This is a genomic window from Pseudarthrobacter sp. TAF60_1, from assembly GCF_052113505.1.
Taxonomy (GTDB): domain Bacteria; phylum Actinomycetota; class Actinomycetes; order Actinomycetales; family Micrococcaceae; genus Arthrobacter.
This window is the reverse complement of record NZ_JBFRDI010000019.1, coordinates 1-98476: the sequence shown is the minus strand read 5'-3', so window position 1 is coordinate 98476 and position 98476 is coordinate 1. Positions and strand designations below refer to the sequence as shown.

Genomic DNA, 98476 nt, shown 5'->3' with positions numbered 1-98476 from the left:
CGGCTTCCAACGCACCGGAGACGCCTTCTGGGCCGCCGGGGACCAAATGGCCCGCGGCTTCGTCATCGGCGCCACCGCAGGCCGGACCACCCTGACCGGCGAAGGCCTCCAGCACGCCGACGGCCACTCCCCGCTCCTCGCCTCCACCAACCCCGCAGTAGTCACCTACGACCCCGCGTTCGGATACGAAATCGGCCACATCATGCGCGACGGCATCGAGCGCATGTACGGACCGGACTCCACCGACCGGAACCTCATGTACTACCTCACCGTGTACAACGAGCCGATCACCCAGCCCGCGGAACCCGAGGACCTCGACGTCGAAGGCGTCATCAAGGGCATCTACCTGCTCAACCCCGCGAAGATCGACGGTCCCCGGACCCAGATCCTGGCCTCCGGCGTCTCGGTCCCCTGGGCCATCGAAGCCCAACGGATCCTCGCCGAAGACTGGGGCGTCTCCGCCGACGTCTGGTCCGTCACGTCCTGGAACGAACTGCGCCGCGACGGCATGGCCGCCGAGGAAGAAGCCTTCCTCAACCCCGGCAAGCCCGCCCGCGTGCCGTTCGTGACCCAGCAACTCGCAGGCGCCACCGGCCCCGTGGTCGCCGTCTCGGACTACATGAAGGCCGTCCCGGACCAGATCCGCCAGTTCGTCCCGAACGAATTCGCCACACTCGGCGCGGACGGCTTCGGCTTCTCCGACACCCGCGCAGCAGCCCGCCGCTTCTTCAAAAACGACACCCACTCCATCGTGGTGAAGACGCTGCAGCTGCTTGCGGCGAGGGGTGACGTGGAGGAGGGCGCGCCGTCGTACGCCATGGACCGCTATAAGCTCCTGGACGTCAACGCGGGCACCACCGGCGGAGCTGGGGGCGACGCATAAGCGGCTCCGGCGCAATCACCGTCCCGGCGGGGACGGAACGGCACCGGTAACGAACAGCTCCTCCAGTCCCCGCTTGAAGCCGGACCGTCCGCCATGGGCGGGGTGCCTGACTTTCGGTGCGTCCAGGCCGTTTCGAAGCAGGCTGCGGTGCGCCACATTGCCAACGGCCACCACGGTCTCGATGGAAAACAGCTCCATCAGCGACACCCAGAATGGAGTTCCGAGGCGTGCTTCGGCTCCCGTCGGCGTACGGTTGGACAGCGGCTGGCCGGGGACGTGCGTGTGCCACGGGCAGGCGCTCCACAGCAGGGGAAGGAACTCCAGTTCCGCGAGGACCTCCCACATCACAGTTGCAGTCGGCTCGGCCGCGACCGCCCAAGCCTCTGCCGGCAGCGCATAGCCTTTTCCCGCTCCGAACAGGCCGAACCTGTTGGCAGCCCGCTCGAACATGGTGCGGTTGGTGAAGGGAACTCCGGTGATCCTCATCCCCCTGAACCCGGGAGCTTCACCGAGCAGCAGCACCTTCGGGGCGCGGTTCATCATGTCCTGGAGGTAGATTCCCAGGTTGCTTCGGCGCTGGGCATTTGCGGGGTCGTTGTTGTCGAAGAAGTTGTTGCATCCGGGCACCGATGACACAGCCGAGAGCTGCTGCACGAACGCGCTGACGGATGAAGTTGTCATTCACCCGCCTCTTTCCGAGTGCACGGCAGAACCCGTATCTACCAGCGCGGGTGGATGGCGTTCCGGAAGTAGTGATCGTAGATCCAGCGGACGCCGCCGTCGAACTCTTCGGTGATCTTCACGGCGGCCGCTGCCGCGTTCGCCCTCGCCTGATCGACGTTTCGGGCGCCGGGAATCACCGTTGTGACGCCGTCCTGGGCGGCTATCCAGGCGATGGCCGCCTGCGCGGAACTGGCGCCGGAGGGGACCAACTGTTCAAACTCGGCCACAGCCTTCAGGCCCACCTCGTAGTCGACTCCGGCGAACGTTTCCCCGACGTCGAAGGCCTCGCCGTTGCGGTTATAGTTCCGGTGGTCGTTCTCGGCGAAGGTGGTTTCCTTCGTGTACTTGCCGGAGAGCAGGCCGGAGGCCAGGGGCACGCGCGCGATGATGCCCACGTTTGCTGCCTTCGCGGCGGGGAGGACCTCATCCAGGGGCTTGAGCCGGAACGCGTTCAAAATGATCTGGACGGAGGCGGTTCCCTTGTGGCGGATCGCTTCCAGCGCCTCATCGGTGCGCTCCACGCTGACGCCGTAGTTGCGGATGGCACCCTCGGAAACCAGGGTGTCCAGGGCGTCATAAACTTCCGCGCTGCTGTACACCGGCGTGGGCGGGCAATGCAGCTGGACCAGGTCGAGGGTGTCGGTGCCCAGGTTCTTGCGGGACCGGTCCACCCATTGCCGGAAGTTGGCCAAGGTGTAGTTCTCCGGCTGCTGCTCCATGCGGCGGCCCATCTTCGTGGCCACGGTGATGTCCAGCCCGGGGTTGTCTGCGAGGAACTTCCCGATAGCCTGCTCGCTCTTGCCGTCCCCATAGACGTCAGCAGTGTCAAAGAAAGTGACCCCCGACTCTACGGAGGCGGCCAGAACGGCCTGGGCCTGGGCCGGGTCCACAGTGCCCCAATCCGCGCCGAGCTGCCAGGTGCCGAGTCCCACGATAGAGACGTTACGTCCGGTCTTGCCTAAAATCCGCTGTTCCATTCCTCGACTATAAGGGCGGAGACACGCGGGGCGGCGGAGCTCTGGCTTTCCGCGGTGCTCGCGGCAAGGATGGAGCATGGACGGAATTAAGGTAATCGTCAACGGGCGGCCCCGCGACTGCAGCGGCACCAGCCCGCACACCCGGCTCCTTGACTGGTTGCGCGCCGAAGGCCTGACCGGTGCCAAGGAAGGCTGCGCCGAGGGTGAATGCGGGGCCTGCGCCGTCCTGGTGGCCCGGCCGGACGGGCCCGGGCGCAGCCGCTGGACGTCGGTGAATGCGTGTCTGCCTCCCGCACTGGCCTTCGACGGCCAGGAAATCATCACCGCAGAAGGCCTGGGGACGGTGTCCGTGCCGGGCGCCGCGCGGGAAGACCTCCATCCCGTCCAGCAGGAAATGGCAGACCGGGGCGGGTCCCAATGCGGATACTGCACTCCGGGCTTCATCTGCTCGATGGCTGCTGAGTACTACCGCCCGGACCGGAGCCCGGCACAAGCCAGCGCGCAGCAGGAAACAGGAACCGGCGCCGTCGGGGAAGGGCACGCCACCGACCATGAACGCGGGCCCAACGGGTTCGACCTCCACGCCCTGAGCGGGAACCTCTGCCGGTGCACAGGCTACCGGCCCATCAGGGATGCCGCCTATGCACTCGGCACACCATCCGCGGCAGACCCACTGCTGGAGCGGCAAAGCCGTCCCGCCCCGGACGCCAAGCACACCCGCGCGGCGCACGCCCGAGCGGAGGGCGGCGCCCGGTTCCTTCGCCCCGGAACGCTGGCAGAAGTCCTCCAAATTCTGCAGGAGAACCCGGACGCAAAGCTGGTCGCAGGCGCAACTGACCTCGGCGTCGAAGTGAACCTGCGGCATTCCCGGCCGTCGCTGGTCCTCGCCATCGACCGCTTGGACGACATGCGGACCCTGGAGCTCGACGCCGGCCAGGTTGAGATCGGGGCGGCCCTCACCTTGTCAGAAGCCGAACGCGGTCTCGGCGGCCAAGTGCCTCTTCTCAGCCAACTGTTTCCGCAGTTCGCGTCCCGCCTGATCCGCAACGCGGCCACCTTCGGCGGGAACCTCTCCACTGGGTCCCCCATTGGCGACTCAGCGCCGGTGTTCCTGGCCCTGGATGCACGGGTTGTCCTGTCCTCCACCGCCGGCGAGCGCGAGGTTCCGCTCTCGGAGTACTACACCGGGTACCGGCAGAGCGTCCGGAAGCCTGGCGAAGTGCTGCGCGCAGTCCGGATTCCATTGCCGCTGGCCGACAATACCGCGTTCTACAAGATCGCCAAGCGGCGCTTCGACGACATCTCCAGCGTGTCGGTCGCCATCGCGCTGCAGACGACTGATGGCGTGGCTTCGGTTCGGATTGGGCTCGGCGGGGTAGCGGCCACGCCGATTCGCGCGTACGCAACCGAGGAGGCACTGGCGGGTCAACCGTGGACGGCTGAAACGGTGACCGCTGCGGCCGCCGTCATGGCCGGCGAGGGCACGCCCATCGACGACATGCGGGCGAGTGCCCTCTACCGCTCTGCCATGCTGCGGCAGGCCCTGCTGAGGTTCCATGCCGAGAACGCTCCTGCGGAGGTGGCGACGTGAAGTCCCTTGCAGACCGTCCCGTCAATCCCGTGGTGGGGGTCCCGGTTTCCCACGAGAGCGCCGCCGCGCATGTGACGGGGACGGCCCTCTACACCGACGACCTCGTGGTTCGTTCCCGGAATGTCCTGCACGCCTGGCCGGTCCAGGCACCGCACGCCCACGCGCGGATCCTGGAACTGCAGACTGAACCCGCACTGAAGGTTCCCGGCGTGGTGAGGGTGCTGACGGCGTCGGACGTTCCGGGTGTCAACGACTCCGGCACCAAACACGACGAACCGCTGTTCCCCAGCGAGGTCATGTTCCACGGCCAGGCCGTGTGCTGGGTCCTTGGCGAATCTCTGGAGGCCGCGCGGCTGGGCGCCGACGCGGTGACTGTGGAGTACGAGCCGCTGCCTTCCCTCCTGACGCTCACCGAAGCCATCGCCGCGGAAAGCTTTCAGGGCAACCAGCCCACCCTTGCGCGGGGTGAGCCGGACCAGGCCCTGGCGAGCGCGGCTCATCGTTTCAGCGGCGAGTTCGAGTTCGGCGGCCAGGAGCACTTCTACCTCGAGACCCACGCGTCCTTCGCCTATATCGACGAGGGCGGGCAGGTCTTTGTGCATTCCAGCACCCAGCACCCGTCCGAAACCCAGGAAATCGTGGCCCACGTGCTGGGGCTCCACAACCATGAGGTGACCGTGCAGTGCCTGCGGATGGGCGGCGGCTTCGGCGGCAAGGAGATGCAGCCGCACGGATTCGCGGCCGTCGCAGCCCTGGGCTCAAGCCTGACCGGGCGGCCGGTCAGGCTCCGCCTGAACCGGACCCAGGACATCACCCTGACCGGCAAGCGCCACCCGTTCCACGCCCGGTGGGAGGCAGGATTCGACGACGACGGCCGCATCCAGGCTCTCAAGGCCACCATCACCAGCGACGGCGGCTGGAGCCTGGACCTCTCCGAGCCGGTCCTGGCGAGGGCCATGTGCCACATCGACAACGCGTACTACATCCCCAACGTGGAGGTGCACGGCCGGGTTGCCAAGACCAACAAAACGTCGCAGACGGCGTTCCGGGGCTTCGGCGGCCCGCAGGGAATGCTCGTGATCGAGGACATCCTGGGCCGCTGCGCACCGTTGTTGGGCCTCGAACCGGGCGAGCTCCGCCGTCGAAATTTCTACGAGCCCGGACAGTGCACACCGTACGGCCAGCCCGTGCGACATGCCGAACGGCTCACCGCCATCTGGCAGTTGCTCTTGGACCGCGCGGAAGTGGCGCGGCGGCGCGGGGACATTGCGGACTTCAACGCAGCGCATCCGAACATCAAGCGGGCACTGGCGATCACCCCCGTGAAGTTTGGCATCTCGTTCAACCTCACCGCGTTCAACCAGGCCGGGGCGCTGGTCCACGTCTACAAGGACGGGTCCGTGCTGATCAATCACGGGGGCACGGAGATGGGCCAGGGCCTGCACACCAAGATGCGCCAGGTGGCGGCCACCGCGTTGGGCGTGCCACTCACGTTCATCCGGCTGGCCCCCACCCGCACCGACAAGGTGCCGAACACGTCGGCCACCGCGGCAAGCTCCGGCGCCGACCTGAACGGCGGGGCCGTCAAGAACGCCTGCGAGCAGATCAGTTCCCGGCTGGCCGAGGTGGCTGCCCGGAGGCTGAACATCCACCCGGACGATGTGCGGTTCGAGGACGGCAAGGTGACGGGGATCGGGTTCCACGACCGCGATCTCAGCTTCGCCGAGGTTGTCCACGACGCCTACTTCCAGCGGGTCCCCCTCTGGGCAGCCGGGTACTACCGGACCGAGGGACTGCACTGGGACAGTGCCCGGATGCAGGGCGAGCCCTTCAAGTACTTCAGCTACGGAGCGGCGGTCACCGAAGTGGAGGTGGACCGCTTCACCGGCGCGTACCGGCAGTTGCGTACAGACATAGTGCACGACGTCGGCGACAGCCTTTCGCCGTTGATCGACGTTGGGCAGATTGAAGGGGGCTTCGTGCAGGGCGCTGGGTGGCTGACCCTTGAGGACCTGCGGTGGGACGTGTCCGACGGCGACGGTCGGGGCCGGCTGACCACACAGTCGGCCAGTACCTACAAGCTGCCGAGCTTCTCGGAGATGCCGGAACAGTTCAACGTGCACCTGTTCGAACGGGCCACCGAAAGCGGCGTGGTGTACGGTTCCAAGGCCGTGGGCGAGCCCCCGCTGATGCTGGCCATCAGCGCCCGCGAGGCACTGCGGGAGGCTGTGGCGGCGTTCGGTCCGGCGGGCTGCTCGGTGGAACTGGCCAGCCCGGCCACTCCGGAAGCCGTGTTCTGGGCGCTGGAGCGGGTCATCGCATCCCAAACCCCCACGCCCTCATCAGACACCGCGTCCCCGGCAGTCCCGACGGCGGCGACCTGACATGGACTGGCTGGACGCCCTGCAGCACTTGAGGTCCGCGGGCTTGCCCGGGGTCCTGGCCACGGTGTCCGGGGTGCGCGGCCATGCCCCGCGGGAAGCAGGAGCCAAAATGGTGGTGGGCGCCGAAGCCATCTGGGGCAGCATCGGCGGCGGCAACCTCGAGGCCACCGTGGTGGACCAGGCCAGGGACATGATGGCCCAGGGCATCAGCGCGCCCCAAAACACCGAGTTCTCACTTAACGAGCACGCCGCCACAGACCACGGCCGGCAGTGCTGCGGAGGGAAGGTGCGGGTGCTGCTCGAACCCTTCCTGTCGCTTCCCACTGTGGCGATTTTCGGCGTCGGGCATGTTGGCTACGAGCTCGGCCGCATCCTCAGCAGGATGCCGATGACCCTCTATCTGGTGGATAGCCGCGAGGAACAGCTCGCCGCCGCCCGGCTGGCCGACGTGACGTCCGGTGTGGCGGACGTGCACGCGGTACACACACCGGTTCCGGACTCGTTTCTTGGCGACCTGCCCCCGGGCGCCCACGCGTTCATCATGACCCATGACCACGCAGAGGACTTCCTGCTCTGTCACGCGGCCCTGCGCCGCCCGGACCTGGGAAGGGTGGGACTGATCGGCTCCCGTGCCAAATGGATCCGGTTCCGGCAAAAGCTGGCAGCGGAAGGGTTCGGCGAGACGGACATGGACCGGATTCAGTGCCCGATCGGGCTGCCGGAGGTCAGCGGGAAAGCGCCGGCGGTCATCGCTGTGAGCGCCGCGGCTGACCTGCTCCGGGCCCTACCGGGCGGCCGAAAAAGCTAGTCGGCCTTGAACCGGCGGACTCATGCGGAGCGGCGGCGTCCAAAGACCGGGAGCGCACGCAGCCACCCCGGGAAACCCGGCCGATCGGAGTCGGCCGGAATGTTGAAGTCCGGATCCGTTCCGCCTCCAAGAGGGAAATAGAACTCCTGGACTATGGGCGCCGCTGCCTCTGCTGGCGCCACCAGCGACGGGTCCTGCTGGTTCATCTGATCCTCCTTCAACTCGGAAACTGATTTTCCGTAAAGCGGAAAATAACTTTTGCTATACGAAAAGAATAGATTGCAGTTCCGCTGTCCGTCAACGGTTCCGAACACCCGCGGTCACAAACCGAATTTTCGCTTTGTGATGTACAGCACCGCCACGCTGAGCTATCGTGGATGTCAATTCGTGGCGCAGGTCACGTAACCTGGGAGCAGCAGGCAGGGTCGTAATGAGCTGGCATCAATTGATGTCGGCTCATTTTTGTGGGCCGACGGTACTGGAAACGCGCGGGAAACGCGCGCTTAATTTCTATGTGGAACCTTGGTCCCACGTACCTGAAGTTGGGAATCTGACCATGAGCAGCAATATCATCCTCGGCCACAACCAGTTCGGAAAGGCCGAAGTCCGGGTCGTGAAGATCACCCGCGACACTGACCGCCATGAAATCGAAGACCTGAACGTCACCTCACAGCTCCGCGGTGACTTCGAAGCAGCGCACCTCAAGGGCGACAACGCCCACGTGGTGCCCACGGACACCCAGAAGAACACCATTTATGCCTTCGCCCGGGAAGGCATCGGCTCCCCCGAAGCCCTGCTCCTGCGCCTGGGCGGGCACTTCACCTCCAGCTTTGACTGGGTCACCGGCGGCCGGTGGGAAGCAGAGTCCTACAGCTGGGACCGGATCCAGGCCCACGGCGCAGGACACGACCACTCCTTCGTGCGAAACGGCCAGGAAATCCGCACGGCTGTCCTGGTCCGCGACGGCGCCGCCACTCACCTGATCTCCGGCCTGAAGGACCTGACCGTCCTCAAAACCACCCAGTCGGGCTTTGTCGGCTACCCCAAGGACAAATACACCACGCTCCAGGAAACCACCGACCGCATCCTGGCCACCGATGTTTCCGCGCGCTGGCGCTTCAAGACCGGCACAGACTTCAGCAGCCTGGACTTCAACAAGAGCTACGAGGACATCAAGGGACTTCTGCTCGAAGGCTTTACGGAGAAGTACTCCCACGCACTGCAGCAGACACTGTTCGACATGGGCACCAAGGTCCTTGAAGCCCACAACGAGATCGACGAGATCAAGTTCTCCATGCCCAACAAGCACCACTTCCTGGTGGATCTTTCGCCGTTTGGCCTCGATAACCCGAACGAGGTCTTCTTCGCCGCCGACCGGCCCTACGGCCTGATCGAGGCCACGGTCCAGCGTGAGGACGCTGCACCCGCAGACATCGCCTGGTCCGGCATCGCCGGATTCTGCTGATTCATTTCCCGGTTTTCGCTCCCCACCTCCACCGCCGCTCCGTCCGGGTGATCGAGGCGGGGAGCGAAATCAGCCTCCCAAAATCCCCTTAAAAGCCAGACCACGTTAGCCAGACAAAGTCGTCTGCCACAAACCAGAAAGTCTGCCGTGAACCTCAAGAAAAAGTCCCCTAGCCAGGCCACAAAAGCCGGCCGCCAACCCTCCGATCGTCCGGAAGACCAGCGCCTTTCCATCGGCAGCAGCTTCGCCTACGGTTTCCAGCACGTCCTCACCATGTACGGCGGGATCATCGCTGTCCCGCTGATCGTCGGCCAGGCCGCCGGCCTCTCACCCGCGGACATCGGCGTGCTCATCGCGGCCGCCCTGTTCATGGGCGGTTTGGCCACCCTGCTGCAGACCATCGGCGTCCCGTTCTTCGGATCACAACTGCCGCTGGTCCAAGGTGTTTCGTTCGCCAGCGTCGCCACCATGGTGGCCATTGTCAGCGGCGGCGGCGGGCTGCCTTCCGTTTTTGGAGCGGTGATGGTTTCGGCGGCAATTGGTTTGCTGATCGCCCCGGTCTTTTCCAAGATCGTCAGGTTCTTCCCGCCGGTAGTGACCGGCACCGTCATTACCACCATCGGGCTGACCCTGATGCCGGTGGCCGCCAACTGGGCCATGGGCGGCAACAAGAAAGCCGAAGACTACGGGAGCATGGCCAATGTCGGCCTGGCCGCCGTCACCCTGGCACTCGTCCTGCTGCTGAGCAAAGTGGGCAGCGCCACCATTTCCCGCCTGTCCATCCTGCTGGCCATGGTGGTGGGCACCATCATCGCCGTGATCACGGGCATGGCGGACTTCTCCAAGGTGGGCGACGGCCCCATCGTCGCTTTCCCCACTCCGTTCCACCTGGGCGCCCCGACCTTTGAAATCGCGGCCATCATCTCGATGGTGATCGTAGTGCTGGTGATCCTGACCGAAACCATGGCAGACATCCTGGCCGTCGGCGAGATCGTGGGAACCCGCACGGACTCCAAGCGGATCGCGGCAGGCCTGCGGGCCGACATGGGCTCCAGCCTGATTGCCCCGGTGTTCGGCTCATTCACGCAAAGCGCGTTCGCGCAGAACGTCGGCCTGGTGGCGGTCACCAAGATCAAGAGCCGCTACGTGGTGGCCGCCGGCGGCGTGATCCTGGTACTGCTGGGACTGTTGCCGGTCCTGGGCCGCGTTGTCGCAGCCGTCCCCACCGCCGTCCTGGGCGGCGCCGGAATCATCCTGTTCGGCACAGTGGCGGCAAGTGGCATCAGGACCCTGGCCAAAGTGGAGTACCGGAACAACATGAACCTGATCATCGTTGCCGCTTCGATCGGCTTCGGCATGATCCCGATCGCCGCTCCCACGTTCTACGACAAGTTCCCCGCCTGGTTCGGCACCATCTTCCACTCCGGGATCAGTTCAGCCGCGGTCATGGCCATCCTGCTCAACCTGCTGTTCAACCATCTCAAAGCCGGTAATTCAGAAAACCAGTCCGTGTTCGTTGCCGGCACCGGCCGCGTGGTCCGGGAGGAGGACCTCAAATGCCTGGCCGACGGCGACCGCTACGAAGGCGGGAAACTGATCGACTGCGACGGCAAGGAGGTCCCCGTCCAATCTGGCGAGAAGGCGTCCGAACACTAGCACGACGTCCGTTAACGCCGGCGGCGGCCCACTCCCGGAAGGAGGAGCCGCCGTCGTCAGCGGGTTGGTAAAGCCGGTTTCTGCCGGCAGGAGTCAGTGGCGGTTGAGCTCGTCCGATATAGCCTGGGCCGCCTTGCGCAGGATCGGGACGGCGCGGTCGCCGAACGATTGGTCCACGCGGGACACCGGGCCCGAAACTGAAATAGCGGCGGGGGTAGGAGCGTTGGGCACGGCCATCGCAAAGCAACGGACACCGATCTCCTGTTCCTCCTCGTCGATGGAATAGCCCCGTTCCCGGATGAGCTTGAGGTCAGCCAGGAGCTCATCCACGTCACCGATGCTCTTGGCGGTAGGTGTCGGCATCCCGGCGCGGGCCACGATGCCGCGGACCACGTCGTCATCAAGCTGGGCCAAGATGGCTTTTCCGACGCCGGTCGCATGGGTATGGGCGCGGCGTCCCACCTCGGTGAACATCCGCATGGAATGCAGCGAGGGCACCTGGGCGACATAGATAACCATGTCCGAGTCCAGAACTGCCATGTTGGAGGTCTCCCCCAGCTGATCCACGAGGGACTTGAGCTCCGGCCGGGCCACTGCGCCCAACTGCTTGTTCGCTCCTTCGCCGAGCCGGATCAGCCGGGGACCGAGGGCGTAGCGACGGTTGGGCAGTTGGCGGATATAGCCCAGGGTGACCAGGGTGCGCAGGAGCCGGTGGATGGTGGGCAGCGGAAGATCAGTGGACGAGGAGAGTTCGCTGAGCGTCACGTCTCCACCTGCATCGGTAATCAGTTCCAACAGTTCAAAGACGCGCTCAACAGACTGCACGCCTCCGGTGGATTTTTCAGCCATGTGACTGTCTCCTGCGGCTCGGCTTCTGACAAATCTTATCCGCATCGTGAAAAGAATTGCCCTAGATCTCCCAAGATACCTCACCGGCAGATCCCAATGCGGCTAGGATCGACACCCTGCGGGCGCTTGTATTTCCACAAAGTAGATAATAATATCCATAATACGAAAACATTAGTCAGCAATACCGCCCATTCATGGGCCAGATCAGGAGGACTTCAATGGCGAATCCGAGCCCCGGAAATTCGATCACCCTGCGCGTTGAGGCGCCGTCCAGCTTCTCAGCCACCAGCGAGCTTGCGGCCGCGGTGGGAGCAGCAGGTGCAGCCATCACGGCACTGGACGTTACCGAGTCACACCACGAGACTCTGGTTGTGGACGTCACCTGCAACACCACGGACGACGACCACGCTGCCCGCGTTAAGGACGCCCTCAACGCGCTCGACGGCGTCACCGTTCGGAACGTCTCGGACCGCACCTTCCTCATGCACCTCGGCGGCAAGTTGGAAGTGGTGCCCAAGGTAGCCCTGCGGAACCGTGACGATCTTTCCCGCGCCTATACGCCCGGCGTCGCCCGCGTCTGCATGGCGATCGCGGAGGATCCGGCGATGGCCCGCAACCTGACCGTCAAGCGCAACACCATCGCGGTGGTAACTGACGGTTCGGCCGTCCTGGGCCTGGGCAACATCGGCCCCGCCGCCGCCCTGCCGGTGATGGAAGGCAAGGCTGCGCTGTTCAAGCAGTTCGCCAATGTGGACGCCTGGCCGGTGTGTTTGGACACCCAGGACACCGAAGAGATCATCAAGATCGTCAAAGCCCTCGCTCCCGTTTACGGCGGCGTGAACCTTGAGGACATCGCAGCCCCGCGCTGCTTCGAGATCGAGAACCGGCTGCGCGAGGAACTGGATATCCCGGTATTCCACGACGACCAGCACGGCACCGCGATCGTCACCCTGGCCGCGCTGGTCAATGCGCTGCGCGTGGTGGACAAGAAGCTCGGGGACGTGAAGATCGTGGTCTCGGGCGTGGGCGCCGCAGGCTCGGCCATCATCCAGCTCCTCAAGGCACAGGGCGCGCGGCACATCGTTGCCGCAGGCCGTTCCGGGGCCATCCATTCGGGCGAGACGTACGGCGATGAGCACCGCAGGTGGATCGCCGCCAACACCAACGAGGAGGGCTTCGCCGGCAGCCTGCACGAGGCCCTCAAGGGCGCTGACGTATTCATCGGCGTGAGCGCACCGCACGTGATCGGCGAGGAGCAGGTTGCCTCCATGGCCAAAGATTCCATTGTGTTCGCGATGGCCAACCCGACGCCGGAGATCGACCCCGTAGTTGCCGCCCGCCACGCTGCCGTGGTGGCCACCGGCCGGAGCGACTTCCCCAACCAGATCAACAACGTGCTGGCCTTCCCGGGATTCTTCCGCGGACTCCTGGACGCCGGCGCCGCCGACATCACGCCCCGGATGCTGGTGGCCGCTGCCGAGGCAATCGCCAACCGGGTGGCTGACGATGAGCTGAATGCGAGCTACATTATCCCCAGCGTCTTCGATCCCCATGTTGCCGCCGACGTCGCCAGTGCGGTGGCCGAGGCAGCCGGAAACGCAGCAGCTGGCCAGGATACAGCTCCGGCTTCCGACGCCGCCTTCGCCACCGCCTGATTTCACCGCCCGACTCGCAGCCAAGGAAAGGACCAGAAATGGCCATCACCGTCACAGACCCCCGGCCGATCGACCGTGCGGAGGAGATCCTCACCCCCCAGGCACTGGAGTTCGTCGAAGAGCTCCACCAGCGCTTCGCCGGCACCCGCAAAGAGCTGCTTGATGCCCGCCAGGTGAAGCGGCAGCAGGTGGCGGACACCGGCAAGCTCGACTTCCTGCCGGAGACAAAGGACGTGCGCGACGGCGACTGGCGGGTTGCACCCGCGCCCGCACCGTTGCAGGACCGCCGGGTCGAAATGACAGGCCCGGCCTCGCCCGCCAAAATGGCCATCAACGCCCTGAACTCCGGCGCCAAGGTGTGGCTGGCCGACCTGGAGGACGCCAGCACCCCCACCTGGGGCAACGTCGTCGACGCCATCCTGAACCTCCGCGATGCCGCACGGGGCACCCTCAGCTACACCTCGCCCGAAGGCAAGGAGTACACCCTGCGCACGGACGCCCCGCTGGCCGTGGTGGTGATGCGCCCTCGCGGCTGGCATCTGCCGGAGAAGCACGTGCTGATCGACGGCGAGCCCGCCGTGGGTGCGCTCGTGGACTTCGGCCTGCACTTCTTCCACGTGGCCAAGCAACTGATCCTCAACGGGCAGGGCCCGTACTACTACCTGCCCAAGATGGAGAGCCACCTCGAAGCCCGCCTCTGGAACGAGGTCTTCGTGTTTGCCCAGGACTTCCTTGGCATCCCGCAGGGCACCATCCGCGCCACCGTGCTGATCGAAACCATCCCGGCCGCGTTCGAAATGGACGAGATCCTCTACGAACTCCGGGACCATGCCTCAGGCCTGAACGCCGGCCGCTGGGACTACCTGTTCAGCATCATCAAGTACTTCCGCGATGCCGGCGAGGAGTTTGTACTCCCGGACCGTGCTTCGGTGGCCATGACCGCACCGTTCATGCGCGCCTACACGGAACTGCTGGTCAAGACGTGCCACAAGCGCGGCGCCTTTGCCATGGGCGGCATGGCCGCGGTGATCCCCAACCGCCGGCACCCCGAGGTTACCGAGGCGGCCTTCGCCAAGGTCCGCGCTGACAAGACCCGCGAGGCCAACGACGGGTTCGACGGTTCCTGGGTGGCGCACCCGGACCTCGTCCCCACATGCCAGGAAGTGTTCGACGCCGTGCTCGGCGAGCGCCCCAACCAGCTGGACAAACAGCGCCCCGAAGTTTCCGTCACAGCCGATCAACTCTTGGACATCGCCTCGGCGGACGGCCAGATCACCGAAGGCGGGCTGCGCCTGAACCTGTACGTTGCTGTCGCCTACACCGCCGTCTGGCTATCCGGAAACGGCGCTGTGGCCATCCACAACCTCATGGAGGACGCCGCCACCGCGGAAATCTCGCGTTCCCAGGTGTGGCAGCAGATCCGGAACAAGTCCGTCCTGGCCGATACCGGAAACACCGTCACCCGCGAGCTGGTGGAACGGATCCTGGGCGAGGAAACGGACCGCCTGCGCGTCGAATTCGGCGACGAAGCGTTCCGGCGCTACTACGGGCCTGCCAGCCAGTTGATCGCCGGGATCTGCCTGTCCGAGGACTACACGGACTTCCTCACCACCCCCGCCTACGAACTGGTGGGCTGAGGCGTGGCGGTACCCCCCACCCCTGCGCTGTCCGCAGCGGACACCGCGCACATTGATTCGCAGCTGGCCGCCACCGACCGGCTTCTGGAGCGGAACTACCCGGGCGATGACGGCTCCCGCCAGCCAGTCCACACCGTCTACGTCCCCGCTGACCGGTTTACGCCGTCGTTCGCCGCCGATTGGGGAGCCGAGGCACTGGCGACGGCGGCAGCCCACGGCGGTTTCGAACGCCTGGGTAGCCTGCTGGGCCAAGATGCCGATCTCTCCGCGGCAGTAGCCCCGCGAGTGGAAGCCAAGCTCGCCAGCGAGCCCATCGAGGACCTGCGCCTGGACTTCGAGGACGGCTTCGGGGACAGGGGCGACGACGCCGAGGACGCCGCCGCGGTTGCTGCAGCTTCCGCGGTGGCCAAGGCTGCCGCGGCCGGATCCGCTCCCCCGTTCATCGGGATCCGCTTCAAGTGCTTTGAGGCGGCCACCCGGGCCCGCGGCCTGCGGACCCTGGACCTGTTCGTTTCGGGCCTGGCCGCTGCCGGTGAGCTGCCGGAGGGGCTGGTCCTGACCCTTCCCAAGGTCACGACGGTGGCCCAGGTGCAGGCCATGGATTACGCGGTGTCCCGGCTGGAGGAAGTGCACTCGCTCCCGGCAGGGCGGCTCCGGTTCGAGGTACAGGTGGAAACCCCGCAGCTCATCTTGGGGGCGGAAGGAACGTCGCCGGTGGCTCAGCTGCCGCATGCTGTTCCAGGCCGGATCAGCGGACTGCACTACGGGACCTACGACTACTCGGCGTCACTGCAGATTTCCGCGGAATACCAGTCCATGGAACACCCAGTAGCGGACTTCGCCAAGGAAGTCATGCAACTGGCCGTCGCCGGCACAGGTATCCGGCTCTCCGACGGTTCCACGAACATCATCCCGGTGGGCGACGCCGTCGAGGATGCCTGGAGGCTGCACGGCCGGCTGGTGCGCCGTTCCCTGGAGCGTGGCTACTACCAGGGCTGGGACCTGCACCCGACCCAGCTGCCCAGCCGGTTCGCGGCGACGTACGCGTTCTACCGGCAGGGCCTCCCGGCGGCCGCCGCACGCCTGCGCAACTACGTGGAACGGACCGAAGGAGGCGTGATGGACGAGCCAGCCACCGCCCGTGCCTTGGCGGCGTTTGTGCTGCGCGGCGTTCAGTGCGGCGCCGTCGGCGCTGATGAAGTCCAGGCGTTGGCCACCCTTGGCATTCCGCAACTGACAGCCCTGGCGCATCCCCGCCTGGCACAGTCCACCTCGAAGTAAGGATCCACTGATGGGCAAGTACTACTACCCCCAGGGCGGCCTGCCGCCGCAGACCCACCTCACCACGGAACGGGCCATCGTCACGGAGGCCTACACGGTCATCCCCAAGGGCGTTATGACGGACATTGTGACCAGCAACCTGCCGGGTTTCGCCAAGACCCGGTCCTGGATCATTGCCCGCCCGATCTCCGGCTTTGCCACTACCTTCTCGCAGCTGATCGTGGAGATCGGCCCGGGCGGCGGCGCCCCCAAGGCAGAGTTCGAAGCGGGTGTTGAAGGCGTCATCTTTGTCACCAAGGGCAAGGTCAACCTGACCGTCGACGGCGAACTGCACCAGCTGGATGAGGGTGGCTACGCCTACCTGGCCGCCGGTGCCATGTGGGGGCTGGAGAACGTCTCTGACGACATCGTGTCCTTCCACTGGATCCGCAAGGCCTACGAGCGGCTTGAGGGGTACGAAGCCAAATCCTTTGTGACCAGCGACGCCGAGGTTGAAGCCGGCGCGATGCCGGACACCGACGGCGTCTGGAAGACCACGCGCTTCGCGGACCCCAACGATCTGGCCCACGACATGCATGTGAATATCGTGACCTTCCAGCCGGGCGGCGTGATCCCGTTCCCGGAGACGCACGTGATGGAGCACGGCCTGTACGTCCTGGAGGGCAAGGCCATGTACCTGCTCAACAACGACTGGGTGGAGGTTGAGGCCGGCGACTTCATGTGGCTGCGCGCCTTCTGCCCGCAGGCCTGCTACGCCGGCGGCCCGAACCCGGGTTCCGCCGTCGACCCCCTTTATTGCGCTTGCGTGCCCTTGACTCCCGCGCCCACCTTCTCTAGACTTTTCATAAAGCAGAATCTAATTTCCACAAAGCGGAAAATACAAAACGACGCAAACGGGAATTTGGATCAAGCCCCTCCTCGGAAGGACCTACGATGACGTACACAGTGAACTGCTCCATCCTCCTCACGGAGCTTCCCCTGCTCGAGCGCCCCGCAGCCGCGAAAGCAGCCGGTTTTGACGCCGTCGAGTTCTGGTGGCCCTTCGAGACATCCGTCCCCGCAGACGCCGAGGTCACCGCATTTGAGAACGCCATCAGGGACGCGGGGGTGCAGCTCACAGGCTTGAACTTCAACGCCGGCAACATGCCCGGCGGCGACCGTGGCCTGGTTTCCTGGAAGGGCCGCTGCGCCGAGTTCAAGGACAATATCGACGTCGTCGCCGGCATCGGCGAGCGCCTGGGCTGCAAGGCCTTCAACGCCCTCTACGGCAACCGGCAGGACGAGTTCACCCCCGAGGAGCAGGACGAGCTCGCCGTCAACAACCTGGCGGCAGCAGCCGAAGGCGTCGCCCGGATCGGCGGCACCGTCCTCCTGGAACCGGTCAGCGGCGCACCCAAGTATCCGCTCCTCACGGCTGACGACGCACTCAAGGTCATCGCCCGCGTCAAGGAAGAGGCCGGCGTCGGCAACATCAAGCTCCTCGCCGACTTCTACCACTTGTCCGTCAACAGTGATGACGTCGAATCCGTCATCGAAAACCACACCAAGGACTTCGGCCACATCCAGATCGCGGACAACCCCGGCCGCGGCGCTCCCGGCACGGGCACCCTCCCGCTCGGCGAATGGATCGCCCGCAGCCGCGAACTGGGCTACGACGGCTACATCGGCCTCGAGTACAAGGAACCGCAGGAAACGGCCTTCAGCTGGGCCATCCGCCAGCGCGCCTCCAAGTAAACGCACCACCACAGACTTCAGAAAGAGAACCATCATGAGCAACGTTGCAGTCATCGGACTCGGAATCATGGGCCTGCCCATGGCCATCAACCTGGTCAAGGCCGGCCACACCGTCACCGGCTTTAACCGCAGCCAGGACAAGATCGACAAGCTGGTCTCCGAAGGCGGCAAGGGTGCCACGAGCATCGCGGACGCCGTCAAGGATGCCGACGTCGTCATCACCATGGTGCCGGACTCCCCCGACGTTGAGGGCGTCGTCAGCGGCAAGGACGGGGTCTTCGCCAACGCCAAGCAGGGCACCTTGTGGATCGACGCGTCCAGCATCCGCCCGGACGTCGCCAAGCGCCTCGCCGAGGACGCCGTCGCAGCCGGCATCCGCCCCCTTGACGCCCCTGTCTCCGGCGGCGAACAGGGCGCCCTCGACGCCGCCCTCTCCATCATGGTCGGCGGCGACAAGAACGACTTCGAGGCAGCACAGGACGTCCTCAACGCCGTGGGCAAGACCATCGTCCACGTCGGTCCCTCCGGTTCCGGCCAGACCGTCAAGGCTGCCAACCAGCTGATCGTCGCGGTCAACATCGAGGTCCTCGGCGAGGCCATCGCCTTCCTCGAGGCCTACGGCGTGGACACCGACGCCGCGCTCAAGGTCCTGGGCGGCGGCCTCGCGGGATCCAAGGTCCTCGACCAGAAGGGCCAGAAGATGCTCGACCGCAACTTCGACCCCGGCTTCCGGCTGGCGCTGCACCACAAGGACCTCGGCATTGTCACCTCCGCCGCCCGCGAAGCCAACGTCGCCGTCCCCCTCGGCGCCGTCGTCGCACAGCTCGTCGCCGCCACCGTCAACCAGGGCGACGGCGGGTTGGACCACTCGGGCCTCTTCAAGCAGGTCCTCCAGCTCAGCGGCCGGAAGTAACCCCGGCTCTTAGGCACACCCTTTTTATTGCCCTGACCACCAGGGCTTCCTTCAGCACGCCAAAAACAGACTTTCAAGCCTTCAAGGAGCACCCCATGAGCAAGATGCGTACCGTTGATGCAGCGGTGGCCATCCTGGAAAAGGAAGGCGCCATCGAGGCGTTCGGCCTGCCAGGCGCTGCCATCAACCCCTTCTATTCCGCAATGCGCGCCCACGGCGGCATCCGCCACACCCTGGCCCGCCACGTCGAAGGCGCCAGCCACATGGCCGATGGCTTCAGCCGGGCCAAGGACGGCAACATCGGCATCTGCATCGGCACCTCCGGCCCCGCCGGAACCGACATGATCACCGGGCTGTACGCCGCGTGGGCAGATTCCATCCCCATGCTCTGCATCACCGGCCAGGCGCCGGTGGCCAAGCTGCACAAGGAAGACTTCCAGGCCGTGGACATCCAGACAATCGCTGCCCCGGTCACCAAAATGGCCATGACCATCATGGAACCGGGCCAGATTCCGGGCGCCTTCCAGAAGGCCTTCCAGCTTATGCGCTCCGGCCGCCCCGGCCCCGTGCTGCTCGACCTGCCCATCGACGTGCAGCTGGCGGAGATCGAATTCGACATCGACACCTACGAGCCCCTCCCCGTCGAGAAGCCCAAGGCCTCCCGCAAGCAGCTGGAAAAGGCCCTGGACATGCTCCTCGCCGCCAGGCACCCGCTGATCGTGGCCGGCGGCGGCATCATCAACGCCGGCGCCTCCGCACAGCTGGTGGAACTGGCCGAGACCCTGAACGTTCCGGTCATCCCCACCCTGATGGGCTGGGGCACCATCCCGGACGACCACCGGCTCATGGCCGGCATGGTGGGCCTGCAGACCTCCCACCGATACGGCAACGAGAACTACCTGCAGAGCGACTTCGTGATCGGCATCGGCAACCGCTGGGCCAACCGCCACACCGGCGGCCTGGACACCTACACCGCTGGCCGCACGTTCGTGCACATCGACATCGAGCCCACCCAGATCGGCCGGGTGTTCTCACCGGACCTGGGCATCGCGTCCGACGCCGGTGCGGCGCTGGCCGGGCTGGTTGAACTCGCCAAAGAGCGCAAGGCGGCCGGGTCCCTGCCGGACTACGCCGCGTGGGTTGCCGAGTGCGCGGACCGCAAGGCCTCCCTGCACCGCAAGACCCACTTCGACAACATCCCCATCAAGCCGCAGCGCGTGTATGAGGAGATGAACAAGTCCTTCGGCCGCGACACCACCTACGTGTCCACCATCGGCCTGTCCCAGATCGCCGGCGCCCAGATGCTGCACGTGTTCGGCCCGCGCAAGTGGATCAACGCCGGCCAGGCAGGACCCCTGGGCTGGACCGCCCCGGCCGCCCTCGGCGTCGCACGCTCCAACCCGGACCAGACAGTGGTGGCCCTCTCCGGCGACTACGACTTCCAGTTCATGATCGAGGAACTGGCCGTAGGCGCACAGTTCAACCTGCCGTACATCCACGTGGTGGTGAACAACTCCTACCTGGGCCTGATCCGGCAGTCGCAACGCGGGTTCAACATGGAGCAGAACGTGTCCCTGGCGTTCGAGAACATCAACAGCGCGCACCTGTCCGAGGACACCCGCGGCTACGGCGTGGACCACCTGAAGGTGGCCGAAGGCCTGGGCTGCAAGGCCGTCCGCGTTGAAGACCCCAACGATCTTGCCGCGGCGTTCGACAAGGCCAAGGCCCTGATGGGCGAGTTCCAGGTTCCCGTGGTGGTGGAAGTGATCCTGGAAAAGGTCACCAACATCTCCATGGGCGTGGAAATCAACGCCGTGAACGAGTTCGAGGAACTGGCCGAGACCGCTGCCGACGCTCCCACCGCCATCCTGGCACTGCAGGCCTAACCATGCGCATCGTGATCGCCCCGGACAAGTTCAAGGGATCGCTGTCAGCTCCGGAGGTGTGCAGCCACCTGGAAAAGGGCCTGCAGCGTGGGGCCGGCGGCAACCTTGAGGTTGTCCGGATTCCGGTGGCCGACGGCGGCGAGGGCAGCCTCGACGCCGCCGTCGGCTCCGGTTTCACCCGCCGGAACGCCACCGTCACCGGGCCCACGGGCCGGCCGGTCCAGGCCGACTTCGCGGTCCGCGGCCGGGAGGCAGTGATCGAAATGGCCGCAGCTTCCGGGCTCGCACTGCTCCCCGGCGGCCCGAGCCCGGACACCGCCAACGGCGCAACCAGCCTCGGCACCGGCGAACTGATCCGTGCCGCACTGGATCTGGGCTGCCGCCAGATCATCCTCGGCGTGGGCGGCAGTGCGAACACCGACGGCGGCGCCGGCCTCCTACAGGGGCTCGGCGCCAGGTTCCTGGACGCCAACGGCAACGAGCTGCCCGCCGGCGGCGCACCCCTGGCCGGCCTGGACACCATCGACTTCACCGGGTTTGAACCCCGGCTGAAGGACACACGCTTTGTACTGGCGTCCGACGTCGATAATCCCCTGCTGGGCCCCCAGGGTGCCGCGTCGATTTTCGGCCCGCAGAAGGGCGCCACACAACAGGACGTCGGCATGCTCGACGCCGCCCTGGCCAGGTTTGTCGAAGTCCTGGCCAGGGAAATCGGTCACCGCGCCATCAAGGCAGCCGAAGCCCTGGGAGCCGGGGCAGCGGGCGGTGTGGGCTACGCAGCCATCGCCGTGCTGGCCGCGAGCCGCCGCCCGGGTATCGACGTCGTACTTGAATTCACTGGGCTCGCCGACCGGCTGGCCGGCGCAGACCTGGTGATCACCGGCGAAGGCAGCCTCGACGAACAAAGTCTTCTGGGCAAAACACCCATGGGCGTCGCCCGCGCGGCAGCCGCAGCGGGAGTGCCCGTGGTGGCTGTCTGCGGGCACACCACCTTGGCGCGGCAAGAGCTCGCCGCCGCCGGCTTCCGGGAGACCTACGCTTTAACTGAACTCGATAGCAACGTAGAGACCTGTATCGCGGAAGCCGGCCGGCTTCTGGAGCAGGTGGGAACACGGATCGGCGCAGGGCTGGCGGCTACCCCGCGAGCATGGACCGTTCACACACAGGAGGATCTCCATGTCTGAAGAACGCTTTGACCTTGTCATCCGGGGCCAGCGGGTCCTCACCACGGCCGGCATCACGGCCCGTGAAGTGGGGGTCCGCGGCGGGAAGATCGTGGCCATCGAACCCTTCGGCAACGGCCTCGCCGGCGCTGAAGTGATCGAGCTCGCCGACGACGAGACCCTCATCCCCGGCCTGGTGGACACGCACGTCCATGTCAACGAGCCCGGCCGCACCGAGTGGGAGGGTTTCGCCTCTGCTACGCGCGCCGCGGCAGCGGGCGGCGTGACCACCATCATCGACATGCCGCTCAACTCCGTCCCGCCCACCACCACCGTGGAAAACCTCAAGCTCAAGCGCGAGGTGGCCGAGGACCAGGCATTCATTGACGTCGGGTTCTGGGGCGGCGCCATCCCCGGGAACAAGTCGGACCTGCGCCCCCTGCACGACGAGGGCGTGTTCGGCTTCAAGTGCTTCCTGCTGCACTCCGGCGTGGACGAGTTCCCGCACCTGGACGCGGACGAGATGGAAGCGGACATGGCCGAGCTGAAGTCCTTCGACTCGCTCATGATCGTCCATGCGGAGGACTCGCACGCGATCGACCGCGCACCCCACCCCGGCGGCGACCATTACGAAACCTTCCTGGCCTCCCGCCCGCGCGGGGCAGAGAACAAGGCCATCGCTGAGGTCATCGAACGGGCCCGCTGGACCGGTGCCCGCGCGCACATCCTGCACCTTTCGTCGTCGGACGCTTTGCCCATGATTGCCAGTGCAAAGCGCGACGGCGTGAAACTCACCGTGGAGACGTGCCCGCACTACCTGACGCTCATGGCGGAGGAGATCCCGGACGGCGCCACAGCCTACAAGTGCTGCCCGCCCATCCGCGAGGCGTCCAACCGTGAACTGCTGTGGCAGGGCCTGCAGGAGGGCACGATCGACTGCATCGTCTCGGACCACTCCCCGTCCACGCTGGACCTGAAAGACCTGGAAAACGGCGACTTCGCCGTGGCCTGGGGCGGGGTGTCATCGCTCCAGCTGGGCCTGTCACTGATCTGGACGGAAGCGCGGCACCGCGGGATCCCGCTGGAGAAGGTGGTGTCTTGGATGGCAGAAGGGCCTGCAGCACTGGCCCGCCTGCAGAACAAAGGCCAACTGGCGCTCGGTTACGATGCCGATTTCTCCATCTTCGCGCCGGACGAAGCCTTCGTGGTGGACGTGTCCAAGCTCAAGCACAAGAATCCGATCACCCCTTACGACGGCAAGGCGCTCTCCGGAGTTGTCCGCAAAACCTTCCTCCGCGGAAGTGTGGTGGACGGGCTGACCGCCACCGGCAAGCTGATCCGCCGAGGCGGAGTCTAAGGACGCGCCATGGCAGTGGAAGTGCACCATCCAAGGGCGGCGGCCGGTTCCGGGCTTGTCCCGCAAAGGGCTGCTGCCCGAGGCCTGGCCGTATGGCTCGTCCCACAGGAAGGCACCAGCCCGGAAGTACTCGCCCGCGCCGCCCAACTGGTGCTGGAACGCGCCCACCAATCTGCTCCGGAGGCGGAAGTCCACTGGCCCGCCGCCGGAGCGTCCAACACCGCGCCCAAAATCGCGGCCGACGGCGGCACCCGGCTGCCGCCGTCGGCGGGCCCTGTCAGCCGGGTGGCCGTTGACCTTGCCGCCGACCAGATGCTGCTGGACGGCCACCCCGTGCCACTGACCGGCGTGGAGTTCAAGGTGCTCCGATACCTGGTGACACACCTGTCCCGCACTGTGGGCAGGCGGGAACTCCAGCAGTTTCTGGACTCCTTTGAAAACCCGGGTGCTTCGGCCCGGTCCATCGACGTCTATGTTGGCCGGATCCGCCGGAAGCTTGGCAATGCCCGCCATGCAGTGGCCACCGTCCGGGGCGGGGGCTACCAATTCGTGCCCGGACCTGGCAGCACCGTCCGCGGACCAGCCGAGTACTGCATCTAGCCAGTCCCGTACATCCATACACTGACCGCCGGCCACGGCGGTCACCTCACAAGTCAAGGATTCCAACATGACCCAGAAACTCCTCGCCGGAAACCAAGCCCCCGATTTCGCCCTGCTCAACGCCGACGGCCAGAAGGTCTCCCTCGCCGACTACCGCGGGCGAAACGTCATTGTGTATTTTTACCCGGAAGCCGCCACGCCCGGCTGCACCACCGAGGCGTGCGACTTCCGCGACAGCCTCGCCAGCCTGCAGTCTTCCGGCTACGAGGTCCTGGGCATATCTCCGGACTCGCCTGAGAAGTTGGCGGCGTTTACCGGCGACTTTGCCCTCACGTTTCCCTTGCTCTCCGACGAGGACCACACCGTGGCGCTGGCATACGGCGCCTGGGGCGAAAAACTTGTGGACGGCGAAGTGGTCGACGGCCTGGTCCGTTCCACCGTGGCGCTCGACGGCGAAGGCAAAGTCACGCTTGCGCACTACCAGGTCAAGGCCCAGGGCCACGTCGCAGCGCTCAAGGCGGAACTCGGCGTCTGATCCTCCTGCGCCGCCCCGCCTCCTCTGGCGTCGCCGTTCTACGCTGTGCGGAGCCGGCCGAGGCAGTAGTCCTTCGCGAAGTGCCGGACTTTTCGCGGCAGCCGTGGATACATCAGCGCGGACCAGCGGGTGGTGAGGTCGAACAGGCGGCTGTGGCGCTCGCTCCAGGGCAGCCCATACCCGCGCCGGAGGTGGTCGGGCAGAAGGCCGGCGGTGATGAAGCGGATCAGCGGCATGCTCATCCGGAGCCACAGCGGGCCGGTTGGCGGGTAGAGCAGATCGCGGCCTACACGGACAGCAACGCCGTCCAGCTCAAGGGATTGGACGCGTGGATACCAGTACGTCCAGAAGGCTGCCCTGTCGGCCGGCCAAAGACCCGCCGGCAGCTGCAGGGCGGTACCGAGCTTGGCGTAGTCCTGGTACATCAACTCGGCGGGCTCATCATCCAGCGGGCCGTAGATTTTGTCGTAGATAGTCACCGCCGTGTCGTAGAGCGTGGCCACCACCCACAGCTGGGCCTGCGCGTCGAAAGCGCTGTAGCCGTGGGAGCCCGCTCCGGGCTTGCGGCGCACGGGGCCATGCGCTTTGTTCACGCTGCGGCGAACCGCTGCAACCTGGTCCTCGGTGCCGTACCTCACCGCGTAAACGTAGGTGATGGTGGCCCGGAACCGGTCAAACGGCCGGGCAACAAAGTCGCTGTGCTCGGCCACGCCGTGGCCCACCGCGGGATTCGCGATCTGCAGCAAAATGGCGCGCCCGGCCCCTGCGAGCAGAACGCCTTCCGCTCCGATGTCTGCCACGTTGCGCACCATCACCACACGATACCGACAATCCCCGCGGGCGAAAACAGAGGCCAACGTCCCGGTGCGTGGCGGATATCAGAATTCCCCAGAGCCACCGGAACATTGGCGTAGGTGTCAGAGGCCGTGATTCGTGAGTGCTTTCACCACTTGATCGACTGTCGGTGCACCCGCGTAGCCGCCGGTCGTACGGTAAATCCGACACGCGAGATCACTGCTTGGCGCACCGTCGGGAAAGATGTCTGCCCCGTCTGCGGTGATCGTGGGCGAGCCGGCGAATCCGGTCCCGACCGTATCTGCTGGCGATTTGATGAGCCGCGTGTGGACGGTGACGCCTCGTTGCCCCATGGTGGCCAGGGCCGTTTCCACGTGCTCGAGCGCTTTCGCCGTGTTGGGGCAGTCGTCAATGTGGAGCAGTTCTATCCTCATAGGATCAGTTTCCCGTCCGGTCCAGTGCCGGATCCGCAGCCCTCGCAGCAACCGTCACCCTCGCCGTCGGGCCGTGTCCCGGCAAGCGGCACGGTGCAGCAGATGTCGCCTTTCCAAGCGTTGATGCCTTCCCGGACGGCGATCCCGGCGATGACCAGTGCGGCGCCGGCATCTGCCCACCACCAGCCCAGGGTGCTGTTCAGAACGAGGCCGATCAGGAGAACTGCAGAGAGGTACGTGCACAGCAGCGTCTGTTTGGAATCTGCCACCGCTGTCTTGGATCCGAGCTCCCGTCCGGCCCGACGCTGAAGCCAGGACAACACAGGCATGATGGCCAGACTCAGGGCCGCGATGACGATGCCCGGGGTGGAATGCTGTGCCTCGCCGCCTCCGGCCAGCGACCTGACGGAGTCCACGGACACAAAGAGTGCCAAGGCGAAGAAAGAGACCGCGATGATCCGCAGGGTCAGGTGTTCGCGCCGTTCCGGGTCCTTGGCGGAGAACTGCCAGGACAGGGCGACGGCGGAGGTGACTTCGATCACCGAGTCCAGTCCGAAGCCGATGAGCGCGGAGGAGTCCGCCACGTTTCCCGCCCAGAGCGCAGCGACCACCTCGATGATGTTGTAGGTAATCGTCGCGGCCGCGAACAGCCGGATCCGTCGGGCAAGGGTGGCACGGCGGACGGCTGAAGGTGCAGGCTGAATTGTGGTGCTCATACCAGGCACGTCCCGTCCGGGGCGCAGCAGGCCTGGTCAACGGCCAGCACTACACCGAGCAGGTCCGTGATGGCGTGTCCCAACCGGGCATCGGCGAGCTCATACCGGGTCCGCCGGCCGTCCGGGACAGCCACCACCAAGCCGCAGCCCCGAAGGCACGTCAGGTGGTTGGACATGCTCTGCCGCGAGACCCCGAGGGAATCAGCCAGGTCCGAAGGGTAAGCGGCCGCATCCGCCAAGGCCAGCAGAATCCGTGCCCGGGTGGGGTCAGAGACCGCATAGCCGAATCTTGCCAGCACGGGGGCATGCGTGAGCGTTTCCATAAAGCAATAATACATCAGCCGATGTATCCATCCAACGGTGTATTTAACGTGGAGACACCGGCGAAACCAGGGCGCTCATGGGACTGTGCCCCCACCTCAGCGAGCGGACGACGGCGGAACGCGCCGCCGTCGTCCGCTCAGTCCGCAACGGCTTTGGTCGCCCCGGCATAGGACCAGATGGTTCCCGTCATCAGGCCCAGCATGATGATTCCGAGGATGCCGTGGGGCCACTGCCAGCCAACGCCGAACAGGCCGGTGAACCCGTCCACAATCAGGATCACCGCGCCGGCGCCCAGGCCCACAAACGCGGCTCCGAGCATCAGCAGCATGAGTTTGCGTGGCACCCGGCGCCCCACTGCGGTAACGGTCGCCATGACGAGAACTACGCCCAGCAGGCCGGTGGCAACCCCCAACCATTGCGTCGTGGCCACGTCCATTACGTCGCGGGCGTAGCGCTCATGCTCCGCTGCGGAGACCACCGGGCCGCCGGGGAAACCCATCCTGCCCTGCGCGGCAAAGACAGCCTTGCCCGCGGCATACCCGAGGAATACAACTGCCATCGAGTACGCCGGCCACCGTACCTGGCGGCTGGCCCGGCCGACATCGTTCGCGTTTGATCCGGACGCTGCCGGTTCCCCAATACCCATAGCTACCAGTCTTGCCCACCGCGGCCACAGCCGCATCACCCGCAAGGGTGAGGCATTCCCGCCTCAGGGCCGCGGGAGCTGTGCGGCGATTCAGGGCCGCGGAAGCTGTTGCGGCGATGCGACGTATCCCCTGCGCTATCCTTCCCGGGCCGCAGCTGGGACTGCCAGCGGACCGAGTTCGGTCGCGTCCGGCGGATTGGCCCCCGGACGGGAGCAGGTGAGGGCTGCGGCGTGGTTGGCGTAGGCAGCGAGCGCCTGCAGATCCTCCACTGTCAGGGCGTGCAGCCGTGGCCGGCCTGCAGCTCCGAGCGCGGAGAGTTGGTCCAGGCCGGAGATGAGCGCGGCCATGAAGGAGTCCCCCGCCCCTACCGTGTCTGCCACGGCGACTGGTTCGGCTGCCAGCTCCACCCTCTCGTGGCGGGACAGGACGACCGGACCGGCGGCGCCGCGCGTCATGGCCACCACTGCCGGCCCGAGTTCCAGCCACGCCGAAAGGGTTTCCTCGGGCGTCCGGTCCGGGTATAGCCAGGCCAGGTCCTCGTCGCTGGCTTTGACGATGTCGCTGACGGACACGAAGCGCTCCGCCTGCGCGCGTGCCGCCGCCACATCCGGGCTGATCCCGGGCCGGCAATTCGGATCGTAGCTGATGCTCGCGTGCTCCCCCGCTGCTGCCAGGAGGGCGAGAGCGGCCTGGTCTCCGGGTGCAACCGCGGCCGCGACGGAGCCTGTGTGGACATGCTGGGAACGCTGCACGGCTTCAAGGGCTGGAAGGGCTGCCCCGTTGATGTCCCAGCTGATATTGAACGCGTAGGTGGCGGCGCCGTCGGCCCCCAGTGTGGCGGTGGCCGTCGACGTCGGTGCGCTGCCACCCCTGAGCGCCGCGACGCCGTTGGCGCTGAGATGGCCTTCGATCAAATCGCCGTAGGGGTCGTCGGCGTAGTGCGTCACCAGCGTGGTCGCCAGGCCGAGGCGGGCAGCGCCCACCGCCACGTTCAGCGGGCTCCCGCCCGGGTGCGCCTGCGTAGAAGCCCCCTGGGGAAGCCCCTCCCGGCGCGGGTCGCTGATGATGTCCACCAGCGATTCGCCGATGACGGTGATCATGGTCAACGGCCCGGGTAGACGACGGCCTTGAGCTGGCCCGCCTGCTTGCCGGCTTTCAGCGCTTCTTCCGACTCGGCGAGGGTGAACTTGCCGGTCACCAGGATGTCCAGGTCCACTTTTCCGTCGGCGATCAGTTGGATGGCCAGCGGCCAGGTGTTGGTGTAGCGGAAGACGCCCGAGAGCCAAATCTCCCGGTTCTGGATGTAGGAGACGGGCAGTTCGACGTCGTCCGCCCCGAGCCCCACCAGGATCACGCGGCCCGCGGGCCCCACAGCCTTGATCCCGGAACGGACGGCCTGCGGCGCGCCGGACGCGTCGATGAACGCATCGACGTCGAGCCCCTCCACACTGTCCGTTTTCGCGTTTAGGGCGTGCGTTGCCCCGTGCTGGAGGGCGAACGCGAGGCGGTCCTCGGCGATGTCGCTGATGTAGATTTCGGTAGCACCGAAGGCTCGGGCTGCCTGGGCGGCGATGATGCCGATGGGGCCGGCGCCGGCGATCAGGACCCGGCTGCCGGGCTTGATCTCCGCACGTTCGCAAGCCCAGAGGCCCACGGAGAGCGGTTCGATCAGGGCTGCCGCCTCGTCGCTGACGCTGTCCGGGATGTCGTAGGCGAAGTCGCTCTGGATGGTCACATACTCGGCGAAGGCACCGTCAATCGGCGGGGTGGCGTAGAACTCGATGTCCGGGCAGAGGTTGTAGCGCCCGGCTTTGCACTGCCTGCACTTGCGGCAGGGGCGCTGGGGTTCGACGGCGACCCGGTTGCCGATGCGGGCGGGATCAACGGCGCTTCCGACGGCGGCGATCCGCCCGGAGAGTTCGTGGCCGAGGATCAGCGGGTGGTCCACCACGTAAGGGCCGATCCGGCCGTGCTCGTAGTAGTGCACGTCGCTGCCGCAGACGCCGACGGCCGCGACCTGCACCAGGACCTGGTCGGCGTCGAGCTGCGGAACGGGCACGGTTTCCATGGCCATGTCTCCCTGGCTTTTGAGGATGTTGGCGCGCATGGTGGCGGGGATTTCAGGGCTGACGGCGGGGGCATGGGCGGTTGAGGTGGTCATTGGAGTACTCCTTCTATGAATTCGAAAGTGGGGTCCCAGCTATTTCGCTGGGTTTATTTCACCGCGCCGAGGGAGAGACCCTGGACGAGCTTGTCCTGGGCGGCGAAACCGGCGAACAGCACCGGCAGTGAGATAACGACGGCGGCGGCGCAGACTTTCGCCAGGAAGAGGCCCTGGCCGGAGACGAAGCCGGTGAGGAAGACCGGGGCGGTGCCTGCCACCACCCCGGTAAGGACCCGGGCGAGGAGCAGCTCGTTCCAGCTGAAGATGAAGCAGATCAGGGCGGTCGCGGCGATGCCGGGCATCGCAACGGGGGCCACCACTTTGCGAAGCGTCAACAGGAGCCCGGCGCCGTCGATCTGGGCGGCTTCCAGCATTTCCACCGGTACTTCGGCGAGGAAGGACCGCATCATCCAGACGGCGATGGGCAGGTTCATGGACGTGTACATCAGGATCAGGAACCAGATGTTGTCCAGGGCGCCGACGCTCCTGGCGAACAGGTAAAGCGGCAGGATCGCAGCCACTACCGGCATCATTTTGGTGGAGAGGAAGAAGAACATCACGTCGGTCCACTTCTTCACCGGCCGAATGGACAGCGCGTAGGCCGCCGGGATGGCCAGCACCAGGACCAGGACCGTGGACAGAATCGAGGCGGTGGCGGAGTTGATCAGCGACGGCCACGGGCTGACGCCGGACGTTTCCCCGAAGAATTCCCGGTACGCGTCCAGGGTGAGGTTCGCGGCGATGGACGGCGGATTCGTGGCTGCGTCAGTTTCAGAGTGGAAGGACGTCAGGATCATCCACACCACCGGGGAGGCGAACAGCAGGGCGAGAAGCCAGGCCCCGAGACCCGCCGCGGTGTTGTTGCGGGTGGGGTCCATGCGTGCCTTGCCGCGCTTACGGGTGCCGGTGTTTAGGGCGGTACGGCCAGCGGACGTATTGCGGGGTGCGGCCGGGGTGAGCGTGCTCATCGTGCTGCCTCTTTCTTGAAGAGCGAAAAGACGGTGCGGAGGGCGAAGGTGGCCACGATGATGGTGCCGATGACCACCACGACGCCGGCTGCGGAGGCCAGGCCGTATTCGTTGGCGAAGTAGAACGTCTGGTAAATGGCGTAGGGCAGGTTGGCTGTGCCCAGTCCGCCCGCAGTGAGGGTGAAGACGGCGTCGAAGTTCTGCACGATGTAGATCGCTCCAAGGAGGCCCCCCAGCTCCAGGTACTGGCGCAGGTGCGGCAGGGTGAGGTGCCGGAAGATCGCCCAGGGTGTGGCGCCATCCATCTGGGCGGCTTCGACGGTGTCCATGGGACGTGACTGCAGGCCGGCGAGCAGGATGAGCATCATGAAGGGGGTCCACTGCCAGACCAAGGACACGATGACGGCCATCATCGGCGCCTGGGACAGCAGGTCCAGCTGGGGCGCCGTGCCGCTGCCGAAGAGTGACCACACCCAGGTGAGGATGCCGTTGATCAGCCCATAGGTGGGGTTTAGCAGGGCATGCTTCCAGATCAGTGCCGCGGCGACGGGCACCACCAGGAACGGTGCGATCAGCAGGGTCCGGGCCAGTCCGCGGCCAATGAACTTCTTGTCCAGCAGCAGGGCCAGCCCCAGGCCGACGAGCAGGCTGATCAGGACCACGGAGACGGTGAGGAGGATGGTGGTGAAGATCGCCTGCCGCAGATCCGGGTCCATGAGGACCGTGGCGTAGTTCTCGAGGCCGGCGAATGCGGTCTTGTCAGGGCTCAGGCTGTTCCAGTTCAGGAACGAGATGATCAGTGTCACCACGAACGGAAGCTGGGTGACAACAATGAGGAAGATCAGGGCCGGAAGCAGCGGTGCGCGCCGGGCCCAGGCCAGGGCGCGTTCGCGCGACCGGGCGTTTCGTGTTGGTTTGGCTGCGTGGTATCCCGGGCGGGAGATGCGCGCCGTTGCGGTAGTCATGATGTTCTCCTGCGGTTCGGTTGTTGCTACTTGTACTTATTGCCGATTTTTTGGGCGGATTCCTGGCCCTTGGCCAGCGCATCCGCCACGGAGCCCTGGCCTGCAATGGCCGAACTCACACCCTGCGAGACGTTGGTGCCCAGGGCAGCGAACTCGGGAATGCCGACAAACTGGATGCCGACGGCCGGACGAGGCTGCGCGCCGGGGTTTTTCGGGTCGGCGTTCTCAATGGCGAAGCGTTCGGCCTCGAAGAACGGGGCCGCCTTCTGGAATTCGGCATTCTCATAGGTGGAGATGCGCTTGCCGGAGGGAACCTTCGCCCAGCCGAGCTTTGACGCCACGAGGGCCTCATACTCCTTCGAACTTGCCCAGGAGATGAATTTCCCGGCTGCGTCCTGCTTCTTGGAGGCCGCCTGCAGAGCCCAGGACCAGGTCCACAGCCAGCCGGAGGACTTGGTTTCCTTGACCGGCGCCTGGGCATAGCCGATCTTCCCCTTCACGGGTGACGAGTCGGCTTCCAAGGCGCCTGCGGCCGACGTGGCGTCGTACCACATGGCCACTTTGCTCTGGCTGAGGTTGTTCAGGCACTCGGTGAAGCCTGCCTGCGCGGCGCCTGCTTCACCGTGCTCGCGGACCAGTTTGGTGTAGAACTCGACGGCGGCGGTGAATTGCGGGCTGTTGACCTGCGCGTTCCAGTCTTTGTCGAACCAGGTGCCGCCGAAGGTGTTCACCACTGTGGTCAGGGGTGCGAAGACCTGGCCCCAGCCCGGCTGGCCCCGCAGGCAGATGCCCTTCATACCCGGGGCCGCGCCGTCGACCTTCGCGGCGATGTCTGCGACCTCATCCCAGGTGGGCTTCGCCGGCATGCTCAGGCCCTTTGCCTCCAGGATGTCCTTGCGGTACATCAGGAAGGACGATTCGCCGTAAAACGGTTCGCCGTAGAGCTTGCCGTCCGCACCGGTGAGGGAAGCGGTGTAGGCGGGCAGGATATCTTTCTGGTCAAACTTCGCGTCACTGGCCACGTGGTCCAGCGGTGCGAGCCAGCCGTTGGCGGAGTAGAACGGGATCTCGTAGTTGGACAGCGACGCGACGTCGTACTGGCCGGCCTGGCTGGAGAACTCCTGGCTGATCTTCGCGCGGACATCGTTCTCCGGCAGGATGGTGTAGTTGACCCGGATGCCGGTTTCCTTGGTGAAGTTATCAGCGGTGAGCCGCTGAAGGTCCTCCATTTGGGGGTTGTTCACCATCAAGACATTGATGCTGTTCGGGTCGCCTGCGGAGTTTCCGCCGCCGGCGCCCGCACAGGCCGATGCACTCAGGGCGATGCACAAAGCGCCGGCGGCGAGGGTCGCAGCACGCATTTTTGGGCGCATTAAGGACTCCTTTGTTCTTCAAGGGGTGTACAGCCTTCTGGCGTCGACTGCTTTATCGACGTTCTGGGCTGCAGGGGGCCGGTTATCGGAATTTCGATGAGCCGGTGCTGGTCTTCCTCAACTGTAGGGGTGTGGGATAGGGCACAACTAGCGCCGTCGTTGACAATTTCTGATACTTATTTTCTGCCCCCGTCTGGGACTTGCGCGCTAATCTGGGGGAAAGGCACTCAACGAGCTGTCCACATTTCATAGACCCCTAGGCATGGAGAACCAGCATGAGTACGGCAGTTCCCACCGACGGAGCTACGGCTCGCCTGGCCGAAAGGCTGTTGGGGATGCGTGCCAGCAGGGAGGTCATCCCGCCGGACCCTGACCATTCGGTCCGGTGGCACGAGCATGACTACCCCACCGCGGCGGCCCGCTGGAACTACCACCCCGAGTACGAGATCCACTTGATCCGGAAAGGCACCGGCAAGTTCATCGTTGGGGACCACATCGGCACCTTCGAGGCCGGGCATGTTTCCCTGGTGGGCTCCGGGCTGCCCCACGACTGGGTCAGCGACCTTGAGCCCGGCGAGGTCATTGAGGACAGGGACGCGCTCATCCAGTTCGATGGAAAGTGGGTGGAGCAGACTGCTGAGCTTGTTCCGGAGCTGGCCGAGGTCAAGCCCCTGTTGGAGCAGTCGGCGCGCGGGATCGAGTTCCTGGGACGGACTGCCGAGGCCGCGGCGGCTGCCATCGAAGCCATGGGAGTTTCCACCGGGCTGGCGAGGCTGCATCATCTCCTGGAGCTGTTCGCCGTGCTTTCGCGTGCGCCCGAAGAGGAGCGGCGCTACCTGGCGGAAGAATGGTTCAGGCCCCAGCTGGACGGCCAGGCTGCCGCCGTAGTGGATATCGTCCTCGAGTATGTCTTCAGCAACCATGCAGGCAGCGTGAAAATGTCCGAGGCGGCCGCCCTGGTGGGCATGCCCGAACCGACATTTTCGAAATACTTCAAACGCGCCACCGGGCAGAATTTCAGCGACCTGGTCCGTAAGCTTCGGCTCGCCCACGCCCGGCGCCTACTGGAGCACAGCGACAAAGCCATCTCCGACGTTTGCTACGAAGTCGGGTTTTCCAACCTGTCCAACTTCAACAGGCACTTCCTGAACGACGCCGGCGAAACGCCCCGGCAGTACCGGCAACGGACGCAGGGCTGAGCTGAGCGTCGCCGGACTCTCGCGGGCAGTGCAGGTGAGACAGACGACGGCGGGACCTCCCGCCGTCGTCCGTTGCAGTTGCAGTTATACCGCGCCGACGCCCAGCTCCCGGTTGACGGCGGGCATGATTTCGGTGGCGAGGAGCTCGATGGAGCGGGCGGTTTCCGCGAATGGCAGGCCGCCCAGGCCGATCTGCGCCATGTAGCGGGTGTTACCGAGCGTCTGCTGGATGACCAGGAGCTTCTCGATGATCTGCTGCGGGCTTCCCACCAGCAGTCCGCCGCCCGGATCGCTCCAGTCGTCGAACGTGGAGCGGGGGAAATGGTCCACGTTGCGCGGCATGTTCTGCTCGAAGTAGGCCTTGTAATGCGGGTAGAAGGTGTCGCGCGCCTGCTGGGACGTGGCCGCGGCATAGAAGTGACCGCCCACCCCGACCGGCAGGACGGCGGCATCGTGGCCCGCTTCGTCGGCACTCTGGCGGTACAGCTCGGCCAGGCGGCGGAAGCGCTCGGGGCCGGAGAGCAGGGCGATGAAGAGCGGGAGTCCAAGCCTGCCGGCCCGGGCGAAGCTGGCCGGCGTTCCGCCCACACCGACCCAGACGGGGAGCTTCTCCTGCAGGGGCCGGGGTGCAATGTCCATGCCGGGAATGCTTTGGGTGAGGCTGCCCTTCCAGTTCAGCACAGCGTTGTCGCGGAGTTCGAGGAGCATGCGCAGCTTCTCGTCGAACAGGCCGTCGTAGTCGGCGGTATCGTGGCCGAACAGCGGGTAGGACTCGATGAACGCGCCGCGGCCGGCAATGATCTCGGCCCGGCCGTCGGAGATGAGGTCCAAGGTGGCGAACTGTTCGAAGAGCCGCACGGGGTCCTGCGTGGACAGTACGGTCACGGCCGTGCTGAGCCGAAGGTTGGTGGTTTCCCGGGCGATGGCCGCAAGCACGATTTCCGGCGCCGAGAGGGCGAAGTCGTGGCGGTGGTGCTCGCCCAGGCCCATGAAGCCGAGGCCTGCCTGGTCCGCCAGTTTCGCGAGCTCGATAATCTCCTTCAGCCGCTGATGCGGTGATAGGGCGCTGCCAGTATCGCTGCGGGTTAGTTCGCCGAAAGTAAAGATGCCAAAGTCCATAATTGCTTGAACATTCAACTTTGCGGATTCATTCCCGAGGAAAGCGGACGACGGCGGGAGGCGCCGCCGTCGTCCGCTCCACCGCAGCGGTTAGCTGCTGAAGGGCACCTTTTCCCAGGTCAGGATGTCGCCGCCCTTTGAGCTGTTCGCCGCGACATGGAATTTGACGTAGTTGGTGGCGTTGGCCGATCCGTCCACGGTGATGCGCTGCAGCTGGTCGGCGGCGGCGTCCTGGCCGTAGACGGCCAGCCACGGTGAGCCGGCGGCGAGCGGCTGGTTATCGGCGTAGACGTGGCTGTCACCGTTGATGAGGTAAACGGGGCCGTCGAAGCGGTTGGTCTCGTCGATGATGGTCTGGACAATTCCGCGGAAGCCGGAGACTGTTTCGGGGTTGGCCCGGGCTGCGTCGAGCAGTGCCGGATCGAACATGTCAGCCTGGGTCATCAGGACCACCGCGCGGTCGTTGCGGCGCGTGGCGTCGCTGAAGGTGGCACGGATCTGCTCCAGGTCGGCCGCCGTCCGGTGCTCCACTTCGGCAAGCTGCTCAGGCGTGGCAGCCGTCTCGCCCAGGCCCGTCCACGGCTGGAGGGAGTTGTTGCTGCCCTCGACGTCCACCACGGAGAATGCCACGCGGTTCTGGGTGAAGCGGACGTTTTCAGGCAGGCCGAGGCCTGCCTGGGACTTCACCGGCATGGTCTCGCCGAGGGTCTTGCCTGGTTCGTTGAAGAAGATCTCGCGGAGCTTGTCCAGCCGCTCCAGCGGGTTGTATGCGCCGTTGTTGGTGCGGTGGCAGTCCACCCATTCGTTGTCTCCGGGGGTGTAGACCAGCGGGTGCTCGAAGGTATCGAATTCGGTGCGGATGTGCTGGAAGTACTCGTCCGAACAGACGGATGACCCGTTCTTGATGTCCCCCACGTGGGTGACGAACTTCAGGTCCGCGTCGGCGTTGATGTCCTTGATGTGTGCAGGGAACTTCGCGATTTCGGCGGCACCGTAAGGAATGTCGCCGATGACGCCGAAGCTGAACGCCTGATCAGCCGCGGGGACCTGGTCATTCGAGGGGGCCTGCTTATCCGAGACGACACTGACAGCGGGAACGCTGGCGGCGGAAGGAACAGCGGGCGCGGCGGCGAGTCCGGTCGCAGACATGAGTGCCACAAAGGCGGTGACGGCGCTTCTTACGAACACAGGGGTACTCCTCGGTCCAGTCAATGGCTGCTCAGGTGACCCGGGAACCCCCTGGTGTGCGCTGAGCGTGTGCCTTAAAAGGCTTCATGCTGCAGACAAACGTCCCGGGACCAGACGGTTTCGGGACCATGAACAGAAGCTGTCCTGGTGGCAGGCGGCCGGCGGAAGCCACCTGTAGCAAGCCGACGACGGCGGGAGGCGCCGGCGCCGTCCGCAACATCGCCGGGCATTATGCTGATCTGACCATCAATGGAGATGGACACTGCGGCACAAGGGGGAAATATTGGGATCGGATTCTGGTGACGAGGGCCTACCGCGGATCCGCCGTTCGCCCAGCGGGCGCGTTCCCCTGTGGGCGATTGACGAGGCACTCGGCAAGTTACAGCCTTCTGATCCTTGGCGGGCTTCCCCGGTTTCGGAGACCACAGCCAAAAGGACCGCACACCGAAAGAAGATTCGCGGACGACGGTGGAGGAAGCGGTTCGCCACCGTTCTGGGCATCGCTTTGGTAGTGGGTCTCTACTTCACGCCGGCACTTTTCGATCGGTACGTGCTACCCGCCGCGTTGCCGTACCTGCCGGGCGCCAAGGTTCCGCCACCTGGTTTTGAGGCGGCGTCCGCCCCGCTCGGTCTCCCGCCGGCTTCCAGCGGGTCGACCGCCTACGTCCTGCAAAAGTCGCCGGACCCCGGCCAGCCTTTTGTTGCCTACGACCCATGCCGCCCCGTGCACTACGTGGTCCGCCCTGACAATGCGCCGAAAGGAACCGAGCGGCTGATCGAACAGGCCGTGTCCATAGTTTCCGCCGCCTCCGGGCTGCAGTTTGTGTACGACGGGACCACTGCCGAAGCGCCGTCCAAAACGCGCGAAACGTTCCAGCCTGACCGCTACGGCAAGCAATGGGCCCCGGTGCTCATTGCATGGTCCACGCCCGAGGAATCGCCCGACCTGGCCGGGAAAGTCGCTGGAACCGGGGGCAGCTCGTACGCACATATCCCGGGAGAACCCTACGTTTTTGTCGCGGGCCAGGTAACGCTTGACGCACCGGGACTGACAGAAATCCTCGCCCGCGCCGACGGCTCCCTGCTGGTCCGCGCCATCATCATGCACGAACTCGCGCACGTGCTGGGGCTGGACCACGTCGATGACCCGACGCAACTGATGTATGAAGAGAACAGCGGGCAGTTCGATTTTGCCGCCGGCGACCGGGCTGGGCTCGCCCTGCTGGGAACGGGCGCGTGCGTGCCGCGGCTATAGCGCACGGTGGACCACGAGGCGCATGACGGCGAGAAGCCCTTCTCCGAGGCAGCGTCCAGGTACGCAATTGCTCGGGTGGGCAGGGCTTAGGCACGCAGCCGTCAGGTAGGCAATCGTCAGGTAGGCAATCGTCAGGCGAGGGAATGGAGGAACCTTTCCAGGCCTTCTTCTCCCAACGACAGCCCAACATGGACGAACTCCGGGTGACTGCCGAACCGACTACCCTTGGATTTTTCGTGCCCTGCTGATTGATTTTCCCGCCGTTCCGGCTGATTTCTCTGCCGGTCCGGCTGATTTCCCTGCCGTTCCGGTTGATTTCCCTGCCGTTCCGGTTGATTTCCCTGCTGTCTCGCCAAGGCGGGCCAGTGTGGTGGTTCCCAGTCCTGGTGTTCGCTTTGGTATCTTCGCCCTGAGGGTGAGATCCAGCCGGGTGGTTCGGTTTTGGTGGCTGGGGTGGGTTGCCAGGCACTGGTATGTCGCAGGCGGTGGTGTTTGGGGCAGGGCTGTCCGAGGTTCGAGACTCCGGTGGTGCCGCCCTTGGCCCAGGCGAGGATATGGTCGGCCTCGTTGTCCAGGGACTGGTTGGAGCAGCCCGGGAAGGGACACTTACCGTCCCGCAGCCGCAACCACTGCCGCATGGCCTTGGTGAGCCGGTAACTGGACCGCCCGATCTCCAGCGGAGCCCCGTCCCGCGGGTCAACCAGGACCCGGTAGAACGAATCTGCCCCGTTCGCCACGAGGTCACGGGCCATCGACGCCGGGATGGGCCCGTAACCGTCCAGCATTGCCGGCTCCTCGGTGGCGCCGAGCAGCGAGAACACCGGCACCGTCACGAGGACCTGGGCCCGCGGCGGCGGAACCTGCCCGGGATCGTATCCTTCCGGGCTCATGTTCTCGCCGTCGTCAGTGCTGAGTCCGGGGGTTCCGAGTCCGGGGGTTCCGAGTTCGTGAGCTCCGAGTTCGTGGGCTCCGCCGGTCAGGAGGGCGGCGGCCAATGCGTCCGCGCGGAGCTGGGTGAGGGTGCGGTTCTCGTCCGAGCCTTGCAAACCTCGAGCGATCGCGGTGGTGCGGTTCCAGATTGCGACCGCCTGGTCCGCGGGCAGATAGGCCGAGAGCCAGGCCATCCCGTCCTGGTCCGGGGTGTACTCGACCCGCCGGTCAAGGACCCCTTTGGCGTGGCGCTTCTCGATGCTCTCCGCGTGGTGGCGTTCGCGCCACGTGCGGGCCTTGTGCCGGAACCGCGACGCCGGCATCTCCCCGGCTGGACAACCACCGGCAGGGTCCGGCGCGTCCGGGTCCAGGAAGTGGGCCTCCAGCGCGGCGGCCCCGGCCCGGTCAAGGGTGGCGGCTTCGTCCGCCATGACCCGGGCATGCTGCCAGGAGATCGTACCGGACCCCAGGGCGGCCAGAGTCAACGGCAGTGTGCTGGTCAGGGCGTGGGAAACCCCCAGGAACGCACCGGCTGCCCGGTCACCGATCGTCAGGGCACACGCAACCTCCGCGGTTACTGCCATCTCCTGGGCCTGGACCGAAGCATCCGGAGGAGCCACCGCGCGGGCAACATCCGCGTACTTCATCGCAGCCCGGGCCTTCAGCCCCGCTACCTTCGCCTCCACCCCAGCGGTTCCGGAGAGGATTTCCAAACACATATCGCCCACACCACGCAACGGATCAGCCTCCGACGAAACTTCCGAACCCGACCCGGCAGCCCCATCCACTTCGGCATTGAGCACAGCAAGAGCGGCATCGATGTCCGCAAATGCCTTCGCCGCTGCTGCTTTCCCCATGCACCCATCATCGACGGAGGGTCTGACATTTAAGCGAAACCGCGAGTCGTACCGCCTCACGACGCCGGGACCTCCCGCCGTCGTCCATCTCCGGCACGTGCCGCACGCCTGCTGTGCGGCTAGCGTGGAAGCATGACGGAAAGCTATCGGTACGACGTCGAGATCCTGCATCTGCTGGTGTCCCCCGCGCACGCCTACTTCGGCCGCGCACGCGAGGGCGCGGCCGATGTCGCCACCGCGGATGCGGAAACTGTTGAGCTGGTGGCTGGCAAGGGGATCGTCGGTGACCGGTTTTTCGGGAAGGCAGCGCACATGGATGCCGCCGTCACGCTGATTTCCATCGAGGCTCTCGAAGCGATGGCGGCGGAACTTGTTGCTGCACCCTTCGATCCACTGCTGACCCGCCGCAATGTCGTTCTTCGCGGCGCCCACCTCGCCCCCTTGATCGGTGGCGACTTCGCGCTTGAATCGCGCGGGCAAGTGGTGCGGTTCAAGGCCGGCCGGCCCGCGAACCCCTGCGCGTGGATGGACCAGATGCTCGCCCCAGGCGCCCACAAGGCGATGCGGGGACGCGGTGGCGTGCGCTGCCAGCCGCTCTCCGACGGCATGCTGCACCGCGGCCCGGCAGTGCTGGTCAGTCCGGTGCCGCTGGAGCCCGAAAGGGCTGGCGAGGCCTCGATGCTAAGGGCGTCAAGGCTGCCTTAGGACGTCCGCAGCGCTGGAGATCCCGCTTCGGGAAGTTTTCCGGGACGGAAATCGGACGACGACGGGAGGTCCCGCCGTCGTCCGATGCCGTACTGCCGATCCCCTTACTTATTAATCCATTGACGGGGCACTGCTGAACTTGAATGGGGTTCAGCGGAGGTGGGGTTCTGCAGACTGTCAACGAACCTGGTGAGTTCCATGCGGAGTTTTCGCCATCCCAGAGAGTCCGCGGGAAAGGCGTTGGCCTGGGCATCACGGGCGGACTGCAGCAGGGTCCGGCCAGCGTCAGTGAGCCCAATAATGAATTGGCGCCGGTCCCGCGGATGGCGTGTCCTGGTGACCAACCCCGCACTGTAAAGCCGCTCCAGGACCCTGCCGATGGTCTGGCTTCTGACGTGGATAGCGGCGGCCAACTGTTCCTGGTTGAGGGGGCCGTTAGCGAGCCCGCCCATGGCAATGGCCGCGGCGCGGGTCAGTCCCAAAGGTGCCAGGGCCTCATCTTGGCGGCGCTGCAACAACCTCGCTGCCTGAACGAGGAGCCGGTATCCCTCCCGGACATCACTCTCTGAATTGCCATTCATCTGAACCGTCCTTGCCTCTGACGCTCACACGACGCAGTGACGTCGATGCTGTCTTTGCCTACGACGGCGGTGGACGCCGCAGGCGGATTACGCATGGTTCGCGCCACTACCATAAGCATGCTTATCATCCACTTGGCAAGCGCGCCTTCCCTTAGTGGCGGAAGGCCTCCTCTTCCCTCCCGAATTCCCCTCCGCCGAAAAGCCAGCCCTTGCAAAGTGGATGGCAAGTGTGCTTAGTATCGATTAGTAACCTTGCTTACTATTCGTTCCGAGCCGGCACTGCTGGCACTCTCGCCCGAGTGATCCATTGAGAACGTGATCCATCAAGAAAGAGAGCGACAATGACTGAGAACCAATGGCCCCAGACATCCCCGTCGACCCTCGACCAGTACGGCGAGCAGGCCCCGGCCATGCCTGCCGGAACGCCGAGTGGCTCCGCTTCAAAAACCGATGCGGCCAAGACAGAAGCTTCACAGGTGGCCAATCAGGCGGCTGGCGCGGCCCAGGACGTGGCACAAACCGCTAAGGCGGAGGCTGCCAATGTTGCCACCGAAGTAAAAACGAACGCCCGGGACCTCCTGCACCAGGCCAAGTCGGACCTCACCAGCCAAGCAGGCACACAGCAGCAGAAAGTGGCAGAGGGGATGCGCTCCATCTCCACGGAACTGCGTGCTATGGCGGATGCCTCCAATGAGCCTGGTGTGGCCTCGGATTTGGTGCGCCAGGCCGCCGATCGATCGCAGTCCGTGGCGTCGTGGCTTGACGGTCGGGACCCCGGATCCCTGTTGAACGAAGTCAAGTCCTTTGCCCGGCAGCGTCCCGGCACCTTCCTTCTCCTCGCTGCAGGCGCGGGCGTACTCGCAGGACGGCTGGGCCGTAGCCTGCAGGCCGGCGCCCCCGACTCGACCGGAACCACCCCCCGCCCGGCTGCGCAGCCGTCCGGCTACCCTGCGGCATATCCCTCCCCCGAACCGGCCGTAACGGCCGGTGTTGGTGAGCCGTTCTACGACGAATCAATCGCAGGCCGGACAGGTTTGACCGACGCCCCGTATGGCGAGCCCGCCTACAGTCAGCCAGCAAACGCTCAGCCGCCCTATGGCGAGCCAGCATTCGGTGAGCCGGCCTACGGTGAGCAAGCGCGGCCGGGAACGGTCGCGGATCCGTTCGCCGAAGGGGAAGGACGCCACCTGTGAGCAGCCAGATTCCGGAGCCTCCCCCCTCGGCGGCGCACGTGAAGGCGGATAACACCTCGTTGGGTGATCTGCTCGGTGAGGTCACGCGCGACCTCTCCACCCTGATGCGTCAGGAAGTCGAACTCGCCAAGGCCGAACTGAAGCAGTCCGCCACCAAAGCCGGCAAGGGCAGCGGCATGCTCGCCGGCGCCGGCATCGCCGGGCACTTCGTCCTGCTCTTCCTCTCAATCGCCCTCTGGTACGCCCTGGGCGAACTGATGGGACTCGGCTGGTCCGCCGTCGTCGTCGCCGTGCTCTGGGGCATCATCGCCGCCGTCCTGGCCTCCATCGGCCGGAAGGAACTCAAAGCGGTCAAGGGCCTGCCCCAGACCACCGAAACACTCTCAGAAATCCCCCCAACCCTGAAACCCGGTGAGGTAAAACGATGAGCGAGAACCCGGACGCAATCCGTTCAGACATTGAAGCAACCCGCGCCCGCCTGGGCACCAACGTKGACGCCGTGGCCGACAAAGTCACCCCGTCCAACATCGTCCACCGCCAAACCGACAAAGTCAGAGAAGCGGTGTTCGGAGTGAAGGAAAAAGTCATGGGMACCAACGACACCACMCCCGCCTACACCAACGCCTACACCGGCCAGCGCGCGGGCCAGGGACACAGTGCCGGGGATACCCTGCACAACGCCACCGACACCGTCTCGGCAAAATTCAGCGACGCAGGCCAGGCCATCGGCGACGCCCCGCACCAGGTCAAAGCCAAAACCCAGGGCAACCCCATGGCAGCAGGCCTGATCGCCTTCGGCGCCGGACTCCTGCTGTCCTCGCTGATCCCCGCCAGCGAAAAGGAACGCGAAGCAGCCGACGCCCTCAAGACCGCGGCCGAACCCATGACCACCGAGCTGACCGAGGCCGCCAAAGACATGGCCCAAGGCCTCAAGGAACCAGCCCGCGAAGCCATGGAAAACGTCAAGGCAACCGCCACCGACGCAGCCCAAAACGTCAAAGCCGAAGGCCAGGTAGCCGCCGCCGACGTCAAAGACCGCGCCACCGACGCCAAGGACAACGTCCAAAACACCTGATGCGGGCACCCGGCTCACGCCGGTTCCCCGCTTCAGTAAGCGACAAGACAGGCCGGTTCCGCCTCCCCGGTGGGACCGGCCCGTTCCTTGCCAACCCACATCCGAGAGGACACCCCATGGCCACTCAAGACGCCTCCGAAACCAGCACTGCCAAAGCTGGCCAGGCTCCAGCACCAGATGATTCCCGCAAACCAGACCGCCCTACAGATGTTACAAAGCCCTCCTGGAAGTTCATCGCCAAGAAGACACTCAGGGAGTTCTCGAAGGACCAGTGCCCCGACCTGGCCGCGGCACTTACCTACTACTCAGTGCTTTCGATCTTCCCGGCACTGTTGGCGCTGGTGTCCCTCCTCGGGATCTTCGGGGACCCGCAAAAGACCACCTCTGCCCTGCTCGACATCGTCCAGGGTTTTGCCCCCGGCCAGACCGTCGACACGATTCGCCCGGTGGTCCAGGACCTCGCCAGCTCCTCTGCCGCCGGCCTCACCTTCATCCTTGGCCTCCTCACCGCTATCTGGTCCGCCTCCGGCTACGTCGGTGCCTTTGGCCGGGCGATGAACAGGGTCTACGAGATCGATGAGGGCCGCGCGTTCGTGAAGCTGCGGGGCACCATGCTCGGCGTCACGGTCGTGAATTTGCTGATCGTCGTCGTCATCGCGGCGATGCTCGTGCTGAGCGGCCCTGTGGCGGAATCCGTCGGAAACCTGATCGGACTCGGCGGCGCCTTCCTGACCGTCTGGAACATCGCCAAGTGGCCAGTGATGCTGGCGCTGATCATCGTTGCGATCGCCATTCTCTACTACGCCACCCCGAACGTGAAGCAGCCGAAATTCCGCTGGATGAGCATGGGCTCGGCCATCGCCGTGGTGGTGTTCCTGCTGGCCTCGCTGGCCTTCGGCTTCTACGTGGCGTACTCCAACAGCTACAACAAGACCTACGGTGCAATCGGCGGTGTGATCGTCGCGTTGCTGTGGCTGTGGATCCTGAACATGTCCCTGCTTTTCGGAGCCGAGTTCGACGCCGAAACGGAGCGGGGACGGCAACTCCAGGCCGGGATTGAGGCTGAGGAAACCATCCAGCTGCCGCCGCGGGGGACCAAGAAGAGCGACAAACTGCAGAAGCAGGAAGAGGAAGACATCCGGCTCGGCCGCGAGCTGCGCGAGAAGTACAGCGCGGAGAACGGACAGGATGCAGACGGTCCCAGCGAGGACGGGGACTCGGGCCAGGACGGACCCGGGGTCCAGGCAGTAGGACGGCATCGCGACAGGGTCCGTGACAAAGTGCGTGACCGTGCCGCCGGAAACGACGCGGGCGAAAACACCACTGGGACCGGAAGCGGCCGGGGCTAGGCAGGACCCTCAAGATAGGAGAAAATTGTTTCTATAGATCCTTGTAAGTTTCCCGGCTGTCAGTGGTCCGGGGTTAAGCGGGGTCGGCGGCGAGGTGGCCTCTTCTGAGACCGAGGCCAGTCCCCCCAGTCGTCGTCGGCCCCCTGGATTGATGCGACCTCCCTCCCACGTAGCACCTGCATGTGATCCGGATCAGCCGTCCAGCGCGGTCAGCTGTTGAGCGCCGTCGCGGGATCCTGCGTGAGTGACAGCAGATAGGCGCCGAATCCCTGCGGTGCCCGGGCCTCGGTCCGGCCTGATGTCCTGACGCGGAGGGTGTCCGTGGACCATACGGCGGCCCCGTGCTGGCGAAGCCGCTCCACCAATGCCCGGTCCTCGTGCGAACGGAGCCGGGGAAACCCGCCCGCCAGCACGTAGGCGGAAGCCCGTACCCCTAAGTTGGCGCCGTGCACGTGGGCATGGTTTTCCCCCAAGCGGTGCCGGGCATGCCAGCGCCTCAGGAGCTCGCTTTCTGTCCCTTCCGGGTCGGGTTCCACGGTTCCCAGGACAGCGTCCGCCCCGCCGTCGGCCAGTTCCAGCTGGCGCAGCAGCCAATGCTCGGGAACACAGGAATCGGCGTCGGTATTGGCCAGCCAGAGTTGCGGCGAAGCGTACGGCAGGCCCTGTTCGTGGCTGGCCAGCAGGGCGGCGCGGTTACCTGCGCGCCGGCTTCCCCCCACGCTGCGGAACCGTACCTGCAAAGGACTGAAGCGGCGGTCCACCGCGGCCAGGTGTGCTGCAAATGCCGCGGAACCATCGGTACAGCTATCCAGCGCCAGGAGGACTGAAACGGCGGTGTCCGGCCGCTGGGCCTGCAAGGCGTTGGCAGCAGTACGTACGGCACCAAGGGCCCTTGGTAGGAGCTGTTCCTCGTTATGGACCGGAATCACCACGGCTACTTGGCGGATGCGCTCCATGTCACGTCCCCAACGCGCCGGGATCGCCGGGCGCCACCAGGGTTTCCAGCACAAAATCGCGTTCCTGGTACAGCCCTGCGGTGGGCCAGCGCAGCAGGTTTCTGGCCATCGTGTGCACCGAGTCGCCGTCGAGTTCCCACCCTGAAATGGGGTGCCGCCAGTGGCACAGCAGCAGCGTGCCGCCCGGGGCCATGGACGACTGGATCTGCTCCAGGAGCTGATTAAGCTCCGCTGGCGCAAGGTAATACCCCACTTCGGAGACCACTACCAGGTCGTAGCGGCCCTCGGGCCATTCAGCCGGCAGGGTCTGCTGGCGGGTGGTGACGCCGGGAAAGTGTGCAAGGCGCTGGGCGGCAAGTTTGAGGGCAGTGCTGCTAGCGTCAACGGCCAGGAGGCTGGCACACCTGCCGGCCAGCTCGGCGGTCAGGGTTCCGATTGAGCACCCGATCTCTAGTCCCGACTCGTAACTTTCCCGGGGCAGCAGGGCGAGCGTCAGGTTCCGCTTCCGGCGCTCGTACCAAAGGGTGGTGTAGTGCCACGGGTCCCCGGACTCCGAGTGCACTTCATCGAAGATCCGTTGCGCGTCCACGCTGGTGTGCGGCGCATAGGAAGCGGACTCCCTTCCGGCAGCGCCTCCGGGAGAGGTATGGTGCCAGGCGAACGTTTCAAAAGGGCGCCGGAAATGTTTGAGGAAGCCCTCACCAAGCAGCGCCTCGTCGCTGGCCCGCGCGGACAAGGGACGCGTCTGGCTGGTGTGCGCGCCCATGGCGGCTGTCTTGGTTGCCTGCTGTTCGGGGTCCAGGGGAAGCCGTGCCCAAGATCGCCAAGCGGGGTCTTCCGGCGAGGCCCACAACCAGTACCAGATGGGATATTCCAGCAGGGCGTGCCCGTCTTCGAGGGCGACTTGCGCGGCCGCGTGGCCGACGGCGTCATGGTCGGCGTGACCGTCCGCACGATACGGCGCCACAATTGCCAGCTGCTGCGGGTCGTCGTGGTGCCGGTTGATGGCCTCCCTCAGCTGCGCCGAGATTTCCGCTTTCTGTTCGGTGAGGCCGCCATCGGGCAGCCCAAGAAAACGCCAGTGCCCGGCCAGCCCCAGAATTTCCATCGCGGAGCCGAATTCCTCAAGCCGAACGGCTGCCAGCTGTTCGGGCGTCATGGTGGTGGAGTCCGGATGCGAGCGCTCGCCCGCGGTGCAGAGCAGCACGTCGACGTCGGCACCCAAGGAATGCAGCATCGACAGGAGGCCGCCCGCGCCGAGGGTTTCATCATCCGGGTGGGCGGCCAGCACCACGAACCGCATGGTGCCGAGCTCCTGCGGTCCGAGTGGCAGCTCAGCCAAAGCCGGCAGCCCGCTTGCAGCCCAGTCCTTTTCGTCCGTGCCCCGGTCCGTATGCGAGAAGGTCACCACGGGCCATCCCCGGCGAGCGTCAGTTTTCCCAACTGGGCGTCGTCCCGCATGGCATGGTGCTGGCGCACATACAGTGCCAGGTCGGCCATTCGCTTGGCATAGGGTTCGTCGAACGCGAGCGGGCCGGGCCCGCTGTTTGTGCTGACCAAGGAGAGCACGCGTTCGACGGCGGCAGCTACAGTCCCCCGCACGCGCAGCGCTTCGCCCCACGCACTGCCGCCGGCCTCCTGGGTGTCGACGCCGCCGTCGATCCACTCAGCCACGCGGCCCAGATACCGGAGGGTGGACGTCAAAATCCGGTCCGCCTCCCCCAGCGCAGCGAGCGCGATCTGGTCAGGTTCCCTTCCTCTCCCGGCAGCGGCAATCAGGGATTCCCGGTAGCCCCTGGCCACGGCCACCGCTCCGCCCAGCCAGCAGGCGGCCACTCCCATGCCACCCCAGGCAAAACCGGGGCGGCTGAAGTACCAGTCATCCCCGCCCACCGGAACTGCCGGCACCTGGCTGAAATGGACCGTGCCGCTGGGGATCTCCCGCAGGCCCCGCGCCACCCACACTGGCTCCTCGCACGCCACGCCCGGGTGCCGAAGATCCACGGCAAAGGCGGCCCGTCCCCCGGTTTCGGTGTGGGCGGTGATGATGGCGCGGTCCAACAGCGGCGCCAATGAGCACCACGGTTTGGCGCCGCTCAGCTGGACGCCAGCGCCGTCGGCCCTTGCCTCGAGGCGGGAACCGGGACCTTCGGCCGCGAAGACTCCCCAGAGACCGCCGCGCTCATTTTGGGGATGGCCGGCTTGGGCCAGGATGGCCTGCGCATCCAGGTGGGGCTCGAAGATACGGCCCGCGGCCACATCCACGCTGGCGACCGAAGCCAGCAATTCCCAAAGAAGGCCCGTCTGGCCACCGCCCGGCTTCGGCCAACTGCTTCCGGCTTCTCCGGCCAAGGCCAGGAGCGCGGGGACGTCGCCGGCCGCGGAGGATACGGCGTGGAGCAGGGCGCCATTCTGGGCAAGGTCCGTTTCAGCCGAGACCAGCCGGACAGATCTGGGAAAGCTGCGCTGCTCGGTCACTCCCCCGGCCTGGCCGCCCAGGACTATTTCTCCGCCGGTTCAGTCACGGCCGCCGAGGGTGCCATGGTTTCGGCGTTGACCATCCAGGCCAGCTGTTCGAGCCGTTCGATGGCGGCGTGGAGCAGGTCCGCGCTGGTGGGGTCCTCATCGTCCACCTCGTCGTGGACATCCCGCATGGTCTTGACCGTCCGTTCCAGCCTGGCGGTAACCAGCTTGACGGCGTCCTTCGTCGAAATCAGCCCGCCCGGCAACTGCTCCAGGCGGGTGTCGGCAGCCACCGTCTTACTTCGGCCGTCAGGGAGTGCGTGCAAGGCGCGCATGCGTTCCGCCGCCTGGTCAGCGAAAAGGCGCGCACTGGCGATGATCTCGTCGAGTTGCAGGTGGAGGTCGCGGAAGTTGGTGCCCACGATGTTCCAGTGAGCCTGTTTGCCCTGCACATGAAGTTCCACCAGGTCCGTGAGGACCGTCTGAAGGTTGCCGGCGAGGGTGGGTGACGCTTTCATCAAATTCCTCCACTGCAGGATGCCCGTTCCGGACCGGACTTCGGCCGGAGAATAATTCTAAGCATACTTAGGAAATGCTTGTCAGCGGACCCGCGCCAGTGCGAACCCGTCCCAGCCTTTGGACCCGACGGTTTGGAGCACGGTGGCATCCAGCTGCGGGTGCTTACCCAGCAGCTCCAGTGCACTGATGATCCCCGGGGCGTTGACGTCGTCGATGGACGGATCCAGGATTGCCCCCTCCCACACGGCGTTATCGAGCACAACGACGGTTCCAGGCCGGCCCAGGCGAACGGCCCAATCCAGGTAGCCGGCGTCGTGTTCCTTGTCCGCATCGATGAACACAAAATCAAAGGGCTCCTGGCCCTCGGAGTGCAGCGCCGCCAAGGTGTCCATCGCTGCGCCCACCCTGATCTCCACCTTGTGGCCAAGCCCGGCGGCCTCCACGTTGGCCCTGGCAATGTCAGCATGTTTGGTGAGGTATTCGCACGTGACCAGCCGGCCGCCGTCAGGAAGTCCCTTGGCCATCCAGATGCTGCTGAAGCCCGCCAGCGTACCGATCTCCAGCACCCGCCGGGCGCCGGAAATCTGCACCAGGAGTTTGAGGAACTTGCCGGCGTTGGGTGTCACTTCAATGGGTGGCATCCCGGCTTCGACGGCGGAGCTTACGGCCCGCAGCAACGCGTCGTCGGGATGCACAACAGTTTCCGTGAGGAAGTCTTCCACTGCCACCCAGCCTGGTTGGGTCTTGTGCTCAAACATGGCCACAGTCTGGCATGCAGCCACGCACGGGTCTAGGAACCGTCTGAAAGAGCCTTCTCGAGGCGCTCCACCTTGGCGCTGAGCTCACCCGTGTAGCCCGGGCGGATATCGGCCTTGATGACCAGGGAGACCCGGCTGCCGAACTGCCCCACGGCTTCGGTGGCGCGCTTGACCACATCGAACACCTCGTCCCAATCGCCCTCGATGGTGGTGAACATCGAGTCGGTCTGATGCGGCAGGCCCGAGTCCCTGACGATTTTCACCGCGGCCGCAACGGCGTCGTGGACTGATGCGTCGTGGGGGCGGGATCCCCCGGCAGGCGTACCGGACGGGGCAACTGAAAATGCAAGCAACATAGGCCAAGTCTGTCATGCAGCCGGACGCGGGAACCGGCTGGACGGCCCGGTGAACGTCACATAACCCCCTACCGTCCGGTAACCATGTTTGAGGCCTGCCGCGTTGCTAACCTGATCGAATGAGCATCGCCGCCGTCCGCAAGCCACTTCGCGCAGACGCTGCCCGGAACGTGGACAAGATCATCCTGGCCGCCCGCCAGTGTTTCCGCGAACACGGCCCCGACGTTCCCCTCCAAACCATCGCTGCGACGGCCGGAGTGGGACCTGCCACGCTGTTCAGGAACTTCGCCGACAAAGAGGAACTGGTCCTGGCCGCCCTCAACCGGCAACTCCGGGAGACGGTTGACCCCGTCATTGTGGAGGCCGTTGCAGGCATGGATGCCGCTGCTGGACTACTCCGCGTCATCGAGGCGATCATGGCCGCGGCCAGTGCAGATGCGAACCTCTTGGGGGCCGTGGCAGGACGCCGCGAACTCCTCACGGGAATCACGGGATCCCTGATGGAATCCATCGGCATCCTCCTGGTCCGGGGCCAGGGACAGGGCACCCTTCGCTCGGACATTTCCCTGACGGACATGTTCCGCTTGCTCGCCATGCTGATCGGCGTGGTGGACACCATGGAGCCCGGTTCCGATGCCTGGCGCCGCCCGGTGGCACTCATCGAGGACGCCATCAGGACTGAACGGACCGGGCGCCCCCTGCCTGCCTTCGTTCCGCTGCCCGCTTCGCAGCTCCAGGGTCCGCAGTTCGGCTGACGGGCAACCGGCATCTGCGCCCGCTTCGACACGCTGCGGCGCCTGCCGGCGACTGCCGGCATTGTGAGTCCCGGGCCGTTCGCCTAGACTCTAGATGGGTTACGCAGCCAGCCTCTGAACTACCAGAGGAGACAGAAATGCACCACGCTTTTGGCACTCAGCCGGAACTTGTGAGGTTGCCATGAACCACTCGAAGTTGTCCCAGGTCATCAGCGATCCGCGCGGCCCGGAGGAAGTCCTCCCCACGCTTGCTGCGGAAGAGCTCGCCGATCTGCTCGACGCCCTGTACCAGAACCTCGACACGCCAGCCCCGGACCTGGGCGCTCAGGTATGGTACGAGTTCGCCGTCGAAGAAAGCGCCCGCCGAACAGCGCCTCCCGAGGATGAGCAGACCGCGTAAGCGGCACTAACCTGGTCCGCGAAGAACCTTAGCCCTCAGACGCTCCCAAAGATTTGCCGGCTGAACGTGACCATTCACGTTCAGCCGGCGTCGCCTCTGGTCTCTCCTTCTTGCGGCCTTACCCCTCCAAGGCCCTGTCGGCCTCGTGATCCTCGTCCACCTGCTCCGTCTCGGGCAGTTCCCGAAACACTTCATGCGGATGGTGATGCGGGACGTGTTCCTTGGCTTCCCGCAGGTGCTGCTGCAGCTTCTCCTCGGCGTCACGGCGTCGCCGGGAGGTGTCCCGCAGCTCCCTGGTGGCTTCGGACGCGCTCTTGACATAGCTGGGCCGGGACTTCGGTTCTGAACCTCGTTGGTCGGCTCCGCCTTCAGCGTCCGGTCCCTGGTGCTCCGCCTGTTCGTTCATAATCTGGCTCCTCTCCGGCCGCAACTGCCAAGTCACAGCTAAACCTCGTCGGGCCGTCAGTCGTTCGACGATGCTTCCCTGTTGTTGAGCTCGGCCCGGACCGCAGCATGCAGTGCAGCCATGCCCGGTTCCCGAGTGACATCCAAGGCCAGTCTTATGCGTTCGGAGAGGATGTCAAGGTCCTCAGGCGGCAAGTCGGCGATGGACCGGAACCGGGTGAAGAAGCGCTTTACCGGCAGGCCAGCGCACCATCCGGCGGCCGTGCGGTGACGGGGCTTGCCTGGTCTGGTGCGGGCTACGTGCAGGTCTATTTCCATGGTCGGCGCTCTCACGAGAAATCCACGGCCTACTGCATAGCCAGGATCATGCTACAGCGGTTGTGCCGCCCACCACTAGGTTTGGCGCTCAGTTCCAGCCAATTAACCGGAGGAGGGCAGCGGTGGCAGCGCCGACGATGACCACCAGCAGGAACGGCGCCCGGAAGGCCAGCGCAACAGCGGCCGCGGCGAGGGCCCCCAACCGGGCGTCGGCGGCCAGGGACTGCCCGGAGGCCACTGTATTGACGATCGTCAGGGACGCAAGGAGGCCGATGGTCATGGTCCCGGCCACCCGGGACATCCGGGGGTCTTCCAGCAGCTTCGCGGGGACCAGGTAGCCCATCAGCTTCCACGCGTAGGCCAGGACGCACGCCACCAGCAGCCAGAACCATAGATTCATGAGCCTGCCTCCCGGGTTCTGCCGTGGCCGTGGTGCTCCTGGTAGGGATCCACATCCGGCTCAAGGCCCTCATCGCGGCGGCCGTGGCTGAACCAGCCGATTACCGCGGCCACCAGGGCTGCGATCAGGATGGGCACGCCGGCAGGAACGAAGGGCACGGCGAGGACGGTGGCCAACGCACACGCCACGGCGATCGCGGCCGGTTCGAACCCCTTAAGCCGGGGCCACAACAGGGCGAGGAAGGCGGCAACTGCGGCACCGTCAAGGCCCCACTGCTTCGGGTCTCCCAAGCCGCTGCCGGCGAGGGCTCCGACGGCTGTAAAGAGGTTCCAGAGCACGTAGATGCCAATGCCAGCGGTCCAGAACCCGCGCCGCTGCTCAGCAGGATCGGCCTGTCCTGTGCTGGTGGCTGTCGACTCGTCGATGGTGACCTGCGCGGCAACATACCGCCGCCATCCCCTCGGTTGCAGCAGGGCATTCAGTTGCATCCCGTAGATACCGTTTCGCATGCCCAAAAGCGTGGCTGCACTCATCGCGGCTATGCCTGACCCGCCCCCTGCCACGACTCCGATGAACGCGAACTGGGAACCACCACTGAACAGCAGCAGACTCAGCGCCATGGTTTGCCAGAAATCGAGGCCGGACGTGACGGACAGGGCGCCAAAGGAAATGCCGTAAAGGCCGGTGGCGATGCTGATGGACATGCCCACCCGGACGGCGGGCGACGCGAGAATCTTCACCGCCGCGGCCCGGCCGCGGCACCCCGCAGGCTCCAGGCCCACAGGATGAGCGGGAACTGAAGGGGAAGCCGGACAGTATGCGCCCTGCGCTGCCCCGGCGAGCCCATGGGGCCATAAGCGCGCCGGAGGGCATCCACGTGGCCGGCTAGGAACACAGAGAACATCCCTGCAAGGGCGGTCGCCGCCACCCGTCGCGTGGCCGGTATCAGGAGTACGACGGCGGCGCCCGCCTCGAGCAGCCCGCTCACCGCGATCCATTCCTCCCGGGTCATGACCGCCAAAGGCCGCGCGCCGCCGTCGTGCGTTTTCTTTACGCCGCGAGCGCTGTCCGCGCCAGCCGCCGGTGCCTCGCGGTGAGTGTCCGGAGCGTCGCGGCAGAGGTAGTCCGGGACCACCTGCGCGAAGAAGCGCGGCTCGCGGAAGTGCTTCATGGCACTGGTCAGCAGCAGCGCACTCATGGCTCCTGCGGAGATGGTTTGGACGCCCCGGCGGGACCAGCGAAATGGCATGGTTCCACTCAATCACAGCGGGACGTCGCGGCTAAAACCGGCTAGAACAGGGCCAGCGGCGGAAGGGCGGCGGCGGAGGTCAGGACGGCAGCGGGGCCTGTTGGCTGCTCGACTGGAGCTGCGCCAGCACCCTGGCCGGTTTGTTGGTGGTGATCTCGTGAATGCCCAGCCCCTGGCAGAGGGCCACGTCGCGTTCGGTGTCCACGGTCCAGACGCGGAAGCGGCGGCCGGATTCCAGCCAGCGCTGGACGGTCCGGGCATGCTCGCGGATGTACATGATTCCCGGCCCTGCGAGCCCCACCTCGCACTCGTCCAGGATCCGCTCGCCTTCGAGCTGGGCGGCCTTCATGACGTTGGCGACGGCGGTGCCCGCCAGGGTCCCCAGGCTCAGTTCGTCGCGGACTTCGTCGACGTCGATGTCGTCCACCAGCTGGCAGATGTGCTCCGCCGGGACCTTCTTCAGCAGGTGCTTCACCGAGTCCGGGCTGAAGCTCATGAAGGAGACGGTGATGTTGTCCAGGGTGGAGGTCTCGGCGTCCCACCCTTCACCTTGGAGCACCTCGAGCACCCGGTCCTCCAGTTTCAGCTGATAGGGGCTGGGGTGCTTGAGTTCTATGGCCAGTCCCATGGGCCGGCCGGCGCCGCGGAGGATGTCCAGGAGTTCCGGCAGGGTCAGGAACTGCGCTGAGCGGGCGCCGTATTTTTCCGGGATCCGGACGCCTTTCCAGGACGAAAAGTCCAGCTGCCGCAACTCGGCCAGTGTGCGGTCCGCCACCGGGCCGGTCCCGTCGGATGTGCGGTCCAGATTGGCGTCATGGAGCAGGATTGCGTGCTGGTCCCGGGTGAGGTGGACGTCGCACTCCACTCCGTCGGCGCCGTCGGCAATGGCTTGGAGGTAGGCGGCGCGGGTGTGTTCGGCAAATGCAGCGCTGGCACCCCGGTGGGCATAAACCAGCGGCCGGTCCGGAACAGACTCGTCAAATGTCATGAGGACACGCTAGCGGACCGGGCCCGCGCGGACGGGACTAGGCTGGGCACATGCAGGTGAACTCTGAGCCAACTACCCGGCAGTCCCCACCCCAGCCCCCGGGCACGGATCCGCTGACGGCGAAGACCAGGGCCGCCGTCGTCGGTCAGCAACTCAGCGCCGGCGACGCCGAAAAGGCGGCAGCGCTGCGGAAAATGAAGCTGGTGGCGCTGGGTCTGCTCATTGCCATGGCCCTTATTTTTGTTTTCGCGTTCGCGCTGCAGAAGGAGTATCCGTGGCTGCAGTACGTCCGGGCTGCGGCTGAGGGCGGCATGGTGGGCGCGCTGGCCGACTGGTTCGCCGTGACCGCGCTGTTCAAATACCCCATGGGCATCAAGATCCCGCACACCGCCATTATCCCGCGCCGCAAGGACCAGATCGGGGCGTCGCTGGGCGAGTTTGTGGAGACCAATTTCCTCTCCGAACAGGTGGTCCAGGAGAAGCTCGCGTCGGTGAACATCGCGGGGAAGGCCGGTGCGTGGCTGTCCGGTCCTGGCGGCGCCGAGCGGGTGGCCAAGGAAGGCGCCGCCGTCATTCGCGGCGCGTTCAAGGTATTGAACGACGACGACGTCCAGGCCGTGATCGAGTCCATGGTCCGCAAGCACCTGCTCACTCCGCCGTGGGGACCTCCCGTGGGCAGGCTTGCCGCCCGGATCTTCGCCGACGGCCACCACCACACCCTGGTGGACCTGTTGGTGGACCGGACGGTGGACTGGGTTCGGGACAACCATGACACTGTGAGCGGGCTGGTTTCGGACCGGTCCCCGCAGTGGGTACCGCACTTCGTGGACGGGCTCGTGGGCGACAAGGTGTACCTGGAAATCCTCAAGTTCACCAAGGCCGTGCAGACCGATCCGCAGCACCAGGTCCGGCAGTCCATCGACACGTACCTCACGTCCCTCGCCGAGGATCTGCAGCACGATCCCGTGATGATTGCCCGGGCCGAAGGCATCAAGGCACAGGTGCTGGGCGACCCCGAGGTCCGGGAACTGGCCTCCCGCACGTGGGGCACCATCAAGGCTGCGCTGCTAGGCGCCGTCGACGATCCGCACAGCGAGCTGACCGTCAAGTTCAAGGCCGCGGTGCACGACTTCGGCACCCGCCTGGTGGTTGACCCCGAACTGGCGGGCAAGGTCAACGCCTGGATCGGCGACGCCGCCGGCTACCTGGTGCGGACGTACCGCTCGGACATCGCCGGCGTCATCACCGATACCGTCGCGCGGTGGGACGCCGAGGAAACCTCCCAGAAGATCGAACTCCAAGTGGGCAAAGACCTGCAGTTCATCCGGATCAACGGCACCGTGGTGGGCTCCCTCGCCGGGCTGGCCATCTTCAGCGCGGCCCATCTGGTCTTCGGCTGACGCGGCCCTTTAAAGCAACGCGGGGTCACTAAACGCCCGATAAACGGCCTCGGAACAGCATTTAGTGACCCCGCGTTGGAGTTGGCGGACTGGGTCTAGGCGAAGGACTCCAGGTTCACACCGGCCGCCTCAAGCCCGGCCCGGACCGCGGCGGCCATCTCGACAGCACCGGGGGTATCGCCGTGGATGCACAGCGAATCAGGCCTGACCTGGACCACGGTTCCGTCCACGGCCACCACTTCGCCCTGCGTCGCGAGGCGCACTGCGCGCTCCACGATTGAACCGACGTCGTGCAGGACGGCACCGTCGTGCGAGCGGGGCACGAGGGTGCCGTCCCCCTGGTAGGCGCGGTCCACAAAGGCCTCCACAAAAACGGGGTGCCCGGCCTCCTTGGCCTGGACGAGGAGTTGCGAGCCCGGCAGGCCAAGGATCGGCAGGCCTGGGTCGTAGGCCTGAATGGCTGCCACGACGGCGGAGGCCTGCTCCTCGTCGTGCACCAGGCGGTTGTAGAGGGCGCCGTGCGGCTTGACGTAGTCCACGGAGGCACCCACCGCGTGCGCCACGCCGTCGAGGGCGCCCAGCTGGTACAGCACGTCGCCGAACAGCTCGTCGAAGGACATGTCCAGGGACCGGCGGCCAAAGCCGGCAAGGTCCCGGTAGCCTACATGCGCGCCCACGGTCACATCGAGTTCGAACGCCGCGCGGCAGCTGTCGAGCATGGTGACGGGATCACCCGCGTGGAAACCGCAGGCCACGTTGGCGCTGGTCACCAACGGGAACATCGCGGCGTCATCGCCCATGTTCCACGAGCCGAACGATTCGCCGAGGTCAGCGTTAAGATCCAAGGTTGTTGCCCTCCAGAATGTTGTTGGCCGGGGTCTTGCTGTCCGTGCTGTTGTTCTCAGCGGCTGCGGCCGAGGCTTTGAGCTCCCCCGGAATCGTATCCGGCATGGGGCCGAAAGCTTCCTTCGCGTTCGCTGCCACGGCCCGGCCCATCATGAGGTTGCCCGCACCTCCCACCACTGCGCCGATGCCGAAGGGCAGCGCCCGGCCGATCAGCGCCGAGCCCTGGCGCTTGAGCAGGTTCTTGAGGAAGGCCTTCTGGATCTTGTTCCGAATGGCACCGAAACCCGTGGGCATGGCCTTGGACAGTGCGTTTCCCCATGCCTGGGTTGGACTGCTTCCCTTTCCCATGGCCTGACCGCTCAGCGTTCCGAGCAAGGCAGTTCCCTCTTCGCCGAGCATGATGGCCATGACCATGGTGCTGGCCTTTTCAGGGTTGGTCAGGCGGATTCCGTGGAGTTCTGCCAGCGAGGTGGCGTAGAGGGCGGTGGCCTCAAGGAAGCCAACGGTAGCCGCGGCGGAAAGCCCCAGGGAGGCCACGGTTCCGACGCCGGGCACCACGGCAGTTGCCCCGACCACCGCGCCGCCGCCGGTTACAGCCCGCAGATAATCCCGCTCCAGGATTTCCGCGAGCTTCGCCGCGCTGGCGCGGGGATGTTTGCGCTGCAAACGCCGGACATAGGCGAGCACCAACGGCCGTTGGATTTCGACCGCCCTCAGGAGCATGTTGTGGACGCCGGGTTTCGGCTTGCCTTCGGCGTCGAACACCGCGTTGTGGGCGGTTTCCTGCGCGATTCGTACCGCGGGATTGCTGCGCTTGGCCATGGTCACCTCTGCTTCTGTAGTACGTCAGTCCGCCGGTGGCATTGGCTCCGGCCCTGGCTTAACACTAAGGGTGCTTAATACTACGGTTGCTGTCCGGCCGTTGGAGGTGCACCTCAGCCGACCGCGTGGACGATGGGAAGGCTCGCCGTCGGCGGTCCACTGGGGAAGACCGTGGGATCGGGGCACTCGAAAGGTTCCAGCGCCACCCGGACCGGCTCTGCCCCAATGCGGAGAACCTGGCCGCGGACATCCACGTCCAGCTGGCCGCCGCTTTGGACGGTGAGGGTGAGCGCACCGGCGTCGAGCTCCACCAGCAGCAGGCGGCCACGGATCTTCAGGTGGAAAGTCAGGGCGTCCCATTCAGCCGGAAGCCGCGGATCGAAGAACGGCATGTGGCCCTGGTCCCGAAGCCCGGCGAAGCCGCACACCAACGAACTCCAGACCCCGCCGGTGGACGCAATGTGCACGCCGTCGATGGTGTTGCCGTGGGTGTTATCGAGGTCGATGAAGGCCGCGTTGGTGAAGTGCTCCAACGCCGCTTCGGGATGCCCCACTTCGGCGGCCATGATGCCCTGCACGCAAGCGGACAGGGTGGAATCACCGGTGGTGATGGGGTCGTAGAAATCGAAGGCGCGGCGCTTTTCCTTGGCCGTAAAGTCCTGCCACTGCAGGAACATGGCCAGCACGGTGTCGGCCTGTTTCAGCACCTGGTGCCGGTAGATCACCAGCGGGTGGAAGTTCAGCAGCAGCGGGTATTTTGACCGGGGCGTGTTCCAGTCCCAGGGCTCCAGCGTCATGAAGTCGTTGTCCTGCGAATAGACCTGCAGGTCTTCATCGAAAGGCAGCTGCATCCGGTTGGCAGCCTGCACCCACAGCTGGCGTTCGGCGTCGTCGATGGCCGGGTGTTCCACGGCAGCGGCGGCCCTCAGGTTAAAGCGGGCCATGACGTTGGTGTACAGGTTGTCATTGACAACCGCCGTGTATTCGTCCGGGCCCGTGACGCCGTGGATGTGGAAGAGGCCGTCCTTGCCGAAGAAGCCCAGCGAGGCCCACATGCGGGCCGTTTCAATGAGCAGTTCGGCGCCCATGCCTTCGCGGAACGCTTCGTCCCCGGTGGCCCACATGTAGCGGCTGGTGGCAAAAGCGATGGCGGCTGCGATGTGGAACTGTGCCGTTCCGGCGGCATAGTAGGCGCTGGCTTCAAGGCCGTTAATGGTGCGCCAGGGGAAGAGTGCCCCGTCCACGCTGAGCTCCTTCGCCCTGATCTTGGCCACCGGAAGCATTTGGTGCCGGAATTCCAGAATCTGGCGGGCGGCGTCAGGGTTGGTGTAGGTGAGGTAGGGCAGGAGGTAGACCTCCTGGTCCCAGAAATAATGCCCGTCGTAGCCCGGGCCGGTGACACCCTTCGCCGGGATACCCGCGACGTCGGCCCGCGCCGTTGCCTGTGCCAGCTGGAACAGGTTCCAGCGGATGGCCTGCTGGAGTTGGGGCTGGCCGGCCACCACGATGTCGGACGTGGCCCAGTACTCGCGGTAATGCTCCCGGCTCTCACCGAAAATGTCCTCTACGGGCCGGAGCCCGGCTTCGGCTGTTTCCGCGGCGTCCCGCTCAGAGTCCTGTACGCCGGGGCCCGCGGCGTAGCTGACGCTCTTCTCGAGCCGGAACGGCTGGTGGGCCTGGACGGCCAGGACATAGCGGACACTGCTGTCATCCTCCCCGGCCACGGTCTCGAAGCACTGTTGACCGGTGGAGGTCCAGTGATCCACGGCAATCCCAACCCGTTGCCGGGACTCGGCCGCTTCCCAGGACAGCCGGAGCGAGCCATCTCCGCCGTCGGTCCGCAGCGGCAGCAGAACCCTGCCGGCGTGGCGGCCCGACCGGCGCGGGTCATGCTGGGAATGGTCTTCCACAGGCTGGTCCTGGCGGTTGATGACGGACGACGTGACGTCCGCGTAGATATCCCGGTCCGAGGCGACCTCCAGCGAGATGCCCAGGCTGCCGCGGGAGGCGAAGCCCACAGCGCGGCGCTCTGTGGTGGTCACGGTGGCACCGGACCGGCAGAGCCAGGTGATGCGGCATTCGTAGATGCCGGTGGCAAAGTCAACGGAGCGGCGGTAGTCCAGCACGTCCGACTCCGCGAGCGAGAGGTTTTCGCCGTCGATGATGACCGTGAAGTTGTTCGCATCCGGGATGTAGATGATCCGCTGCCCGGTCCGGGCGAAGCCGAACGCGTTCTCCGCATGCTTGATGTCCCAGATTTCATGCAGGCCGTTGATGAAGCTGCCCGGAAGTTCGGCATCCTGCGCCCCCCAGTGGGCTCCGCGAATGCCAAGGTGCCCATTACCCAGGGCAAAGAGCGTTTCCAAGGTGCCCGTATTGCCTGGTTGGTGGTGTGTTTCCACGAGCTGCCAGGGAGTGTCGGGGAACCGTTCACGGTCAGCGGTGATGAGAGCCATGGTGTTGCGATCCTTTTGGCGTGGTGCTGGTCTTGGTAGTGCGCGTTCGGGTGTTTTGCCCGGCCGGGGCCTGGTTAGAGGAGTTCCTGGAGGTCGTTGACCACGCGGGTGGCCCCGGCTTCGAGCAGGGTCTCCCGGCCGGCGCCCCTGTCGACGCCGATCACGGAGTGGAAGCCGCCTGCGTGTCCGGCCTGGACACCGGAGACCGCATCCTCAACCACCACGCATTCCTCGCTGGGCAGGCCGAGCAGCTGCGCCGCGTAGGTGTAGGTGGCCGGGCTCGGTTTGCCGGGGAGGCCCTCGGCCGCGGCCACCACCCCGTCAACAACTATTTCGAAATGCCCGTTCAGGCCTGCGGCCTTCAGGACGGCGGGGGCGTTCCGGGAGGAGGAGACGACGGCGACCTTCAGTCCGCGGGCCACGGCGGCTTCCAGGAAGCGCACGGAACCCGCAAAGGGTTCGACGCCGGCGCTAACGATGTCGTTGAACACCTGGTTCTTGCGGTTGCCGAGTTCCTGAACGGTCACCGGGGCGGAATCCCCGAACAATGAGTCTTCTTCGCCTTCCGGGAGCACTATGCCGCGGGACGCCAGGAAGTCCCGGACGCCGTCGAACCGCGGCTTGCCGTCGATATGGTCGAAGTAGTCTTCCTCGCGGTAGCCGGGCACGTCGGGCCGGGACGCCAGGTAGCCCTCGAAGAGCTCCTTCCATGCCTGTTCGTGAACGGTGGCCGTGGGCGTAAGCACGCCATCGAGGTCGAACAGGATCGCGGAAGCGCTGGTCCAGGCGGAGTTCCGGGTTTCTAGAACGTCAGTCATGCGCAGTGTCCTTTCAGACGGCGGGCAGCCATAGGGGGCGTAGCTCAGAAGGGCGGAAAATCAATAAGCAGGTCAACACTGGGGGGACTCCGCAAGTGGGCGGCGGTGCGCAAAGGCGGAGTGGGGAATCGCGGGCCACGGTGTCCGCTGGATCAGCAGGAGCGGCTCAAGCCATGGCGTAATTCATGGCGGGCCGGTGCGCTGCTGAAGTTCGTCTTCTTCCATGATGACATGCAGGGTTACAACCTGGCACGGCTGCCCGGCATGAATTTGCCCGGCACTGCGGAAATCCGAGGCTCAGCTGAGAACGTAGTGGCGGAGGAAGGCGCTGACGTCCACCATCTCGGTCTTGCTCATCGCGTGGCCCATGCCGGGATAAGTCCGGGCAGTCAGCTGGGTGTTTTTGTCCAGCCATTGAGCCGTGTACTCCGTTGCGTCCTCGTTGATCACCAGGTCCGCCTTGTCCCGCCCCCAGAAGAAGGGCGGCGGGGACTCAAAGGAGTCGGTGAGTGCGAGGAGTTCGTTCTCCAGCACAAACCCGGATAGCCCCACTGTCGCCTTGTAGGTGTCGGGGTGCAGGCGCAGGAGGGTACTGGCCATGGCCATGCCCTGCGAATAGCCCATGAGGCTCACGCTGCTGTGGCGGCCCTTGACCGAGCCGATCCAGGTATGGACGGCGTTGGTGGCGCTGATGACGTCCGCGAAATCGTTCGCCAGGAAGTAGTCCAGCAGGAACCACCCGTAATGGTCCCCGATCACCATGGGAGCCCGGAGTGCCGCACACGTGAATTCGGACGGGAGATATTCGAACAGCCGCACCATCCGGGACTCGTCCGTACCGTAGCCGTGCATCAGGACCAGCAGCGGCGTGCCGTCCCGCTCAGCTTCGGGCTTGGACCAAACAACTGTCTCCATCGGACCAGCCTAGCCATCCAGCACCCCGATAAGCTGCAGGCCGCTGAACAGCCATGACATCACCTCGGCGCGGGCTGGCAGTCATTGAATCGAGCAGGGCCGGGCTGTAGCGTAAGCACAGCATGCTTATCAGTTCGGCACCGCATGTACTCGAACAACAAGGAGCAAGTCATGAGAATCGGTTCCTCCATCTTCCTTATTGCCCTGGGTGCAATCCTGGCCTGGGCCGTCGCTCCAAACCTGATCCCTTTCGTCGATCAGGTTCTGATTGGGTACATCCTGATGGCCGTGGGTGTCATCGGACTGATCGCCTCGCTCATCCTGGCCTCGCCGGGACGTAGCCGCCGCGTCAGCGAAACCCGCTCGGTGGTCGATCCCAACACCGGCGAGCGCATCACCCGCAACGAAAGCCGCGACGGCGGACTCTAAGTCCCGGACCGAAGCGCATGAAACCCGCGAGCCGGGCTGGACCACCACGGTCCGGCCCGGCTTTTCGCTTTCCCGGATCAGGCAGGCCACCACATGGCCAGGCTCCCCCATCAACGCTCGCACCTTCCTCATTTCTGTGTTTTTTTGGTTTTCATTGACAAACCAACACAGACGAAGATAAAGTCAAGTAATTCAACATCACGTGATGCCAATCACAGGAATTTCAGCACTTTACGCAACGGAGGGTATGTGTTCGCCGAGGAGCGCCAGCAGCAGATTGCCGAGCTTGTTACCGGCACCGGCAGGGTCAGCGTGACCATGCTGGCCGAGCGCTTCCGCATCACCACCGAAACCATCCGCCGCGACCTCGCCACCCTCGAAACCGCCGGCACCGTACGCCGCGTCCATGGCGGCGCCGTGGCTGCGGACCGCTTCAGCACCTCCGAGGAAAGCATCAACGAACGGACCATTCAGAGGCCGGACCAGAAGCTCCGCATCGCTGAGGCCGCCCTGGCCCTGATCCCCCATGGGAAGTCGGGAAGCATCCTGCTCGACGCAGGGTCCACCACCGAAGCACTGGCCGACCTGCTCTCCCGGCGCCCCGCCGAGGTTTCACCCAACTCAGCGCCCGAACTCGTAGTCATTACCCACGCCGTCCCCATCGCTGCCAGGCTGGCCAGCGCGCCAGGAATCGCGCTCCAGATCCTGGGCGGCCGGGTGCGCGGCCTCACCCAGGCAGCCGTTGGGCAGGCCACCGTGGATGCCGCACAGCGGCTGCGCCCGGACATCGCCTTCATCGGCACCAACGGCATCAACGCAAGCTTTGGCCTCAGCACCCCCGATCCTGAAGAAGCCGCCGTCAAGGCAGCCTTCGTCCACTCGGCACGCCGCATCGTGGTGCTGGCCGACTCCTCCAAGCTGGACACGGAAACCCTGGTCCAGTTCGCCTCCCTGAAAGATCTGGACACCTTGATTACAGACAGCGAGCCCGGCCCGGAACTCACGGCCGCCCTGACCGACGCCGGCGTTGACGTGGTGATCGCATGATTGTCACCTTCACTGCCAACCCCAGCCTGGACCGCACGGTGGCCCTCCCCGGCCCGTTGGAACGCGGCGAAGTCCAGCGCGCGGTCTCCGTCAGCCAGGAATCGGGGGGCAAGGGCGTCAACGTGTCCCGGGCGCTGTGCGCCTCGGGCGTGCAGACAGTGGCTGTCCTTCCCGGCGCTGACAGCGATCCCGTCCTGGCCGGCCTGCGCCACGACGGCGTCCCCTTCGCCGCGCTCCCCATCGACGAGCCGCTGCGCACCAATGTTGCCCTCACCGAGCCGGGCGGCGTGACCACTAAAATCAACGAACCCGGGCCGGTGCTCAGCCAGGACGAGCAGGAAGCCCTGATCAGCCTGCTCCTGGAGCGCGCCCGCGGCGCCAGCTGGGTGATCCTGGCAGGCTCCCTGCCGCCCGGCTTCCCGGCCGACTTCTACGCCACGGTCACCCGGCGGCTGCGTCATGGCGCCGCTGATTCCGGGGCCGACGGCGGCGCCCCGCTGATCGCCGTCGACTCCTCCGGCGCTCCGCTCGCCGCCGCCGTCGCTGATGCGTCGGCGGACACCGTGTCCGGGAAACCGGACCTCTTGAAACCCAACGCCGAGGAACTGGCGGAACTGGCTGCAGCAGCCGGTCATGCCACGGCGTTAACCGCAGAGGAACTTGAAGCGGATCCGGAGGCCGCCGCAGCGGCCGCCGCCGCCGTCGTGCGTTCCGGTGTGGGTGCTGTACTGGCAACTCTCGGATCCAAGGGAGCAGTGCTGGTAACGGCCGACGGCGCGTGGTTGGCCACGCATCCGCCGGTCGCCGCGGTCAGTACGGTCGGTGCGGGCGATTCATCGCTGGCTGGCTATCTGCTCGCCCACGGCCTGGGCGCCGCCCCGGCCGATTGTCTCCGTCAGGCGGTGGCCCATGGTGCCGCCGCCGCCTCCCTGCCGGGCTCCACTGTCCCGGCAGTCCAACAAACCACCCCGGATGCCGTAACCATCACGGCCCTTCGAAAGGATTGACAGTGACTCAGCTCATCACCACCGAACTGGTCGAGCTCGACCAGAACCTGGGCACCTCGCCCGAGGACGTGATCCGGCATTTGGCCAGCAAAGTTGCTGCCACCGGCCGCGCGTCAGAAGTTGAAGGCCTCTTCGCCGACGCCTTCGCCCGTGAGCAGAAGACGGCCACCGGCATTCCCGGCGGCATTGCCATCCCGCACTGCCGCTCAGCAGCTGTACTGGAGCCCACCCTGGCCATGGCCCGCCTCAACCCCAAGGTGGACTTCGGCGCCAAGGACGGCCCCGCCGACCTGATCTTCTTCATTGCCGCCCCGGACGGCGCGGACCAGGAACACCTCAAACTCCTGTCCAAGCTGGCACGGTCATTGATCAAAAAGGACTTCACGGCTTCGCTGCGTGCGGCGTCCAGCCGTGAGGAAATCGTTTCGCTCGTGGATGGCGCGCTGGCCGATAAGCCTGCCACCCACGCTGCACCGGCTGATGTTGTGCCTGCGGTTGCGGGTGCTGCTTCCGGCGCCGCCGCCGCGGGCGCTACTGCGGTTACGCCAGGGTCATCTACCGGCGCCGCAGCAGGCCCAAGGCGCCTGGTAGCCGTGACGGCGTGCCCCACCGGCATTGCCCACACCTACATGGCTGCCGACTCGCTGGTTGCCGCCGCCCAGGAAATGGGCGTGGACCTCCAGGTGGAGACCCAGGGTTCGTCCGGCGCCAAGCCGCTTGACCCTGCCGTTATTGCTGCCGCCGAAGCCGTGATCTTCGCGGTGGATGTTGACGTCCGCGGCAAGGAACGCTTTGCCGGCAAGCCCGTCATCAACGCCCCGGTCAAGCGCGGCATCGACGAGCCCACCAAGATGGTCCAGGAAGCGCTCGCCGCTGCAAACGATCCGCATGCCCGCCGGGTGCCGCACTTTGGCGCCGAAGAGCAGGCCGAGCAGGCCGCGGCTGAGAAGGGCGAGCACATCGGCCAGAAGCTGAAGCGGGCGCTGCTCACCGGCGTCAGCTACATGATCCCGTTTGTGGCCGGCGGCGGCCTCCTGATCGCCCTGGGCTTCCTGCTGGGCGGCTACAACATCACCAGCGTCGCGGACAAGGTAGTGCTGGCGAACAACTTCGGCAACCTCCCCGAAGGCGGACTGGCCATCTACCTCGGCGCCGTCCTGTTCAAGATCGGCGCCCTGTCCATGGGCTTCCTGGTCCCCGCGCTGGCCGGCTACATCGCCTACGCCATCGCCGACCGGCCCGGCATCGCCCCCGGTTTCGTTGCCGGTGCGGTATCCGGGTTTATGGGTGCCGGCTTCCTCGGCGGCATCGTGGGCGGTCTGCTGGCCGGCTACATGGCCCACCTGATCGGGACCTGGCAGGTACCGCGCTGGCTGCGCGGCCTGATGCCCGTGGTGATCATCCCGCTCCTGGCTTCCATTTTCGCCTCCGGCCTGATGTTCCTGGTCCTCGGTGGCCCCATTGCCGGCATCACCACCGCACTGAACTCCTGGCTCACGGGCATGACCGGCGTTTCCGCTGTGGTCCTGGGAATCATCCTTGGGCTCATGATGTGCTTCGACCTCGGCGGCCCGGTTAACAAGGTTGCCTATGCCTTCGCTGTTGCCGGGCTCAGCGCCGGCAGCGCCACCAACCAGGCTCCGTGGCAGATCATGGCAACCGTCATGGCCGCCGGCATGGTGCCCCCGCTGGCCATGGCACTGGCCACCGTCCTGGACAAGAAGCTGTTCAGCCTGGCGGAGCGCGAAAACGGCAAGGCGGCCTGGCTGCTGGGCGCGTCCTTCATCTCCGAAGGCGCCATCCCGTTCGCCGCGGCCGACCCGCTGCGGGTCATCCCCGCCAGCATGGTGGGCGGCGCCGTCACGGGAGCCCTGTGCATGGCCACCGGCGTTACATCGCAGGCCCCCCACGGCGGTATCTTCGTGTTCTTCGCCATCGGAAACCTGGCGATGTTCGTGATCTCCATCGTGGCCGGAACCATCGTCAGCGCGCTGGCGGTCATCGCCCTCAAGCGCTGGGCCGTCCGCCAGCCGGAGCCCGCTGCTAGCGTGGAGTCCGTTCCCGCAACTGTCTGACCCCGCCTTACCACCACCGATTTCATGGCGCTGAACGAATAGGCGCCGATTGACAAAAGGAGCAACAATGTCAGAACGCACCGCAACCGTCGCCAGCCGCGTAGGCCTGCACGCCCGCCCCGCCGCCATCTTTGCAGAGGCCGCAGGCGAGTTCGACCTGGACATCACCATTGCCCGCGAAGGTGAGCCGGCCGATGAGGCCATGGACGCCGCCAGCATCCTGTCCCTCATGAGCCTGGGTGCATCCCACGGCGACGTTGTGGTGCTGCGCGCCGAGGGTACCGGCGCCGACGACGCCCTGGAGCGTCTGGTCCAGATCCTGGAAACGGACCACGACGCCGAGTAGCGGCTTACCCCCGCTGAGGCACTAAACCGCGCGGCCGCCGTCGTAATTCTCTCCTGCGTGGGGAGCCTACGACGGCGGCCGCTCGCGTTAACTCCCCACCCACCCAACTGAGTAGCAGCACATGTCCTTATGGAGGCTCATAACGACATGTGCTGCTACTCAGTTGGGTCAGGCGCGCTCGGCGATCTTTTTGACGTCCGCCACGAGCATGTCCCACATGCCCTGGGAGTGCTCGGCCGCGTCTTCGCTGGCGTTGTTGTCCTGCGCGAGCGTGAGCCTGGTTGCGCCGCCCTGGCCTTCAAGGGTCCAGGTGAGGGTGTGGTAGTTCTCGGGCCTGTCCACTTCGCCGCCGAGCGGGCTGAAATGCGTGTGGACCAGCTTTTTGCCGGGTTCCACTTCGAGAATGGTTCCCTTGTCCTCGTATGGCTTTCCTTCCCACTCGCCACGCCAAAGGATGGGCCCACCGACGGTCCAGTCGGTCACCAGGTCGGCCCCGAACATGAACTCCTTCACGGCGGCCGGGTCGGTAATGGTGTCCCAGACTCGGCTGGCCGGCGCGTCAATAGTGATGGCGGAGGTGGCCACGTGGTTCCCTGTCATGCCCGGGCCTTCTTGGCGGTGAGGAGCAGGTATTCCCATTCCATTTGCCACGCCGCATCGCCGTGGGCATCCCCAAACGAGTCAGCAAGCTCAGTGAGGGCCGTGTCCAGGGCTTTGACTTTCTCCTGGTCGTCGCCGAGGGACTTGTAGACCGAGATGGTGGGGCCGTAGTGCGACTTGAAATAGCGCAGGAAGTCCGCCGGCTGGTGGAAGCTGTGGACGACCAGCAATCGCTTTTCCGCGTGGACGTCCGTAATCCGGTCGCCGAAGAGCTCCCGGACGTGCTCTTCGCTGCCCCACAACGGCGGGGGCTGAGCCCCTGGCGGCGGCGGCGGAGCGAAGGGCTTCATCGCGGCGAACATCTTTCCGATGAACCCTTCCGGTGTCCAGCTGAGCAGGCCGATGGTGCCACCGGGTTTGCAGACGCGCACGATTTGGTCTGCCCCGGCCTGATGGTGCGGCGCAAACATCACTCCGAGGCAGGAAGTCACGACATCAAATGCATCGTCGTCGAACGGCAGGGCCTCGGCGTCTGCTTCCATCCATTCCAGCTCAACACCGCGGTCGGCTGCCTGGTGCCGTCCGGCGTCGAACATCTCGGGGGTGAGGTCGCTGGCGATCACCTTGGCACCCATCATGGCAGCCGGGATGGCCGCGTTCCCTGCCCCTGCGGCGACGTCCAGGACCCGTTGCCTGGGCTTGATCTTGCAGACATCCACCAGAATGGCTCCGAGGTCCTGGACCAGTTCGCTGGCCAGCGCCGGGTAGTCCCCCGACGCCCACATGGCCCGGTGCTTTTGTTTCAGCGCGCGGTCCGCCTCGTCTACGTCCGTTTTGTCGTTCATGTCGGCGTCCCTCTCCATCTTCGTTGACAGGTTTTGAGTGACAGCACGCTGTTGGCACAGTGGAGGCTGCGATGCGACCCATTGTGGCGGCCAGCACATGGCGAAAGCAAGGAAACTTAGTGCTTCCTTGTTTTTCCACAGCCCCGGAATTAGCGTGGAAGCCTGACCAGCAACGACAGTGGCAACGGCTTAAACAACCCGGCGGGCCCGGGGTCCATGGCTACGCCTGGCGGCCAAACTTCACGCCGTCCTGCACCCCTTGAAGGAGGATGACATGCCAGCCAAGAAGAACCCCAGCCTGAAAGATCCTGAACTCTATGAGGAACTGCGCGAGGACGGCGCGTCCAAGCAGAAGGCGGCGCGGATCTCCAACGCAGCAGCTCAGAAAGGCCGCTCGGCAGTTGGCCGCAAGGGCGGGAAGTCGGGCGACTACGAGGACTGGACCGTCCCGCAGCTCAGGGCAAAAGCCAAGGAAATTGGCCTCACGGGATACTCAGCCAAGAAGAAGAGCGAACTCATCTCCGCCCTGCGGAACTCCTAGGCGGCGGCCATCACCCTAACTGCGGAACGCCCTCGGCCCTCGCTTTCACCGGCTGCCCGCGTAGAAACCGCCTCAGGCACCCTTTCTGGCCCGCGTTGTACTCGCCTTCGCCGCAGGCTTGGCAGCCGTGGACTTCGCAGTGCTCGACTTGGCGGTGGCGGACTTAGCGGCGGCGGACTTGGCAGTAGTGGATTTGGCGGCCGGCGATTTGGCGGCCGCAGTCCTGGTCCCAGCCGGCTTAGCTGCAGGTTTGGCTGGAGCCTTCCCAGCGGAGCCCTTGGCACTTCCTTCAGTGCCGGCGTCGTCCGCTTCATCGCTTTCGGACTCATCCTCCCCGTCGGCGCCATCTCCCGCAGCGGCCGCGGAACCACCGCCGCGCTTCCGGTCGAGGCTTCGCTTCAGCGCCTCCATCAGGTCGATGACCTCGCCCTTGCCGCCTTCACCCGCTTCCGCGCCGAACGTTTCGTCGGTATCGAGCGAATCGCCCTTCTCCAGCTTGGCCTCGATGAGCTTCTGGAGCTGCACCTGGTAGTCGTCGGTGAAATGCTCGGGTTCAAAATCAGCGGCCATGGATTCCACCAGGGCCGCGGACATTTCGCGTTCCTGGGCGGAGATCCGGACGGACTCGTCCAGCGCGGGGAAGCTGGCTTCGCGAACTTCGTCGGGCCAGAGCAGGGACTGCAGCACCAGGACCTCGTCCTTGATGCGCAGGGCCCCGAGGCGGGTTTTCTCGCGCAGGGCGAACTGGACGATGGCCACCCGGTCCGTGTCCTCCAGGGCCCGGCGCAGCAGGACGTAGGCCTTGGGCGACTTGGAATCCGGCTCCAGGTAGTAGCTCTTCTCGAACATCATCGGTTCCAGCTGCTCGGACGGCACGAACTGGACCACCTCGATCTCGTGGCTGTTCTCCGCCGGGATGGATTTGAGCTCCTCCTTGGACAGGACAACGGTCCGGCCGCCGTCCTCATAGGCCTTCTCAATGTCCGAGTAGTCGATGACCTTGCTGCAGACCTCGCACCGGCGCTGGTAGCGGATCCGGCCGCCGTCGGCGTTGTGTACCTGATGGAGGCTGATGTCGTGATCCTCGGTGGCGCTGTAGACCTTCACGGGCACGTTGACCAGGCCGAACGCTATGGCACCTTTCCAGATGGCTCTCATCCCTCAAGTGAACATCACCGCAGGCCGGAGGTGAAGACCCATGGCCGGTGCTAAGGAACGTGTCCGGGTTGCCGGCCGGGAACTGACCCTCACCAACCTGGACAAAATCATCTATCCGGAGACCGGCACCACCAAGGCGGACGTCCTGGCCTACTACGCCGCCGTGGCCCATGTCCTGATCCCCGCGGCAGCCAACCGGCCCGCAACGCGCAAGCGCTGGGTCAACGGCGTGGGCACCCCGGCGGAGCCGGGCGAGGTGTTCTTTCAGAAGAACCTTGAGGACTCGGCGCCGGGCTGGCTCCCCCGCGCCGCCATCACCCACAAGGACCGGACCATCTTTTATCCCCTGGTGAACGATCCCGCCACCCTCGCGTGGTTTGGCCAGATCAACTCGCTGGAAATCCATGTGCCCCAGTGGCAGGTGGATTCGCACGGCAACCAGCTGAATCCGGACCGGCTGGTGCTGGACCTGGACCCCGGCGAAGGCGCAGGCCTGGCCGAGTGCGTGGAAGTGGCGCTCCTGGCCCGCACCATCCTGCAGGATGTGGGGCTGGAGACTGTCCCCGTGACCAGCGGCAGCAAGGGCATCCACCTTTACGCCGGCCTGGACGGGTCCCGGACGTCGGACCAGATCTCCGCGTTCGCCCGCGAACTGGCGCGGGCCCTGGAGGCTGACCACCCTGAGCTGGCCGTCAGCGACATGAAGAAGGCCCTGCGCAAAGGGAAGGTCCTGGTGGACTGGAGCCAGAACAACGCAGCCAAGACCACCATCGTGCCCTACTCACTCCGTGGCCGGCCCACGCCCATGGTGGCCGCGCCGCGGACCTGGCGGGAGATCAGCTCCCCCAACCTTAAGCACCTCGACTACAAGGCCGTGCTGCGCAGGGTGAAGGAAGGCAAGGACCCGTTCGCCGCCGTCGAGCATGGTGGCGGGCACCCGGGGATCACTGAGCAGGCAACGCACGACGGCGGCGCGCATCAGCGCTTGTCGCGGTACCGCTCGATGCGGGACCCTGAGGCGACCCCCGAACCCTTCTCCGGCGCGTCGGGGAGCGGGAACACCTTTGTGATCCAGGAGCACCACGCGAGCCGGCTGCACTTCGACTTCCGGCTCGAGCACGAAGGTGTGCTGGTCTCGTGGGCGCTACCGAAGGGTGTTCCGGACTCGGGCGGCAAGAACCATTTGGCTGTCCAGACCGAGGATCATCCGCTGGACTACGCCACCTTTGAGGGCACCATTCCCAAAGGCCAGTACGGCGCCGGCGACGTGACCATTTGGGATCACGGCACCTACGAGCTGGAAAAGTGGATCAACGGCAGGGAGGTGATCGCCACGTTGACCGGTTCGGAGGGCGGTGGCCTGGGCGGAACGAAGAAGTTCGCTTTGATCCGCACCGGCCGGGGCCGTGGCGGGGACGCCGAGGGTCAGTGGCTGATCCACCTGATGGACTTGGATCATCACACCAGCCATCCCCGACGTTCTGTGGCGAGGGACGAGTCCGGCGCGGAGGTCGCCGCAGAGGAGGATGAGCCGGTCGAGAAAACGCAGGAGGACGCGGCCGGCTCGAAACCCGCTGTGCCCCTCCGGGCCGAAGATTTCAGCCCCATGATGGCCACTGCCGGGACCGCCACCGATCTGCAGGGCAGCGACTGGCAGTTCGAGCTCAAGTGGGACGGGGTCCGCGCCCTCATCGTGGCCGACGACAAGAAGGTACGCATCATCAGCCGGAACGGCAACGATGTCACCGCCACCTACCCGGAGCTGACAGACCGTGCCTGCTGGCCGGAGGGAGCGTTCGTGGCCGACGGTGAGATCTTCGCCGCCGGGCCTTCCGGCAAGCCTGACTTCGGCGTACTACAGGGACGCATGAAACTGACGCGGCCCGGCGACGTCACAAAGGCACGCGCCGCCATCCCGGTCCGGCTGATGCTCTTCGACTTACTGGCACACGGCGGCGAGGACCTGCGCCGCCTTACGTTCGGAAAGCGGCGGCATCGTCTTGAGCAGTTCCACCGGCCCAGTGACTGCCCGGTGGAACTGTCGCCCGTCCTGGACGAGAAGATTGAGCACCTCCTGGAGAGCGCGCGGGAACTGGGGCTCGAGGGCGTCATGGCCAAGCGGACCGACAGCAGGTACGTCAGCGGACAGCGCACGCGAACCTGGATCAAAATCAAGCTGGAGCAGACCCAGGAGGTTGTGGTGGGCGGCTGGCGGCCAGGCAAAGGCGGCCGGCAGGGCTCGGTGGGCTCACTGCTGGTGGGCATACCCGACGGCGGCAAGCTGCGGTATGTGGGCCGGGTGGGAAGCGGGTTCAGCACCCGGGAACTGGAGGAACTGCGGCAGAAAGTGGACAGCCTGGCCCGCAAGACCTCACCGTTCGACGAGGTGCCGCGCGAGGACGCTTCGGACGCCCACTGGGTGACGCCGCGTCTGGTCGGCGAAGTGACATTCGGCGAGTGGACGGGCAGCGGAAAGCTCAGGCATCCGGTGTGGAGGGGGTGGCGGCTGGACAAGGACGCCGATGAAGTGGTGGCGGAAACGTAGGTGGGCCACTCGTTGGGCGACGCGTGGTCCGGCGTGACGCAACCTCCGAAGAGGACACGGCAACGGCCTGGGGACTCCCCCAATTCGGGGTGTCCCCAGGCCGTATGCGTGCCGGCTGGTGACGTACTCAACACCGGATCAGAGGCGACTCAGGATGAGTGCGGCATCTGCGGGCGGCCGGTCCGGTGCACGGCGGTGACAGCGGCTTCGTTGCCCACCTGGCTGTGGCCTGCCCCCCGGTCCTTGGGATGCCGGTGCTTACCGTTCCCGTCCGGCCAGTGCTGTTCGCCGGCCATTGCCGTTGTCACGGCGATGGTGGCCGGCCCAGGCATGGACTGCTCATCCATGGCTGCCGCGAGGTGATGCACCACCTCAGGTTCGATCCTTGATTCAGCATTCTGCTTAGCCATTTTTCTTTCCTTTCCACGGACGTAGCGCTGACGTGCTACCAGCGGACCTTCTTCTCGGCCGGGCCCTGTTTGCCGCTGGCATGCGTGGGCTTGTGGTTCTTACCGACACTCTGCAAACCGGAATCGGCGCCGCGGGACTTGCTGGCGAGCATTGCCCGTTGCGCCTCGGTCAGTCCGGCCCGGATTCCCTTGGCATCGGAGTTGTCAGGCGCAGTTGGGGATTGGTCGGAGGAATTTCTTTCAGTCATTATTTGGAACCTTTCTGAGGAGGATCTGCATGTCTCTGACGAGATCAGCGGGGACGGGGCCGGGCGCACCAGGCCGCACGCGTCCGCCTACTCAAAAATCAGTGTTCCCATGGCACAACAATAGGCAGTCCGAGCCGTGGTTGTGAACCCCCGAGGCTGGGACGCTGACCCGCTCCGGACAGGGGCGACGCCCCTCGTGGCGGCCATCACTTTTGGCGTGAAACGGAGCCAAAAAACCCGTGGGAAAGCGGCTTGGAAGAAAAAGATTCGGTAACGATGGTCCCCATCCCCCGGGATCCCAACGATGGCGCGGCGAAACGGGCGAAAAGAACTTGGCTTACCGCCGCTCCAAACACCCTGAAAACTGCGATCCTACGGGATCAAACTCAAAATTGCCGCAACAATCGCGTAAAATTGAAGGCCTGCCCAGAGCGGGGCAGCTACAAGTCGCAAGCAAATGACCTCCACGGGAGTTGCCCAAATGCCCACAGACCGAAGCACGACCGACTCTTCAGCAGGCGTGAACAACGCCAGCGGAACCAACAACGCAGTACCGAAAAGTACAACAGCTGCGAGTCCTGCAGGGACACGCAAACCGAAGATTCTTGCACGTCGCCGGCTCAAGGAGTCCGACGTGAATGTAGTCGACCAGCCGATGCTGAAAAAGGCACTCGGCGGAACCATCGTGGGTAACACCATGGAGTGGTACGACGTCGGCGTGTTCGGCTACCTGATCACCACCATGGGGCCTGTCTTCCTGCCGGAGTCAGATCCGACAACGCAGACGCTGTTCCTGCTGGGAACCTTCGCGGCCACCTTTATTGCCCGCCCCCTCGGCGGCGTGATCTTCGGCTGGCTCGGAGACAAGATGGGCCGCCAGAAGATCCTGGCCACCACCCTGATGATCATGGCCGCCAGCACGTTCGCGGTCGGCCTGCTGCCGGGTTACGCGCAGATCGGCCTCTGGGCCGCAGCGCTCCTGGTACTCCTGAAAGTGGTCCAGGGATTCTCCACCGGCGGCGAATACGCCGGCGCCACCACGTTCGTCAGCGAATATGCCCCTGACAAGCGCCGCGGCTTCTTTGCGAGCTTCCTGGACCTGGGCAGCTACCTGGGCTTCGCCATCGGCGCGGCCTTGGTATCAGTGCTCCAGCTGACCCTGGGACAGGCCGCCATGGAAGAATGGGGCTGGCGAATTCCGTTCCTGATCGCAGGACCCCTTGGTCTGATTGCTGTTTACTTCCGAAGCAAGATCGAGGAATCACCGCAATTCCAGGCCACCCTCGACGCGCAGGAAGACCTCGCCAAGAATGCTGCTTCCACGGATGAAGCTGCGGCTAAGGGCCCGGTTGGCATCGTCAAGGCTTACTGGCGCTCGATCATCGTGGCGATGGTGCTGGTGGCCGCGGCCAATACGGCCGGCTACGCCCTCACTTCCTACATGCCCACCTACCTTACGGAGTCCAAGGGCTACGACGAGCTTCACGGCACGCTCCTGACCATCCCCGTGCTGGTGATTATGGCCCTGTGCATCCCGCTGACGGGCAAGCTGTCCGACCGGATCGGCCGCCGGCCTGTCCTATGGATCGGCGCGGTGAGCACCGTAGTCCTGGCTACGCCGGCCTTCATGCTCATCGGTGTCGGTGAGATCTGGTCCACCCTGGCGGGCCTTGCGCTGATCGCGTTCCCCGTAACGTTCTATGTGGCGAACCTTGCCTCGGCGTTGCCGGCCCAGTTCCCCACCTCCAGCCGTTACGGCGCCATGGGCATTGCCTACAACTTCGCAGTTGCCATCTTCGGCGGCACCACGCCGTTCATCGTCGCTGCACTGATCAAGGCAACCGGCAACGACATGATGCCGGCCTACTACCTGATGGCCACGTCGGCGATTGGCGCAGTGGCAATCTACTTCCTGAAGGAATCCGCCCAGCGCCCACTCCCGGGATCCATGCCCAGTGTGGATACCCAGGCGGAGGCGCGTGAACTCGTGGCCACCCAGGATGAGAACCCGTTGCTTGACCTTGATGAAATGCCGTTCGAAACCCAGGACATCACCGACGCCGCTCAGGTGCCGGCCAGAGTCTAAGCAACACCGGCAACAACAAACCGGCCTGTTTGGGCCGCCTTGTAGCCCGCGCTCAAAGGCCCGTTCTGTGTGCTTTCCTTGGGGGAAGTACACAGAACGGGCCTTAGCCGTTCCCGGCAGGCGGTGACGCCGGGAGATAATCGACTGGCAGGCCCCGGCCCCGGGGCAGAAAACAATGACAGGTGGTGTGCCCGCGTGAAGTCCGTCATGCGGCAGGTGCACGCCCTGCACCGGCTGGAACCTGCGAACAACGACCATCTGGCAGCCCTACGCGTGGCCACCAGCGTGGCTGTCCCGTCACTCATCCTTATGCTCGTGGGCCGGGCGGACCTGATCATCTACGCGGTGTTCGGCGCCCTGACCGGGATGTATGGCCGGTCCGAGCCGCACCAGTTGAGGCTTCGGCACCAGTCCCAGGCTGCCCTGGTACTCGTCGGCGGGGCGGCGGTGGGCGTCTTCCTCTCCGTCAACCACCTCCATTCCTGGTGGCTGGTGGGCGTCGAGGCGGTTTTGGCGGGTGCCGGCTCGGTCTATTCGGACCGGGTGAAGCTCAAGCCCAACGGCCCGTTCTTCGGCATCCTGGCCCTGGGCGCCTGCGCCTCCGTCCCCACAGCCGTGCCTTGGTATGTTGCCCTCTTGATCGCCGCCGGGGCCGCAGCGTTCTCCGTGGCGGTAGGCTTCGGCGGCTGGGTCCGCGGCCGTTCGTGGCAGCGCGGGGCCGCCCGCGACGTGGTGGTCCTTCGCGGCGCAGCCGGCCGGGCTGCCGCGGTTCACGCGGCCCGATACACGCTGGCGGTTGGCTTGGCCGGCACCATCGGGGTGCTCAGCGGCAGCGGGCATCCGCATTGGGCCATGGCAGCTGCTGCGGTGCCCCTGGCAGGAGCGGACTTCCCCAGTCGGGTGCGGCGAGGGATCCACCGCATAGTGGGGACCTTCCTCGGGTTGGCGGTCGCCGCCGTCGTACTTGTGCACGAACCGTGGGCCCTCGCACCGTTGTTCGCCGCCCATCAGGTGCTGGTCCTCGGCATTCTGGTCATCATTTTCCAGTTCACCACCGAGCTGTTCATGACCCGTCACTACGGGCTGGCCATGGTGTCCTTCACACCGGTCATCCTGCTGATGACCCAGCTTGCGGCACCGATCGATCCGGCTGTGCTGATCCTGGAGCGCGCCGTGGAAACCCTGGTGGGCGCCGTGGTGGGAATCCTGGTGGCGGTGGCCGTTCGCCAGCGAATGGTGCAACAGCGGGCAGTTCGTTTCCCGCTACTTCGGCCTGCGCGCCGGCCCGGTGAGTAGCCGGTCCGGCAGCACCCGCGCGGCAACCGCCACTGCCTTGTAGCGCTTCGACGGGATGGACACCGCCTTTCCGCGGAGGTTGTCCGCGAGGCCTTCACGCACCACCCGCTCCGCCGTCAGCCACGCCCAGGACGGTGCCACCGCCTTGTCCATGCCCATCCGATCATGGAACTCGGTGTGCGTCAGGCCCGGGCATACCGCCGTAACGGTCACTCCGCGCGCCGCGTAGGCCAGGTCGGCCCAGCGGCTGAAGCTGAGCAGCCAGGCCTTCGCCGCTGCGTACGTCCCCCGGGGCAGGAACGCCGCGATACTCGACACGTTGATGATCCGGCCGCTGCCACGCTCCAGCATCCCGGGCAGCACGGCGTGGGTTAACTCCAGTGCCGCCCCACAATGCAGTTTGAGGTGCCGCTTCTCTTCGGCGATGCTGTTCTGTTCGAAGTCGCGCAACAGGCCAATGCCCGCGTTGTTCACCAGGATGGCCACCGGCCGCGCGGCGTCCGTGAGGCGTCCGACGACGGCGGCCACCCCGGCGTCGTCCGTCAGGTCCGCGGGCAGCACCTCCGCCGTGGTTCCGTACCGCTGTTGGAGGTCCGCGGCTGTCTGTTCAAGGCGGGCCCGGTTCCTGGCCACCAGAATCACGTGATGGCCCTGGGCTGCGAGTTGCCGGGCAAACTCGGCACCGAGCCCGGCGCTGGCCCCGGTGACGAGAGCTGTTGTTGTCATCCGCCCAGACTAGCCGGACCGGACAGCCCCCGGTGTCGAGTTCTGCGCCATCAATCCTCCATGCCCACGCTCCCGGCCTGTATTCATGGGCGAGCCATGGCCAAACCGGCCAATGATGGAGCAGAATCCGACGCACAGGCGTCATCGGGCTGACGGGCGTTAGTCTTCCGGCCAGTCGATGTGCTGCTCGTAGCCCTCATGCTGGCGGAGGTAACCGGCAATGAACGGGCAATGCGGGATGATCCGTTTGCCTGATGCCACAACGTCGTCCAGGGCGAAGTGGGCCAGGACCTTTCCCAGGCCTTTGCCCTTGAAGTCCTCGGCGGTCTCGGTATGGCTGAAATCCACGTGTCCGGGCCGGTCCTCGAAGAAGGACTGGACGGCGATCTTCCCGCCGACTCTCAGCTCGTAACGGTGATGCTCATCATCCCGGGCCAGTGAAACGGCGGGGCTGAACTCATCCTCTGTGGAAATCATGTTCTCAGTCATGGTTCGACACTGGCACTAGTTGGCCCCGCTGGCAATGGCCGCGCCTACCCCCGATGAGCACGGACGGCACCCGCTCCGGCCTCCTCGCCGGTGACCCGATCCGGCACCCTCCCCAGCAGCAGGACGGCCAGCGCAAAACAGGCCGCACCCCCTCCCAACAGTCCCAGCGTCAGCCCGTTGAACGCGGCGTCTGCCACCGGAATGAAGATGACTACGGCGGCCGTCACCACCGCTGGTGCGGGCCTGCCGCGGGCGTGGAGGGACGACGCCGGGCGGTCCTCAAGGCGCCCAAACGCCGCCACCACGGGCAGCAGCAGGGTGATTACTCCAAGAAGCACCAGCGGCCGCGCCCACCACCATTCGGCTGTCCCGGCCGCCGGTTTGGGGAAGTCGGTGAGCAGAAGGAGCCCGGACATGGCTGCCAGCAAAGGCAGGTGCCACAGGTACACCGTCATGGCGTAGCGCCCGGCGAGCATCACCACCGCCCGCACCCAGCGCACCCGGGAAACCCACTCAAGCCCGGGCCGGAAGAGCTGGAGTGCGGCGGCCTGGGACACGCCCAGCAGGAACAGGCAGAGATTCGGCGGGTTGAGGTTGACCAGCATGTTTCCCGTGTAGAGGCCAAGCCCGGTCACCACGCCGAGCAACAAATTGGCCGCGACGACCAGTCCCACCAAACCGGAGGTGGTGAGCCGGGCGAAGTGGCCGTCAGCCATCAGGAAACCCACCTGCTGCACGGCGCACCAGAGGAACACCAGGTTCGCGTAAGCGAGCAGGGGCACAGTGCCGCGGAAGCAGTCCACAGTAACAACCAGTGCGGCCAGGACGGCCATGGTCAGCCAGGGAGCGCGGGCGTGGAAGCGGGCGAGCAAGGGGATGTTCAGCTGAGCGGCAAGGTAGGCCGCCAGGAACCACAGTGGCATGCCGGCGCCGGTGGCGATCAGCTGGACCACCTGCGGGTCCACACCCGCCAGCAGCGCGGCCCACAGCCCGACGAACATAACCGCCAGCAGCGCAGCCGCCGGGCGGACCAGCCTGAGCAGCCGCACCTGGGCGAACTCGAAGCCATTGCCGCCGCCGGCCTTGAGCCGCTGCCAGGACTGCAAACCGGTGGTCCCGCCTGTCACAAAAAACAGCGGCATCACCATAAAGATCCAGATGACCGGCTCAAACCAGGGCTGGTCCCCCAGCGTGTTTTCGGAGGTCACCGTGCCGTTCGCATGCAGGACCGGGCTGACCATCATGCAGTGGCCCACCACTACCAGGGCGAGGCAGACAAAACGGACAAGGTCGATGCCCAGGTCGCGCTCGTGCGCCGCCCCGCGCTGCTGCCCGGATGGCCCCTGTTCCCTGACATCGCTCACATGCAATCCTCAACAAGCGCCTGAATGCCGTTGTCCCTTCTACATTGTGCGCGCCGGGCGTGGCGACAACCAGAAGGCGGAGGAACCCGTGACTGCGCGTCTTAGCCTGCCGCCACCGCCAGGATGCCGAGGACGACGGCGAGAAACGGCGTCGTGCCTTGCAGAACCGCCGCGCGGAGGTACTTCCGCCCCGTGAGGGCAAGTACGGCGGCGGCGAGGAGCATGGAGCCGCAGCAGCTGAAGATGAGGGTCCAGCCCACCACGTGCTGCGCGGAGCCGACGGCGCCGAACGCCACGCAGCCCACCCCGATGAAGGCGCCGACGGCCAGGAACAGGTTGTAGAAGCCCTGGTTGTAGGCCAGCGGTTTGGTGGTTTCGGCGTCGGCCTGGGAGTTGAGGCCAAAACGCTTCCAGGTGGCCGGCCTGGTCCAGGTGACGGACTCCATGGTGAAGATATAGGCGTGCAGGGCCGCAGCGATGAACGCAAAAAGGAGGGAGGCCAGGATCATGTGCTGATCCTAGCCTCCCTCCCCCGCGCCGAACCGCTCGGCACGCACCGAAAACTCAGCGGGTGAGCATCCCCAACGCCGCCCCTGCGAACTGCTTGGCCGAGGTGTTCCAGTGGCCCAGCAGGCCCTGGAGGTTCTCGCCGTCGGCCCGGTGCGCCGGCAGCCGCTCCTGGAGCGTGGACAGCACGCCCGTGCGGAGCTCGGTATTGAAGTTGACCTTGCCCACGTTCATGGCTGCAGCCTTCACCAGCTCGTCCGCTGGAATGCCTGACGCGCCGTGGAGCACCAGCGGGATGTGGGTCCGCACGGCAATGTCCTGAAGGACGTCCCAGCGCAGCTGCGGCTCGCCCTTGTACTTGCCGTGCACGTTCCCCACCGCGACGGCCAGCAGCTGGGCGCCCGTTCGGGCCACAAAGTCCTCCACCTGGGCTGAGTCGGTCAGGCCGGCGACGGCCACGCCGGCGGAGTCAGCACCAGAGGGATCAGTCCCGAAGGCACGGTCCTCGTCGCCGGCCAGCCCGCCGAGTTCGGCTTCAAGCACGACGTCGGCACCCAGGAGAGAGCGCGCCTCACGAACCAGTGCAATGTTCTCCTCGTACGGGAGGGATGAACCGTCCGCGAGGACCGAATCCGCCCCCGCCGCGACGGCGTCGGCCATCACCTTAAGGTCAGAAGCGTGGTCAAGCTGCACCGCGACGGGCACTGACGCGGCATCTGCCAGGCCGCGGAGCGCGGCGATCAGCCGCAGTCCGTTGGGTGTTGCGGCCGTCTTGGGGGCCACCAGCAGGATGACGCCCCGGCCCGCGTCCTCGGCGGCGCCCACCACGGCAAGGGCAGTGGTGAAGTCGTAGCACGTGAACGCCGGAACAGCCGAGCCCTGCTGCAGGGCCGTAGTAACCAGGTGGTCGAGTCGGGTGCGCATCAGACCCCCAGGCCTCCTACCAGGATCCAGGCCACGTACGTCAGGAGGAAGCCTGCGACGCCCAGGACGGTGGTGAGGACGGTCCAGGTCTTGAGGCCGTCCGAAACGGTGAGGCCGTAGTAGCGGACCACCACCCAGAACCCGGCATCCGTCACGTGGGAGAGGCCCAGGGCACCGAAGCCGATGGCGATGACGATGACCGCGATTTGCGCCGGCGTGTAACCGCCGCTGCTGACCGCAGCGCTCAGCAGGCCTGTGGTGGTGACGATCGCAACCGTGGCCGAACCCTGCGCGGCGCGCAGCGCCAGCGAGATGATGAAACCAAGCAGCAGCAGGGGCACGCCCAGCGTGTCCAGGGTCTTGGACAGCGCGCCGCCGATGCCGGAGACCTGCAGCACGTTGCCGAAGACGCCGCCTGCAGCTACGACCATGAGGATGGAGGCGATGGGCGGAAGTGCGCCCTCGAAGATTTCACCGGTTTCCCTCAAGGACCAGTTGCGGCGGACGGCAAGCAGGAAGAAGGACAGCGCCACAGCGACCAAGAGGGCGAAGAACGGGTTGCCGATGAACGCTGCAAGTCCGTACCAGGAATTGTCCTTGGGGATCATGAGGGTTCCCAGGGTTCCGAGCAGGATCTGCACGATGGGGGCGGCGATGAGGAAGATGATCAGGCCCGGGCGGGGCGGGGCAATGGCGGAGGCGCCTGGGCCGTCGTGGCCCACCTTGACAAGCGACTTGGTGCCGAATTCCTCCACCTGCGTCTTCACGGCAGGCAGCAGTTCGTAGTCCTTGCGGTTCATGATGGAGGCCACCCAGTAGGACAGGAAGCCCAGGGGCACGCAGATCACCAGCGAGATCAGGGCGATGAGGCCGATGTCGGCGCCGAGAACCCCTGCACCGGCAACGATTCCGGGGTGTGGCGGGACGGCGACGTGGATGGAGAGCATGATGCCGGCCATGGGCAGGCCGAACTTGACCGGGTGGACCTTGGCGATCTTGGCAAAGGCGTAGACGATGGGCACCAGCACGATGATGCCCACCTCGAAGAAGACCGGAATGGCCACCAGGAACCCGACGGCGGTGAGTGCCACAGCGACGCGTTTGGCCCCAAGCTTGCGGGTGAAGTGGTCAGCGAGGGACTGGACACCGCCGGACACTTCAATCATCCGGCCCAGCACAGCACCGAGAGCAATGAGGATTGCCACTTTGCCCATGGTGCTTCCGACGCCGCTGGAGACCACGGTGAAGATGTCCTGCAGCGGGATCTGAGCGGCCACGGCGACCAGGATGCTGACTGTCAGCAGTGCCACGAAGGCCTGGATCTTGAAGCGAATGATCATCACCAGCAGGAGGGCAACGCCCACGGCGGCGATGGTGAGGAGCAGTGGGGTACCCAGCTCCACTGCGGGTTTGATGGCTGGGGTGTCGGCCGCCCCCACCATCAGAGAGCTAATTAAGGGGTTCATACGGGTGTCTCCTTTGACAAGCCAGTCTTCCAGAAGACGGGCAGGATGGCTCTGGCGAGTTGTTAGTTGGTGGTGCGCTTGGTGGGGGCAACCACCTTGATGACGGCGGAGTCGTCTGCCGCGGCGAGGCCCTGGGCCTGGCCGAGGAGGTAGAGCTGCTCGGCTGCGGCGGCAACGGGGGCTGCCAGGCCGGCTGCACGGGTGGCCTTGCCCACGATGCCCATGTCCTTGACGAAGATGTCCAGGCGGGACAGGACCTCGGCACCTTCCTCGGTGTAGGCCTCGAGGATGCGGGGACCACGGTTGGAGAGCATAAAGGAACCTGCGGCGCCGGCCTCCAGGGCGGCGAGGGTTTTGGCCTGGTCCAGGCCGAGTGCGTCGGCGAGGGCCATGGCCTCGGCGGCTGCGGCGATGTGGATTCCGCAGAGGAGCTGGTTGACGGTCTTGAGGGCCTGGCCGTCGCCGGGCTTGTCGCCAACCACGGTGAGGGTGGAGGCGAGGAGTTCCAGCGCGGGCGCAGCCTTTTCGCGGGCCTCGGGGGACGCGCCGACCACGATGAGCAGGTCGCCTTCGCCGGCACGTTTGGGGCCGCCCGAAAGGGGGGCATCCACGAGTTCGACGCCGTATTCGGCCAGCTTGGCGACGGTGGCGGGGATGGCTTCGGTGCCCACGGTGCTGCCGAGGATCACGACGGCGCCCGGCTCCAGGACGGAGGCCACGCCGTTCTCGCCGAAGAGCACGTCGTTGAGCTGTTCGCCGTTGCGGACCGCGAGGAGGAGGGCGTCGGCGCCCTTGGCCGCTTCGCGGGCGGTGCTGAAGGTGGCGATCCCGGCTTCTTCGGCGAGCTTCAGGCGCGGCTCGGCGATATCGAAGCCGTGGACGGTCAGCTGGGACGCGAGGCGGGTGGCCATGGGCAGGCCCATGGCGCCGAGGCCCAGGACAGTGACGGTGTAGTTGCTGGTCATGGTGTTCTCCTTTGAATACTGGGGTGGAGCCGGTGGGCTAGAAAGTGTTGCTGAGCTTGCGGGTGACATCGGCGAGGGACTGGTCGTCGCCCACGTTGCCGGCGAACACGATGTACGGGATGCCTTTGGCGGGGCCGTCCACGGGCTCCCAGAGGGAGACGATGCCCGGCAGCATGGGGCCGCGGACAATCGCGTGGCGGATTTCCAAGCCGTGGGCGGCGACGTCGGAGGACGTGATGCCGCCCTTGGCGATGACGAACCGCGGCGGGAAGGTCTTGAGCGTCCGGTTGACTACGGCGACGACGGCGGCGGACACCGTGCGTGCGATCCGCAGGCTTTCGGCTGGGTCGTCAGTCTTGATGAGCAGGCGGCTGGTGTGGACGATAACGTCTCCGCCGTGGAGCGAGTCCACGACGGCGCTGACGATCTGGTCCAGGTACGAGTCGGCAGCCGTTTCGGTTTCGGCGGCCAGAAGCTTTTCGACGTCGATCTCCACAATCCGCGCCGCGCTGTGCTGCTCAGTGAGGGCCTTGAGCTGGCGGGTGGTGACACCAACGTGGGAGCCGACGACAATCAGGCCGCCCGCCTCCGAGGGGGTGTTGCCGGCGTAGGCCTCGGCGCCGCTGAGCTCGGTGCGGATGTCCTGGCCGATCCGGGCGCGGCCAAACGGCGGCCCCACGCGGTACAGCAGCTTCTTGCCGCGCCGTTCGGCTTCTTCCAGGCCCAGGGAGAGCACGCGGAGGTCATTTTCGGTGACGATGTCGGCCACGATGGGCGTGGAGTTCGTGGCGGGAGCGATGGCGTCGGCGATGGCGTTGGCGCTGATGGCCGCGCTGACAGCTGTGTCGCCGTCGGGGTTTCCTGCGGTGCCCGCGCTGGCTGCACCGGCACGGATGATGTTTAGGTCCAGGACGATCACCGATTCCGCGGCGAAGCGGCCTTTCGACTTCTCTTCGACGTACTTGGCCAGTTCGGAGTTTACGTAGCCAAAGCTCGCGTCCTTGGCGAATTCGGTCTGCGCCGCGGGGGTGAGCGTGCATGCATCATCGCCCGTACCGCGGGTGTAGTGCACGCCGCCGATCGTCACGCGGCCGGCGTCGGGGAACGCGGGAACCAGGACTACGCCGTCGGTCGCTTCGCCGCTGACCTCGGCCACAGTGGCGGCGATGACGTCGGGCTCAAGGGGGTAGTGGCCGCGGAGGGTGGAGTCGCTGCGGCTCACAAAGCCCAGCCGCAGGCCGGAGTCGGCCGCGGCCAAGGCGTTGCGGACCACTTCCTCGTTCCTGACAGCAGCCTCTGCCGGGTCCAGGCTCCGGGAGTTTGTCAGCACGTAGACGGCGGGCTTGGCCTGCCCAAAAGCCCAAATGAAATCCTCGACATCCCAGCGGGTGAGCACCGGCAAGTCCGCAACGGACTGCGTGCCGGTGGGGTCGTCGTCGAGCACTACCAGCATGCGAGGCGTCTCCGCATTGGAGGCGGCTACGGTGTCGGCCACAAGGCTGGCGGGAATCCGGACTTCGGCCGGGAAGGCGGCCAGGAGGTCTGCTTCAAGCGTCACTATGCACTCCGTTGTGGGTATTCATGGTCTCGATAGATATCTGTAAGATGTCTGACATCTAACATTTCAAATAGTGTGGCACAGCACATTCAAACGCGCAAGTAGACTTGTCAGACATCTGGCGACGGCGGCATAGGGGGACAAATGGCACGGAAATCACTGGTGGGCGTTGTTGCCGACGACCTCCTGGACCGGATTATCGCCGGGGATTTCCCGCCCGGATCCAGCGTGCCCGGCGAGCTTGAGCTCAGCGCCAAGCACGAGGTCAGCCGCATGACCGTCCGCGAAGCCATGAAGACCCTTGAGGCGCAGCGCATCCTAAGCGTGGAACGTGGACGCGGCACCTTTGTGAACCCGCTAAACCGGTGGGCCTCCCTGGAAGCTGTGCTGCGCGCCGCCTCTGAGGGGCAGAACGAGGCCGTGGCCTCGGTGCAACTTATTGAGCTCCGAAGGATGCTGGAAACGGGAGCCTGCGAGCTGGCCGCCACCCGGATCAGCAGCGGGGACATCGAGGCGCTGTTCGGCAATGTCGCCGCAATGCGGGCTGCACATGAAGTCAACGACGTGGCAGCGTTTGTCGAGGCCGACCTCGCCTTCCACGACCTCATCCTGCGCGCTTCGGAAAACGTTTTTGTTGCCGTCCTTTTCGAGCCCCTGCAGCGTGTGCTCGAAAAACGCCGCGCGGAAACGTCGGCCGTGCGCACCATCCAGGAGCACGCCATCGGTCACCACCAAAACATTGCCAAGGCGTTGGAATCGCGCGACCCCGCCAAGGCCCGCGAAGCCATGGATTCGCACATGCAGCAAACTTTGGATGACCTCAAGAACCTGGTTCTGGAGGCACCCTGACGCTGTTGGCAACGCTCCGGGCTCTGGCCATGCCCGGAAATCGCTACTAGGGTTCAAGGACGGCCCGCAACCGGGAATCGAAGGCGATCACGAGGAGCGAAGTTGTCCAATCACACGTACAGCATTACTGAAATTGTTGGCACGTCCGAAGAAGGCGTCGACGCAGCGGTCCGGAACGGCATCGCCGAAGCCAGCAAGACCCTGCGCAATCTTGACTGGTTTGAAGTGAAGGAAATTCGCGGCCACCTCGAGGACGGCAAGGTTGCCGACTGGCAGGTGCGGGTCAAGCTGGGCTTCCGCCACGAAGGCTGACCCCGGCTGCTCATAACCGATGGCATACCTGGTGGCCGCGCCCCAAACGCGGCCACCAGTGTTTAACCGGCGGACTTAGGAGCTTTTTGGCGGTGTTTTGTTGGCGCTCTTTGTCGTTAGTTGACGATGACGAGTGTGCTGGCGGCTGCTTCGATGACGTCGTCGGTGATGGTTGCGATCTGGTTGATTTTCAGTACACGAGTGATCTGGGGGAAGAGCCGCTCGGGGAGCCCTGGTCGGCGATTTCGACGGCGGCACGGGTGATGGTCTTGACCGTTTCGATCGGGTACTTGCCCACGCTAATCTCACCGGACAGCATGACCGCGTCTGCACCATCGAGGGCACAGGAAGTTTGATGCCCTTCTCCTGGGTGCCGGGAACGTCCTCGGTGGTGATGGTGAAAATGTCGGCCATGATCGCCACGGTCTTCCCCGAGGCCCGCTCCAGCCTTCCGGACCTTCCCGTAGGTGTTGTCATGCACGGTGTAATCGCGGTGCCTCATGTTCATGCGCGACGTCAACTCCGGCCTCCAGCACAGCCAGGGTGTTCTCGTAGCTGGCAATTGCCGGGCCAAACGTACCCACAATTTTTGCGCGTCTCATACTGTGTCCGCCCCTTCAACGTCGTGGAACTGCAGCACTGTTTTGTAGGCGGACGATAACTATTCAGCGCATGCAGTGGGGGCACGGGAATCCTCAAAGGGTTGGGAGAGAAGCGGGGCGGCTGCGTCATGTGCAACCGCCCCTCAGGGAAATGACTCAAGGGGGGTTAGGATGCTGCGGCTGGCGTTTGTGCGTGAGGGGTTGGGTCACCGAGTGCTTGGACAATGTTGCGCCCGATCTGCTTTAAAACCTGCGCCGCGCCTACCGGGTCATGTGTTGTGTCTTGAGAAGTGATGTCCGTAAGTGCGACAGTGTGCTCCAGGCCCAGTGCGTGGGCATCTGAGGCTTGTAGGTCTGAACATCCCACTACGGCCCAGACCGGGGTCTGCTTCGCCCGGCGGCAGACAGCGGAGATAAGTTTGCCGTCTACGGTTTGAGCGTCAAGACGCCCCTCACCGGTGATGAGAAGGTCAGCCGCGGCCACATGCGCGTCGAAGTTCAGCAGGTCGAGGAAATAGTCAGCCCCTGATACCAAGGTGCCTCCAAGAAGGAGGACTCCGAAGCCAATTCCACCGGCGCTTCCGGCGCCCGGTTGCTCTGCGAGTTCCGCGGCAGTACTACCCGGGACTCGTTGGAGGGTTTCGACGAAGTTCACGAGCCCCTCGTCCAGGGTGCCAACCATTTCCGAGGTTGCCCCCTTCTGCGGACCGAACACCTGGGCGGCGCCGTCGGGTCCTGTGAGCGGGTTGGTTACATCGCTGGCGCCCACCAGTTCGATGCCGCTGAGATCGAGCAGATTGGTCAGGTCGATGTCCGCGATGCGCCCCAGATCCCCGCCGCAGGGGTCAATGATGTTGCCTTGATCATCTCGGAATTCGGCCCCCAATGCAGCGAGCATTCCCGTTCCTCCGTCGGTGCTGGCGCTGCCGCCGAGCGCCACAACTAGACGACCCGGCTGCAGTGTGGCGGCGGCACGGATGGCCTCGCCCAGTCCCCGGCTTGAAGCTTGGAGTGGACGGAGTCCATCCCTGAGCGTTGCGAGCCCGCAGGTGGCTGCAACTTCCACCACTGCGGTCATCCCGTCGTATGCGATCCGCGTCTGGCGTGGCTGTCCATCACCGTCGTGAACCGTAAGTGTCCTTGAAGAAAATCCCGCCAGCTCTGCTCCTTCCACGCTTCCGTCACCGCCGTCAGCCAGTGGCAGTTCCGAAACGTGGATGTTCCGGGCACCAGAAGCTGATTCGATCCCTGCCCGAATAGCGGCGGAAACCTCCGCAGCAGTGAGGCAACCCTTGAACTTGTCCGGTGCGATGAGAATGTGCAGGGACAATGGCACTGCCTCCTTACCTTCGCGAGGTGCCTGTCCGTGCATCTGTTGGTAGTGATTCATTCCGGCCTGTTTCGTGCTGTCTTGGGGGTCCTGCCGCATGTCGGCGCGACTTTGTGCCTGGGTGGTAAGCAAGGGGCTTGAGGGCATGTCAGGGGACCATCCAGCCGAGAATCGGTGTGGACTGCAGGAATACGAGGGCGGTGAAAAGGACCAGCAACGCAAGGCTCCAGCCGATAAGTTTGCGGAAGATGTCACCTTCGCGCCCGGCAAGTCCTACTGCCGCAGCCGCGACGGCGAGGTTTTGCGGAGACAGCATTTTGCCGAGCACGCCTGCAGAAGAGTTTGTTGCTGCTGCCAGGACAGGGTCGAGCCCTGCCTGTCCGGCAACAGTTACCTGCAAAAGGCCGAACAGGGAGTTGGATGACGTGTCCGAACCGGTGATGGCAACGCCCAGCCAGCCGATGACAGGTGAGAAAAGGATGAACAATCCGCCGGCTGAAGCGAGGGCAAATCCGAGGCTTGCGGTCTGGCCAGAGAGATTCATTACGAACGAAAGCCCCAATACGGACATGACGGTCACAATGGTGAAGCGCAGCTGGACCAGAGTGTCCTTGTACGCTGTAAGTGCTTGGCGGAAGCTGATCTTATAGCTGGCCGTGACAATGATGCCCGAAATCAACAGCAACGTGCCGGTTGCCTTAAGGTGTTCCAGCTTGAAGGTTTGCGCCGCCACTGCCTTACCGGAAGCATCCGTCACGTTCAGTCCGGGCCATGCGAACGTTACCGACCCGACGGACGAAAGCCAGGACTTGATGGCCGGGATCTGGCTGACGGCGAAAACCGTGATGATGACGAGGTAAGGCATTACGGAAAGGAAAGTCGACCGGCGGGTTGACTGAGGGACTTCCGTGAGAGTTGCCCCCATTCCGCGGTGCACCGTTCCTGCCCCGGGAAGTGGAGCGATCCTGCTGTCCGTTCCAGCCTCTTCGAAGACAAGCTCGGTCTTCGGTTTCCACCAGCGCAGAGCCAGCAGCACAGCCGGAATTGTGGCCACGGAGGCAACGATGTCCGTCAGCTCGGCAGCGATGTAATTCGCCGTCAGGAACTGAGCCAGACCGAAAACAAGACCCGCTACCAACGCGATCTTCCAGGTTTCGCGCAATCCACGCCGCCCGTCTACCAGGAAGACAAGAATGAGCGGAACGATCACGGCGACGAACGGGGTCTGCCTACCTGCCATCTGCGACAGCGTGTGCATGTCGATTCCGGTGACCGCAGCAAGGGTGACGATCGGAGCCGCCATCGAACCAAATGCTACCGGGGCGGTGTTTGCCAACAGCGACACGAGCGCGGACTTCAGAGGTTTCATTCCTGCCGCCATCAACATGGCTGCGGAAATAGCAACCGGGGCACCAAAGCCGGCCAAGGACTCCAAAAGGGCCCCGAAACAAAACGCGATAATGATGGCCAGCACGCGCTGATCGTTGGAGATCCGCCTGATACGCGCCCCGAGGACCTCAAACCAGCCGGAAACGACGGTCAACTTGTAGATCCACAGCGCATTCATCAGTATCCACAAGATCGGTATCAGGCCATAAAGGATGCCCTCTCCCGTAGCGCTGAGAAGCTGCGAAACCGGCATCTGCCAGACAAAGACGGCTGTCAACATCGACAGCACCAATGACGTCAGCGCTGCTTTGTGCGCCTTGACGCGGAAAACGCCCAGCAGTACGAATAGCACCGCTAGAGGTGTTGCTGCCAATAACGCTGACAAGACTAAGGACTCCCCTACCGGGGCCAGGATTTGTTCAAACATGCGTGATCTCCTCATTGAGACAGGGGCAGCCCGGATAGGCCGCTGTGATCCGAGCAACAATTAGATCCCACAAAGGTCACTTTGTCTAACAAGATTACATGTCAGGCAAGTGTACTTGCCTGCAATGCTTTCGTATCATGAAGCAGAGCGAAGGAGCACCGATGGTTACCCACCTGCTTACCGTTTCCTTGGTGGAGGCAATTGCAGACGACATACGATCCCGGATATTGCGCGGGGAGTATCCGCCGGACGCTTCATTCAAGGAAGTCGAAGTCGCCGCCACCTATGAGGTCGCAAGGCCAACAGCGAAGGCAGCTATCGAAAAGCTCGTTGCAGAGTCACTCCTGGAACGCCGCTCCAACAAAACGGCACGTGTCGTAACCCTCACCCCGGACGACGTCCGGGACATCTACAGGACCAGAGCGCGACTGGAGAAAGCCGCTCTTCTCCACCTAGCAGAGACGAAAACGGTGCCGGCGGCCGCCTTAGCGGCACAAGAAGACCTCGAACGGATCAGTGGCGGATCAGGGATCGATATCGTCGACCCCGACATGCGTTTCCATCTGGCATTGGTTGGAGGGCTGGACAGCCCTAGGACCAGCCGGATGTACGATTCCCTAATTTCCCAGGTCAAGCTGTGCATGGCACAGATCCAAGGACTCCACCTTGTCCAACCAGACCGCATCATCAAAGAGCACCGCCAGTTGCTAAAACTTATCGAAGAAGGCAACGGGGCAGCGGCGGCGGAGTTCCTGGACGTGCATCTAGCCAGACCCCGCGAGCGCCTTGTAGCTGCTATCGGCGGAGAGCCGGGTCCCGAAGCCGAGGTCGAGTCACAGCTGGGGTGAAAAACTTCTGCTCTCAATCCCAGAAGCCAGCAAGAAGCTGGACATCGAATGCTGCGTGAAGCGTCCTCCTGCGCCAGCTAACGGCGCAAGATTGGGAGATTCTTGTCAGAAACGGTCGATATCTCTAGTCGTTTTTGACTGTCGCAGATAAGGGACCACTATCTGGCACATAGCAGTGGACGTCGGCCGGGTTCAGCGCTTCTTTCTGAACTCCTGCCCGGCGCGTGTACCGCCGTCGACGAGAACGTCGGTGTCGGTGAGGTAGCCAGGCCCTTAAGTCGCGCAGAAGGCAGGGACGGCGGCAATCTCTTCGGGCTGACCGAAGCGTTTGAGTGTGACTTTCGGCGCCACATGGCGGCCTTTTTGCGGCGCTATTTGGCGCCGGGTGCGGCCCGCAAGGGGATCCTTCACCGAACGCCGTCAGCATCTATTCAGGCACTTCAGCACGGCCGGCTCCAAGGTAATTCACTTCTAAGCCGCTCCTCTGCAGCCTTACGCTGGTTTTCCAGCAGCTCTTGGCCGATATCAAAACGGGTTGGAGGCCCAGCCGGTGTTGGCGGGTACACCCCCGACTGGAAACCAGTCCAATGTTTCCGTGGGCTCACGGTTCATCCGCTAGGCTCGCTTTTGGTCCGTTGTGGGCCTTGACTCGGCTACGGGGGGCATATCCATGGTGGGAACTGGTAGTACATCAAAGACGGGGACCGGCCTGCCCCTGGTTCGGCCAGCGCTACTTGTTGTGCTGTCGCTGGGACTGGCCGGGTGCACTTACGCGGGCGCTCCAACCCAGGCGGAACCGGCCGCCGTCCAGGCCACCCCCGCTGCGGTTGCGTCTTCCGCCGCGAAGCCTGCCCTGAGTGGAGAAACCGTGCAGGACTCGTTTGGCAACGCGGACTTCTACACCACCGTTCCAGGCGACACTCTCCCGGCCGTGGCGGCGGCGTACAAGCTATCCGAGGCGAAGGTCGCCGGGTTTAACGGCCTCCAGCCCGGAACTCCCCTCAGCCCGGGCACACGGCTCCGGTTAATTCCGGCCGGTCCCATGCCGGGCGCCCAGGGGGCTGCCACGATTGACGCAAACGGCATTCCAACGGGTTACACGATAGAGCCCGAAGACAGCTTGGCTGGCATCACCTACAGGTTCAACCTGACCTCTGAGCAGTTGGCGGAAGCGAACAAGGTCCCGTTCACCTACGAAAAGGGGAACGTCTTCTTCATCCAGGCCGGCAAGGTCATTCAGCTGCAGAAGAAGCCGGTGGACAGCCGCTCCGGGTCCGGTACAGAGGTCAACAACTCGTTCGGCCAAACTGTCTTCTACACGACGGTGGACGGTGACTCGTTCGACAGCCTGGGCTACAAGTTTCGCTCAACCACGGCACAGATCCTGATGTACAACCCCTCGCTGTCGGCGGATCAGCCCATCCCTGCCGGCACGAAGGTTCGACTGATACCCGGCGAACTGAAAATCGAGGGCGCACAAGGAACGTCCACCGCAGACGCCCAGGGCATTCCGCTGACCTACACCACCGCCCCCGGGGACATCGAGCGGCAAGTTTCATTCCGCTTCGGCGTGACTGACCTGCGATCGGCCAATCGTCCGAGCACGGGCACGGCCGGGGCTTGGTATGACTTCACAGACCTGCCCAACGGCGAACTTGCGCCGGGGCAGACCATCAGCGTGGCGCTGGACAAGCCCATTAACAAACCCGGGCCCTGACGTTCGCCCGTTTGCAAGGGATGCTTTACGGGGCGCCCATGGGAAGTGTCGAAATCGGGGCACCCAACGCGAACGGCCCGGTCTTGGTAAAGCCCTGGCCGCATGTCGAAACGGAGACACCCTTGTCGTGACCAAGCTTGATCGCCTCGCTCGGTCGCTGCCCGACGCTAGGGACATCGCGGACGAGCTCTCCCGCAAAGGGGTTGCCTCAACCTTGGCGGCAGCGTCTATGACCCTCACGATCCGGTAGGGAAGCTGCAATTCAACGTCCTAGGCATGGTTGCTGGGTTCGAAGCCGACCTAATCCGCGCCAGGACGCGGGAAGGAATGGCAGTGGCAAAAGCTAGGGGCCGGCTGCGAGGGAAACAACCAAAGCTCTCGAAAGCCCAAGAGGCGCACCTCGTTAGCCTCCACCAAGGCGGGGTGCACACCACCACCGAGATTGCCGAACTATTCGGCATCGCTCGCTATACGGTCTACCGCGCCATCCAAAGAGCAACGCCAACCGCCCAGGTGACAAATAGCGCCGCGAAAAGACCGCCATTTATCGCCGAAAGTCACAGCGTTTGAGGGCGGAGACTTGCAGGAATTCGGACGCGCCGTGGTCTTTCTCGAGTTGTCCCATCGCGGTGTCGAAGCTTCCAGGCGAGGCCGAGACGACGCGGGCACCTTTGCTGCCGAACGAGCCTGCGAGTGAGCGGGTGCACCAGATCACGAATGCCTTGCTGAGACCGTAATCGACGCCGGTATGCGGCTTCTTGCCGAAGATGCTGCCGCGTTTGACGGTGCAAAACAGCGATCAAAACCACTGTGAGGATCGCCGGTGGGCGCTATCGGCGGCCGGTGCAGCCTGCGGTCGGCGAAGTGGCTGACGCGAGCCCAAAAAATGCATAGGCTCGTAGTTGGAACATTTCCGAAAACGGTTTCCAGTGCGGCTCGGCCCCGGGAACCACTTTGCAGCAACAAAGGAGTCACCTATGACTGACATCTCCCTGAATAACGGCGTCACCATTCCCCAGCTCGGCTTCGGCGTTTTCCAGGTGCCACCGGAAGACACGCAGCGAATCGTCGAGGACGCCCTCGAAGCCGGCTACCGCCACATCGATACCGCGGCCGCGTACCGCAACGAGGCCGGCGTCGGTGCGGCGATCGCAGCCTCCGGAATTCCGCGCGAAGAACTCTTCATCACCACCAAGCTCCGCAACGGCGACCAGGGCCGGGCACAGGACGCGTTCCAGGACAGCCTCGAGGCATTGAAACTTGATTTCCTGGACCTTTACCTCATCCACTGGCCTGTTCCCTCGCAGGGGCTCTTTGTCCAGGCATGGAAGGAAATGGAGCACCTGTATTCAGGTGAGCAGGTCCGCGCCATCGGGGTCTCCAACTTCCTTTCCGACCACTTGGACACGTTGCTCGAAGCCAGTGATGTTGTTCCCGCGGTGAACCAAATCGAACTTCACCCCAGCTACCAGCAGGCCGATCTTGCTTCCAAGAGCCGTGCCCTGGGGATAGCAGTGGAGGCCTACAGCCCCCTTGGCCAGGGTGGAGACCTGAACGGAAACGCTGTCACCGCGGTGGCGCAGGCCCACCACGCCACCACCGCCCAGGTGGTCCTGGCCTGGCACCTCGCCGCCGGCACCATCGTCATTCCCAAGTCAGCTGACTCGGCACGCATGCGAGAGAACTTCGCCGCCACGTCCCTGGGACTGACCGACGACGAACTCGCCTCGATCACCGCCCTCGAGCGGGGTGCGCGCATCGGTTCGGATCCCGCCGTCGCAGCTTTCTCGCAGCTCTAGAACCGCTGACGGGCCTGCCGGATAACCCCGGCAGGCCCGGGTGGTTGAACCTGTCACCAACCAATTCCGGCTAGTGAGGATCCCTGTGAAATACACCCGTCTTGGACGTTCCGGCCTGAAGGTGTCCCGGCTGTGCCTTGGCACCATGAATTTTGGCCCGCACACCGGCGAACCTGACGCTCACAAGATCATGGATTCCGCACTGGACGCCGGCATCAACTTCTTTGACACGGCCAACGTTTACGGCGGAGCCGGGCACCGCGGCTGGACTGAGGAGATCATCGGCCGCTGGTTCGCCCAAGGTGGCGAGCGCCGGGAACGGACCGTCCTGGCCACGAAGCTGTACGGCACCATGACGGACCGCCCCAACGAGTCCAGGCTGTCCGCACTCAACATCCGGCGCGCATTGGATGCCAGCCTCAAGCGCCTGCAGACGGACTACGTTGATGTGTACCAGTTCCACCACATCGACAGGGACACCCCGTGGGACGAGATCTGGCAGGCTACCGAGGTTGCCGTCCAGCAGGGCAAAATCCTGTACTCGGGCAGCAGCAACTTCGCCGGGTGGCACATCGCGCAGGCGCAGGAAGCCGCCCGCCGCCGGAACTACACTGGGCTGGTCAGCGAGCAGTCCATCTACAACTTGTTCCGCCGTGAAGTTGAGCTTGAAGTCATTCCCGCAGCACAGCAGTACGGGCTGGGCCTGATCCCGTGGTCCCCGCTTCAAGGCGGGCTCCTCGGCGGGGTGCTGAAGAAGGAACGCGCGGGCGTCCGGCGCGCGGAAGGACGGGCCGCGGAGACGCTCAAGAGCCACCACGAACAGATTCAGCAGTTCGAGGACTTCGCTGACGAACTGGGCCACGAACCCGGCGACGTCGCGCTTGCCTGGCTGCTGCACCAGCCCGCGGTAACCGCACCGATCGTAGGTCCTCGTACGCAGGAACAGCTCGACGCCGCCATCCGGGCTCTGAACGTCACGCTCGACGACGCAGCACTCAAGAAACTCGATGGCATCTTCCCGGGCCACCGTCCGGCACCGGAAGACTACGCCTGGTGAACCTTTTGGGTCCCGACGCCGACACCGTGGCACCACGGAACCTCCTCTTCCTCGGTGGCACGGGGGTGATCAGCGCAGCAGCGGCTCAACGCGCCGTCGTGCTCGGTCACCGGGTGACCATCCTCAACCGCGGCCAATCCGCCAGATCCGTACCTGATGGTGCGGAGGTCCTGCACGCCGACATCCGTGACGGGGAGGCCGTGCGGGGCGTGCTGGCGGGGAGGGAGTTCGACGCCGTTGCGGACTTCCTGACCTTCACCTCGGATCAGGCGCGGGCCAACATAGAAAACTTCCGGGACCGGACCGGCCAGTACGTGTTCATCAGCACGGCGTCGGCGTACCAAAAGCCGCCCACCCGGCTGCCGATCCTCGAATCCACGCCGTTGAAAAACCCGTTCTGGCAGTATTCGCGGGACAAGATCGCCTGCGAGGACGTGCTGTTCGGGGCCTATCGCTCTGACGATTTTCCGGTCACTGTGGTGCGCCCGTCACACACCTACGACCACACGAGAGTCGGCCTGCTGGGCGGCTGGACGGACATTCACCGCATGCGCGCCGGCCAGCCGGTTATGGTGCACGGCGACGGTACCTCGCTCTGGACGGTGACGCACACCCGCGACTTCGCGAAGGCGTTCGTTGGGCTGCTGGGCAGGCCGCAGGCAGTGGGCGAAAGCTATACCATCACCTCCGATGAATACCTGCCTTGGAACCAGATCTACGGCCTGTTTGCGCGGGCGGCCGGGGTTTCCGAGCCGGACCTGGTCCACGTCGCCTCCGAAACGATTGCCGCCCAAAGTACCGGCTACAGCCCGCACCTCGGGCCCAGCCTGCTCGGCGACCGGGCTCACTCGGTAGTGTTCGACAATTCCAAGATCAAAGCCCTGGTGCCCGGCTACACGGCCACCATTCCTTTCGCGGACGGAACCCGGGAGATCGTCAACTGGTACGACAGCCGCCCGGAGCTGCAAGTGGTCGACCACGAATTCATGGCATTGAGCGACCGGCTGATCAGTTGGGCGCGGGGCGCGCGCTAGGCTTTTCAGTCCACGGGGTCTTTTTCAACCCATTGGGCCCGCCATTCGGGCGCGTTGAAGGCTTCACTCCAGTACGCTGTCTCCTTGGCGATCTTTCCGTCCCGGAACTCGAAGATGAACACCGTTTCGTACTTCGGCCCGTTGTAGTCCAGCAGGGCTTCGGCCACCACCAGGGTCCCGCCGCTCGTCATCCTTCGCGGCGTAATGGTGGGCAATTGCGGGAAGGCGCTGTAGATCCCGCGCCGGTTGTCCGCGCCTCGCACGACCTCGCCGGACTGCGGCCAGTGCATCACCGCGTCGTCGTGAAACAGCTCGTCCATAACCTCGATGTGGCGTTCGTTGATGCACTCGATTAACCGGCTGACCACGTTTTCATTAGCGCTTGGTTCACTCATTCTGCCCTGATTTCCTGATTATTTCGGTGGAACGCCAACACTTGAATTGTCCTCCGGAAGCTCCGGGTGCGCCACGGTCAACCCGGCGAACCGGCAAGCTTCACGGCGTGATTCGGGGCAGACTGGTGAGATGACACTCTCACCGCTCATCACACTCAACGACGGCCACACCGTCCCGCAGCTGGGGCTCGGCACCTGGCCGCTGGACGACCGCCAGGTCGCAACCGCCGTCGTACATGCCCTGGAAGCCGGGTACCGGCACATCGACACCGCCGTGAAATACGGCAACGAGCAAGGCGTGGGGAACGGAATCCGCAACAGTGGCGTTGACCGCGGCGAACTGTTTGTGACCACCAAACTGGACGGTGAGTTTCAGGGTAATGACCGGGCTGTGGCGGGGCTGGAAGGATCGCTGAGCCGCATGGGACTGGACTATGTGGACCTCCTGCTCATTCACTGGCCGCTCCCGGCGCGCGACAATTTCGTCTCGACCTGGAAGACGTTCGAACGGCTGCAGGCTGAGGGGAAAGTCCGGTCCATCGGCGTCTCCAACTTCAAGCCTGCCCACTTGGAGCGGCTCCTGGCCGAAACGGACGTGGTGCCGGCCGTGAACCAGGTCCAGCTGAGCCCGGCCATCACCCGGACCGCTGATCGTGAGTTCAACACTCAGCATGGAATAGTCACGGAGTCCTACAGTCCGCTGGGAGGTTCCGGAGCGAGCCTGTTGGAAGCTCCCATCTTGACCCAACTCGGTGAAAAATACGGCAAAACGCCGGCCCAGGTGGTGTTGCGCTGGCATATTGAGCATGGACTTGTGGTCATTCCAAAATCGGCAAATCCGGAGCGCATGCGGCAGAACCTGGAGGTGTTTGATTTCGCCCTGAATCCGCAGGATCTAGCGGAACTTGCGGTCCTGGACGAGGGTCCCGGCGCCGGGAACGATTCGGACCGAACAGGGCACTGAGAGGCCCCCTAACCGGACCCTCAGGTGGATCCAGAGTGGCGAAAAGAAAGTAAGCATGATTAGTATTGAGGCAGAGGGATGAAGCGTACCCGGGATCCGGGCACCTCCCTGACTTAGGAAGAAGGAACGACAAAAATGGGCTTCTTTGGATTTCTGATTCTTGGCCTTATTGCCGGTGCTATCGCTAAGGCGATCCTTCCCGGCCGGCAGGGTGGCGGAATTTTCATCACACTGCTTCTCGGTGTAGTCGGAGCGTTCCTCGGCGGCTGGCTGGGTAGCCTGCTCTTCAACGCGCCGCTGCAGGATTTCTTCTCCATCCAGACCTGGCTGCTCGCGATCGTCGGCTCGATCATCGTGCTGCTGATCTACGGCCTGGTCACGAAGCGCAGCGTCCGCAGCTAACTTCATCACCGGCTTGAAGACCGGCCTTGGGACATTTCCCTGGGCCGGTTTTCTTTCCCTCCGGCCGATTGTGCCGGGGATTGAAACCTTCTCAACGGGCAGGAGTTCATTATGAAATCGAAACTTCTTTTGGGTATTGGTATCGCCGCAGGCTACGTTTTGGGATCACGGTCCGGCCGCGCAGCGTACGACAAGTTGAAGTCCAGGGCAGCAGGCATCTGGGACAGTAAGCCCGTCCAGGACAAGGTCAGTGCCGCCACGGAAGCCATCAAGGAAAAGGCTCCCGGGGTTGCGGATCAGCTTGGCGAGGCCGCGCGCAGGGCGGGCACCGTGATCGGTTCCGCCGTCCACCACGACGCGTCCGCCAATGGCAAGGCAAAGACGTCCGACGCCGGCGCCTTGCAGGGTGCGTCGGGCACCGCCGGGGACCACATCCCCGCCCACAGCACCCACCCGGAAACGGTGAACCTGGGGACCTCGGATGTTGAATCCGATCCTGCGCTCAACGATAACCACGGCCAAGACTGGTCCGACGAGGGCGGTGCCACTCCCGCCGGCGCAGCCACGAACGTTGATCCTCGGCGGGATTGATCCATCGTTTCCTTACGGGTACGTGACGGCACCGCCGCCGCGTGACACAAAGCCCTGCGGGAACTGTGCTACAACTGATTGACCTTGCTGGCCGTCGCGATCCTTGGGGGACGCGGCGGCCGGTGGCGTCTCAGGTGATGGCAACCAACGGGGCCCACGTGGCCGGCCGGGATATTCGGGAGTACACATGAGCACTTCAGGCAACATCCCGGCCGCACCCGCGGGGTGGTACACAGATCCTGCCGGCACCGGACGGCTCCGCTGGTGGGACGGCTCCGCCTGGACCGACCAGTTCAGCACCCCGCCCCCGCAAGTCCCTTATGGCTGGCCAGCCGCCACCAGCCCCTATTCAGGGGCCAGTCCCTACGCTGCGGGCGGTTATCCGGCGGGACCTCATGCGAACGTCCCCGCTGGTTTTCAACGTCCTCTCCTGAGGCGCGACGCTCCGGTGTACAACCCGCTGATTTGGGTCATCACCCTTCTTCCGTTGCTGTCCACTGTTCTTCTGCTGCTCTGGACGCCGGAATTCAGGTTCATTTTTGTGGGCCGGCAGCGGACTTTGGACCCATGGTCACTGTTCACTCCCGCCTATTTCCTGATCCTCTTCTCGGGCTTCGCCACGTACGCGGCTTCGGTGCTGCTTGCCTACTTTGACTCCCAGCGGCTGAAGCGTGACGGCGTCGTCAGGCCGTTCCATTGGGCTTGGAGCTTCCTCAGCAACGCCGTGTACGTCATCGGGCGATCGGTGATCATGGCTAAGGTCGCCAGGGGCCGCGGGCTGGCGCCTATCTGGGTACTGATCGGCGTCGTCGTCCTCAACATCGTGGTGGCAAACATCAAGATGTCCGCGCTGATGTCGTCGATCGCAACCATTCCGGCCTGAGCCGGAGGGCACTGACTTTCGTGGAGCTCCATCCCTTGGAAGCTCTGGGATCCGGGAACTTAGTTCCCCCGCCGGCTGCCCTTGGGGACCATGAGGGCCAAGGCCCCGGCACGACGACGGCAACTGCCACACCATTGCGGATACTTACAGCTGTTTCTGGAGCTTCCTACCCGGGAATGTCCGACGGCGGCCAAAATGTCAGTGCCTCGAGGCAGTGTATTCCCATGGAGGCTTTGACGGCGCAGCTCGCGGGGAACGGCGGCAGTACCGCCGTGCTGACGCGCCCCGGTGTTCCTGCGCCGGTAAGCATGACAGCGGCGATCGCGGTGGTCCGAGCTGCAGTCGCTGCCGCCCCGGACCAGCTGGCCATGGCAGGCTATGCCGAGGCCGCCGAATTCGCCGCCCAGGCCGAGGAGCTCTCCCGGTCCGTGGACTACCTGCAGATCCTCGCCGCAGGGGCCGTGGACCGGACCCGCACCCAGGCCAT

At 65.1% G+C, this 98476-nt stretch carries 99 protein-coding genes and 5 pseudogenes; 49 read left to right on the top strand and 55 right to left on the bottom strand.

Translation table 11 applies throughout. From position 1 onward, the window contains the following. Window positions 1–883: transketolase-like TK C-terminal-containing protein (locus AB4Y73_RS18820; protein WP_441873904.1), on the top strand; the 883-nt coding region annotated here is incomplete at its 5' end. Window positions 884–898: 15 nt separating this feature from the next. Here AB4Y73_RS18820 and AB4Y73_RS18815 read toward each other — a convergent pair. Together AB4Y73_RS18815 and AB4Y73_RS18810 are read right to left on the bottom strand one after the other, a co-directional pair. Next, window positions 899–1564 (bottom strand): uracil-DNA glycosylase, encoded by a 666-nt coding sequence (locus tag AB4Y73_RS18815; protein WP_441873902.1) that lies wholly within the window; start codon window positions 1562–1564, stop codon window positions 899–901. A 38-nt stretch (window positions 1565–1602) separates the two neighbouring features. Continuing rightward, window positions 1603–2583, bottom strand: coding sequence for an aldo/keto reductase (locus AB4Y73_RS18810; RefSeq protein WP_441873900.1), 981 nt, complete (start codon window positions 2581–2583; stop codon window positions 1603–1605). 76 nt (window positions 2584–2659) lie between these two features. Between AB4Y73_RS18810 and AB4Y73_RS18805 the strand changes: the two genes are divergently transcribed. From AB4Y73_RS18805 to xdhC, 3 genes are read left to right on the top strand one after another with little or no spacing between them, the layout of a single operon-like run. Further along, on the top strand, window positions 2660–4174 hold the full coding sequence (locus AB4Y73_RS18805) for a xanthine dehydrogenase small subunit (RefSeq protein WP_441873898.1): 1515 nt from the start codon (window positions 2660–2662) through the stop codon (window positions 4172–4174). Beyond that, window positions 4171–6558 carry a xanthine dehydrogenase molybdopterin binding subunit gene (gene xdhB, locus AB4Y73_RS18800; RefSeq protein ID WP_441873895.1) on the top strand — a complete coding sequence of 796 codons (2388 nt, stop codon included), beginning with the start codon at window positions 4171–4173 and terminating at the stop codon, window positions 6556–6558. The genes AB4Y73_RS18805 and xdhB overlap by 4 nt, the downstream gene beginning before the upstream one ends. Window position 6559: 1 nt before the next feature. Further along, window positions 6560–7366 carry a xanthine dehydrogenase accessory protein XdhC gene (gene xdhC, locus AB4Y73_RS18795; RefSeq protein ID WP_441873893.1) on the top strand — a complete coding sequence of 269 codons (807 nt, stop codon included), beginning with the start codon at window positions 6560–6562 and terminating at the stop codon, window positions 7364–7366. A 20-nt stretch (window positions 7367–7386) separates the two neighbouring features. Here xdhC and AB4Y73_RS18790 read toward each other — a convergent pair whose 3' ends face one another. After that, complete coding sequence (locus tag AB4Y73_RS18790; RefSeq protein WP_441873891.1) at window positions 7387–7572, bottom strand: hypothetical protein; 186 nt, start codon at window positions 7570–7572, stop codon at window positions 7387–7389. Between the two features lie 350 nt (window positions 7573–7922). Here AB4Y73_RS18790 and pucL point away from each other — a divergent pair, with 350 nt between their 5' ends. Together pucL and AB4Y73_RS18780 are read left to right on the top strand one after the other, a co-directional pair. Then, window positions 7923–8831 (top strand): factor-independent urate hydroxylase, encoded by a 909-nt coding sequence (gene pucL / locus AB4Y73_RS18785; protein WP_441873889.1) that lies wholly within the window; start codon window positions 7923–7925, stop codon window positions 8829–8831. A 147-nt stretch (window positions 8832–8978) separates the two neighbouring features. Next, the gene (locus AB4Y73_RS18780) at window positions 8979–10487 is read left to right on the top strand and encodes a nucleobase:cation symporter-2 family protein (RefSeq protein WP_441873887.1); all 1509 of its coding nucleotides are present in this window, start codon (window positions 8979–8981) and stop codon (window positions 10485–10487) included. A 93-nt stretch (window positions 10488–10580) separates the two neighbouring features. On the opposite strand, the gene AB4Y73_RS18775 is transcribed toward AB4Y73_RS18780, so the two are convergent. After that, window positions 10581–11336 (bottom strand): IclR family transcriptional regulator, encoded by a 756-nt coding sequence (locus tag AB4Y73_RS18775; protein WP_441873885.1) that lies wholly within the window; start codon window positions 11334–11336, stop codon window positions 10581–10583. Between the two features lie 218 nt (window positions 11337–11554). On the opposite strand from AB4Y73_RS18775, the gene AB4Y73_RS18770 reads away from it, so the two are divergent. The 11 genes and pseudogenes from AB4Y73_RS18770 (at window position 11555) to bcp (ending at window position 24097) form a co-directional block, all read left to right on the top strand. Further along, window positions 11555–12991, top strand: a complete 1437-nt coding sequence (locus AB4Y73_RS18770) for an NAD-dependent malic enzyme (protein ID WP_441873883.1) — start codon at window positions 11555–11557, stop codon at window positions 12989–12991. A 38-nt stretch (window positions 12992–13029) separates the two neighbouring features. Beyond that, on the top strand, window positions 13030–14628 hold the full coding sequence (gene aceB / locus AB4Y73_RS18765; RefSeq protein WP_441873881.1) for a malate synthase A: 1599 nt from the start codon (window positions 13030–13032) through the stop codon (window positions 14626–14628). Between the two features lie 3 nt (window positions 14629–14631). Then, window positions 14632–15909 carry a DUF6986 family protein gene (locus AB4Y73_RS18760; protein WP_441873879.1) on the top strand — a complete coding sequence of 426 codons (1278 nt, stop codon included), beginning with the start codon at window positions 14632–14634 and terminating at the stop codon, window positions 15907–15909. Between the two features lie 10 nt (window positions 15910–15919). Beyond that, window positions 15920–16675: pseudogene (locus tag AB4Y73_RS18755) on the top strand (bifunctional allantoicase/(S)-ureidoglycine aminohydrolase); the annotation flags it as partial. A gap of 167 nt (window positions 16676–16842) precedes the next feature. Next, the gene (locus AB4Y73_RS18750; protein WP_441873877.1) at window positions 16843–17643 is read left to right on the top strand and encodes a hydroxypyruvate isomerase family protein; all 801 of its coding nucleotides are present in this window, start codon (window positions 16843–16845) and stop codon (window positions 17641–17643) included. 34 nt (window positions 17644–17677) lie between these two features. Continuing rightward, window positions 17678–18556 carry a 2-hydroxy-3-oxopropionate reductase gene (locus AB4Y73_RS18745; RefSeq protein WP_441873875.1) on the top strand — a complete coding sequence of 293 codons (879 nt, stop codon included), beginning with the start codon at window positions 17678–17680 and terminating at the stop codon, window positions 18554–18556. A 95-nt stretch (window positions 18557–18651) separates the two neighbouring features. Continuing rightward, window positions 18652–20442 (top strand): glyoxylate carboligase, encoded by a 1791-nt coding sequence (gene gcl / locus AB4Y73_RS18740; RefSeq protein ID WP_441873873.1) that lies wholly within the window; start codon window positions 18652–18654, stop codon window positions 20440–20442. 2 nt (window positions 20443–20444) lie between these two features. Then, on the top strand, window positions 20445–21626 hold the full coding sequence (locus tag AB4Y73_RS18735) for a glycerate kinase (RefSeq protein ID WP_441873871.1): 1182 nt from the start codon (window positions 20445–20447) through the stop codon (window positions 21624–21626). Then, a complete protein-coding gene (gene allB / locus AB4Y73_RS18730; RefSeq protein ID WP_441873869.1) occupies window positions 21619–22962 on the top strand; it encodes an allantoinase AllB in 1344 nt (447 codons plus the stop codon). Before AB4Y73_RS18735 ends, allB begins: the two co-directional genes overlap by 8 nt. 9 nt (window positions 22963–22971) lie before the next feature. Then, the gene (locus AB4Y73_RS18725) at window positions 22972–23562 is read left to right on the top strand and encodes a winged helix-turn-helix domain-containing protein (RefSeq protein ID WP_441873867.1); all 591 of its coding nucleotides are present in this window, start codon (window positions 22972–22974) and stop codon (window positions 23560–23562) included. Between the two features lie 67 nt (window positions 23563–23629). Next, window positions 23630–24097 (top strand): thioredoxin-dependent thiol peroxidase, encoded by a 468-nt coding sequence (gene bcp, locus AB4Y73_RS18720; RefSeq protein WP_441873865.1) that lies wholly within the window; start codon window positions 23630–23632, stop codon window positions 24095–24097. A 38-nt stretch (window positions 24098–24135) separates the two neighbouring features. Here bcp and AB4Y73_RS18715 read toward each other — a convergent pair whose 3' ends face one another. The 10 genes from AB4Y73_RS18715 to AB4Y73_RS18670 form a co-directional block, all read right to left on the bottom strand. Beyond that, on the bottom strand, window positions 24136–24909 hold the full coding sequence (locus tag AB4Y73_RS18715) for an oxygenase MpaB family protein (RefSeq protein ID WP_441873863.1): 774 nt from the start codon (window positions 24907–24909) through the stop codon (window positions 24136–24138). A 105-nt stretch (window positions 24910–25014) separates the two neighbouring features. After that, window positions 25015–25326 (bottom strand): thioredoxin family protein, encoded by a 312-nt coding sequence (locus AB4Y73_RS18710; protein ID WP_441873861.1) that lies wholly within the window; start codon window positions 25324–25326, stop codon window positions 25015–25017. Then, complete coding sequence (locus tag AB4Y73_RS18705) at window positions 25323–26042, bottom strand: cation diffusion facilitator family transporter (protein ID WP_441873859.1); 720 nt, start codon at window positions 26040–26042, stop codon at window positions 25323–25325. The genes AB4Y73_RS18710 and AB4Y73_RS18705 overlap by 4 nt, the downstream gene beginning before the upstream one ends. Then, window positions 26039–26365: an ArsR/SmtB family transcription factor gene (locus AB4Y73_RS18700; RefSeq protein WP_441873857.1), complete on the bottom strand. Its 327-nt coding sequence runs from the start codon at window positions 26363–26365 to the stop codon at window positions 26039–26041. The genes AB4Y73_RS18705 and AB4Y73_RS18700 overlap by 4 nt, the downstream gene beginning before the upstream one ends. Window positions 26366–26502: 137 nt before the next feature. Further along, window positions 26503–27012 carry a hypothetical protein gene (locus AB4Y73_RS18695; protein ID WP_441873855.1) on the bottom strand — a complete coding sequence of 170 codons (510 nt, stop codon included), beginning with the start codon at window positions 27010–27012 and terminating at the stop codon, window positions 26503–26505. A 135-nt stretch (window positions 27013–27147) separates the two neighbouring features. Next, the gene (locus AB4Y73_RS18690; protein ID WP_441873853.1) at window positions 27148–28113 is read right to left on the bottom strand and encodes a PfkB family carbohydrate kinase; all 966 of its coding nucleotides are present in this window, start codon (window positions 28111–28113) and stop codon (window positions 27148–27150) included. A gap of 2 nt (window positions 28114–28115) precedes the next feature. Continuing rightward, window positions 28116–29174, bottom strand: a complete 1059-nt coding sequence (locus AB4Y73_RS18685; protein WP_441873851.1) for an NAD(P)-dependent alcohol dehydrogenase — start codon at window positions 29172–29174, stop codon at window positions 28116–28118. 53 nt (window positions 29175–29227) lie between these two features. Beyond that, window positions 29228–30145: a carbohydrate ABC transporter permease gene (locus AB4Y73_RS18680; protein WP_441873849.1), complete on the bottom strand. Its 918-nt coding sequence runs from the start codon at window positions 30143–30145 to the stop codon at window positions 29228–29230. Then, window positions 30142–31110, bottom strand: coding sequence for a carbohydrate ABC transporter permease (locus AB4Y73_RS18675; RefSeq protein ID WP_441873847.1), 969 nt, complete (start codon window positions 31108–31110; stop codon window positions 30142–30144). Before AB4Y73_RS18675 ends, AB4Y73_RS18680 begins: the two co-directional genes overlap by 4 nt. Before the next feature lie 26 nt (window positions 31111–31136). After that, window positions 31137–32483, bottom strand: a complete 1347-nt coding sequence (locus tag AB4Y73_RS18670; protein ID WP_441873845.1) for an ABC transporter substrate-binding protein — start codon at window positions 32481–32483, stop codon at window positions 31137–31139. Between the two features lie 275 nt (window positions 32484–32758). Between AB4Y73_RS18670 and AB4Y73_RS18665 the strand changes: the two genes are divergently transcribed. Beyond that, a complete protein-coding gene (locus AB4Y73_RS18665) occupies window positions 32759–33682 on the top strand; it encodes an AraC family transcriptional regulator (RefSeq protein ID WP_441873843.1) in 924 nt (307 codons plus the stop codon). 84 nt (window positions 33683–33766) lie between these two features. Here AB4Y73_RS18665 and AB4Y73_RS18660 read toward each other — a convergent pair whose 3' ends face one another. Continuing rightward, on the bottom strand, window positions 33767–34801 hold the full coding sequence (locus tag AB4Y73_RS18660; RefSeq protein ID WP_441873841.1) for an LLM class flavin-dependent oxidoreductase: 1035 nt from the start codon (window positions 34799–34801) through the stop codon (window positions 33767–33769). A gap of 90 nt (window positions 34802–34891) precedes the next feature. Next, a complete protein-coding gene (locus AB4Y73_RS18655) occupies window positions 34892–35989 on the bottom strand; it encodes a hypothetical protein (protein ID WP_441873839.1) in 1098 nt (365 codons plus the stop codon). Window positions 35990–36272: 283 nt separating this feature from the next. On the opposite strand from AB4Y73_RS18655, the gene AB4Y73_RS18650 reads away from it, so the two are divergent. Then, complete coding sequence (locus AB4Y73_RS18650; protein ID WP_441873837.1) at window positions 36273–37244, top strand: matrixin family metalloprotease; 972 nt, start codon at window positions 36273–36275, stop codon at window positions 37242–37244. A gap of 131 nt (window positions 37245–37375) precedes the next feature. On the opposite strand, the gene AB4Y73_RS18645 is transcribed toward AB4Y73_RS18650, so the two are convergent. Further along, window positions 37376–39031, bottom strand: coding sequence for a DUF222 domain-containing protein (locus AB4Y73_RS18645; protein WP_441873835.1), 1656 nt, complete (start codon window positions 39029–39031; stop codon window positions 37376–37378). Between the two features lie 132 nt (window positions 39032–39163). Here AB4Y73_RS18645 and AB4Y73_RS18640 point away from each other — a divergent pair, with 132 nt between their 5' ends. Next, on the top strand, window positions 39164–39736 hold the full coding sequence (locus AB4Y73_RS18640) for an MOSC domain-containing protein (protein WP_441873833.1): 573 nt from the start codon (window positions 39164–39166) through the stop codon (window positions 39734–39736). Between the two features lie 104 nt (window positions 39737–39840). On the opposite strand, the gene AB4Y73_RS18635 is transcribed toward AB4Y73_RS18640, so the two are convergent. Beyond that, complete coding sequence (locus AB4Y73_RS18635; RefSeq protein ID WP_441873831.1) at window positions 39841–40317, bottom strand: MarR family winged helix-turn-helix transcriptional regulator; 477 nt, start codon at window positions 40315–40317, stop codon at window positions 39841–39843. A 341-nt stretch (window positions 40318–40658) separates the two neighbouring features. On the opposite strand from AB4Y73_RS18635, the gene AB4Y73_RS18630 reads away from it, so the two are divergent. The 4 genes from AB4Y73_RS18630 to AB4Y73_RS18615 all read left to right on the top strand — a co-directional run bounded on the left by AB4Y73_RS18630 (window position 40659) and on the right by AB4Y73_RS18615 (window position 43934). After that, window positions 40659–41510, top strand: coding sequence for a hypothetical protein (locus AB4Y73_RS18630; RefSeq protein ID WP_441873829.1), 852 nt, complete (start codon window positions 40659–40661; stop codon window positions 41508–41510). Next, a complete protein-coding gene (locus tag AB4Y73_RS18625; protein ID WP_441873827.1) occupies window positions 41507–41938 on the top strand; it encodes a phage holin family protein in 432 nt (143 codons plus the stop codon). Before AB4Y73_RS18630 ends, AB4Y73_RS18625 begins: the two co-directional genes overlap by 4 nt. Further along, entirely contained in the window at window positions 41935–42585 is a 651-nt protein-coding gene (locus AB4Y73_RS18620) for a DUF3618 domain-containing protein (RefSeq protein ID WP_441873825.1), read from the top strand. Before AB4Y73_RS18625 ends, AB4Y73_RS18620 begins: the two co-directional genes overlap by 4 nt. A 116-nt stretch (window positions 42586–42701) precedes the next feature. Continuing rightward, window positions 42702–43934 carry a YihY/virulence factor BrkB family protein gene (locus AB4Y73_RS18615; protein ID WP_441873823.1) on the top strand — a complete coding sequence of 411 codons (1233 nt, stop codon included), beginning with the start codon at window positions 42702–42704 and terminating at the stop codon, window positions 43932–43934. 209 nt (window positions 43935–44143) lie between these two features. On the opposite strand, the gene AB4Y73_RS18610 is transcribed toward AB4Y73_RS18615, so the two are convergent. The 6 genes from AB4Y73_RS18610 to AB4Y73_RS18585 form a co-directional block, all read right to left on the bottom strand. Next, the gene (locus tag AB4Y73_RS18610) at window positions 44144–44890 is read right to left on the bottom strand and encodes a glycosyltransferase (RefSeq protein ID WP_441873821.1); all 747 of its coding nucleotides are present in this window, start codon (window positions 44888–44890) and stop codon (window positions 44144–44146) included. Between the two features lies 1 nt (window position 44891). Continuing rightward, entirely contained in the window at window positions 44892–46301 is a 1410-nt protein-coding gene (locus AB4Y73_RS18605) for a PIG-L family deacetylase (RefSeq protein ID WP_441873819.1), read from the bottom strand. Beyond that, the gene (locus tag AB4Y73_RS18600; RefSeq protein WP_441873817.1) at window positions 46295–47368 is read right to left on the bottom strand and encodes a hypothetical protein; all 1074 of its coding nucleotides are present in this window, start codon (window positions 47366–47368) and stop codon (window positions 46295–46297) included. Before AB4Y73_RS18600 ends, AB4Y73_RS18605 begins: the two co-directional genes overlap by 7 nt. Before the next feature lie 23 nt (window positions 47369–47391). Beyond that, window positions 47392–47871, bottom strand: a complete 480-nt coding sequence (locus AB4Y73_RS18595; RefSeq protein WP_441873815.1) for a Dps family protein — start codon at window positions 47869–47871, stop codon at window positions 47392–47394. A gap of 81 nt (window positions 47872–47952) precedes the next feature. Next, a complete protein-coding gene (locus AB4Y73_RS18590) occupies window positions 47953–48630 on the bottom strand; it encodes an O-methyltransferase (RefSeq protein WP_441873813.1) in 678 nt (225 codons plus the stop codon). Window positions 48631–48662: 32 nt separating this feature from the next. Next, complete coding sequence (locus AB4Y73_RS18585) at window positions 48663–48986, bottom strand: thiamine-binding protein (RefSeq protein WP_441873811.1); 324 nt, start codon at window positions 48984–48986, stop codon at window positions 48663–48665. A gap of 119 nt (window positions 48987–49105) precedes the next feature. On the opposite strand from AB4Y73_RS18585, the gene AB4Y73_RS18580 reads away from it, so the two are divergent. Together AB4Y73_RS18580 and AB4Y73_RS18575 are read left to right on the top strand one after the other, a co-directional pair. Then, a complete protein-coding gene (locus AB4Y73_RS18580; RefSeq protein WP_441873809.1) occupies window positions 49106–49741 on the top strand; it encodes a TetR/AcrR family transcriptional regulator in 636 nt (211 codons plus the stop codon). 181 nt (window positions 49742–49922) lie between these two features. Next, window positions 49923–50141 (top strand): hypothetical protein, encoded by a 219-nt coding sequence (locus AB4Y73_RS18575; protein ID WP_441873807.1) that lies wholly within the window; start codon window positions 49923–49925, stop codon window positions 50139–50141. A 118-nt stretch (window positions 50142–50259) separates the two neighbouring features. On the opposite strand, the gene AB4Y73_RS18570 is transcribed toward AB4Y73_RS18575, so the two are convergent. The 6 genes from AB4Y73_RS18570 to AB4Y73_RS18545 form a co-directional block, all read right to left on the bottom strand. After that, complete coding sequence (locus AB4Y73_RS18570) at window positions 50260–50547, bottom strand: hypothetical protein (RefSeq protein WP_441873804.1); 288 nt, start codon at window positions 50545–50547, stop codon at window positions 50260–50262. A 56-nt stretch (window positions 50548–50603) separates the two neighbouring features. After that, complete coding sequence (locus AB4Y73_RS18565) at window positions 50604–50879, bottom strand: hypothetical protein (RefSeq protein ID WP_441873802.1); 276 nt, start codon at window positions 50877–50879, stop codon at window positions 50604–50606. Between the two features lie 73 nt (window positions 50880–50952). Next, a complete protein-coding gene (locus AB4Y73_RS18560; RefSeq protein ID WP_441873800.1) occupies window positions 50953–51264 on the bottom strand; it encodes an AzlD domain-containing protein in 312 nt (103 codons plus the stop codon). Further along, on the bottom strand, window positions 51261–52004 hold the full coding sequence (locus AB4Y73_RS18555; RefSeq protein ID WP_441873798.1) for an AzlC family ABC transporter permease: 744 nt from the start codon (window positions 52002–52004) through the stop codon (window positions 51261–51263). Before AB4Y73_RS18555 ends, AB4Y73_RS18560 begins: the two co-directional genes overlap by 4 nt. Beyond that, window positions 52001–52513: a DoxX family protein gene (locus tag AB4Y73_RS18550; protein ID WP_441873796.1), complete on the bottom strand. Its 513-nt coding sequence runs from the start codon at window positions 52511–52513 to the stop codon at window positions 52001–52003. The genes AB4Y73_RS18555 and AB4Y73_RS18550 overlap by 4 nt, the downstream gene beginning before the upstream one ends. Before the next feature lie 79 nt (window positions 52514–52592). Further along, complete coding sequence (locus AB4Y73_RS18545) at window positions 52593–53501, bottom strand: glycerophosphodiester phosphodiesterase (protein ID WP_441873794.1); 909 nt, start codon at window positions 53499–53501, stop codon at window positions 52593–52595. Window positions 53502–53551: 50 nt separating this feature from the next. On the opposite strand from AB4Y73_RS18545, the gene AB4Y73_RS18540 reads away from it, so the two are divergent. Further along, a complete protein-coding gene (locus AB4Y73_RS18540; RefSeq protein ID WP_441873792.1) occupies window positions 53552–54901 on the top strand; it encodes a DUF445 domain-containing protein in 1350 nt (449 codons plus the stop codon). Between the two features lie 95 nt (window positions 54902–54996). Here the strand turns inward: AB4Y73_RS18540 and AB4Y73_RS18535 are convergent, their stop codons facing one another. The 5 genes from AB4Y73_RS18535 to AB4Y73_RS18515 all read right to left on the bottom strand — a co-directional run bounded on the left by AB4Y73_RS18535 (window position 54997) and on the right by AB4Y73_RS18515 (window position 60758). Further along, complete coding sequence (locus AB4Y73_RS18535) at window positions 54997–55746, bottom strand: LamB/YcsF family protein (RefSeq protein WP_441873790.1); 750 nt, start codon at window positions 55744–55746, stop codon at window positions 54997–54999. After that, the gene (locus AB4Y73_RS18530) at window positions 55736–56569 is read right to left on the bottom strand and encodes a hypothetical protein (RefSeq protein ID WP_441873788.1); all 834 of its coding nucleotides are present in this window, start codon (window positions 56567–56569) and stop codon (window positions 55736–55738) included. Before AB4Y73_RS18530 ends, AB4Y73_RS18535 begins: the two co-directional genes overlap by 11 nt. A 113-nt stretch (window positions 56570–56682) precedes the next feature. After that, window positions 56683–59025 (bottom strand): glycoside hydrolase family 65 protein, encoded by a 2343-nt coding sequence (locus AB4Y73_RS18525; RefSeq protein ID WP_441873786.1) that lies wholly within the window; start codon window positions 59023–59025, stop codon window positions 56683–56685. A gap of 74 nt (window positions 59026–59099) precedes the next feature. After that, window positions 59100–59843, bottom strand: a complete 744-nt coding sequence (locus AB4Y73_RS18520) for an HAD family hydrolase (protein WP_441873784.1) — start codon at window positions 59841–59843, stop codon at window positions 59100–59102. 297 nt (window positions 59844–60140) lie between these two features. Further along, a complete protein-coding gene (locus AB4Y73_RS18515) occupies window positions 60141–60758 on the bottom strand; it encodes an alpha/beta hydrolase (protein WP_441873782.1) in 618 nt (205 codons plus the stop codon). Between the two features lie 171 nt (window positions 60759–60929). Between AB4Y73_RS18515 and AB4Y73_RS18510 the strand changes: the two genes are divergently transcribed. From AB4Y73_RS18510 to AB4Y73_RS18490, 5 genes are all read left to right on the top strand, one after another. Then, the gene (locus tag AB4Y73_RS18510; RefSeq protein ID WP_441873780.1) at window positions 60930–61187 is read left to right on the top strand and encodes a DUF6458 family protein; all 258 of its coding nucleotides are present in this window, start codon (window positions 60930–60932) and stop codon (window positions 61185–61187) included. Between the two features lie 249 nt (window positions 61188–61436). Then, window positions 61437–62234 (top strand): DeoR/GlpR family DNA-binding transcription regulator, encoded by a 798-nt coding sequence (locus AB4Y73_RS18505; RefSeq protein ID WP_441873778.1) that lies wholly within the window; start codon window positions 61437–61439, stop codon window positions 62232–62234. Further along, window positions 62231–63241: a 1-phosphofructokinase family hexose kinase gene (locus tag AB4Y73_RS18500; RefSeq protein ID WP_441873776.1), complete on the top strand. Its 1011-nt coding sequence runs from the start codon at window positions 62231–62233 to the stop codon at window positions 63239–63241. The genes AB4Y73_RS18505 and AB4Y73_RS18500 overlap by 4 nt, the downstream gene beginning before the upstream one ends. Window positions 63242–63243: 2 nt before the next feature. Beyond that, window positions 63244–65316, top strand: coding sequence for a PTS fructose transporter subunit IIABC (locus AB4Y73_RS18495; RefSeq protein ID WP_441873774.1), 2073 nt, complete (start codon window positions 63244–63246; stop codon window positions 65314–65316). A 67-nt stretch (window positions 65317–65383) separates the two neighbouring features. Further along, window positions 65384–65662 carry an HPr family phosphocarrier protein gene (locus AB4Y73_RS18490; RefSeq protein WP_441873772.1) on the top strand — a complete coding sequence of 93 codons (279 nt, stop codon included), beginning with the start codon at window positions 65384–65386 and terminating at the stop codon, window positions 65660–65662. A gap of 168 nt (window positions 65663–65830) precedes the next feature. Here the strand turns inward: AB4Y73_RS18490 and AB4Y73_RS18485 are convergent, their stop codons facing one another. Beyond that, window positions 65831–66262 (bottom strand): SRPBCC domain-containing protein, encoded by a 432-nt coding sequence (locus AB4Y73_RS18485; protein WP_441873770.1) that lies wholly within the window; start codon window positions 66260–66262, stop codon window positions 65831–65833. Further along, window positions 66259–67107: a class I SAM-dependent methyltransferase gene (locus AB4Y73_RS18480; RefSeq protein ID WP_441873768.1), complete on the bottom strand. Its 849-nt coding sequence runs from the start codon at window positions 67105–67107 to the stop codon at window positions 66259–66261. Before AB4Y73_RS18480 ends, AB4Y73_RS18485 begins: the two co-directional genes overlap by 4 nt. A gap of 274 nt (window positions 67108–67381) precedes the next feature. Between AB4Y73_RS18480 and AB4Y73_RS18475 the strand changes: the two genes are divergently transcribed. Beyond that, window positions 67382–67648, top strand: a complete 267-nt coding sequence (locus AB4Y73_RS18475) for a DUF7218 family protein (RefSeq protein WP_441873766.1) — start codon at window positions 67382–67384, stop codon at window positions 67646–67648. Between the two features lie 72 nt (window positions 67649–67720). On the opposite strand, the gene ku is transcribed toward AB4Y73_RS18475, so the two are convergent. Next, window positions 67721–68806 carry a non-homologous end joining protein Ku gene (gene ku, locus AB4Y73_RS18470; RefSeq protein WP_441873764.1) on the bottom strand — a complete coding sequence of 362 codons (1086 nt, stop codon included), beginning with the start codon at window positions 68804–68806 and terminating at the stop codon, window positions 67721–67723. 40 nt (window positions 68807–68846) lie between these two features. On the opposite strand from ku, the gene AB4Y73_RS18465 reads away from it, so the two are divergent. Further along, on the top strand, window positions 68847–71351 hold the full coding sequence (locus AB4Y73_RS18465) for an ATP-dependent DNA ligase (protein WP_441873762.1): 2505 nt from the start codon (window positions 68847–68849) through the stop codon (window positions 71349–71351). A 149-nt stretch (window positions 71352–71500) separates the two neighbouring features. On the opposite strand, the gene AB4Y73_RS18460 is transcribed toward AB4Y73_RS18465, so the two are convergent. Continuing rightward, window positions 71501–71761 (bottom strand): hypothetical protein, encoded by a 261-nt coding sequence (locus tag AB4Y73_RS18460; RefSeq protein WP_441873760.1) that lies wholly within the window; start codon window positions 71759–71761, stop codon window positions 71501–71503. 35 nt (window positions 71762–71796) lie between these two features. Beyond that, entirely contained in the window at window positions 71797–72009 is a 213-nt protein-coding gene (locus AB4Y73_RS18455; protein ID WP_441873758.1) for a hypothetical protein, read from the bottom strand. A gap of 481 nt (window positions 72010–72490) precedes the next feature. Here AB4Y73_RS18455 and AB4Y73_RS18450 point away from each other — a divergent pair, with 481 nt between their 5' ends. Together AB4Y73_RS18450 and AB4Y73_RS18445 are read left to right on the top strand one after the other, a co-directional pair. Then, window positions 72491–74095, top strand: a complete 1605-nt coding sequence (locus tag AB4Y73_RS18450) for an MFS transporter (RefSeq protein WP_441873756.1) — start codon at window positions 72491–72493, stop codon at window positions 74093–74095. 195 nt (window positions 74096–74290) lie between these two features. Beyond that, window positions 74291–75391 carry an FUSC family protein gene (locus tag AB4Y73_RS18445; protein ID WP_441873754.1) on the top strand — a complete coding sequence of 367 codons (1101 nt, stop codon included), beginning with the start codon at window positions 74291–74293 and terminating at the stop codon, window positions 75389–75391. Here the strand turns inward: AB4Y73_RS18445 and AB4Y73_RS18440 are convergent. The 8 genes from AB4Y73_RS18440 to AB4Y73_RS18405 form a co-directional block, all read right to left on the bottom strand. Further along, entirely contained in the window at window positions 75359–76117 is a 759-nt protein-coding gene (locus AB4Y73_RS18440; protein WP_441873752.1) for an SDR family NAD(P)-dependent oxidoreductase, read from the bottom strand. The genes AB4Y73_RS18445 and AB4Y73_RS18440 overlap by 33 nt on opposite strands. Before the next feature lie 159 nt (window positions 76118–76276). After that, window positions 76277–76606 carry a GNAT family N-acetyltransferase gene (locus AB4Y73_RS18435; protein WP_441873750.1) on the bottom strand — a complete coding sequence of 110 codons (330 nt, stop codon included), beginning with the start codon at window positions 76604–76606 and terminating at the stop codon, window positions 76277–76279. Window positions 76607–76650: 44 nt separating this feature from the next. Beyond that, on the bottom strand, window positions 76651–77970 hold the full coding sequence (locus AB4Y73_RS18430; protein ID WP_441873748.1) for an acyltransferase family protein: 1320 nt from the start codon (window positions 77968–77970) through the stop codon (window positions 76651–76653). Window positions 77971–78071: 101 nt separating this feature from the next. Then, a complete protein-coding gene (locus tag AB4Y73_RS18425) occupies window positions 78072–78479 on the bottom strand; it encodes a DUF1304 domain-containing protein (protein WP_441873746.1) in 408 nt (135 codons plus the stop codon). 55 nt (window positions 78480–78534) lie between these two features. Beyond that, window positions 78535–79401: a class II fructose-bisphosphate aldolase gene (locus AB4Y73_RS18420; RefSeq protein ID WP_441873744.1), complete on the bottom strand. Its 867-nt coding sequence runs from the start codon at window positions 79399–79401 to the stop codon at window positions 78535–78537. Continuing rightward, complete coding sequence (locus tag AB4Y73_RS18415) at window positions 79401–80867, bottom strand: GntP family transporter (protein ID WP_441873742.1); 1467 nt, start codon at window positions 80865–80867, stop codon at window positions 79401–79403. The genes AB4Y73_RS18420 and AB4Y73_RS18415 overlap by 1 nt, the downstream gene beginning before the upstream one ends. A 62-nt stretch (window positions 80868–80929) precedes the next feature. Continuing rightward, window positions 80930–81832, bottom strand: coding sequence for an NAD(P)-dependent oxidoreductase (locus AB4Y73_RS18410; protein WP_441873740.1), 903 nt, complete (start codon window positions 81830–81832; stop codon window positions 80930–80932). A 37-nt stretch (window positions 81833–81869) separates the two neighbouring features. Further along, the gene (locus tag AB4Y73_RS18405; RefSeq protein WP_441873738.1) at window positions 81870–83390 is read right to left on the bottom strand and encodes a four-carbon acid sugar kinase family protein; all 1521 of its coding nucleotides are present in this window, start codon (window positions 83388–83390) and stop codon (window positions 81870–81872) included. Between the two features lie 144 nt (window positions 83391–83534). On the opposite strand from AB4Y73_RS18405, the gene AB4Y73_RS18400 reads away from it, so the two are divergent. Next, on the top strand, window positions 83535–84239 hold the full coding sequence (locus AB4Y73_RS18400) for a FadR/GntR family transcriptional regulator (RefSeq protein WP_441873736.1): 705 nt from the start codon (window positions 83535–83537) through the stop codon (window positions 84237–84239). Between the two features lie 102 nt (window positions 84240–84341). After that, entirely contained in the window at window positions 84342–84551 is a 210-nt protein-coding gene (locus AB4Y73_RS18395) for a dodecin (protein ID WP_185262315.1), read from the top strand. Window positions 84552–84667: 116 nt separating this feature from the next. Here AB4Y73_RS18395 and AB4Y73_RS18390 read toward each other — a convergent pair. The 5 genes and pseudogenes from AB4Y73_RS18390 to AB4Y73_RS18370 form a co-directional block, all read right to left on the bottom strand. After that, window positions 84668–84781 (bottom strand): annotated as a pseudogene (locus AB4Y73_RS18390) (AAA family ATPase); the annotation flags it as partial. Continuing rightward, on the bottom strand, window positions 84742–84870 hold the full coding sequence (locus AB4Y73_RS18385) for a hypothetical protein (protein ID WP_441873910.1): 129 nt from the start codon (window positions 84868–84870) through the stop codon (window positions 84742–84744). The gene AB4Y73_RS18385 and the pseudogene AB4Y73_RS18390, both read right to left, overlap by 40 nt. Window positions 84871–84914: 44 nt before the next feature. After that, window positions 84915–85153, bottom strand: a pseudogene (locus tag AB4Y73_RS18380) (pyruvate kinase); the annotation flags it as partial. 166 nt (window positions 85154–85319) lie between these two features. After that, the gene (locus AB4Y73_RS18375) at window positions 85320–86489 is read right to left on the bottom strand and encodes a glycerate kinase (protein WP_441873908.1); all 1170 of its coding nucleotides are present in this window, start codon (window positions 86487–86489) and stop codon (window positions 85320–85322) included. A 142-nt stretch (window positions 86490–86631) separates the two neighbouring features. Then, entirely contained in the window at window positions 86632–88299 is a 1668-nt protein-coding gene (locus AB4Y73_RS18370; protein WP_441873733.1) for an L-lactate permease, read from the bottom strand. 161 nt (window positions 88300–88460) lie between these two features. Here AB4Y73_RS18370 and AB4Y73_RS18365 point away from each other — a divergent pair, with 161 nt between their 5' ends. The 3 genes and pseudogenes from AB4Y73_RS18365 to AB4Y73_RS18355 form a co-directional block, all read left to right on the top strand. Continuing rightward, window positions 88461–89147 carry a GntR family transcriptional regulator gene (locus tag AB4Y73_RS18365; protein ID WP_441873731.1) on the top strand — a complete coding sequence of 229 codons (687 nt, stop codon included), beginning with the start codon at window positions 88461–88463 and terminating at the stop codon, window positions 89145–89147. 868 nt (window positions 89148–90015) lie between these two features. Continuing rightward, entirely contained in the window at window positions 90016–90864 is an 849-nt protein-coding gene (locus AB4Y73_RS18360; protein WP_441873729.1) for a LysM peptidoglycan-binding domain-containing protein, read from the top strand. A 58-nt stretch (window positions 90865–90922) separates the two neighbouring features. Next, window positions 90923–91434 (top strand): annotated as a pseudogene (locus AB4Y73_RS18355) (recombinase family protein); the annotation flags it as partial. Here AB4Y73_RS18355 and AB4Y73_RS18350 read toward each other — a convergent pair. Beyond that, window positions 91409–91633, bottom strand: a complete 225-nt coding sequence (locus AB4Y73_RS18350) for an SDR family oxidoreductase (RefSeq protein ID WP_441873906.1) — start codon at window positions 91631–91633, stop codon at window positions 91409–91411. The pseudogene AB4Y73_RS18355 and the gene AB4Y73_RS18350 overlap by 26 nt on opposite strands. A gap of 208 nt (window positions 91634–91841) precedes the next feature. Between AB4Y73_RS18350 and AB4Y73_RS18345 the strand changes: the two genes are divergently transcribed. The 3 genes from AB4Y73_RS18345 (at window position 91842) to AB4Y73_RS18335 (ending at window position 94754) form a co-directional block, all read left to right on the top strand. Beyond that, window positions 91842–92663: an aldo/keto reductase gene (locus AB4Y73_RS18345; protein WP_441873727.1), complete on the top strand. Its 822-nt coding sequence runs from the start codon at window positions 91842–91844 to the stop codon at window positions 92661–92663. An 85-nt stretch (window positions 92664–92748) separates the two neighbouring features. Then, window positions 92749–93720 (top strand): aldo/keto reductase, encoded by a 972-nt coding sequence (locus AB4Y73_RS18340; protein WP_441873725.1) that lies wholly within the window; start codon window positions 92749–92751, stop codon window positions 93718–93720. Further along, window positions 93717–94754, top strand: coding sequence for an NAD-dependent epimerase/dehydratase family protein (locus AB4Y73_RS18335; protein ID WP_441873723.1), 1038 nt, complete (start codon window positions 93717–93719; stop codon window positions 94752–94754). The genes AB4Y73_RS18340 and AB4Y73_RS18335 overlap by 4 nt, the downstream gene beginning before the upstream one ends. A gap of 5 nt (window positions 94755–94759) precedes the next feature. Here the strand turns inward: AB4Y73_RS18335 and AB4Y73_RS18330 are convergent, their stop codons facing one another. Next, entirely contained in the window at window positions 94760–95149 is a 390-nt protein-coding gene (locus AB4Y73_RS18330; RefSeq protein ID WP_441873721.1) for a nuclear transport factor 2 family protein, read from the bottom strand. A 130-nt stretch (window positions 95150–95279) separates the two neighbouring features. On the opposite strand from AB4Y73_RS18330, the gene AB4Y73_RS18325 reads away from it, so the two are divergent. From AB4Y73_RS18325 to AB4Y73_RS18305, 5 genes and pseudogenes are all read left to right on the top strand, one after another. Continuing rightward, entirely contained in the window at window positions 95280–96113 is an 834-nt protein-coding gene (locus AB4Y73_RS18325; protein ID WP_441873719.1) for an aldo/keto reductase, read from the top strand. Between the two features lie 135 nt (window positions 96114–96248). Next, a complete protein-coding gene (locus AB4Y73_RS18320) occupies window positions 96249–96515 on the top strand; it encodes a GlsB/YeaQ/YmgE family stress response membrane protein (protein ID WP_441873717.1) in 267 nt (88 codons plus the stop codon). Between the two features lie 111 nt (window positions 96516–96626). Next, a complete protein-coding gene (locus AB4Y73_RS18315) occupies window positions 96627–97106 on the top strand; it encodes a hypothetical protein (protein ID WP_441873715.1) in 480 nt (159 codons plus the stop codon). A gap of 187 nt (window positions 97107–97293) precedes the next feature. Further along, window positions 97294–97989 (top strand): DUF2510 domain-containing protein, encoded by a 696-nt coding sequence (locus AB4Y73_RS18310; protein ID WP_441873713.1) that lies wholly within the window; start codon window positions 97294–97296, stop codon window positions 97987–97989. Window positions 97990–98213: 224 nt separating this feature from the next. Continuing rightward, window positions 98214–98476 (top strand): annotated as a pseudogene (locus tag AB4Y73_RS18305) (HNH endonuclease signature motif containing protein); the annotation flags it as partial.

Bases quoted from the DNA above. Each gene is read 5' to 3' on its own strand.
- pucL (WP_441873889.1), top strand. From the start codon at position 7,923: ATGAGCAGCAATATCATCCTCGGCCACAACCAGTTCGGAAAGGCCGAA.
- AB4Y73_RS18420 (WP_441873744.1), bottom strand. From the start codon at position 79,401: ATGCGCACCCGACTCGACCACCTGGTTACTACGGCCCTGCAGCAGGGC.
- AB4Y73_RS18435 (WP_441873750.1), bottom strand. From the start codon at position 76,606: ATGACTGAGAACATGATTTCCACAGAGGATGAGTTCAGCCCCGCCGTT.
- AB4Y73_RS18410 (WP_441873740.1), bottom strand. From the start codon at position 81,832: ATGACCAGCAACTACACCGTCACTGTCCTGGGCCTCGGCGCCATGGGC.
- AB4Y73_RS18480 (WP_441873768.1), bottom strand. From the start codon at position 67,107: ATGAACGACAAAACGGACGTAGACGAGGCGGACCGCGCGCTGAAACAA.
- AB4Y73_RS18715 (WP_441873863.1), bottom strand. From the start codon at position 24,909: ATGGTGCGCAACGTGGCAGACATCGGAGCGGAAGGCGTTCTGCTCGCA.
- AB4Y73_RS18540 (WP_441873792.1), top strand. From the start codon at position 53,552: ATGCAGGTGAACTCTGAGCCAACTACCCGGCAGTCCCCACCCCAGCCC.
- AB4Y73_RS18580 (WP_441873809.1), top strand. From the start codon at position 49,106: ATGAGCATCGCCGCCGTCCGCAAGCCACTTCGCGCAGACGCTGCCCGG.
- AB4Y73_RS18680 (WP_441873849.1), bottom strand. From the start codon at position 30,145: ATGAGCACGCTCACCCCGGCCGCACCCCGCAATACGTCCGCTGGCCGT.
- AB4Y73_RS18475 (WP_441873766.1), top strand. From the start codon at position 67,382: ATGCCAGCCAAGAAGAACCCCAGCCTGAAAGATCCTGAACTCTATGAG.
- AB4Y73_RS18630 (WP_441873829.1), top strand. From the start codon at position 40,659: ATGACTGAGAACCAATGGCCCCAGACATCCCCGTCGACCCTCGACCAG.
- AB4Y73_RS18570 (WP_441873804.1), bottom strand. From the start codon at position 50,547: ATGAACGAACAGGCGGAGCACCAGGGACCGGACGCTGAAGGCGGAGCC.
- AB4Y73_RS18750 (WP_441873877.1), top strand. From the start codon at position 16,843: ATGACGTACACAGTGAACTGCTCCATCCTCCTCACGGAGCTTCCCCTG.
- AB4Y73_RS18645 (WP_441873835.1), bottom strand. From the start codon at position 39,031: ATGGGGAAAGCAGCAGCGGCGAAGGCATTTGCGGACATCGATGCCGCT.
- AB4Y73_RS18670 (WP_441873845.1), bottom strand. From the start codon at position 32,483: ATGCGCCCAAAAATGCGTGCTGCGACCCTCGCCGCCGGCGCTTTGTGC.
- AB4Y73_RS18515 (WP_441873782.1), bottom strand. From the start codon at position 60,758: ATGGAGACAGTTGTTTGGTCCAAGCCCGAAGCTGAGCGGGACGGCACG.
- AB4Y73_RS18415 (WP_441873742.1), bottom strand. From the start codon at position 80,867: ATGAACCCCTTAATTAGCTCTCTGATGGTGGGGGCGGCCGACACCCCA.
- allB (WP_441873869.1), top strand. From the start codon at position 21,619: ATGTCTGAAGAACGCTTTGACCTTGTCATCCGGGGCCAGCGGGTCCTC.
- AB4Y73_RS18520 (WP_441873784.1), bottom strand. From the start codon at position 59,843: ATGACTGACGTTCTAGAAACCCGGAACTCCGCCTGGACCAGCGCTTCC.
- AB4Y73_RS18575 (WP_441873807.1), top strand. From the start codon at position 49,923: ATGAACCACTCGAAGTTGTCCCAGGTCATCAGCGATCCGCGCGGCCCG.
- xdhC (WP_441873893.1), top strand. From the start codon at position 6,560: ATGGACTGGCTGGACGCCCTGCAGCACTTGAGGTCCGCGGGCTTGCCC.
- AB4Y73_RS18775 (WP_441873885.1), bottom strand. From the start codon at position 11,336: ATGGCTGAAAAATCCACCGGAGGCGTGCAGTCTGTTGAGCGCGTCTTT.
- AB4Y73_RS18310 (WP_441873713.1), top strand. From the start codon at position 97,294: ATGAGCACTTCAGGCAACATCCCGGCCGCACCCGCGGGGTGGTACACA.
- AB4Y73_RS18440 (WP_441873752.1), bottom strand. From the start codon at position 76,117: ATGACAACAACAGCTCTCGTCACCGGGGCCAGCGCCGGGCTCGGTGCC.
- AB4Y73_RS18325 (WP_441873719.1), top strand. From the start codon at position 95,280: ATGACACTCTCACCGCTCATCACACTCAACGACGGCCACACCGTCCCG.
- AB4Y73_RS18330 (WP_441873721.1), bottom strand. From the start codon at position 95,149: ATGAGTGAACCAAGCGCTAATGAAAACGTGGTCAGCCGGTTAATCGAG.
- AB4Y73_RS18345 (WP_441873727.1), top strand. From the start codon at position 91,842: ATGACTGACATCTCCCTGAATAACGGCGTCACCATTCCCCAGCTCGGC.
- AB4Y73_RS18705 (WP_441873859.1), bottom strand. From the start codon at position 26,042: ATGAGCACCACAATTCAGCCTGCACCTTCAGCCGTCCGCCGTGCCACC.
- AB4Y73_RS18685 (WP_441873851.1), bottom strand. From the start codon at position 29,174: ATGACCACCTCAACCGCCCATGCCCCCGCCGTCAGCCCTGAAATCCCC.
- AB4Y73_RS18665 (WP_441873843.1), top strand. From the start codon at position 32,759: ATGAGTACGGCAGTTCCCACCGACGGAGCTACGGCTCGCCTGGCCGAA.
- AB4Y73_RS18615 (WP_441873823.1), top strand. From the start codon at position 42,702: ATGGCCACTCAAGACGCCTCCGAAACCAGCACTGCCAAAGCTGGCCAG.
- AB4Y73_RS18725 (WP_441873867.1), top strand. From the start codon at position 22,972: ATGGCAGTGGAAGTGCACCATCCAAGGGCGGCGGCCGGTTCCGGGCTT.
- AB4Y73_RS18500 (WP_441873776.1), top strand. From the start codon at position 62,231: ATGATTGTCACCTTCACTGCCAACCCCAGCCTGGACCGCACGGTGGCC.
- AB4Y73_RS18810 (WP_441873900.1), bottom strand. From the start codon at position 2,583: ATGGAACAGCGGATTTTAGGCAAGACCGGACGTAACGTCTCTATCGTG.
- AB4Y73_RS18695 (WP_441873855.1), bottom strand. From the start codon at position 27,012: ATGGGTATTGGGGAACCGGCAGCGTCCGGATCAAACGCGAACGATGTC.
- AB4Y73_RS18560 (WP_441873800.1), bottom strand. From the start codon at position 51,264: ATGAATCTATGGTTCTGGCTGCTGGTGGCGTGCGTCCTGGCCTACGCG.
- AB4Y73_RS18455 (WP_441873758.1), bottom strand. From the start codon at position 72,009: ATGACTGAAAGAAATTCCTCCGACCAATCCCCAACTGCGCCTGACAAC.
- AB4Y73_RS18590 (WP_441873813.1), bottom strand. From the start codon at position 48,630: ATGTTTGAGCACAAGACCCAACCAGGCTGGGTGGCAGTGGAAGACTTC.
- AB4Y73_RS18425 (WP_441873746.1), bottom strand. From the start codon at position 78,479: ATGATCCTGGCCTCCCTCCTTTTTGCGTTCATCGCTGCGGCCCTGCAC.
- AB4Y73_RS18610 (WP_441873821.1), bottom strand. From the start codon at position 44,890: ATGGAGCGCATCCGCCAAGTAGCCGTGGTGATTCCGGTCCATAACGAG.
- AB4Y73_RS18805 (WP_441873898.1), top strand. From the start codon at position 2,660: ATGGACGGAATTAAGGTAATCGTCAACGGGCGGCCCCGCGACTGCAGC.
- AB4Y73_RS18485 (WP_441873770.1), bottom strand. From the start codon at position 66,262: ATGACAGGGAACCACGTGGCCACCTCCGCCATCACTATTGACGCGCCG.
- AB4Y73_RS18790 (WP_441873891.1), bottom strand. From the start codon at position 7,572: ATGAACCAGCAGGACCCGTCGCTGGTGGCGCCAGCAGAGGCAGCGGCG.
- AB4Y73_RS18640 (WP_441873833.1), top strand. From the start codon at position 39,164: ATGACGGAAAGCTATCGGTACGACGTCGAGATCCTGCATCTGCTGGTG.
- AB4Y73_RS18700 (WP_441873857.1), bottom strand. From the start codon at position 26,365: ATGGAAACGCTCACGCATGCCCCCGTGCTGGCAAGATTCGGCTATGCG.
- AB4Y73_RS18545 (WP_441873794.1), bottom strand. From the start codon at position 53,501: ATGACATTTGACGAGTCTGTTCCGGACCGGCCGCTGGTTTATGCCCAC.
- AB4Y73_RS18320 (WP_441873717.1), top strand. From the start codon at position 96,249: ATGGGCTTCTTTGGATTTCTGATTCTTGGCCTTATTGCCGGTGCTATC.
- AB4Y73_RS18370 (WP_441873733.1), bottom strand. From the start codon at position 88,299: ATGTTTGAACAAATCCTGGCCCCGGTAGGGGAGTCCTTAGTCTTGTCA.
- AB4Y73_RS18460 (WP_441873760.1), bottom strand. From the start codon at position 71,761: ATGGCTAAGCAGAATGCTGAATCAAGGATCGAACCTGAGGTGGTGCAT.
- AB4Y73_RS18745 (WP_441873875.1), top strand. From the start codon at position 17,678: ATGAGCAACGTTGCAGTCATCGGACTCGGAATCATGGGCCTGCCCATG.
- AB4Y73_RS18660 (WP_441873841.1), bottom strand. From the start codon at position 34,801: ATGGACTTTGGCATCTTTACTTTCGGCGAACTAACCCGCAGCGATACT.
- AB4Y73_RS18735 (WP_441873871.1), top strand. From the start codon at position 20,445: ATGCGCATCGTGATCGCCCCGGACAAGTTCAAGGGATCGCTGTCAGCT.
- AB4Y73_RS18815 (WP_441873902.1), bottom strand. From the start codon at position 1,564: ATGACAACTTCATCCGTCAGCGCGTTCGTGCAGCAGCTCTCGGCTGTG.
- AB4Y73_RS18770 (WP_441873883.1), top strand. From the start codon at position 11,555: ATGGCGAATCCGAGCCCCGGAAATTCGATCACCCTGCGCGTTGAGGCG.
- AB4Y73_RS18675 (WP_441873847.1), bottom strand. From the start codon at position 31,110: ATGACTACCGCAACGGCGCGCATCTCCCGCCCGGGATACCACGCAGCC.
- ku (WP_441873764.1), bottom strand. From the start codon at position 68,806: ATGAGAGCCATCTGGAAAGGTGCCATAGCGTTCGGCCTGGTCAACGTG.
- AB4Y73_RS18400 (WP_441873736.1), top strand. From the start codon at position 83,535: ATGGCACGGAAATCACTGGTGGGCGTTGTTGCCGACGACCTCCTGGAC.
- bcp (WP_441873865.1), top strand. From the start codon at position 23,630: ATGACCCAGAAACTCCTCGCCGGAAACCAAGCCCCCGATTTCGCCCTG.
- AB4Y73_RS18510 (WP_441873780.1), top strand. From the start codon at position 60,930: ATGAGAATCGGTTCCTCCATCTTCCTTATTGCCCTGGGTGCAATCCTG.
- aceB (WP_441873881.1), top strand. From the start codon at position 13,030: ATGGCCATCACCGTCACAGACCCCCGGCCGATCGACCGTGCGGAGGAG.
- AB4Y73_RS18315 (WP_441873715.1), top strand. From the start codon at position 96,627: ATGAAATCGAAACTTCTTTTGGGTATTGGTATCGCCGCAGGCTACGTT.
- AB4Y73_RS18690 (WP_441873853.1), bottom strand. From the start codon at position 28,113: ATGATCACCGTCATCGGCGAATCGCTGGTGGACATCATCAGCGACCCG.
- AB4Y73_RS18585 (WP_441873811.1), bottom strand. From the start codon at position 48,986: ATGTTGCTTGCATTTTCAGTTGCCCCGTCCGGTACGCCTGCCGGGGGA.
- AB4Y73_RS18635 (WP_441873831.1), bottom strand. From the start codon at position 40,317: ATGAATGGCAATTCAGAGAGTGATGTCCGGGAGGGATACCGGCTCCTC.
- AB4Y73_RS18450 (WP_441873756.1), top strand. From the start codon at position 72,491: ATGCCCACAGACCGAAGCACGACCGACTCTTCAGCAGGCGTGAACAAC.
- AB4Y73_RS18595 (WP_441873815.1), bottom strand. From the start codon at position 47,871: ATGAAAGCGTCACCCACCCTCGCCGGCAACCTTCAGACGGTCCTCACG.
- AB4Y73_RS18525 (WP_441873786.1), bottom strand. From the start codon at position 59,025: ATGGCTCTCATCACCGCTGACCGTGAACGGTTCCCCGACACTCCCTGG.
- AB4Y73_RS18365 (WP_441873731.1), top strand. From the start codon at position 88,461: ATGGTTACCCACCTGCTTACCGTTTCCTTGGTGGAGGCAATTGCAGAC.
- AB4Y73_RS18385 (WP_441873910.1), bottom strand. From the start codon at position 84,870: ATGCTGTCCGGTGAGATTAGCGTGGGCAAGTACCCGATCGAAACGGTC.
- AB4Y73_RS18490 (WP_441873772.1), top strand. From the start codon at position 65,384: ATGTCAGAACGCACCGCAACCGTCGCCAGCCGCGTAGGCCTGCACGCC.
- AB4Y73_RS18550 (WP_441873796.1), bottom strand. From the start codon at position 52,513: ATGCCATTTCGCTGGTCCCGCCGGGGCGTCCAAACCATCTCCGCAGGA.
- AB4Y73_RS18710 (WP_441873861.1), bottom strand. From the start codon at position 25,326: ATGAGGATAGAACTGCTCCACATTGACGACTGCCCCAACACGGCGAAA.
- AB4Y73_RS18465 (WP_441873762.1), top strand. From the start codon at position 68,847: ATGGCCGGTGCTAAGGAACGTGTCCGGGTTGCCGGCCGGGAACTGACC.
- gcl (WP_441873873.1), top strand. From the start codon at position 18,652: ATGAGCAAGATGCGTACCGTTGATGCAGCGGTGGCCATCCTGGAAAAG.
- AB4Y73_RS18530 (WP_441873788.1), bottom strand. From the start codon at position 56,569: ATGGCCAAGCGCAGCAATCCCGCGGTACGAATCGCGCAGGAAACCGCC.